This window comes from Corynebacterium sp. HMSC074A09, assembly GCF_001811545.1.
Lineage (GTDB): Bacteria > Actinomycetota > Actinomycetes > Mycobacteriales > Mycobacteriaceae > Corynebacterium > Corynebacterium hiratae.
The window spans coordinates 57,069-171,030 of the sequence record NZ_KV805171.1 but is presented as its reverse complement, the minus strand read 5'-3'; the positions used below and the strand labels follow the sequence as shown (position 1 = coordinate 171,030).

The following is a 113,962-nucleotide window of genomic DNA, read 5'->3' as shown; positions in this document are numbered from 1 at the left end:
GGAATTCAGACTTACGGGCGCGACGGTCGCGGTAAGCGTAAGTCATGGAGTGCAGCCACTGCTCCTTGGCCTTACGGTAGAGGCGGGAGCGCTGGCCGCGGTAGCCCTTAGCGGACTTCAGGATCGCGCGACGCTTCTTCTTGGCGTTAACTGAGCGCTTTACTCGTGCCACAGTAATACTTCCTTATCTTGATTGTGAGTGTGTGGGGATGGAGTGTTTCGGCGCTGACTATGCGCGGCCGAGAAGGCGCTTGACGCGCTTGGTGTCTGCCTTGGCGACGTCCTCGGTGCCCTTCAGACGACGGGTGCGCTTGGAAGGCTTGCCTTCCAGGAGGTGGCGGCGGTTAGCCTGCTCGCGACGCAGCTTGCCGGAGCCGGTCACCTTGATGCGCTTGGCGGTGCCCTTGTGAGTCTTCTGCTTCATGAGAATTAAATCCTTAAATCCTAAGTGGAGCGTGGTCTACTTCTTGCCTTTGCGGACGGGCCCAAGGACCATGGTCATATTGCGACCATCCTGCTTGGGGCGCGACTCCACGACGCCGACCTCTGCGACATCGTCAGCCAAACGCTCCAGCAGGCGGAAACCCAGCTCCGGACGCGATTGCTCGCGGCCACGGAACATGATGGTCACCTTGACCTTGAAGCCCTTCTCCAGGAAGCGCACCACGTTGCCCTTTTTGGTCTCGTAATCGTGATCATCAATCTTCGGACGGAGCTTCTGCTCCTTCACCACGGTTTGCTGCTGGTTCTTACGGGACTCGCGGGCCTTCTGAGCCTGTTCGTACTTAAACTTGCCGTAATCCATGATCTTGGCTACGGGCGGCTTAGCGTTCGGGGCAACCTCGACCAGGTCAAGATCGGCTTCGTACGCAAGCTTGCGAGCATCGTCTGTACGGACAATGCCCACCTGTTCACCACCGGGGCCAACAAGACGGACCTCGGGTACTCGGATGCGCTCATTAATGCGAGCTTCAGCGCTGATTGTGGTTCTCCTCGATTGTGGGGGCTAGTAGTGTGCCTACCGTGACCACAAACGAATAAATCCCGGTGCCAAAGGCATCCGGGAGTTTCTTTTCAAGCACGCGCCAACGTATGGCGCCTACTCTTAACCTTTATCCTGCGGCGGAACTAGTGTCCGGCGCGGCTTCGGGTGGGAGAAACTCCGCTTGCGGCCCAAGTACCTCCTGGAGGAGGCGCTACGGGCGGTAGTGCGCACTACTTTAACACCTGATTTTTCAGGAACCAAATCGGCGTGCCGATGTCGTTCCTGCAGTCTGCGTTGCCGTGGGCGGTGCGCAGGCCTCCACCGGTTTAAGCGCGCCAGCCTCCAAGGCCTCAGTTACGACTCGGTCCACTCCAGCAGCAAGAACGTTGAGCGCAGGAATTGCTTCTTCGGCATACTCACCCGGCATGGTGACTTCAATGGCCAATCCCACCGTGGACTCTTTACTCGAGCCCGATGGGGTGGTTTCCCGCACACCAATTTGGCGGTGGGTATAACCGTCGTCGTACTCGGATAGTCCCCACCCGCCCTTGGCGCGGGTGTTCGGGAGCTTGTCCAATCCGTTGTCTTGCCACTCCACAATGTCATCCATTGCGTCATAGACCTGTTCTGCTTCCGGAATACACGGTAAGTGTGCGCCAAACTCTGCCTGGTCTTCCAGCAGCCACGTGGAGTAGCCAAAAGGTTCCTCGAACTCGCCGGTCGAACCATACTCTTCCAAGAGCGCCGTTACTGCGCTCCCAGCATCGCCCTCAGTCCATCGCACGTGGGACCACAACGCGTAGGCAGCATCATTGTCGGATTCCTTAATCGCAAGGTCGACGAGCTCCGGGCTAGCGCCGTCGCGCAGCGCGGCAATCGCGATAGGAACCTTCACCGTCGACCACGCAGGCTCTTCACCGCGTAATCCGGCGTTGACAGTCCCTTCCCTATCCGCCACCGCCACGCCGGCGCGGACATTGAACTCCTTCTCAACTTCAGAGACGACATCGCGTAATTCGGCGCGCACGTCATAGCTGGCGGGTGCTTCCACGCCTGGTGATTCTTCGGGAGCCGGCGGCGATGTGTCTTCCGCTGGGCCGGAACACCCCGTCATGGTGGCTGTCGCAGCAATGCTGATGGCTAGTGCTGCCGTGCGGGTACTTCTGTGGCCCAACATCACACCAGCTCCTTGAGGAACCCTCCCGTATAGGAGCCTTCCACCTGCGCCACGTCTTCTGGCGTGCCTTGGGCCACGACGGTGCCGCCGCCCGAGCCGCCTTCCGGGCCCATGTCCACGATCCAATCGGCGGCCTTAATGACGTCGAGGTTGTGCTCGATGATGATCACCGAGTTGCCCTTATCAACCAGGCCTTGAATGACGAGCATGAGCTTTCGGATGTCCTCGAAATGCAGTCCGGTCGTCGGCTCATCCAAGATGTAGACCGTGCGCCCATTCGTGCGCTTTTGGAGTTCGGAGGCCAGCTTCACGCGCTGCGCCTCACCACCGGAAAGCGTCGTGGCGGCCTGACCCAAGCGGACATATCCCAGGCCCACCTCCACCAAGGTGTTGAGGTAGCGGTGGATCGACGTGATGGGTTCGAAGAACTCGGCTGCCTCCGAGATCGGCATGTCGAGAACCTCGGCAATGTTCTTTCCCTTATAGAGGACCTCCAGGGTCTCGCGGTTATAACGGGCACCGTCGCAGACCTCGCACGGCACGTAAACATCGGGCAGGAAGTTCATCTCGATCTTGATGGTGCCGTCACCCTGGCACGCCTCACAGCGTCCGCCCTTGACGTTGAAGGAGAACCGGCCCGGCTTGTAGCCGCGAACCTTGGCCTCCTGGGTTTCAGCGAAGAGGTTGCGGATTTTGTCGAAGACCCCTGTGTAGGTTGCCGGATTCGAGCGCGGGGTGCGCCCGATGGGGCTCTGATCGACCTGCACCAGCTTGTCCAGGTGTTCCACGCCCTCCACGCGCTTGGCGCGACCGGGTACTTGACGGGCTCGGTTGAGTTTGTTGGCCAAGGTCTTGGCCAGGATTTGGTTGACCACGGTGGACTTACCGGAGCCGGACACACCAGTGACGCAGACGAGGACGCCCAGCGGAATCTCCACGTCAATGCCCTTGAGATTATTCTCGCGCGCGCCGACCACCTTGAGCATGCGCTCAGGGTCAATCTCACGGCGCGTATCCGGGACCGCAAGCTTCTTCTTTCCTGACAGATACTGCCCCGTCAGGGACTCCTCCACAGATTCGATGCCGGCGGGCTCGCCCTGATAGACCACCGTTCCTCCGAATTCGCCGGCGCGCGGTCCAACGTCGACAAGCCAGTCCGCCTCCCGGATGGTGTCCTCATCATGTTCCACCACAATCAAGGTGTTTCCGATATCGCGCAGGCGCTTCAACGTGGCGATGAGGCGCTGGTTATCGCGCTGGTGCAGACCAATGGAGGGCTCATCCAGCACGTAGAGGACTCCCGCCAGGCCGGAGCCAATCTGGGTGGCGAGGCGAATACGCTGTGCTTCGCCGCCAGACAACGTGGAGGCGCCGCGGTCAAGGGTGAGGTAGTTCAGGCCGACGTCGAGAAGGAAGCGCAGGCGGGCCTGGATCTCCTTGAGCACAGCACCAGCAATGATCTCCTCGCGGTGGCCCAACACGAGAGAGTCGAGGAACTCCGCCGCCTCCTCGATGGACAGTGCCGTCAAGCCAGCGATGGACTGCTCGCCATGCGCGGTAGAGGCCAAACGCACCGCCAAGATTTCCGGCTTCAGGCGGGTACCGCCACAAGCGTTACACGGCACACGGCGGGTGTACTGAAGAAGACGGTCCTTCTGCGACTCGGAATCCGCCTGATCGAGCTTGCGCTCCAAAAAGCCGATAGCTCCCTCGAACGGCGCGGACCAGTTACGCTGGCGGCCATAGCGGTTCTTGTAGCGCACACTGACTTCCACATCTGTGCCATAGATCAAGGCGTGGCGCTGCTCCTCGGTGAGCTCGGAAACCGGGGTGCGCGGATCAAAGTCCAGGGCTTTCGCCAGGCCTTCGACCAGCTTGACAAAGTACCGCGCATTGGGGCTCGACGTCCATGGTTGGATGGCCTCAACGGCCGGGGCATCCGGGTCCGGGATCAACAGATCCACATCCACCTCAAGGCGCGTGCCCAAGCCATCACACACCGGGCAGGAACCGAAAGGCGCGTTGAACGAGAACGCGCGGGGCTCGTATTCCTCAATGGTCAGCGTGTGGCCGTTAGGGCAGGCAGCCTTTTCCGAGTAGGTGTGCGTGAGCTCTTCGCGGTCTACGAAATCCAGGGTGACTAGGCCGTCTGCCAAGCGTAGCGCCGTCTCGACAGAATCCGTCAGCCGCTGCTTTTGGGAAGCTTTCACCTGCAGGCGGTCCACGACGACATCGATGTCGTGCTTGATCTGCTTCTTCAGCTTCGGCGGGTCACTGAGCTGGTAAAGCTCCCCATCTACCCGAACACGGGAGTAACCCTGGGCCGCGAGGTCAGCAAAGAGGTCAACGAACTCGCCCTTACGTCGGCGAACGACCGGTGCGAGGACCTGGAATTTCAGCTTCTCCTCGTGGCTTAAGACTTCATCAACAATCTGCTGCGGGGTTTGGCGCTCAATGACGGCGTCACACTCAGGACAGTGCGGCGTGCCCGCGCGGGAGAAGAGCAAGCGCAGGTAGTCATAGATTTCGGTGATGGTTCCCACCGTCGAGCGGGGGTTGTGGTTCGTGGACTTTTGGTCAATGGACACCGCTGGGGATAGACCGTCGATGAACTCGACGTCCGGCTTATCCATTTGGCCAAGGAACATGCGCGCATAGGAGCTCAAAGACTCCACGTAGCGCCGCTGGCCCTCGGCGAAGATGGTGTCAAAGGCGAGTGAGGACTTGCCTGAGCCCGATAGGCCGGTAAACACCACCAGGTTATCGCGCGGAATATCGATATCCACGCCCTTGAGGTTGTGCTCACGCGCACCACGTACGACCAAACGATCAGCCACTAGTTGCTGCCTTCCTACACAAATGAATGTGCGTTCAGAGAGTTCTCAATCAGAATGTACCCGTATGGTTGGACTTATGAACAACGCCCTCAAGCGTCAGAAAATTTCCGTGTCCGAGATGGACAACAATTGCTATCTGCTGTGCGCGGGTGACGAGGCGCTGCTTATCGACGCCTCCGCTGACGCCCCTGCACTGCTCTCCTTGGCCGCCGACCACGGAGTAAAGATCACCGCGGTGCTGACCACACACCGCCACTGGGATCACGTACGTGCACTCAAGGAAGTCTTGAATGAAACCGGTGCCGTTCACTATTCCTCTTTCCTGGACGCCCCTGCTTTGCCCGCGCCCGTCGACGTGGAGCTGGAGCACGGCGATACGCTGTCTTTCGCTGGCCACGACTTCCCGGTCATCATCCTGCGCGGGCACACCCCGGGCGGTGCAGCCATTGCAGCAGACATCGACGGGGTGACCAACCTTTTCGTCGGCGATTCCCTCTTCCCCGGTGGTGTGGGCAAGACCACCTCAGAGGGTGATTTCGTACGCCTCTACAAGGATGTCACACAGCGGCTCTTTGATGTCTATCCGGACGAAGCCATTGTCCGCCCCGGGCACGGTGCCCCCACCACGCTCGGCGCAGAACGCCCACACATGGACGAATGGTGGGAGCGCCGCTGGTAGCTACGTGTTAACTGCTGCCCTCACGGCAGCAGTTATTTAACGCGCGTACTATGGTGTGACGAACGTCTTTACAGATCTATCGAATGGAGCACGTCATGATTCGTAAATTTGCCCGTCCTATGCTGGCCTCCGTGTTTGTCTGGGATGGTGTGGATACGCTCCGCAACACCTCGGAGCACGTCGCGGACACCGAGTCCGTGCTTAAGCGCCTGCGCAAGGTGCTGCCCCGCGAATATGCAGGCTACATCCCCAATGACCCAGAGCTCGTTACCCGCGCGCTCGGCGGCGCGAAGACCGCTGCGGGCACGAGCCTCGCGCTGGGCAAGGCTCCGCGCACCTCGGCTGCAGTGCTCGCGCTGACGCACGTCCCTAACCTGGTCGGCAATGCTTTCTGGACCGCGGATTCCCAAAAGGACAAGGAAGCTCAGCGCAACAGCTTCATCACCAACACTGCCCTACTTGGTGCCCTGGCCATTGTTACGCAGGACACCGAAGGAAAGCCCTCCGTACGCTGGCGCGCCGCCAAGGCGTCGGAGCGTGCCAACAAGAAGATCCAGCAGGCACTGCCAGGTAAGTCCGAGCAGCAGAAGTTTGCGGAGGACTTCTCCAGCCGCGCAAACGAGATTTCTTCCGACGTCACGGCCAAGGCCAATGACTGGTTCGAGACTGCCAAGGACTACGTAGAGGATAACCGCGATGACTGGGAGTCCACCGGCCGGGACTTCATCGACTCCGCTCGCTCCTTCGTCGAGGATACCGCTGAGACTGCACGCGAGTTCTTTGAGGACAACAAGGATGACTGGCTCGACGCTGCCCGTGACAACACCGAGACCGCCCGCAAGAGCCTCGTCAAGGCAGCCGGCAAGGCACAGGACCGCGCTGACGAGGCCCTAGCCAAGGCAGACTCGCTCGACGGAAAGCGCGCCCAGAAGAAGGCTCGCAAGCGCGCCGAGAAGCTGCAGAAGGAAGCGACTAAGAAGCTGGATAAGGCTTTCAAGAAGTTCGGTGACCGCTTCTAAGCTCTCCGTCTTACGCTGCGGATAACTCCGCAACGCACCGCGATAATCACCGCGGTGGAGAGAACAACGGCTCAGCTAGTATGCTGGGCCGTTGTTCTTTTTCCTGTCCACTCTTCCCCATCTCCCTTACTTCCCGTCTGTCCACGAGAAGCCTTCATACGCACCCAAGGAGCCTTGTGTCTGAATCTTCACCCGCGACTCATACCGGGAAACCCGGCGCCCACGCGAACGAGCAGAGCGCGGAAATAGCTAGCGAGCAAGCATATGTCGATGGCCTCTTCGAGCGTCTGGACAACGAGGTTCAAGCGGCCAACGAGCGCTTGAACGAAGTGCAAGCTGCCGTCGATCCACATACCCCGGACGCCGATGCACTCGTTCGGCGAGAGACCGAGTACCACGGCCTGCAGGCTAAATTGGATCGCCTCAACGTCGCCCAACTCGGCTTAGTTTTTGGGCGCATCGACATCGATGCACCCGGTGATAACCCCACCCCGGAAGGCCTGGACCGGCGCTACATCGGCCGCATGGGACTCGACGCCAGGGAGGAGAACTACCGGACACTCCTTCTGGATTGGCGTGCGCCGATGGCGCGCCCCTTCTACCTCGCCACTACAGCGCACCCTGAAGGCGTCCATGTCCGTCGGCATATCCGGACCACTGGGCGCACGGTTATTGGAATCAGCGACGAGGTCTTGGAGGGAGAATCCTCTGCTGACAGCAGCGATGTCGCAAGCGAGTCCGCCCTCCACCACGTGATGCAGCGCGCCCGCACCGGGCACATGCCCTCCATCGTGGAGACCATTCAGCGCGAACAGGACGAAATCATCCGTGACAGCACGCGGGGCGTCATGGTGGTCGAAGGTGGCCCGGGAACCGGCAAGACCGCTGTTGCACTGCACCGCGTGGCCTACTTGCTCTACACCTACCGCGAACAATTAGCCGCTACGGGCGTGCTCATCGTCGGACCCAATTCCACCTTCCTGGAATACATTTCCCGAGTACTCCCGGAACTTGGTGAAACCGGCGTCGTGCTTTCCACCATCTCTTCCCTCTTCCCCGGCATCGAGGCTACTCACTCGGAGTCCTTGCTCGCCCGCGAGATCAAGGGCTCCGCTGCCATGGTGGAAATCCTCGGCAACGCGGTCAAGGATTATCAGCGCCTACCGGAGCAGCCGCGCACGGTGGAGATCGATCGGCTCGAGCTCACCGTCACCCCAGCTATGGTCAAAGCGGCGCGTACCCGCGCGCGGCGCTCACGCAAGCCGCACAACGACGCTCAAGCGGCATTTGCGGAACACCTCATCGAGTCTCTGGCCCAGCAGATGGCCGAACGCATCGGTTCTGACCCGCTGGGAGGTGCCAACCTGCTCTCCCGCGCGGACGTGGATCAGCTCCACGATGACCTCGCCGAAGAACCACAGGTCACAGAACTCATCGACGAGTTCTGGCCCCATCTCACGCCTACCGAGGTACTCGCCAATCTCCTGAGTAGCGCCGAACGAATCGATACGGCAGCCTACGCTTATGATGACGAAACCCGCGGTGCCCTCTACCGCGAAGACGGTACGTCATGGGCGGCCTCCGACGCCGCGCTTCTCGACGAGCTCGCGGTCCTCATCGGCATGCCCGACCCCGAAGCAGAGCGCGCCGCCGAGGAGAAAGAATGGCGCGAACAGGTCGCGGAGGCAGAAGACGCCCTCGATATTCTGAGCTCCTCTGATTCCACTGACAACGATGATGACATGTTCGAAGCCGAGATCCTCTCTGCGCACGATGTCATCGACGCCGAGCACCTCGCTCGCCGTCACGAGGTTCGGGATTCTCGCACCACCGCCCAGCGGGCCCGGGAAGACTACACGTGGGCCTACGGGCACGTCATCGTTGACGAAGCCCAAGAACTTACCCCCATGGAATGGCGCATGATTTTCCGGCGTAGCCCCTCGCGATGGATGACGCTCGTGGGCGATACGTCCCAGACTGGAGCGCCCGCCGGTGTGGATGACTGGGGCGAGACGCTCGAGCCTTTTGTTGGAGAGCGCTTCCGACTGCACGGGTTGACGGTCAACTACCGCACCCCACGCCCGGTTACGGAATTAGCCAATCGGCTGTTGGAAGAAATCAACCCTGAGGCCACGCCGAGCATCGCGGTGCGCGATGGTGTTGACGTTGTCTGGCACGACGACGCCACCGATGCGGAGCCGAGGACATTTGAGGATGAGGACGGGCGCCTGCGCGCCGTGATCACGGCTGCCAACGTCGAGGAGATCAAAGGCCTCGAGTTTGATCACGTCACGGTGGTCAACCCCGATGACATCGTGGCAGCCTCCCCACAGGGTTTGCACAACCTCTATGTTGCGCTCACGCGTGCGACGCAGTCCTTGACCATCACCGGCCGTTATGCGGAGGTTTTCGGATAGTCTGGTGCCCATGGCTCTTTCCGATATCGCCCGCAAAGTCGAATTCACTGTAAATTCCCTCTCGCTCAAGCGCTCGGCGCGCAAAGGGTGGCAACCCAGCATCACTGGCTATGCCGGTTACGGCAATGAAGAATTCGTCCGTGTTCTGGGCCGTGTCCTCATGCATGACCCGACGGCTGAAGAAACGGATACCTGGGCGCAGCGTGGCTACCGCCAGTTCTTCACCATTCAGGTCACAGACCACGAGGTCGAAGTCACGGTTGGTGGGAAGACGGTATCGGGAACCACGAACGACAACGGCTACATCGATATCCTCGTCTACAACCACGGCCTAGAGCCCGGCTGGCACGAGGTCACCATCCGTGCCAAAGGCGCGGACGCGGTGACCTCGGAAGTGCTCATCGTGGACAAGGACACCACGTTCGGCGTGGTCAGCGACATAGATGACACCATCATGGTGACGTGGCTCCCGCGCGCAATGATTGCAGCATGGAACTCGTGGGTTAAACGCACCAATACCCGCACCCCCGTCGAAGGTATGGCACGGTTCTACCGGGAAATCGCCCAACATCACCCCGATATCCCCTTCATTTACCTCTCCACCGGCGCCTGGAACACCTACGACACCTTGGTTAACTTCATGGCGGAGAAGGGCTTCCCGCGTGGTCCCCTGCTGCTGACAGACTGGGGTCCTACCCCCACCGGCCTCTTCCGCAATGGTCAGGAGCACAAGCGCGTGCAGCTCCGCAACCTCTTCATTGCTTTCCCGAAGCTCCGCTGGCTGCTCATCGGCGACGACGGTCAGCACGATCCTCTTACCTATGCAGACGCGGCGGCGGAGCACCCCAACCACGTAGCGGCCGTGGCGATCCGCAACCTCAGCCCACAGGAGCAGCTGCTCGCACACGGTTCGCTCGCGCCTTTGGTGAAGGTCAACGAGCAGACCTCCTTCGATATCCCACTCATTCAGGGGACGGATGGCAACGTTCTTGCCCGCGCTTACCGCGAGCTGCGATTGAGCGACTAAAGCTCGTTAGAAACAAAACGGCGCGCAGGCCCAGAGACTTCCTCAATGCTAAGGACTTCTCCGGAGCATGCGCGCCGTGACGACTAGCGTCCTAGCTCACAGTGTGAACAATCATAACGTCACAGTCAGACTGACGTGCGACATCCGCCGGAACCGAACCGAGGAGGCGGCCGGTCAGGGAGTTAATTCCGCGGTTACCGACGACGAGCAGGTCTGCCTTGTTGTCGTTGACGATGGACATCAGGGCCTGAACCGGGGTTCCCGGGCGCACAGCGGTCTCCACCTTCGTCACGCCGAATTTCTCTGCGTGTTCCTTGCCGGAAGCGAGGTTGGCCTGGGCCTTCTCATCACCGAGAATCGTCACGGAATCCTGGCGCAGCGTCTTGGAAGCCTGCTCCTGATTCTCGTAGTAGGCGCAACCGATGATGAGGGTGGCATCGAAGGCTGCGGCGATCTTGGCGGCACGCTCCACTGCGAGCAAGGAGGACTTGGAACCGTCGGTACCGACCACGATCTTGTTGTAATCGCTCATGATGACCTTTCTTCGCTGGCCCCAACCGTGGGGCCACCGCTTGACAAAATTTTAAAGCTTTTGCGCACCAGCTAGTCTAACAACGCTGGCGCGTTCACGTCGATCAGCGCGCACGAGGATACGCGCGCGGTGCACTGCCCTAGTCAGTGGTGTTGACCACCACGACGTCGGCGTGGGCCTTGCGCGTGAGCTCCGTCGCTACGGAGCCAAACACTCGACCGCGCACCGAGTGAATTCCCTTGTTGCCCACGACGAACATATCCACGTCGTAGTCCTTGCCCACCTCGAGGAGCGAATTCACGGGGTCACCAGACTTAGCAATGATTTCAATGCGCTTCGCACCCTCACCGTGCGCGATCTCCGCAGCATTGCTGAGGAAGCTTTCCGACATCTCCTCGCTCACCACCGGTACTCGTGCGTCCTCCGAGTTCGGGGCGCCGAGCATCGAACCAGAGTGGTTGTAGAAAGCGGACACGATAATCAGCGTCGCGTCATAGGCGCGCGCCATGGATGCGGCAGAACGGACAGCGCGCATGGAAGTCTGAGAGCCATCGGTTCCGACGGCGATGACGTTGTAGCTCAGCATGATTCTCCTTATAAGTAGCGATTAATCCTTAACAGTATGACACGGCCTTCTACGCAGAGATTGGTTTTACCCGCATATTGAGTAGGCAAATTTCAGCACTGGGCGCGCCATTAGATCCCGGCCTCCTTAAGACCGCGTTGCTCCTTTTTCAGATCAGCGATCTCATCGCGCAAACGCCCCGCCAACTCGAACTTGAGCTCTCGGGCAGCCTCTCGCATTTGGGTCGTCAGGTCGTCGATAAGCGCCTGCACCTCGTCGGCTGCCATGGAGGACACATCCGGCTTGTCGACGATGGCCGTGGGATCCGCGTCTTGCCCCTGCTCATCGGCGTTCTCATAGACCTGGTCCAAAATGTCGGCGATCTTTTTGCGCAGCGGCTGCGGGTCAATGCCGTGCTCCTTGTTATACGCAATCTGCTTCTCTCGGCGACGCTCGGTCTCCTCGATCGCCTCCTGCATCGAGTCCGTAATTTTATCCGCGTACATGATGACCTCACCGGAGACGTTTCGGGCGGCGCGGCCAATCGTCTGAATAAGCGAGGTGGTGGAGCGCAGGAAACCTTCCTTATCGGCATCCAAGATCGCAACGAGTGAAACTTCAGGAAGGTCGAGGCCCTCACGCAGCAGGTTGATGCCCACGAGGACATCGAACTCACCCAAGCGCAGCTGGCGCAACAGCTCCACGCGCTGGAGCGTGTCAATATCCGAGTGGAGGTAGCGCACCTTGATGCCGTGTTCCAGCAAGTAATCTGTGAGGTCCTCCGCCATACGTTTGGTCAAGGTCGTGACTAGGACGCGCTCCTGCTTCGCGGTACGGGCGCGAACCTCATCGATGAGATCATCAATCTGGCCCTTGGTGGGCTTGACCGTCACCTTGGGGTCTACGAGGCCGGTGGGGCGAATAACCTGTTCCACGAACTCGCCGCCGGAAGCCGTCATTTCGAAATCGCCCGGTGTGGCCGACATGTAGACGGTTTGGCCGACGCGCTCCTCAAACTCATCGAAGGTCAACGGCCGGTTGTCTACGGCAGAAGGAAGACGGAAGCCAAACTCCACGAGGTTGCGCTTGCGCGCCATATCGCCCTCAAACATGCCGCCGATCTGCGGGACGGTCACGTGAGACTCATCGATGATGGTGAGGAAGTCCTCTGGGAAATAATCCAAGAGCGTCGCCGGCGCGGAACCGGCGGGGCGGCCATCAACGTGGCGCGAGTAGTTCTCAATGCCGGAGCAAAAGCCCACCTGCTCAATCATCTCGAGGTCGTATTCGGTACGCATGCGCAGGCGCTGCGCTTCGAGCAACTTGCCGCGGTTCTCCAGCTCGGCGAGGCGCTCCGCGAGCTCCTCCTTGATGTCCTCAATGGCACGGGCCATACGCTCTGGGCCTGCTACGTAGTGGGTCGCGGGAAAAATCCGCACCTCATCGACCCGCTCCAGAACATCACCCGTGAGCGGATGGATGTAATAGAGCTCGTCCACGTCATCACCAAAGAACTCGATGCGTACCGCACGCTCTTCGTAGGCGGGGATGATATCCACGGTATCGCCCTTGGCGCGGAAGGTTCCGCGCGTAAAGCCCACGTCATTGCGCTCATACTGAATATCGACGAGCAGACGCAGGAAGCGATCGCGGTCAATTTCCTCCCCTTCCTCGAGCACGACGGAGCGGTCAAGGTAGGACTGCGGGGTGCCAAGGCCATAGATGCAGGACACTGAGGAGACGACGACGACATCACGGCGAGAGAGCAGGGCCGACGTTGCCGAGTGGCGCAGGCGCTCCACGTCCTCGTTGATAGAGGAATCCTTCTCAATGTAGGTGTCCGTCTGCGCGATATAGGCCTCCGGTTGGTAGTAGTCGTAATAGGATACGAAATACTCAACCGCGTTGTGTGGCAGGAGTTGGCGCAGCTCATTTGCCAGCTGTGCTGCCAGTGTTTTATTTGGTGCCATCACCAGTGTCGGGCGCTGCTGCTGTTCAATGAGCCACGCAGCGGTCGCTGACTTACCGGTGCCCGTGGCACCCATGAGGACGACGTCGCGCTCTCCGCGGTTGAGGCGTTCGTTGAGTTCCGCGATCGCCGCAGGTTGGTCACCGGCGGGCTGGTACTCGGACTCAACACGAAACTCGGCCGAGCGGCGCTCAACTTCGCCGACTGGGCGGTGTTCAGAGACCGGCAGGATAGGGTGTTCAGCAGCAAAAGCCATGCCGACCAGTCTAACGCGGCGCGGACGAAACCGGCTAGGACAGCGGCTTAGGGCAGCGCCGCACGCGTGGTGCGCAGCCACAGCTCGAGCTCACCGGTGGTCTCCCAGAGCGCATAGATTGCGGATTTGTCCGGCTCCATCGCCGTGTTGATCCGCTTGCGCAACCACGCCCGAGTCTGCGGTGTGCGCAGCGCCTTGACAGCGTCAGCGCTGATCCCCGGGGGCAGCTTGTCGGTCGGCGCCGTGGCCAGCGCTCCCAAGGCGATGACAATCTCGGCGTCGTCGATATCAATGGGCGAATCCACGCAGCTCTTTTTGAATGCATCGAGGTCGAAGGAACCGTCACGAATATCCGCGAGCACTTCGCACGCGGCATGATTATCAAAAGGCCCAACGTCCCAGGTTCCCATGAAGGGGGAGAATAAACCGCTTACATGAACGGGATGAGAGCAGCAGGTAAATTTTACCCGCCATATCCTTTAAAAGTTCCTGCCTTCCTTTAGAATCGGCTGGCATGAAGTTCCGTTCCCTTGCCAGCACCCTGACGATTGCCGGGCTGCTCCCCCTCGCCGTACTAACCCAGACACCCTCGGCCTTCGCCGCGCCGTGCACACCCTACTCGAAGTCTGGTAGCTTTACCTCCACTCCGAAGGCTTCCGGTCCAGCCGGTGGATCCTCTCTCGGTGGGCTCGATGCACTCTTCGGCAGCTCCTCCCGTTCGGGAAAGCCGGGAGAGTCTGCGAATGGGCAGCGCAGCAACTATAACCAGCGCCAAATCACTGACGGGCCCACCCAGATCATGCAGCTGATCACCGGTTCCGGTTCACCCAACCGCACGGATCAAAAGTTTGGCATCTCCGGGACCGATCTGGGCATCGCCTACTCTGATGACGCAGGTCATTCCTACTACGTCTTCGGTGACTCCATGGACTGCGTCGGCGAAGGCGATGGCTGGCGCTCCAACCTCTTGCTGCGCACGACGGACCACGACTATGGCGACGGCCTGCGTCTCGAGGAGGCACTGACTACTGGCGGCTGGTCCGACAATGGCCGGGCAAAGGAGTTCATTCCTTCACAAAAGGTTGGGGATGCCGATACCAACGGTGAGCGCACCACGATCCCCACCGCGGGCATCGTTGTTGACGGCGTGCATTACGTTGACTACATGTCCGTGCGCTCGTGGCACGACCCGAACACAGGCTGGTCCACCAACTATGCCGCGACGGTGAAGTCCACCGATGGCGGAGTCACGTGGCGCGCGGTTCCGGAGGCCACACGCACCAACGCTAGCCACGGTGCGAACGCGCCCATCCCTGGCGGGGCCAACTATCGCGCCGGTTTTGAGAAACTACAGCAATCGGCCTACATCGAGCACGGGGACTATGTCTACCGCTTCACCACGGGCAACGGCCGCCGCGGCCCCGCTTACCTATCGCGCGCACCAAAGTCGGAATTCCCCAACGAACGTGCCTTCAGCTACTACTCTGATGGCTCCTGGGTAAAGGACCCCGCACAAGCTAGCGAAGTGCTTGACGGTAAGGTCTCAGAGCTCTCCGTCGCCTACAACCAGTACTTGGGCAAGTTCGTCACCATGTACGGGGTGGAAGGTGAAGGCATCGTCATGCGCACTGCGGATAGTCCGGAGGGACCGTGGTCGCCACGCCGCATGCTAGTCAGCGCCGAGACCACAAAGGTCGTCAGCGGCCAACCTCTCAACGACACCTACGCGCCCTTCGTGCTGCCAAACCAGGATGATCAGCACCTGTATTACACGCTAACGTCGTGGCGCGACTACAACACCATGCTTATGCGCACGGACCTCGATTTTGTGGGTGAAGACATGGAAAATAATGACCACATCGCCGTCTCAGACGTCGTAGCAACGCGATAGTTAGAAAGAGATTCTTAGCTATCGGGTGGGCCTAGGAGTGCATGCAGCTTCTCGACGACCCCCGCGACCTGCCCATCGAGCGCTTCGCGGGGGCCGTTATTATCAATGACGAAGTCGGCGGCGGCGCGGCGCACATCATCCGGGATCTGCGCGGCTATCCGGCGACGTGCATCGTCCTCATCCAGCCCGCGGTACTCGACAAGTCGGCGCACCCGCTCCTCTGCGTCGACGTCGACGACGATGGTGGCGTCCATGTCCTTGTGCAGGCCCTTATCAACTAGAAGCGGCATGTCATAAACCACGAACTCGGCACCACCTTGGCGAGCTGCCTCGAAGCGTTCCTGGGTTTCTTCCTGGATACGCGGGTGGGTAATGGAGTTGAGAACAGCGGTTTTCTCGGCGCTGGCAAAAGCGCGGGAGGCCAATCGACCGCGATCAAGGCTCCCATCGGGGAGCAGAACGTCCTGACCGAAGGCCTCCGCCAGCTCAGTGAGTGCCGGCTGGCCTGGCTCAACGATGTCACGGGCGATGCGGTCTGCATCGACCAGTACCCAGCCTTCCTGCACGAGGAGTTCCGCTACGGTGGATTTTCCGCTGCCGATTCCGCCGGTAAGTCCAATCAGTTTCATACCGGCTTAGGATACGCGAAAGGCCGTCTCTCCCCCAGCGGGGAAAGACGGCCTTTCCTAAGAAGCAATGTCCTTAGTTGCCAGCGAGCTTGTCGCGAAGAGCAGCGAGCTGCTCGTCGGATGCGAGGGAGCCGCCAACCTCTGCCTGAGAATCGGATGCCGGAGCTGCATCCTGGGACTCAGAAGAGTAGTTGGAGTTGGCAGCGGACTCGGCGGCCTCAGCAGCTGCAGCACGGTTGCGCTCGATCTGAGCGGTGTGCAGGTTGAAGCGACGCTCGGACTCGGCGTAGCGAGCCTCCCAAGCCTGACGCTGCTCGTCGTAGCCCTCGAGCCACTCGTTGGTCTCCGGGTCGAAGCCCTCCGGGAACACGTAGTTGCCCTGCTCGTCGTAGGAGTCAGCCATGCCGTACTTGGACGGATCGAACTCGTCGGTGTAGTCCTCATCTGCCTGCTTAACGGACAGGGAGATGCGGCGACGCTCGAGATCGATGTCGATGACCTTGACCATGACTTCCTGGCCAACGTTGACAACCTGGTCCGGAACCTCCACGTGGCGCTGAGCCAGCTCGGAGATGTGGACGAGGCCCTCGATGCCCTCCTCGACGCGAACGAAGGCGCCGAACGGAACGAGCTTGGTGACCTTGCCCGGGACGATCTGGCCCACAGCGTGGGTGCGGGCGAAGACGCGCCACGGATCCTCCTGGGTTGCCTTCAGGGACAGGGACACGCGCTCGCGGTCCAGGTCGACGTCGAGAACCTCGACGGTAACCTCGTCGCCCACGGTGACAACCTCGGACGGGTGGTCGATGTGCTTCCAGGACAGCTCGGAAACGTGAACCAGGCCGTCGACACCGCCGAGATCGACGAAGGCGCCGAAGTTGACGATGGAGGAGACAACGCCCTTGCGGACCTGGCCCTTCTGCAGCTGGTGCAGGAACTCGGAGCGGACCTCGGACTGGGTCTGCTCGAGGTATGCGCGGCGAGACAGGACAACGTTGTTGCGCTGCTTGTCCAGCTCGATGATCTTGGCCTCGAGCTCCTGGCCGATGTACGGCTCCAGGTCGCGAACGCGGCGCATCTCAACGAGGGAAGCCGGGAGGAAGCCACGGAGGCCGATGTCCAGGATGAGACCACCCTTGACAACCTCGATGACGGTACCGGTAACCGGCTCTTCCTTGGCGTGCAGCTCTTCGACGGCGCCCCAAGCGCGCTCGTACTGTGCGCGCTTCTTGGACAGGATCAGACGGCCTTCCTTGTCCTCCTTGGTGAGAACAAGAGCGTCGATCTCGTCGCCGACCTCGACAACCTCATCCGGGTTGACGTCGTGCTTGATGGAGAGCTCGCGGGACGGGATGACGCCTTCGGTCTTGTAACCGATGTCGAGCAGGACCTCGTCGTGGTCAACCTTGACCACGGTGCCCTCGACGATGTCACCATCGTTGAAGTACTTGATGGTGGCGTCGACAGCTGCGAGGAAGTCCTCTGCGGTTCCGATGTCGTTGATCGCAACCTGAGGGGTGTTAGAAGTTGGCATGTAGTTATGCTCCGAATAAACGTAGGAGATCGTAATTGGACAGTTACGCATCTCTTGAAAAGCGTCATTAAGCAGCGCACATACGCAAGACTTAAGATGGATTTCAATCCCGACTCGCAGCCGTGCCAAGCTCTCCTACAGTAGCCCAGCGCGTCCCGAGTCATAGACACGCCCGTACAACCCTACATCCTCGCAGCTAAAACGGCAAATACGACACGAAAAAGAAATTGGGGGAGGAACAATGTCTTCAGCATCGTTTTCTGCATCCGCAGCCAATCGTGATTTTTGGGATGATGACGCCGACTCCTACCACGCGGAACACCCCGAGTATCTATCCTCTTTCTTTTGGTGCCCGGAGATGCTGCATGAGGCTGATGCGCAGCTGCTTGGCGACGTCTCCTCCGCTACCGTCCTCGAGCTCGGCTGCGGCTCCGCGCCGTGCACGCGGTGGCTGCAAGGACGCGCGCGCTTTGCGACGGGCTTCGATCTCTCGTCTGGAATGCTCTCCCATGCCGAGACTGGTCTACCACTCGTTCAAGCAGATGCCCTCGCACTTCCCTATCGCGATGAAGTCTTTGACATCGCTTTTTCTGCCTTCGGGGCCCTTCCCTTCGTAGCCGACCTAGACCTAGCTCTGCGCGAGGTCCACCGGGTCCTGCGCCCACGTGGCCGCTTCGTCTTTTCTGTGCCACACCCGATGCGCTGGGTCTTCCCCGACGATCCCCAGGTCCTCACCGCAGCGCTGTCCTATTTCGAGCGCGCCTACCTCGAGCAGGATGCCAACGACGAGCTCACCTATGCCGAGTTTCACCGCACGATGGGTGATTGGGTGCGAGCGCTCCAGGTGCGCGGTTCATTTGAAATTCACAACCTCATCGAGCCCGAGTGGCCAGAGGGCCTCGACATCACTTGGGGCCAGTGGTCTCCTGAAAGGGGAGCCATTTTCCCCGGTACCGCCATCTTCGTCTGCGACGCGCGCTAAGCCGGATACCGCCCACCCTGTTGCCGAGTCTGCCGGTCGCAGCGAACTAAGCTGGCAGTCATGCTTCAAGAACGCCTCGGGATCTTTCTGCGCCGCACGGTGGCGTGGTGGATCGACGCCTTCCTTGCCGCCGCCGTGATCGTGGTGCTCAAGTGGCTCATCAACCTCAGCACCGATGGCGCCCTCACAGGCAGGGCGGGCGCCATATATGACATCGTCGCCCTCGCCCTCGTCTTCTACGTCTACCGTGTGTGGGCGGAGGCGACAAAGCAGACCTCCCTGGGTAAGTGGTCGCTAAAGCTGGAGGTCATTGCTGAGCATCCCGGCATCGCCAGCGCTGCAATTCGCAACAGCTGGCTACTCCTCACCCTTGTTGCACTGACAGGACTCCCCTATGTTGAGGCAACCATTTTGGCCATCCTCGGATTGAGCGTCCTGCTGCTGGGACAAACTCCCTTCGATCTCCTCGCCGGGTGCTTGGTGGAGCGCCGCACGCCCACCGAGGACGAGCGTGCGGTGGGCTTGACTTAAATCCCTAAAGCGCTCTCTAGTGCGCTGCGGCGTCCCAGTTCTTCCCCTCCCCCACGGAAACCTCGAGGGGCACGGTCAACTCGATAGCCTTGTCCATCTCGCGTTCTAGGATGCTCTGGACTTCCTCGGTTTCACCTGGAGCTACCTCCACAACGAGTTCGTCGTGAACTTGGAGGAGCACGCGTGAAGCCATGCCTTCCAAAGCCTTGTCCACGCGGATCATGGCGACCTTGATGATGTCTGCCGCCGTGCCCTGGATGGGGGCGTTGAGGGCCGCACGCTCGGCGTTTTCGCGCGCCACGCGGTTGTCGGAGTTGAGCTCCGGCAGGTAACGGCGGCGCCCAAAGACCGTGGAGGTGTAGCCATCCTTGCGAGCCTGCACGACAACCTCATCGAGGTAACGCTTCACACCACCGAAGCGTTCGAAGTAGCTCTCCATAATCTCCTTGGCTTCGCGTGCCGGGATACCTAGCTGCTGTGACAGACCATAAGCGGAGAGACCATACACAAGGCCATAGGACATGGCCTTGACGCGGCGGCGCAGCTCCGGTGTGACCTCATCCACCGGAACGTCAAAGACCTTGGAGCCGACGTAGTTGTGCAGATCCTCGCCCTCACGGTAGGCCTCGATGAGCCCGGGGTCAGCGGAGAGATGAGCCATGACGCGCATCTCGATCTGCGAGTAGTCCGCCGTAATCAGGGTTTCATAGCCTTCCCCCACCACGAAGGCCGAGCGGATCTGGCGGCCCGCCTCCGTGCGCACCGGAATGTTTTGCAGGTTCGGCTCCGTGGAGGACAACCGGCCTGTTGAAGTCACAGTCTGGTTGAACGTGGTGTGGATGCGCCCATCCGGCTGGATGGTCTTGATGAGCCCCTCCAGCGTCGTTTTCATCTTCTGGTACTCGCGGTGCGCCAGCAGGTGATCCAAGAAGGGGTGCGGGTGGGTAGCAGCGAGCTGCTCGATTTCCTTAGCCGCGGTGGAATAGCCCGTCTTAGTTTTCTTCGTCTTCGGCATATCGAAGGTCTCAAAAAGCACCGCCTGCAGCTGCTTCGGAGAGTTCAGGTTGAGGGAGTCGTCGCCAGCCAACTCACGGGCAGCGCGCTCCTGCTCGTTAACCTGCTCGATGAAGGCATCGCGCTGCGTCTCTAAGACGTCTCGGTCTACTGCGATGCCCGCGGCTTCCATGCGCGCCAGGATGCTCACCAGAGGCAGCTCAAGGTCGGTATAAAGCTCGAAGGAATCAATCTCCTGCAGTTGACTCGTCAACTCTGCCGCGAGCTCCATGATGGCGCCGGCCTGTTCAACCAGCTGATTGTCATCCAAGAGGGAGAGCTGCTCCGTGGCGGCCCCGAGGGACTTCTGCAGATGGCGCTGGTACACGTCCGTCAACGCATACGTGCGCTGGCCGGGCCGCAAAATGTAGGCAGCAAGTGCAGTGTCGTGGGCAATTCCGCGCAGCTTAATCCCACGCCCCGCCAGCATGTGCCAGGCCGCCTTTGCCTCGTGGAGGTACTTCGGCGCGTCGGACTCCAACCAGGCGGCCAGTGCGGCGTCATCGGCCGCGTCCAAGTCCCCCAATTCAATCTGGAGTCCTTCAAAGGAGGAATCGACGAGTGCTAGTGCTGCGGCATCACCCGCGCCCGGTGTTCCGTCGCCTTGCACGAAGACCGCTACGTGTTCTTTGTCCTCGAGCCACTCAGTCAGCGGAGTGTCCACCACGGTCACGGTCACTTCCGGGGTGTCCTCTAACGCAGCAGCTTCAGCTGCAGCGTCATGCGGGACGGCGTTGAGGACCCGCTCGCGCAGATTCGTGCCGAATTCCAACTCGTCGAAGCGAGCTGCCACCTCGCTAGCCACAGCTCCCTTAAAGCCGAGGTCCGCCGGGCCAACCTCCAGGTCCATGTCCGTCACCATTTGGGTGAGCTTCCGGTTGAGCTTGACCTGCTCGATGCGGTCGCGGAAGTTCTGCCCCGCCACGCCCTTTATCTCTTCGGCATGCTCGATGAGGCCATCCAAAGAGCCGTACTGCGTGATCCACTTCGTGGCGGTCTTCTCCCCCACCTTCGGGACAGACGGCAGGTTATCGGAGGGGTCCCCGCGCAGGGCTGCGAAATCTGGGTACTGCTCGGGGCTGAGGCCATACTTCTCTTCTACTGCCTCCGGGGTAAAGCGATGCAGCTTGGATACCCCTCGCATGGGATAGAGGACGGTCGTGGAGTCGTCGACAAGCTGCAAATAGTCGCGGTCACCGGTGACCAGGAAGGTCTCATAATCCGCGCCGGCCTGAGTGGACAACGTGGCCACGATGTCGTCAGCTTCGAAGTTATCGCGCGACAACGTGGTGATACCGAGGGTGTCCAAGACCTCTCGGATGAGCTCGACCTGGCCGCGGAACTCTTCTGGGGCCGCCTCCCGCTGCGCCTTGTATTCAGGGAACATCTCCGTACGGAAGGTCTTACGGCCCACATCGAACGCTACAGCGACGAAGTCCGGCTTTTCCTCAGTCAGAATGTTCGCCAACATGGAAAGAAAGCCATACACCGCATTGGTGTGCTGTCCGCCCGAGGTGGAGAAGTTCTCTGCGGGCAGTGCATAAAATGCGCGAAAGGCCATGGAGTGGCCATCAATGAGCAAGAGTCGAGGCTGAGAAGTAGTCACCCGGCCCATCCTAACGTGTTGCGCTCAATGACACCGTCGAGGGCCACAGGCAGGCAATTAGGTTCGAATTGGTCCGCTGCGCTAGTATCGTTGCTTGTGCGCCCCTGTAGCCCAATTGGCAGAGGCAACGGATTCAAAACCCGTGTAGTGTGAGTTCGAGTCTCACCAGGGGCACAATTCCACCCCACGACAGAGCCTGTTGTGGGGTGTTAGCGTTTTCAATGGAAAGGAACCCGTCGCCATGCGTCGCACTATCATCGCTGTGAGCACCGCCATTGCCCTCACCGTAGGCGGCACCGCCGCTGCTACTGCTGCCGAGTCCAGCGCGGACAAGCAGATATCCACCAAGGTTGAAGGCTCTTCTTACTATCAAGAACTGCGCAAGTCCACGGCTTCCTCCAACGATCCTCAGCTGAATAATTTCTACGCAGTGCTTCTCGACGGCCTCGTCGGCCTCACTGTCTTCGCCATCCTGGGTTCGATCTACGGTGAAGTATCCAAGCGCCTGCCGATGTAAAAGGCGTATAACCTTCTACTGACTGAATAGTTTGCATAAGCCTGCGTTGTGGTGAGAGAATAAAAAGTCATCTGCTCACCCGCTCTTCCCGGCACGGCAATCCCACCGGGTAGACAGTCAAGGTTACTTTCGGTTTATGCATTATCTTTTCAACGCCATTCGCGGCGCCCTTATTGGCATGGCCGAGTTAGTCCCCGGAATCTCCGGCGGCACCGTTGCGCTCATCGTCGGCATCTATGAGCGCGCTTTGCATAACGCCAATGATCTCATCTCCGGCCGTTTCAAGAAGGTCGAATGGGGCTTCCTCGTCTCCGTAGCCGTCGGCATGTTCGCCGCCGTTTTCGGCTTCTCCACGATCCTCCATAACTTTGTGGAGGGCCAAGTTTCGCTATCCAGCGCGCTCTTCCTCGGCATGGTCGCCGTGTCTATCATCGTGCCGCTGAGCATGATGTCGCGCGTTTCACCCGCGTCCATCGCCGCGCTTGTTATCGCCGCCGTCGCAATCTTCTTCGTCACCGGCTTCACCTCCACCCCAGTGGAAGACCCCAACCTGCTCGTGGTTTTCCTAGCGGCCATGGTGGCTGTGTGCGCGCTCGTTCTTCCCGGTGTGTCAGGCTCCCTCATTTTGCTGACCATGGGCCTCTACGCGCCGATTATCGGTGCGGTCTCAGACCGCAACATGGTCGTCGTGGGTGTCTTCGCACTCGGCGCGGTGTGTGGCCTCGCAGCTTTCGTCAAGGTATTGAACTACCTGCTGGATAATCACCGCGATGTCACCCTTGCAGCCATGGCTGGTTTCATGCTCGGCTCCCTGCGTGCGTTGTGGCCGTGGGGCGCTGACCAAGACGCCTCCACACCACTGATCCTGCTTATGTTCGCGATTGGTGGCATTATCGTGGCCATTTTCATCGTTGTGGACCGGCGCAAAGCCGCTAGCTACCAAGAGAGTTAAAGCATGAGAAAGAAAACGGCCATCATCGTGGGCGCTGCCGGGTTGCTAGCATCCGCAACCCTCTCCGGCTGTGTTACCAACGTGGAGCCGGCGCTGCCGGAAGGCTGGTCTGCGCCCAACGTGGACGAAGTTCCCGAGATTGCCGCGATGTACGAGGATGCCGATGGCGTCCTTACAGTAGGCACGAACCCGCCTTTTGCGCCTTTCGAATTCAAGGATTCCGACGGCTCGATCATCGGCCTAGAGATGGACTTGGCCAATGCCGTCGCCCAAGTATTGGGGCTTGAATTTCAGCCGGTGGAGCAAGACTTCTCTATGATTCTGCCGGCGGTCCAAGCCGGACAAATCGATCTGGGCGGTTCCGGATTCACCGATACCGATGAGCGGCGCGAGAACTTCGATTTCGTCGATATTCTTTATGCCGGCATTCAGTGGGCGAAACTCACCGATGGCCCCAATGACGTGGACCCATCCAACCCCTGTGGCCTCACCGTCGCGGTGCAGCGCACCACGGTATCGGAGACCGACGATCTGCGCCCCAAGCAGGAAGCCTGCGACGGCGACCTGACCATTCTTCCCTATGACACGAGCGATAATGCCGCCCTAGCGGTCCTGATGGGGCGCGCTGATGCTCTCTCAGCGGACTCCCCCGTTTCTGCCTGGGCTGTTAACCGCTCAGATGGACGTATGTCCATGGTCGGCGAAATGTTCGACGCGGCACCCTACGGCTTCGCCGTGCCCAAGGATTCTGACCTCGGACCCGCCGTGGCCGCGGCACTCCAACACCTCATCGACACCGGAGCCTATGCAGAGATACTCAATAAGTGGGGCGTCGACGAGGGCCTCGTCGAGCACGCAATGATTAATGAAAGGCCGATCAATGACTAACTCCTCTCTCCCGGCAGCGTCGGAGTCGTCGGCTTCGACTACCCCAGAAAAGATCGAAGCCCGCCCACTGCGCCACCCCTGGCGCTGGGTCTTCGCTACCCTCCTCGCGCTGCTTGCAGTGTGGTTCATCATCTCCTCGGCGCGCAATGAGGCCTTCGGGTGGGGCACGTATTTCCAGTATCTCTTCGATACTCGGATTGCCACCGCTGCGCTGCACACCATTGCCATTACGATCCTGGCGATGATCATCGGCGTCGTGGGCGGCGCTGCCCTCGCGGTGATGCGCATGTCCCCCAACCCTGTGCTGGGAGGCGTGTCGTGGGTCTTCCTGTGGCTCTTCCGTGGCACGCCAATCTACGTACAGCTAGTTTTCTGGGGTCTACTTTCAGCCCTCTACCAATCCATCAACCTAGGATTCGCGGAGATTTCCCTCACCGAGGTGCTCACTAACGCATTCCTTCTTTCCGTTTTGGGCTTGGGCCTCAACGAAGCCGCATACATGGCGGAGATTGTCCGCTCCGGTATCTCCTCCGTTCCGGAAGGCCAGAAGGAAGCCAGCAAGGCCCTGGGAATGGGCTGGTGGATGACCATGCGCCGCACGGTGCTGCCGCAGGCTATGCGCATCATCATCCCGCCGACCGGCAATGAGTTCATTTCTCTGCTCAAGACTTCCTCCCTTGTGGTTGCCATTCCCTACACCGCCGAAATCTTTGGCCGCGCTACGGATATCTCCGCTGCGCTCTTCGAGCCCATTCCGCTTCTGATGGTGGCCGCGACGTGGTACCTGGCCATCACCTCTCTGCTCATGGTGGGCCAGTACTTCCTGGAGCGCCGCTTTGAGCGCGGCGCCACCCGCGAGCTCACCGGCCGCCAGCTGGCCGCGCTAGCGGATGCCGAAGGAACTATCCCCCGCAACGTCTCTGTCATCCCGGAGGTAAAGAACTAATGACCACCCCCATGATCTCCGCGCAGAATGTGCACAAATCCTTCGGCCAGCTCGAGGTTCTTAAAGGAATCGACCTCACCGTCATGCCCGGTGAGGTCACCTGCCTCTTGGGTCCCTCCGGTTCCGGCAAGTCCACCTTCCTGCGCTGCTGTAATCACCTGGAGAAGGTCACGGCAGGCCGCCTCTACATCGACGGCGAGCTCATCGGTTTCCGCGAACGCAACGGCGTGCTCTATGAAATCTCCGAGAAGGAAGCCGCAGCCCAGCGCCAGGATATCGGCATGGTCTTCCAACAGTTCAACCTGTTTAGCCACCGCACCGTGCTGGAAAACATCATCGAGGCACCGGTCCAGGTAAAGAAGCAGAGCCCAGAGCAAGCCAAAAAGAAGGCCATGGAGCTGCTGGACAAGGTCGGCCTCGCGCACAAGGCGGAGGCCTACCCGGTGCAACTGTCTGGTGGTCAGCAGCAGCGTGTCGCCATTGCCCGTGCGGTTGCCATGGACCCGAAGCTGATGCTTTTCGACGAGCCCACCTCCGCCCTCGACCCCGAGCTCGTCGGTGAGGTTCTCCGCGTCATGAAGGAGCTTGCCGCCGATGGCATGACCATGCTCGTTGTTACCCACGAGATGGGCTTTGCGCGGGAGGTCGCCGACACCATTGTCTTCATGGATGGCGGCAGCGTCGTCGAAACCGGCACCCCGGAGCAGGTCTTGGATAACCCGCAGCACCAGCGCACGAAGGATTTCCTCTCTTCGCTGCTCTAGCGCGCTGCACTGCAACCACCGACGCACGCGCGGCACCACCGCCGCAACTGCCCTAGTTGCCAAAGTTATGCGCCGCCATCGCGGCGAGCAATGGTTTTGGCAACTAGGGCAGTTTATTTTGCTCAAGAACCGTTCCAACGTGGCGAAAGCCAGATAAAAAGCGAAACCCCGACCAGTCCGAAAAGGATAGCTGGCCGGAGTTTAGGGCTTTAGGGAAAAACGTAGGCTCTACTCGGAGACGCCTTCGTCTTCCACAGTCTCAGCGGGCTCCTCAGAGTCCTCGGCGGAGGCCGAGGCCATCGGGCTATCCGCGGACTGGGCTTGGATGACGTCATCCAGCACCGCGTGGATGTAGGGCGCGGCCTTGTCATTGGAGTACTCCGAGGCAAGCTCTACGCCTTCGACGAGCGCAGTCGCGTTGGGAACATCCGCGTTGAAGAGGATTTCCCATACCGCTACGCGCATGATCGCGCGGTCAACAGCAGGGATGCGCTCGAGGGACCATTCGCTGGAAAGGTACCGGGCGATGGCGTCATCGATAGCGTCCAACTCTTCAGCTGCGCCGCTGACGATCTCGCGGGTGTACTCAGCGATCGGCGCCACACCATTTTCCGGATCGCGGGCAAGCTCGACGCGGTCCTCCACGATTGCTACCGGATCAACATCGCGAGACTCTGCCTCGAAGAGGATATCTGCGGCTCGGCGGCGCGCACGGTAGCGCGCCGTGTGACGCTTATAGTTAGGCTCTGGCTGGGTCATCTTAGTTGTTAACGCGAGACAGGTACTCGCCAGTACGGGTATCGATCTTGAGGGTGTTACCGGTCTCAATGAACAACGGAACCTGGATCTCAGCACCGGTCTCGAGCGTCGCCGGCTTAGTGCCGCCGCTGGAGCGGTCACCCTGCAGGCCCGGCTCAGTGTGCTCCACCTTCAGGTCAACGGAGATCGGCAGCTCACCGAACAGAGCCTCACCGTCGTGGAAGGAGACCTGGACGCGCATGTTTTCCAGAAGGAACTTGCCGGCGTCGCCGAACTTGTCAAATGGCAGCTCGTACTGCTCGTAGGTCTTATCATCCATGACCACGTAGTTCTGGCCATCGTTGTACAGGTAGGTCATGTCGCGGCGGTCGACGTTAGCGGTCTCCACCTTCACGCCAGCGTTGAAAGTCTTGTCCGTTACCTTGCCAGAGACCACGTCCTTGAGCTTGGTACGCACGAAAGCTGGGCCCTTGCCCGGCTTCACATGCTGAAACTCAACAATCTGCTGCAGCTTGTTGTCGATCTTCAGAACGAGACCGTTCTTGAAATCAGTGGTATCTGCCATGAAATGACTCTCCCAAATTACTTGTAGTCGAAACTATGAAAACAGTGTCTAAGCATACCGTACGCACGGCACCAGCGGAGCGAAGGGGTGCTGGCTACAGCACCTGAAGTTCCTTCGGGTAGGGCGTAATGATCTTCGCTGCACCGGAGGTAATGAAAAGACTGTCCTCGATACGAACGCCACCCTTGCCCGGGATGTAAATGCCTGGCTCGATGGTCAATGTCATGCCTTCAGCCAACTCGCCCTTTCCGGTTTTCGCTGCGGAGGGGCCTTCGTGCACGTCAAGACCGATGCCGTGACCGGTGGAGTGGACGAAGTACTCGCCATAGCCGGCGTCGGCAATAATGTCGCGGCAGGCCGCGTCAACGTCGACAAGCTTCGCGCCCGGCACCGCAGCCTTGACGCCTGCTTCCTGGGCCCGCAGCACGACGTCATAGATCTCGCGGGCAAAGTCGGTGACCTCACCGATAGCGAAGGTGCGTGTGCAGTCGGAGTTAAAGCCGCGCAGGTGGGCTCCGAAGTCGATCGTGACCAGGTCACCCTTGCGCAGCTCGCGGTCATCCGCGCCGTGGTGGGGTTTAGCGGAGTTCTCGCCGGAGGCCACGATGGTGTCAAAGCTCACGCGCTCCGAACCGAGCATGCGCATGCGGTATTCCAAGTCAGCAGCGACCTGTCGCTCTGTGCGGCCAGCAGCTACCTCACCCGCCTCGATAAGATCGGTGAGCGCCTGGTTTGCCAAAGCGGCAATTTCCTCCAGTTTCTGAAGCTCAATGTTGTCCTTGACCAAGCGAATCTTCTCAATCACCCCGGTGACTGGAACCAGCGTCACGCCTTCGGGCGTCGCCTTCTCCAGACGCTCGAGTTGCGCAACAGTGACATAGTCCGCCTCGTAGCCAACCCGCAGATCATCGGATACCTTCTCCAGCAGGTGCGGGCCCACATCGCGGCCAAGGCTGGCTTCGATATCCGGGACTTCCTGTGCAATCTGGGTTGTGTAGCGGCCATCAGTTGCCATGAGCGCGGAGAGATCCTTGCGGAGCAACAAACCGCCATTCGAGCCGGAAAAACCCGTCAGGTAGCGCACGTGCGTCAAGTGGGTAACAATAATGGCGTCAATACGCTGGCCGGACAGCTCGGTCATAAGCTTACGGCGACGGTTGCTATAACGAGTATCGGCTAATGCCATGAGAGAACCACTCCATTCATTTTCAAGCGATACTCCATGATAGCTAATTTGCCAGTAGGTACCCCAGTGCCGCGACGTAGCCGTACGAGCCCAGCCCTGCGATAACACCGCGCGCGAGTGGACTGAGGTAAGAGTGTTGGCGGAAAGCCTCGCGTGCATGCACGTTGGAGAGATGAACCTCGACGAAACCGGCGCCATCGGCTACCTCCGCCAAGGCATCCCGTAGCGCCACCGAGGTGTGGGTAAAGCCGCCTGGGTTGATGATGACGGGCCAGCCTTCGTCGGCGGCTCGATGCACCTGCTCGATGAGTTCGCCCTCATGGTTGGACTGGAAGAAGACGATCTCTTCCTCCCCCGCCGCGGCGCGCACGCGGCTTTCGATATCCGCTAGGCTTTCGCTTCCGTAAATCTCTGGCTGGCGTTTGCCCAAACGGTTCAGGTTGGGACCGTTGAGAACGAGGATGGTCATGGCGAACTCCTTGAAGCTTTAGGGGGTCAGCTGAAACTCTACGAGGCCAGTTGCGCGTAAGCTGCGCGCAACTCCTCCTCTGTGGCGTCTTCGAGGCGGGTTGTTTCCCCAATACCAGTGAGCGCGACGAAGCGGATGCGACCCTCGCGGTTCTTCTTGTCGTGCCGCATGCCGTCGAGCAACTCCTCGAAGTGCCCCTGCTCATAGGTGGTGGGCAGCCCAATCCGGGTGAGGATGTCTCGGTGGGTGGCGACGAGGGTGGCGTCGATAAGCCCCCGAGCGTGGGACAGGTGCGCAATAAACATCATGCCCACCGCCACAGCACGGCCGTGGCGCCACGAGTAATTCTCGCGGCGTTCCACAGCGTGGCCGAAGGTATGGCCGTAATTGAGGGTTTCGCGCAGACCGGACTCCTTCAAGTCCTGGCCCACCACGTGCGCCTTGACGGCAATGGACCGCTCGATGAGTTCAGGAAGCAGGCCTTCCGGTTTGAGGCAAGCGGCGGGGTCCGCTAGATAGTGCTCGATGATGCGTGGATCGTGGATGAAACCAGTCTTGATGATTTCTGCGGAGCCAGCGATGATCTCGTCTTCGGGCAGCGTGCGCAGGTGATCCAGGTCGACGAAGACTGAATCCGGCTCGTGGAACGCCCCAACGAGGTTCTTTCCTGCGGCTGTGTTGATACCTGTCTTCCCGCCCACGGCAGCATCAACCATCGCCAGCAGCGTCGTCGGAGCCTGAATAACCGGGATGCCGCGCATCCACGTTGCCGCAGCAAAACCCGCCAAATCTGTGACGGCACCGCCGCCGAGGCCGATGACTGCATCGCGGCGGCTAAACCCAGCGTCACCAAACACATCCCACAGACGTGCCAATACATCAAGCTGCTTGGCAGCCTCGGCATCGGGAACCTCGACCGGGGTGGCCTCGAGGCCCTGTGTGCTGGCTTGCTCAGCGAGTTTGCTGGCAGCTTGGGCCAGCGGCGGCTGGTGGATAATCGCCACCTTTGCCGCACCAATGCCCGCGGCGCGCTCAATCATCGCAGCACTGAGGCCACTACCAATCGTGACCTCGTAGGGGGATGGTCCGTTAACCGGAATGGTGTGCATGGGAGCGGCTCCTTCAGCAGCGCTAGTAGTCGTCTTCATTAGTCGTCGCGGGGGTGGAGTGACAATAAGCCAGTGTCTTAGAGAGTCTCAAGGAAGCTCAAAATATCGCCCACCACCTGCTGCGGGGAGCGCACGCCTGTGCGTACCTTTAAATCCGCAACCTTGGTGTAGAGCGGCCGTCGCTCCTCCAAGAGTTGGGAATAACGCGCGAGAGGATCCGCCGACTCGAGAATCGGGCGGTTGGTACCCCCCATCGTGCGGGTGACGCCTTCTTCGGGTGTGATGTCGAGGTAGACGACGGTCAGGCTATCGAGCAAGTCACGGGTCGATTCTGTCAGCACGGCACCGCCACCCAGGCTCACCACCCCGGTGGTAGCCAGCGCCTCGCGCACGACCTCGGCTTCCACTTCGCGGAATTCCGGCTCACCCAGCTCGGAGAAAATCTCGCCGCACTTCTTTCCATAGCGCGCCTCAATGAGGCTGTCGGTATCAACAACGTCGCAATTCAGTGCCCGCGACAGGCGGCGACCAATCGTGGTTTTGCCGGCACCTGGAGGTCCTACAAGGACGACGTGTGGGGAGTTCATGCGTCACCCCACTCCAGTCGGCCTGCCACGTAGTCCTGGTAGGCAGCGATGTTGCGCTTGGTTTCGGCGAGGCTATCGCCGCCGAATTTCTCCAGCACCGCACGCGCGAGAACGAGCGCCACCATCGCCTCTGCCACGACACCGGCAGCCGGTACCGCGCAGACGTCGGAACGTTGGTGAATAGCGGTAGCCGCCCCACCTGTGGCCATGTCGACCGTCTTGAGCGCACGCGGGACCGTGGAAATCGGCTTCATCGCCGCGCGGACGCGCAGCGTCTGGCCGTTGGTCATGCCGCCTTCCAGACCACCAGCGCGGTTAGTCTCACGATCCACGCCATTGTCTGTGCGGACCATTTCATCGTGCGCTTCGCTCCCGCGGCGGCGGGCCTCAGCGAAGCCATCGCCGACCTCGACGCCCTTGATCGCCTGAATCCCCATCAAGGCGGCGGCGAGCTGTGCGTCGAGGCGGTCTTCACCCGAGGTGTGCGAGCCCAAGCCAATCGGCAGGCCTTCCACGATCACCTCGACAATGCCGCCCAGAGTGTCTCCCTGCTTTTTCGCGGTTTCGATTTCTGCGATCATGGACTCTTCCGCCGCCTTATCGCAGGCGCGTACCGGTGAAGCGTCGATAGCCTCAAGGTCCGCGAAGCTAGGATGCGGGCCCTCATAAGGTTCTGAGGCACCGATGGAGATGACGTGGGACAGCACCTCGACTCCCAGGGTTTCGCGGAGGAAGTTGCGCGCGACCGTGGCCGCGGCGACGCGAGCAGCGGTCTCGCGTGCAGAGGAGCGCTCCAAAATGGGACGGGCCTCCGCGTGATCAAACTTCACCATGCCGGCGAAATCGGCATGCCCCGGGCGGGGACGAGTAAGCGGGGCGCCGCGGCCAGATGCCATCGCCTTAGCGGTCTCCGGGTCATCGAGATCGAGCGCGTCCGGGGACATGATGGTGGTCCACTTCGGCCACTCCGTGTTGCCGATCATGATGGCAATCGGGCTGCCCAGGGTCAGGCCGTGGCGAATGCCGCTGAGCAAGGTGAGTTCATCGGCCTCGAACTTCATGCGGGCACCGCGGCCATAGCCGAGGCGGCGGCGAGAGAGCTGGAGAGCGATGTCGTCTTGGGAAACGGGAACCCCGGCGGGCATGTGCTCGATGAGTGCAACGAGTGCCTGGCCGTGAGATTCACCTGCGGTAGTCCAACGAAGCATGCGGACTATTATCACACGCTAGGGGTTCTTTCGGGGGCACTGGGCCGCCTATCACACCGTGTCGGGGCTAAAGAGAACGACGAGTGCTGCGGCAATGATCATGCCGGGGCCGTGCGCGGGTTTCCGATCCTGCGTTATGAATCCCCAGAGCAGCGTGCTCAGCGACGCCCCTACCATCGCGAACGCTACCCCTGGTACTCCCGCCGCATGGGCGGTCACCATGCCCAGTGGCAACGCCAGCTTGAGATCACCCCCGCCCACGCTTCCGGCGCGGCTCAGCAATGCAACCAGAATATAAAGCCCCGGCCATAGCAGCCCGGCTGGGTCGAACCACCACAGCGACAGCACGGCGGCAGGCAGGGTCAGATAGTTGGGCAGGCGTTTGAAACGCAGGTCATAAACGATTAAGGCGCACCCCCACGCCAGGAAAAGCACATCCCCCATGACTGCGCAGCCTACCGTGCGGGGTGCTGCCGCGCATGCTGTTGATTAAGGCAGCTTGAGCGCAGCGTTGAGAGCAGCCAGCATCTCTGCCCGCGGGGCGGTGTGCCCGGTGAATTGTTCAAACTGCGAATAAGCCTGGTTGGCCAGCATGATGTGCCCGCCGACGGTCGGATAGCCATCAGCAGCCGCATACACAGTTAAAGGCGTAGGCCATGGATCGTAGATAACGTCGAACACCGGAGCCTTGGCCAACTGGGTCAGATGCTCTTCCACTACGGCGGAGGGAACAGTGGAGACGATGAGGTCCACCGAACGCGCTAACCCCGCGAGATCCTCGCCAAAAGATGCCGAGTGGAGGGAGAGGCCAAGAGCGTCGCCCAGCGGGCGTAGCTCGTCGAGGCGGTCGGAGCGATTGAGCACGGTGACATCGGTGACACCACGCTGGGCTAGTCCCCACAGGACCGGCCGCGCGGTACCGCCTGCACCGATGAGCAAAGCCGTCGCGGGCTGAGAGGGGCCCAGCAGCTCATCGAGTGCGCCCAGCACGCCTTCCGTATCCGTGTTGTCCGCGCGCCACCCCTCCGCGGTGCGCACCAAGGTATTCGCAGAGCCGATGAGCTTGGCGCGCTCGCTCACGATGTCTGCGCAAGCCAAGGCGTCGAACTTCAATGGCATGGTCACCGAGAAACCTCGGTACTCTTCCCCTACCTCGGCGAGGAAGGCAGCCAAGTCGGTCACCTCGAACCTGGTGTAATCCCAGTCCTTCAGATTCAGCGCATCATAGCCGGCCTTATGGAGGACCGGGGATAACGAATGCTCGATGGGGCTGCCTAAAACTGCGGCGCGCGGCATCCTATTACTGCTCCTCTGCTGGTGGCTCGCCGGCGCCTTCGCGCTGGCTGTCCAGGATGCCAGAGCGCACCGCATCATCGACGTTGGCGAGGTGCTCATCATAGTTGTCGGTAAAGACCGTCGTGCCCTTGTCATCAACCGTGACGAAGAAGAGCCAATTGCCCTCTGCCGGGTTCTCCATAGCCTGGATGGCCTCCTCCGACGGCGAGGCGATCGGGGAATCCGGAAGACCATCCTTCGCATAGGTATTCCACGGGGTCTCGCGGTTACGGTCCTCATCGGTGGTGGCCAGCTCGACGTCCTCGAGCCCGTAGTTCACAGTGGAGTCCAACTCCAAGCGCATCGGCTCGTCGAGGCGGTTGAGGATGACGCGCGCAACCTTGTCGAATTCACCGGCCGGCGACTCACGCTCCACCAGGGATGCTGCGGTCAGAAGCTCATAGGGTTTCAGGCCAATGGCCTGGGCGCGGTCGACAATGTTGGTGTCGTTGTACTTCTTCGTCGAACGAGTGATGAGATCGGTCAGGATCTCCTGGGCATCCATGTTCGGGTCAAGCACGTACTGTCCCGGGGCGATAAGCCCCTCAATACGCTTGGGATCCTCGCCGCGGGCACGGACTTCCTCCACGGCCCAGTCCGGCGCACCCAGTTCGGCTGGGTCTACCGTGGCCGCGATCTTCTCTAGTTCCTCGGCGGATACGCAACCACCCTCCTTACAGGAGACCTGCGAGATCAGGGAGTAAATACCAAACCGGACATCGCCCCCCAGTACGTTGACGTCCAGCAACGTCGCTCCGCCGTGCACGTCGAGCAAGTCCACCATGTTGGCGTCATCAAGCAGTGCCTCCACGGCGGATTTGGCACTCATCTCCTCTTGGAGACGGTAAAACCCGGGCTTGATTTGGCTCGCGCGCGGATTGGAATTGGCCGCCGAAGAGAAAGCCTCAGGCGTCTTCACCACATTCTTTTCTGCTAGCTCAGGTGCCAGTTCTCCCATGGATGAGCCTTCCGGGACCTGAACGAGCTGTGTTACACCATTGCCTTGTCCCTCATAGTCCAAGGTATTGCCCCCTCCCAACAGGCGGAAACCGATGTAGCCGAGGCCGCCGATGATGAGGACAAGGCTGGCAATAAGCACGGCCATGCCGCGCTGGCGGCGCTTGACGTACTGGGGTTCCATCGAGCGTCCGATGCGTGAAGGTTTACGGCTCACGTACTTCGTCTCCTAGGTTTGAAGGGCTGTGGCCGTTCAACGCGAAATGGCGCGCATCCAGCCAGGATTGCAAAATTTCCACCGCGGCCGCTTGGTCGATAACCGAACGGCCGCGTCTCTCTGACACGCCAGAGGCTCGCAGTGCAGATGATGCCACCACTGTGGTGAGGCGCTCATCCACCATGCGCACAGGCGGAGGTGTGTTTATCGTGTCATCTTTTGCCAAGCGGCGGCGGATACGAAACGCGATTTCTTTGGCATGTTTAACACTTGATGAGCCGTTGCCCTTGAGATCACGCGGCAAACCGACTGCCACCTCGACGACGTCATACTCGTGAATAAGCTCAAGCAGTCGGTCGATGTCACCCTTGTCGCGGTCCTTAAAGCCGGTTTCGCGGCGGACGGTCTCGACCGGCATTGCCAGGCGGGCATCCCGATCGGAAACCGCCACGCCGATGCGGACAGTTCCGACGTCGAGACCCAACCGGCGCCCGGATCCGGGATCGTCTGCTCCTGGCTTATCGGGCTCTACGGCCATGGTGTTCCTCCTGGTCCTGAGAGTCAGCTACTGCTGCACACCTACTCGTGCGCATCCATTAGTGGGTTTCGAGCTCATCACGGACGGCGTCGAAGGCAGCTTGCAGGCCTTCGGCGTTTGCGCCGGAGCCTTGAGCCATATCTGGCTTGCCGCCGCCCTTGCCATCAACGTAGCCGGAAACCAGCTTAACCAAGTCACCAGCCTTGACACCACGCTCGATGGCGGCCTTCGTAGCACCCACGATGAATGGCAGCTTGCCGCCCTCATTCTCCGATGCCAAGACGACCACACCAGCGACATCACCGAGGCGGTTCTTAATGTCGGAAGCCAGCGTGCGCAGGTCACCGCCGTTCACACCCTTAGGGAGCTTGACGGCCACGATGGTGAAATCGTTGACAGTCTTCGCAGTGGAGATCATCTCTCCAGTCTGGGACATGAGCTGGGCCTTGTGCAGCTCTGCAATCTGCTTCTCTGCGGCCTTGAGCTTCTCCGTCAGCTGCGCGATGCGCTCCGGCAGGTCCTCGGTCTGGACCTTCAGCTCGCGAGACACACCTTCCACCAGGGCTGCTTCCTTGGAGTAGTAACGGAAGGCATCCAAGCCCGAATAGGCCTCGATGCGGCGCGCACCGGAACCCACGGAGGATTCACCAAGGACAGACACTGGACCGATCTCTGCGGTGTTCTTCACGTGCGTACCGCCGCACAGCTCGATGGAGAAGGGCCCTCCCATCTCCACGACGCGGACCTCGGAACCATAGTTCTCACCGAACAGGGCCATCGCGCCCATCTCCTTGGCCTTGTCCAAGGAAGTCTCGATGGTATTGACCGGGAAGTGCTGGTCTACCGCCTGGTTAGTCACCAAAGCGATCTCATCGAGCTGCTCCTGGGTGAGCTGGTCGGTGTAGTTAAAGTCAAAGCGCAAGTAACCCGGTCGGTTCAAGGAGCCAGCCTGGACAGCGGTCGGCCCCAGCACCTGGCGCAGCGCGGCGTGGATGAGGTGCGTGGCGGAGTGCGCCTGCACGGCACCGTGGCGCCACTGCTGGTCTACCTCGGCTGTTACGCCAGTGCCCAGTTCAAGGCCACCAGCGGTCACCGTAGCTTTGTGGACCCACAGCCTCTTGCCGATCTTCTGCACGTCATTGACCTCAAGGAGGGTTTCACCGGCAATGATCCGGCCTCGGTCGGCGGTCTGGCCACCGGCTTCGGCGTAGAGCGGCGACTGGTCCAGAATTACCTCGACGGTGTCGCCTGCTTGGACTTCAGAGACCTTCTCGCCATCGCGGACGAGGCCGAGTACCTTGGCTTCGGACTCCAAGGTCTCGTAGCCCGTGAACAGAGTCGGATGGTTATCCACCCACTCGCGGTAGAGCGACAAGTCGGCGTGACCATGCTTCTTAGCCTGGTTATCAGCTTTGGCACGGCGGCGCTGCTCGCCCATGGCGGCATCAAAGCCCTCCATGTCCACGCTAAGGCCAGCTTCTTGGGCCATCTCCAATGTCAAGTCGATGGGGAATCCATAGGTATCGTGCAGTTCAAACGCCTTCTCACCGGACAGCACCTTCGGGGTGGCCGCGCGGGAGGTGCTCTTTAGCTCGTCGACAGCTTCGTCGAAAAGCTTGGTGCCCGACTCCAGGGTCTTGAGGAAGGCCTTCTCCTCCGCCACGGCGACGCGCAGGATGCGCTCACGGTTCTCCGCAATCTCCGGGTAGGACGGAGTCATGGTGTCCATGATGGTGTTCATGAAGCGTTCCATGGTCTCACCCTTCGCACCCAGCAGCTTGGCGGAGCGGATGATACGGCGCAGCAGTCGGCGCAGGATATAGCCACGGCCCTCGTTACCGGGGGTAACGCCATCCAGGATGAGCATCATGCCGGTGCGCGAGTGGTCCGCCACCACGCGGAAGCGGATCAAGTCTTCCTTCGGCGCATCGGGCGTGTATTTCGCCCCGGTGAGTTCCTCGGCAACGTCAATGACCGGGCGCAGCAGATCCGTCTCGTAGACGTTGTCCACGCCCTGCAGGATGCAGGCAACGCGCTCGATGCCCATGCCGGTATCGATGTTCTTCTTAGGCAACGGGCCGAGAATCTCAAAGTTGCCCTTGCCGATGCCTTCGCCGCGCTCGTTCTGCATGAAGACCAGGTTCCAGATCTCCATGTAGCGGTTATCGTCCGCGACGGGCCCACCGTCCTGACCATATTCCGGACCACGGTCATAGTAGATCTCAGAGCACGGTCCACACGGGCCAGGAATACCCATGGACCAGTAATTATCCTCCATGCCGAGGCGCTGGATGCGCTCAGTAGGAACGCCAATCTTCTTATGCCAGATATCGGCTGCCTCATCGTCATCGAGGTAGACCGTGACCCACAAACGCTCGGGGTCCAGCCCCAAGCCGCCCTCCTCTACCGAGTTCGTCAGCAGGTTCCAGGCGTGGGTAATAGCGCCCTCCTTGAAGTACTGGCCAAAGGAGAAATTGCCTGCCATCTGGAAGAAGGTGTTGTGGCGGGTGGTAATGCCTACTTCCTCGATATCCAAGGTGCGCACGCACTTCTGGATGGAGGTCGCCGTACCATTCGCAAAAGGCGGGTTCTGCTGGCCCAGGAAGTAGGGCTTGAAGGGAACCATGCCGGCGTTGACGAAGAGCAGGTTCGGGTCATCCAGGATCAGCGACGCGCTGGGGACGGCCTCGTGGCCGGCCTTGACGAAGTGCTGGGTAAAGCGTTCCCGGATCTCATGAGTCTTCACGAGCAAAAGTCCTTCACTGTTGAGAGGTTTCTAGTCAGCGCTCAACTTTACCCGTCCGGTGCTGTGCTTAGCGACGCCGCCCCCGGATGATGTCCCGCAACCTTCCCAAGTACTCGCGCACACGCTTTTCCGCTCCGTGGTCGGTGGGCTGATAATACTCGGCATCGGCCAGCGTCTCCGGCAGATACTGCTGGGCTAGAACACCGCGTGGATCATCATGCGGGTACTGGTAGCCGACGGCGTTACCTAGGCGCTTAGCACCCTCGTAGTGCCCGTCGCGCAAGTGCGGCGGGACGTGTCCGCTCTTACCGGCCCGGACATCGGCCTGAGCAGAATTGATGGCATTAATAACGGAATTCGACTTCGGCGCAGTAGCCAGGTGGATCGTGGCCTGCGCCAGCGGGATGCGCGCCTCGGGCAGGCCGATCAGCGCAGCGGCCTCCGCCGCGGCCACGGCGGTGGGCAAAGCGGTGGGATCCGCCATCCCAACATCCTCGGAGGCGTGCACGATGAGTCGGCGCGCGATGAAGCGCGGGTCTTCGCCGGCCTCAATCATGCGGGCAAGGTAGTGCAATGCGGCGTCCACGTCGGAGCCGCGGATGGACTTGATGAACGCGGAAACGACGTCATAGTGCTGATCGCCGTCACGGTCATAGCGCACCACGGCGCGGTTGACGTTGTCTTTAAGGATGTCAACGGTCAGCTCGCCGCCATCCGGTACCGCCTCGGCCGCAGCCTCGAGGTAGGTCAGCGTTCGCCGCGCATCTCCCCCGGCGAGCAGCACCAGTTGGTCCAGAGCGTCTTCCGTTGCGGTGATCCGCCCGGCTAAGCCGCGCTCGCTCGTCAGCGCTCGCTCGGCGAGAGTGCGCAGGGAGGCGTCGTCAAGCGGCTCCAAGTGCAGCAGCAGCGAACGCGAGAGCAGAGGCGCCACCACGGAGAAGGTGGGGTTCTCGGTGGTAGCTGCCACGAGTAGCACCGTCCGGTTTTCCACCGCAGCCAGCAATGCGTCCTGCTGGGTTTTGGAAAAGCGGTGCACCTCATCGATAAAGAGCACTGTGCGGCGGCCCTCAATCAGCTCGCGGCGAGCATGCGTGATGACTTCCCGTACCTGCTTGACGCCGGAGTCGAGGGCGGACAGGCCGATGAAGTTATCCCCCAGAGAGGACGCGATCAGCGAAGCCAGGGTCGTCTTTCCGGTGCCTGGCGGGCCGTACAGGATGACGGAGGCCTCGCCGGAGCCCTCGACGAGGCGCCGCAGCGGAGTCCCGGGTTCCAGAAGGTGCTTTTGGCCCACTACTTCGTCGAGGCTTTGCGGCCGCATGCGCGCGGCCAGCGGTGACCCCGAATGAGTCGCAAAAATATCGGGGCCACCCGGCAGGCTTGGCGCTGATTGGTCGTCGCCGAAGAGTGACTCCTGCCCCATCAGGACTCCCGGAGACGGGAGGCCACAGCGCGACCGAAAGCGGCAACAGTCGAGCACCCATCGTGCTTACACTGCGCGGCAAAACGTGAGAGCGCTTCGAAAGTTTCATAAAGGTCGCGCCGAATCAAGAGTTCATCCTCGCTGAACGGGCCGTGATCGGAGCGGCGCAGCAGCGAGCGACGCGGGTCACGATAAATCTCGGCGTTACCCTCCGCCAGTGCTACTACCCCTTCAATCCCACCGGCATACATCGTGGTCACGCTCGACAAAGCCCAACCAATGAGACAAGCGACTATCAGCTCATGCAGTGTTTTCTCATCCGCCAGCTGCGGCCACACGTCGACGACCCGGCGCTGCCAGGCTTGGATGAAGACGTCCGCCTCAGCATCCGTAATCGGGCGACTGAAGAGGAACTGTGGGAAGCCGGCGACAACGCAGGCTACATCAAAGCCCACGTTGCGAAAACCGGCCCACTCATAATCCAGGAAGGTCAGTGTTGTCCCCACGATGATGTTGTCTGGGGACAGATCGAAGGGCGTAAAAGCGCGGTTGCGGCCAGAACTGAAGCTTTGCATGGCGGTGCGGGCTAGTTCGCGGACGTGCTTTGGTGGCTCCAGTCCTGCTTCGCTGAGGATGTCCGCACCGATCAGGATGGAGCTTTTCAGAGACTCATCCCGCAGGGCTTGGTGCTCTGCGTATTCGGGATGCCGGCGCAACTGCCGGTTCAGCAGAGCCTCGTAATCCTCTTCGCGCCCAGCCGTGCCCGCGTGCATTTTGCCCAGCGCGCCGCCCAGGGACCTGAGCAGCTCTCCGCGTTCTTCGTCATTGCTGCGGGCAAGAGTGTCCGCCAGGGTGTCGCCATCGCCGGCGTCAGACAGCACCAGAATGCGCTTCTCGACGTCGTGTGCGAGCAGCACTGGGCCTGGGCGAACCTCTTCGGACAACGCTGTGGTGAACTGATAGGCCACCACCTCACGCAGAAGGGCGGCGTCATCAATGGTGTGCCCGGTGACTGGGTTGTATTTGATGACCACCGAACGATGCGGGAAGAAGGCACTCGGTGACGTGCGGGCACGAAGCACCACGGCGTTGCCCGAACCAGTGAGTTGCTCGACGTCACTAAGCTCAGGCTCCCCGCCAAAGCGGCGCGAGAGCATCTGTGAAGCTTCTGCCACCACGGCATCCGCCACAGATTTTTTCTTGGACTCGTGTCCCATCGGATTCACTTGCTTGCCTGCTTCCACATATCGTAGGCCCAACTACATTACCGAGTTGAGCGACCTAGGACTCCTTCCCTGCCTTGTCGCCCTGAGCGGCCTTGGCTGCCTTCTCCGGCTTGAAGTCCACGCCGGTCTCCTTGCGCTGCTCGGCAGGGATGGTGCCCGGAGCATCGGTCAAGGGGTCCACGCCGCCACCGGACTTCGGGAAGGCGATGACGTCACGAATGGAGTCGAAACCGCCCAGCAGGGAGACAATGCGGTCCCAACCGAACGCGATACCACCGTGCGGCGGGGCACCAAACTGGAAAGCGTCGAGCAGGAAGCCGAACTTTTCCTGTGCTTCTTCCTCACCGATGCCCATGACGTCGAAGACACGCTTCTGCACGTCCTGGTCGTGGATACGGATAGATCCGCCGCCGATCTCGTTGCCGTTGCAGACGATATCGTAGGCGTAGGCCAGCGCCTCACCCGGGTTCTCGTCGAAGTTGTCCAGATACTCCGGCTTCGGCGAAGTGAAGGCGTGGTGTACCGCAGTCCACTTGGAGTGGCCCAGAGCCACGTCGCCGGAGGCGGTGGCATCAGCGGCAGGCTCGAACAGTGGTGCGTCCACAACCCAGGTGAAGGCCCAGTCGCCGTCCTTGATGAGATCCAGCTTCTTTGCAATCTCGCCGCGTGCTGCACCCAGAAGAGCGCGAGAAGACTTGGTGTCACCAGCCGCGAAAAAGATGGCGTCACCCGGCTTGGCGCCGACGTGCTCAGCAATGCCCTCGCGCTCGGCATCAGTAATGTTCTTGGCCACTGGGCCGCCCAAGGTGCCGTCCTCAGCGATGGTGATGTAAGCCAGGCCCTTCGCACCGCGCTGCTTTGCCCATTCCTGCCACGCATCGAACTGACGGCGCGGCTGGGAAGCTCCGCCTTCCATGACGACGGCGCCAACGTACTCGTTCTGGAACACGCGGAAAGTGGTGTCCTTGAAGAACTCGGTGCACTCCACGATCTTGATGTCGAAGCGCAGGTCCGGCTTATCGGAACCGTAGTACTTCATAGCGTCTGCGTAGGTCATGCGCGGAATCGGTGTCTTGATCTCGTAGCCGATGAGCTTCCACAGGGCGGAGATGATTTCTTCCGCGAGAGCGATCACATCGTCCTGATCAACGAAGGACATCTCGACGTCGAGCTGCGTAAACTCCGGCTGACGGTCCGCGCGGAAGTCCTCATCGCGGTAGCAGCGAGCGATTTGGTAGTAACGCTCCATGCCGGCCACCATGAGCAGCTGCTTAAACAGCTGCGGCGACTGCGGGAGTGCGTACCAGCTGCCCGGCTTGAGGCGGGCGGGCACGAGGAAGTCACGAGCGCCCTCCGGGGTGGAACGGGTCAGGGTCGGGGTTTCGATTTCAGTGAAATCATGGCTATCCAGGACCTGGCGAGCGGCGCGGTTAGCTGCCGAGCGCAGGCGCAGAGCCTCGTGCTGGCGCTCCCGACGCAGATCGAGGTAGCGGTACTTCAGACGAGTCTCTTCGCCGACCTCACCGGAGGAAGAAGGATCATCGATCTGGAATGGCAGCGCTGCAGACTTGTTGAGCACTTCCAGATCCGTAACGTTGACCTCAATCTCACCGGAGGCCAGGTTCGCGTTAGCGGAACCCTCCGGACGGGGCTCCACCACGCCGGTGACCTTAACGCAGTATTCGGAGCGCAGATCGTGGGCGCGCTCAGCCACCTCGGATTCACGGAAAACCACCTGGGCAACGCCGGAGCGATCACGCAGGTCAATGAAGATAACACCGCCGTGGTCGCGACGGCGCGCCACCCAACCCGTCAGGGTGACGGTCTCCCCCGCCATCTCTTTGCGCAGTTCGCCTGCCAAATGTGTACGCAGCACTCTCGTTCAATCCCTTCTCATCGTTGACGCTCGCACCCACACACGCCACGCGTAGACAGCACGCGCCGAGGGATGCAAGAACTTGAACGGCCCAAGTCTACCGCCCGCACCAGACTTGCTCAGCGCTGGGGTAAACACCGAGCGCCGCCGAACGTCGAGCACTGGTACCCCCGCTTGACGCAGCTCCCCTCATCACACGCACATCACCGCCCGCATATGGCAAAATCTGGACCATGACTTTCAAATCTGGCGCCAACTTTGATGGCAAGCGAGCAAGCTCCGGCGGCGGGGGCCGCGGCGGCATGATCGCTACCGGCGGCGGCATCGGCTCCCTCCTCCTCATTGGCCTCTATCTCTTGCTTGGCGGCGATCTTGGTGACATCACCGAAAGCAGCCCCCAGCCCGACCAAACCCAGGTCGGCCCAGAGGAAAGCGGAGAGGATGCCTTCGCACACTGCCAAACTGCCGAGGACGGCAATAAGTACGACGACTGCCGCGTCATGTTCGCCGCCCAGTCCGTCGACAAGGTCTGGGCCCAGCAGCTGCCGGATCAGGCAGGCATCGAGTACGTCGAACCCGGCCGCGTCATCTTTAACAACACCACCATGTCCGGCTGTGGCCAAGCCTCCGGCGCCACCGGGCCGTTCTACTGCCCGGCCGATGAGTCCGCCTATTTCGACACCGCGTTCTTCGATCAGCTCCGCAACTTCGGTGGGGATAATGCACCTCTGGCACAGATGTATATCGTCGCCCACGAATTTGGCCACCACATTCAGAAGCTAGAGGGCACACTCAGCTTGTCCAATTACAACGAACCCGGCGAGGACTCCAACGCAGTGAAGATTGAGCTGCAAGCGGATTGCTATGCCGGACTGTGGGCACACTACGCCGACAAGGGTGAGGATGCTTTGCTCGAAACGATCACCGAACAGCAGGTCACCGACGCCGTCAACACTGCCCGCGCCGTGGGCGACGACAACATCCAGCGCCGCTCTGGCGGCGAGGTACGCCCCGATACCTGGACACACGGCTCCTCTGAGGACCGGGCACAATCCTTCCTCGCCGGATATAACAGCGGAAAGATGGAGCAGTGCGACACTTTGGGTCGAGGCGTATATAAGTCTTAATACCGAGCGTCAAAAATGTTGGTGTGTCCACCGAAAGGCCACACCACCCCCAAATGTGCCACAAAATGTGCAGATTAAATTCAAATACATGAGGTGTTTACCTGCCGGCAATCTTGATGCTTTACCCTGATCAAGTTCCCGCCGGTTCGTGGTGGGATCCGCTCTGTCTTTAAAAACATAAAAGAACTGTGCGTGATGTCATCACCTGCACCGCAGCAGGTACGTTAATCCCCATCATTATTGACGCTTTTACCTTGCCCGCGGCAGCCCGCGCTTCCTCATCACGCAGCGTTCTCTTCATGAAAGGAACGACGTTTTGAGCACCGCCACGCCGACGATGCCTGATCTCGAAACGATGAATGGTAAGAACAAGGACTGGATTTGGCACTTGTTCTTCGGCGCCATCACCGCTGTTACTCTTGTCCTCTTCATCATTTGGGGCAACGGAGAGGTTGCTGAGGGCGCTAACAAGATCGTCCTTGTTACCGCGATCATCTTCGCCGTATTCATGGCCTTCAACATTGGTGGCAATGACGTCGCCAACTCTTTCGGTACCTCCGTGGGTGCGGGAACCCTCTCTATGAAGCAGGCCCTCGCTGTTGCGGCGGTTTTTGAGGTATCCGGCGCGATCCTCGCCGGCGGCGAGGTTACCGACACCGTCCGCTCCGGCATTGTGGACCTCGACGCCATTGACGGGCTCGACCCCATGGAGTTCGTCTACATCATGATGGCGTCGCTGCTCGGCGCTGCCATCTGGCTGCTCGTCGCTACCCGCATGGGCTGGCCGGTTTCTACGACCCACTCCATCGTCGGCGGTATCGTCGGCGCCGCGCTGACCGTCGGCTTCGTCACCGGCAAGGGCGGAATGGACATGGTGCAGTGGGGCGGCATTGGCACCATTGCTTTCTCCTGGGTACTTTCACCAGTTCTTGGCGGTGTTGCCGCTTACCTTCTGTTTAGGTGGATTAAGGCTTCCATCCTCGTCTACAACGACGCCGCAGACGAGCGTCTGCGCGACATCAAGGTTCGCCGCGCTGAGCTGCGCAAGGAGCACAAGACCCGCTTCGAGCGCATGAACGAGCTGCAGCAGATTTCCTACACCAACGCCATGGCCCGTGATGCCGCCCTCACCGCGGAAGATGATTACGATCCAGAGGCGCTCGAGTCCGACTACTACCGAGATTTGCACAACCTCAACAAGGATCTCGAGGACGTCAACGCGCACCGCGCACTAGAGAACTGGGTCCCGCTGCTGGCAGCATTGGGCGCTGTTATCATCTCCGCGATGATGCTCTTCAAGGGCCTCAAGAACACCGGCGTTGACTTCTCCACACTTGAGAACCTCCTTGTCATGGGCATGGTAGGTGCCGTGGTCTGGATGGCCGTCTTCATCTTCGCCCGCTCTCTGAAGAAGAAGTCCCTGTCCCGCTCCACCTTCCTCCTCTTCTCTTGGATGCAGGTCTTCACCGCCTCCGCCTTCGCGTTCTCGCACGGCTCGAACGACATCGCCAACGCCATCGGCCCCTTCGCCGCCGTCTTCGATGTCCTGCAGACCAACCGGATTTCTGACGAAGTCACCGTCCCGCTGCCGGTCATGGTGGCTATGGGCATTGCCCTCGTTTCTGGCCTGTGGTTCATCGGCCGCTTCGTTATCCAGACCGTCGGTTCCGGCCTGACCCAGATGCACCCCTCCTCCGGTTTCGCCGCTGAGCTGGCTGCCGCTGCCGTTGTCATGGCAGCCTCCCTCCTAGGCCTCCCGGTTTCCTCGACGCACATCCTCATCGGTGCTGTCCTTGGCGTCGGCATCGTCAACCGCGCTGCTAACTGGAACCTAATGAAGCCCATCGCCCTCGCATGGGTCATCACCCTTCCAGCCGCCGCTGCCATCGCTGCCGTGACGGTCTCCATCCTGCGCGTCGTGTTCTAGTCTCAACACAGCACACGCACAAAGCGTCGCACCCAGCCGCCGCGAGTCTCCCGCCACCTTGGGATACTCGCGGCGTCTTTGTTTTCTCTTCCCTCCAGCAACCACCGGGTTTCAGAGCCCCCGTACACTGGGGCTCCATGAGCGATAACTCCCTGGCCAGATTCTTTTCCGCCTTCAACGACATTGAGCAGTTTCTCCGCCAGGCCGTCGGAGCCAAGAACTCCGATTCCTTCTGGTGGATTGTCGACCGCGCACACGACAAACACCTGCTTAGCAAGCGCCAGGCAGAGCAGCTCAAGGACTTAGGTAATCTGCGCAACGCCATCGCCCACGGCCGCTATTTCGACGGCGAACCCATCGCCACCCCGCACCCACAAGTGCTAGCGCAGTTAGAAAACTTGCAGCGGCTTCTCACCGATCCGCCCACGGCGCAGTCCTTACTCGCCGACCGTGAGGTCACCACCCTTGGCCCCGATACCCCGATCATGGACGCCCTCCGGCTCATTAATAGGACCGGTTATTCGCAGATCCCGATTTACGATTCCGGCGCTTACCAAGCCCTCCTCACGACCAATGTCATCGCCCGCTGGGTCGCAGCAGATTTGGGAGACGATGGCGTGATCAACGCGGCGTCGATTAGCGCCGTTCTAGAGTTTGCAGAGAAGAAGGACAGGGCCGAGTTCCTCCCCCGCACCGCCAGTGCGCAAGAGGTCATCGATGCCCTCACCGAACCCGCGGCGGACGGCACGCATCCTAGTGCTGTTCTCCTTACCGAGCACGGCAAGCCTTCGCAGCGCCCGCTCGCTATCGCAACGCCAGCGGATCTCGCTGTCTTGGTCGATGCCCTTGAGTGGGAATAATTACCCGGCTACACTTTGTTGACATGTCACGGAGAGGAGTATGGCATGCAATTTGGAGTCTTTAGCATCGGTGACGTCACGCAAGATCCCACCACCGGTCGCACCCCCACCGAGGCTGAGCGCATCCGCGCTATGACAGAGATCGCCCTCAAGGCAGAGGAGGTGGGCCTCGACGTCTTCGCCACCGGCGAGCACCACAACCCACCCTTCGTCCCGTCCGCACCCACCACCCATCTGGCCTACATCGCGGCGCAGACGAAGAACCTGCACCTCTCCACTGCCACCACGCTGATCACCACCAACGACCCCGTCCGGCTTGCAGAGGACTACGCTTTTCTCCAGCACCTGGCTGACGGGCGCATCGATCTCATGTTGGGCCGCGGTAACACCGGTCCGGTTTACCCGTGGTTTGGCAAAGATATCCGCGAAGGTATCCCTCTGGCGGTGGAGAACTACCACCTGTTGCGCCGCCTGTGGCGCGAACCGGTCGTGACCTGGCAAGGAAAATTCCGCACCCCGCTACAGGGATTCACCGCCACACCGGCGCCGCTCGACGGTATCCCGCCCTTCGTCTGGCACGGCTCTATCCGTTCCCCACAGATTGCCGAACAGGCGGCCTATTACGGCGATGGTTTCTTCCACAACAACATCTTCTGGAACAAGGAACACACCGCGAAGATGGTGAGCCTCTACCGCAACCGCTACGAATCCTACGGTCATGGTCGCGGGGATCAGGCCATCGTGGGCCTCGGCGGGCATGTCTTCATCGGGTCTACCGAGCAGGAGGCGAAGGATTTCTTCCGCCCCTACTTCGACAACGCCCCGGTCTACGGCCACGGCCCTTCCTTAGAAGAATTCACCGCACAAACCCCACTGACGGTAGGCACGGTGGAGCAGGTCGTAGAACGAACCCTGCAGTTCGCCGACTGGGTGGGCGACTATCAGCGCCAGCTCTTCCTTATCGATCATGCCGGCCTTCCGCAAGAGGTGGTGCTAGCGCAGATTGAGATTCTGGGTACGCAGGTCGTCCCTGAGCTGCGCCGGCGCTTTGAGGAGCGCCGCCCAGATCATGTACCTTCTGACCCGCCAACGCACGCCACGCTCGGTAGTTATGAACCACACGCGTTGGTCAACCCTGGAGAGGAGAAGTAGATGCGGTCACTCGTTGTCGTTACGGCCGGGTTGTCATCGCCGTCCTCGACGCGCGCGCTTGCCGACGCCCTCTCGGCCGCCACCTCCGCCCACGTCACCGCGCGGGGCGAAGGCACCGACATCACCGTCGTGGAGCTCCGGGACCTCGCGAGCGAGCTAGCTGAAGCAATGACGAACTGGGTTTCGCCCACGCCCCGCCTTAACGCGGCTCAGTCCGCGGTGCTGGATGCCGACGGCCTCATCGCGGTCAGTCCCGTGTTCCAGGGCAGTTACTCGGGACTGTTCAAGATGTTCTTCGACACCTTGGAGCCGCATTCCTTGGAGGGGCTTCCTACCCTCATCGCGGCCACGGGCGGCTCCAGCCGTCACGCCCTAGTGTTGGATTATGCCCTGCGCCCACTACTCAATTACCTGCATGCCACGGTGGTCCCCACCGGGATCTTCCAGGCCACGGAAGACTTTGGCACTGCTGAGGGCGCGCGCAATGAAAAGCGCATCGAGCGCGCCACGGGCGAGCTCGCAGACCTCATGGTGCGCCCGCTCGACCGCGTAGCTGGCCTTGCCGGCTCTCTCGGCGAACCGCGCAACACGCACCAGGGTTCTACCGGGAAGGCACCTGATTCGGGCTCAGGGGGATTCCGCGAACTCCTGTCCCGCCACGACGGCCAACCGGGCTAAGCAACTACTGGGGGCGCTCGGTACTATCGTAAGGCGTAACTTATCTAACGCTTCTAAGGAGGTTTAACCCCCCATGACAATTAGCGTGACCGACATCTTCTCGATCGGTATCGGTCCCTCCTCCTCCCACACCGTGGGCCCGATGCGTGCTGCTAAGGCCTTCCTCGAGACCCTTGAGCAACACCCGGCAAAGGTCCACATCGAACTGCGTGGCTCTTTGTCCGCTACCGGCCGTGGACACGCTACGGACCGGGCCGTCATTCTAGGCCTCGCCGGTTGGGATCCGCTCTCCGTTCCGCTCGATGCTGAGCCACGCGCCGATGCCTTCATCCCTACCGAGGGCAGCATCAGCGGCCCGGCAGGCGAGGTGGAATACAGCATCGAATTCAACAACGAGCCGGTGCCCGAGCACCCGAACTGCCTCATTTTCACTGCCTGGGACGAAGACGGCTCCATCCTCGCCGAGAACGCGGAGTATTTCTCCGTCGGTGGCGGGTTCATCCTGTCCCGCGAGGAGTTTGATGCCCAGCTGCAGACGGAAAGCGGAGTCCCCGCTGGCGTCGCAGCAGCCACCGCCGAGGACGTTGTCCCCTATGAGTTCCAGTCAGGCGAGCACCTGCTTCACCTCTGCGCTGCCAATGACATGGCCATTTGGGAGATCGTTGCGGCGAACGAGGCTGTGCTTCACCGCGACGAGGGCGGTCTCGACTACGTCTACCAGCACCTCGACCTTGTGTGGGACATTATGCGCGAATGCGTGACCGAGGGAATCTCCACCAAGGGAATCTTGCCTGGTGGCCTCCGCGTCAACCGCCGTGCGCCGCAGATGTACCAACAGTTGTTGGCCAAGCAGGACGACGAGTCCTGTGGCTTTTCCGCGATGGAGTGGGTAAACCTCTACGCGCTCGCCGTCAACGAGCAGAATGCCGCCGGCGGCCGCGTCATCACGGCGCCGACGAATGGCGCCTGTGGCATCATCCCGGCAGTGCTCCATTATGCCCGCGACTTCATGGCGGACTTTACGCGCGCCGATGCCCGCCGCTACCTGCTGACCGCGGGTGCAGTTGGCATCATCATTAAGTCCAATGCCTCCATTTCTGGCGCCGAGGTGGGCTGCCAGGGTGAGGTAGGCTCCGCCTCCTCTATGGCGGCGGCCGGCATGGCCGAACTGCTTGGGGCGACTCCAGAGCAGGTAGAGAATGCTGCCGAGATCGCGCTTGAGCACAACCTCGGCTTGACCTGCGACCCAGTCGGGGGCCTCGTGCAGATTCCCTGCATCGAGCGCAACGCCATCGGTGCCGTCAAGTCCATCAACGCCGCACGCCTAGCCCGCATGGGCGAGGGAACACACCACGTTACCCTCGATAACGCGGTGCGCACGATGGCCGAAACGGGGCGCGACATGCTCTCCAAGTACAAGGAGACCTCGCTCGGTGGCCTAGCGAAGACGATGGGCTTCACCGTCTCCCAGGTGGAGTGCTAAACCAGCTGACGAAGCTGCTTGACGACGTCCCCCACGGGGACGTCGTGCTGCTCGTGCGCGCGCAGATCCTTGAGCGCCACGGTGCCGGCCTCTAGCTCCTGGTCACCGAGGACCAGAGCGAAACGCGCGTTAGCGCGGTCAGCGCCCTTCATTGCACCCTTGAGGCCGCGGTCACCGAAGGACATGTCCGCGGAAATACCGGCCTTGCGCAAGTCATTAATGATGCTGACCATTTTCTTCTTTGCTGCAGCGCCCAAAGCAACGCCATAGACGGCCACGCGTTCTTCGACGCCGTCGAGCTCCACGCCCTCGGCTTCCAGGGCCAAAACCGTGCGGTCCACGCCGAGGCCATAGCCGATGCCGGACAGCTCCTGCCCGCCGAGCTGGGCCATGAGGCCGTCATAACGGCCGCCGCCACCAATGCCGGACTGTGCGCCTAGACCATCGTGGACGAATTCGAAACAGGTCTTCGTGTAATAGTCGAGGCCGCGGACCATGCGCGGGTTGATGGTGTAGGACACGCCCATGTCATCGAGCAGGCCGGTGACCGTCTCGAAGTGCTCGCGGCACTCGGCGTTGAGGTGGTCGAGCATTAGGGGGGCGTCTACAAGCTGCTCCTGGACCTCCGGGCGCTTGTCATCGAGCACGCGCAGGGGATTGAGCTCGGCGCGGGCCTTGGTTTCCTCATCCAAATCGAGCTTGAACAGGAACTCCTGCAGCTTCTCGCGGTAGGCCGGGCGGCAGTCGTGGTCACCCAAGCTGGTCAGCTCAAGGCGGAATTGGCTCAGGCCTAGGCTGCGGTAGGAGCGATCCGCCAAGGCAATGATCTCTGCATCCAGCGCCGGATCGTCTACTCCGATAGCCTCGACGCCGACCTGCTGCAGCTGGCGATAGCGGCCAGCCTGCGGGCGCTCGTAGCGGAAGAAAGGACCATAGTAGTTCAGCTTGACCGGCAGTTGGCCGCGGTCGAGGTTGTGTTCAATGACCGCGCGCATGACACCAGCGGTGCCTTCTGGGCGCAATGTCACGGAACGATCGCCGCGATCGGCAAAGGTGTACATTTCCTTGGACACGACGTCCGTGGACTCCCCCACTCCGCGGGCGAACAACGAGGTGTCCTCGAAGATCGGGAGTTCGATGTGTTGGAAGCCGGACAGGTGTGCCTGATGCACGAAGGTCTCGCGCACCTTGGCAAAGATGACCGATTGCGGCGGGACGTAGTCCGGCACACCTTTGGGCGCGGACAGGGCTTTGAACTGCTTCTTATCACTCACGCCCTTTAGAGTACATCCCCCGCTGCGCGTAGAAACGGATTAGTCGCGCGTTCACGACGCATAGTCGTGGTCGGGCCATGGCCCGGCAAGATAGCAAGGGAGTCATCGAGGCCCCACACCGGGCCGCGCAAGGAACGCTGCATCGCGGCGTGGTCGGAGTGCGGCAAGTCGGTGCGCCCGATGGAACCCTTAAACAGCACGTCGCCCGTCAGGGCAACCTCCTCAGCCACGAGAATGACGCATCCGGGCGAGTGACCTGGTGCATGGAGCAGCTTGAACTCAAGGCCAACCAGATTCAACGTTTCTCCGCCGATCAAGTCGCGACGGTCCGCCACCTGCTTCATGGAGGCGGCAGCAAAGAGCATCTGCGATTCGGGGGACACACCGGAGCCATCCACAAGCATAAACGCGTCATCTGGGTGGATGTAGACCGGTAGGTCGAACTCGGCGGCATCGCGCGTGTGGTCAATGTGGCCGTGGGTGAGCACGACGGCCTCAAACTCCAAGGACTTCTCACGCGCGAGCTGCTCAAGCTTCTCGCGCGTGTGCATCCCTGGGTCCACGATGAACGCCCGGGATCCGTTAGCCACCACATAAGTGTTGGTTTTATAAGGCCCGGCGGCGAAACCGTAGATTTCGGGAGCGGGCATTACTTGAGCGATGCCAAAGCTGCGTCGTAGTCCGGCTCAGTCGTGACCTCCGGAACCAGCTCGGTGTAGGTCACCTTGTGGTCCTCGTCGGTGACGATGACCGCGCGGGCGAACAGGCCCTTGAGTGGGGACCCCTCTAGCACGAGGCCCAGCTTATCCGCGAAGTCAGAGCGGAAGTCAGAGGCGCTGACGACATTCTCAATGCCCTCAGCTGCGCAGAAACGCTCCTGTGCGAACGGCAGGTCACGAGAGACAGACAGAACAACAGTGTTCTCCAGTCCAGCCGCCTCCTCGTTGAACTTGCGCAGCTGCGCCGCGCACACACCAGTGTCGACGGATGGGAAGCATGAAACGACGAGGCGCTTGCCGGCGAAGTCTGCCTTGGTCAGCTCTGCCAGATCGGTACCGACAAGGGTGAAGTCCGGCAGGACCTCACCAACCTTGGGCAGCTCGGCGTTGGTTTCGACGGGTTCATTCTGAAAATTCGTTGTAGCCATGGCACCCAAGCGTACTGACGCGCGGGGCGTCGCGCCATGATGTAGGACGGTGCGGTTAGGATAGGTGAGTCGAAAGTTGTGAACCACCACTGTGGAGGAAACATAGGTGTCTACTAACAGCCAGCGCTTGGATGATGCGCTCAACCAGCTCGATCGCGAGCTGAAGTCCCGCGACCGTAAACAGAAGAGCCGCCCACTTGGCGTTGTTGTGATGGCAGCCGTCGTCATTATTGCCCTCGTCGGCGGAATCTGGTTCTTGGCTACCCGCTCGTCGGAGGAAGAGGAGATTCAGGCCGAGGAGAGCTCGGCCGCGGAGACCACAACCGAAGCCCCCACCGCCGAGCCTTTGATCGGCAAGCGTGCCACACCGCTGGGTGACACCGTAACGTGTGAATACCCAGAAGCAGGTGACGCCTCCCGTGAGGTGCCTACGCCTAACGGCAAGGACATTCCAGCCAAGGGTGAGGTGACCGTCAACTTCGCCACCAAGCAGGGCGACATCGAGATGACCCTCGACCGCTCCCTAGCTCCGTGTACCGTCAACGCAATCACGGACATGATTTCGGCCAAGTACTATGACGACACCGTGTGCCACCGCATGACCGATGGCGGCATCTTCGTTCTGCAGTGTGGCGACCCGACCGGCCAGGGCGCCGGTGGACCAGGCTTCCAGTTTGCCAACGAGTACCCCACCGATGAGTCTGACGATGCCGCCAAGGCACAGCCTGCCCTGTACCCGAAGGGCTCCATCGCGATGGCCAACGCCGGCAAAGATACCAACGGTTCGCAGTTCTTCATTAACTACAAGGACTCGACGCTTCCTCCCTCCTACACCTACTTTGGTGATTTGACGGAGAAGGGTCAGAAGACCATCGACGCTATCGCTGCTAAGGGCGTCAAGGATGGACAGTCTGACGGAGAGCCCGCCGAAGAGGTGCGCATCACCAAGGCAACCATCGAGGGATAAGTTTTACCCCCTTTACGGTGACTAGCCCCACTCGCGTTCAGCGAGCGGGGCTATTTCTTTACCACTCCGCCCCACCCCGCCCGGTACTAAGAATTTCTTAGCCTTGAGCAGTTCATTTGGCAAACCACTCACCCACCACAGGCACCCCTGTTTAATATCCGCAGCTCACATACGGCGGCCAGCAGATACACAGACTCACCAACTAATTGCCAAATCTCTTGCAAATCGCACAATGTCTCAGTAGCATCTGTGAGGTCTTTGAAATTCCCGAGATCTTAAGGAACGAGAATGAAGTTCTTCTCCCGTAAGGCCCTTGTTGCTGCCGCTACCGCTGCAACCGTTTCCCTGTCCGGCGTGTCCGTTGCTTCCGCTGAGGACACCGCTGAGGACACCGCAGTCGTAACCAACGAGTCCGCAGACTCCGAGACCACCACGGACAACAACAAGGAGACCGACAACTCCGAGTCCGAGAACGACAAGGAGAAGGAAGAGGAGTCCTCTTCTTCCTCCTCCAACGACTCTGAGGGTTCCTCCATCACCGACATGAAGCCGTCTGAGATCCGCGACTGGATCGCAGTCTTCACCGCCATCATCGGCGCTCTGGGCACCGTCTTCGCCTTCTACCAGAAGAACTTCGCTCCTAACGCGAAGTAATTCGGTTTCTCTTTCCACCCTCTCCAAAGATTAGGACACTCCACCATGAAGTTCTTCTCCCGTAAGTCCCTCGTTGCCGTTGCTACCGCTGCAACCATCACCTTCTCCGGCACCGCTGTTGCTTCCGCTGCTCCGGTCGAGAACGATAGCTCCTCCGCTGCTTTCTTCGCTCTCTCCTCCGACGATGAGGGCAACGTCAGCCCGAAGGAGATCCGCGAGTGGATCAAGGTTATCACCTCCATCATCGGCGCCATGGATGACGCATTGCGTCTCGGCGACAAGCTCGCTGGCAACTAAGCCACAAGCACGTAAGTCTCCTCCCGCGTTCAACGCGCCGGAGGAGATTTTTTGTTTTGCGGGCTGGCCATCCCCCGTTTGACCGTTACTGCCCTAGACACTGCTGCCCTGGACGTGCTGCCTTAGTTGCCAAAGTTTTCCCTCCCGCCCCGGGGATCGGGCTATGTTTTCGTCACGTAGGGCAGTCTGGTCCCCACCCCATGAGGCTCGCGCTCTCGTGTGGAATGGAGAAAGGTATCTCGGCACGTCCTTCAGGACTCCAACCCTCACAGTGGTTAGCAGGTCTAACAGCTGGCGAGAATCTATTCGCTATCCTTTTGCGAGTCTTCTTCGACTTCTTCGATGCGCTCGGCGCCGAGGATATCCTTAAACACTGAAGCGTCGACAAGCTGGCCACGGCGGATGACCGAAATCTGACCAGTCGGTTCCAGAATCATAAGCTGGACGTCGCTACGCCGTCCGAGCCCCGCCTTGCGCACAGCGGAATTGATATCCCTCTCGGTGATGTGCGCAAAATGCATGTTGTCCTCTTGCAGTTCCCCCTTGTACACCAAAAGGACCGGTTTTCGGTCAATGAACCTCGACCACCTCACCAGCTGTCTGAAGGTGCCGAAAGCGGCCTCCAACAACATGAGCGTAAACAGTCCGATGATGCCGGCGGCAAGCGTGGGCGGGTTGCCTACGATGACGCGTCCCGAAACCGCACCAAACATAATGATGATGACAGCATCTGAGGCCGTGATAGACGTCAGCACCCGACTACCGAAAAGCTTGACCAAGAGCATGAAAGCCAAGTAGATGCCCAGCGTTGCGAACATCACCACCGGGATGCGGTGAGGCTCGATGCCGAGCTGATACATTGCCTCGCGTCCAAATAGCCTCAGTGTATCCACAGCTTCCCACCATACCTTCCGCATGCGAAAAGCCCGCACCTCAGTGCGGGCTTTAGGAACGAGACTGACTAGATGTTGAACTGCTTGCGCAACTGCTCAATCATCTGCTGTACCGGAGCCGGTAGCGCGCCTGCCGGCAGGTTAATAGCGCCAATCACAGCGGCAATGGCAGCGGCAATCGCTACGGTGATCCCCACGCCCAGGCCAACGGAGGACGCTACATCCTTGTTGGAGCCGTTATCCTTCGGATCCTTCGGGTTCTCTGGGTCCTTCGGGTCCTCGTCGTTACCCGCGCCCTCAAGGGTGATAGGCAGGACAGCCTTAGTACCAGCATCCGTGGTGATGGACAGCTTCTGCTCGCCCTCTAGGCCCTCCGGGATGGTGAGCTTGACGGTTGCGCGGCCACGCTCGCCAAACTGCTCATCACCCGGCTGTGCTGCGTTATCAATGCCTGCCTCAGCCTTAGCGTCACCCAGTGCAACGGTGACCTTCTTAGCCTGCGGCTCCTCAGCGTTGGAGTAGTTCAGGGAAGACAGGTCAATGGTAATCTCGCTGCCCGGCTTCAGGTCCCCCTCAATGTGAGCACCGATCTGACCCTGGCCGGTGCGGACCTTGGACTCTCCGGACGCAATGTAGTCAATCATCGCCTGGGTGTCCATGTGGCCAACGTCATTGCGGTTCTTGATGGAACCGGGCTCGAAGAAGCCATCGCCGCCTGCTTCCGTATCGCTGGATGCGAGGAAGGAGGACAGAGCAATGCTGTAATTCTTGTTCGGGTCAATCGGTTCACCGTTAATGGTGACGGACTTAACACGCTTGCCTTGCTCAGCCTTCTGGTCGTAGACAACGGTGACATTGTTGGACAGGCCTAGAGCCAGACGTGGGCGGGACTGGCCAGGCTTCCACTGGTTTTCCAGTGCGGTGATGAAGTCAGCTCCGCTGACCTCAGCGGTAATCACGGAGTTTCCGAAAGGCTGAACAGCAAAGATGTCCTGGTATGTAACGTCACCTTCCTTGAGGTCGGCGCGCACACCGCCCGCGTTCATGACGCCAATTTCGATGTCCTTGCCCGCCGGCTTGGCTAGAGCGTAGCGCTGACCTTCCGCAATGAAGTTGTTAAGGGTGGACTCCACACCGCGGTTGGAACCGGTGTCCTTGCCCTCATCGGAGCCGCGGTACATGGCCTTCTCGGTGGTACCAGCAGTCTTGGCACCCTCAATCTCCGCTACTTTCTTTGCTTCCTCGACGACCTTAGCTACCTCGGGGTCGTCTTCGAGGCCCTGCAGCTGGGCGAAGACCTCTGCGTCGGCCACGTCGTACTGCTTGAGATCAATCTTGGTGATCTTCTTCTCGGCCTTGTCGAAGGTGATGTCGGCGTCGTTAAGCACCTTGCCGTACTCGTAGCCCTGTGCCCAGTACAGCGGCAATGCGCCCTCACGGGCAACCTCGCCCTGGGTCTTGACGTGAGTATCACCGCCAAAGAGGATGTCCACATCCTTGTTGAAGCCCTCAGCGAACTGCTGAGCATCCTCGTGCATGAGCGCCACAACAACCTCGGCCTCGCCGGATTCCTTCAGTCGGCTGGCTTCCTTATTGGTGGCCTCGACCGGGTCGGAGAACTCGACGCCCGGGATGGACGCAGCAGACACCTTGTACTTGGTGTTCTCAGTGACGGTACCAACGAAGCCCACCTTCACGCCGTCTACCTCCTTGACGAAGGAAGCATCGAGCAAGGGCTTGCCATCCTTGGTGACGTTGGCGCCCAGGATCGGGAAGTTGGACTGGTCCTTGATACGGCCCATAAGATCCTTATCGCCCTTGTCGAACTCGTGGTTGCCCACGGCCGTGACATCGAGATTCATAGCATTGAGGGCCTCGTTGGTGTACTTGTCCTCAGAAATCGCAGACACGAAAGCGGAACCGCCAACGTTATCACCGGAGGAGGTCAAGGCGTACTCCTGGTCCTTGTTGACGGCCTTGATGAGCGCAGCCATGCGAGCAGCACCCATCTCGGAGTAACCAACCAGTTCCTCGGTTTCCTTATCAAAGTTTTCGGCCAGCTCAAGGTGGCCGTGGAAGTCGGTGAAGTTGGTGACGGAGATGGTCACCTGGTCGGCCTCAGCGGCGAAGGCAGGTGCGCCGGAGACGGCAACGGCGGTAACGGTGGTGGCGGCCAACAGCTGGCCAAAGCGGCGGAAATTCACGTGGTACTCCTGAAGATGAGAGGAATCTTGTCCACGCGTTTATAACGCATCCATCACGGTTGCGCAGGGCTCGCTAACGCCTCCACCTGCACGTTTACTTAGCGTCTTCCCCGTTTTCATCCCAGCGCAACCCAGTGTTCAACCACACACCCCCGGTTGAGGGGGCGGTGGTTTAGCCGTGGGCTTCAGTTCGCCTAGGCGGTGACGCGGTAGACGTCGAAGACGCCCTCGGTGTTGCGCAGCGTCGTCATGAGCTGCCCCAGCTGCTTGGTATCGGACACCGAGAAGGTAAAGCGCACGGTCGCAATGTGGTCATCGCCGCGGTTGGACGTCATCGACAAAACGTTGAGGCTCTGCTCGCTGAAGATACGAGTCAGCTCAAAGAGCAGGCCCTGGCGGTCGATGGCCTCAAGTTGCAGTGTCGCAGAGAAAGCGCCGGAAGACTTCGGCCCACCGGCCCACTCCACCTGCATCATGCGCTCCGGCTCGGACTTCAGCTTTTCAGCGTTGGTGCAGTCAGCACGGTGCACAGACACCCCACCGCCGCGGGTAACGAAGCCAAAGATGGCGTCTCCTGGCACGGGCTGGCAGCACTTCGCCAACTTGGCCATGACGTCTGGGCTTCCCTCCACCAGAATGCCGGTGCCGGATGCGGAATCCTTCGTATGCTGCGCGCGGGAGTTCTCCAGCTCACTCAGCGGGGTGCGCGAAGCCAAGGCATCGACAGCGTCATCTTGATCCCCAAAGAGAGCCATGAGCTGATTAGCAACGTGCTGCGCCGATACGTGGCCCGCGCCGATAGCGGTGTACAACGCATCCACGTCGGGATAGTGCAGCTGCTCGGCCACCTGCTTCATCGAGCTGGCGGTGAACAAGCGGTGCATGGGCAAACCACCGCGCTGAACCTCAGCGGCCAGGGCATCGCGCCCGGCTTCAAGATGCTCCTCACGGCGCTCTTTGGCAAACCACTGCCGCACCTTCGTCTTCGCCCGGGGCGACACCAAGAACTCCTGCCAATCCCGCGACGGTCCTGCGTTCGGATCCTTCGAAGTGAAAATTTCCACCTTGTCGCCGGACTTGAGTTCAGACTCTAGGGCCACGAGTTTGCCATTGACCTTGGCGCCGATACACCTGTGCCCCACCTCGGTGTGCACAGCGTAGGCAAAGTCAACGGGGGTGGAACCGGCAGGCAGGTTAACCACGTCGCCCTTCGGGGTAAACGCAAAGATCTGCTTGGCGGTCAGGTCATAGCGCAAGGAGTCGAGGAACTCGTTGGGATCTGCTGCTTCCTTTTGCCAATCCAGCAGCTGGCGCATCCACGCCATCTGGTCGACTTCTTCCTGGTGGCCGGAATTCTTGCCCTTAGTTTCCTTGTAGCGCCAATGCGCCGCCACGCCGAACTCAGCGTTGTAGTGCATCTCGTGCGTGCGCACTTGCACTTCAAGAGTGGAGCCACCGGCCGCAATCACGGTGGTGTGCAAGGACTGGTACACGCCGAAGCGCGGCGAAGAAATGTAATCCTTAAAGCGCCCTGGAAGAGCCTGGTACAGCGAGTGCACCACGCCGATGGCTGCGTAGCAGGAGTTGATGTCATCGACAAGAATACGGATGCCCACAAGATCGAAGATTTCCGCAAAGTCACGGCCGCGCACGATCATCTTCTGGTAAATCGACCAGTAATGCTTCGGGCGGCCCATCACCTCAGCCTCGATGCCGTTGGCCTTCAGCGCCTGGCTAACCTGAGCCTTGATCTCTTTGAGCGCTCGATCGCGCGAGGGCGCACGGTCGGCCACCATGCGTACGATTTCGTCATACTTCTTCGGGTACAGGATGGCAAAGGCCAAATCCTCAAGCTCCCATTTGACGCTGGCCATTCCGAGGCGGTGAGCCAGCGGCGCGATGACGTCGAGAGTCTGGCGTGCCTTCTTAGCCTGCTTTTCCGGCGGGAGGAAGCGCATCGTGCGCATGTTGTGGAGACGGTCGCACACCTTGATAACCAACACGCGCGGATCAGTAGCCATTGCCACAATCATCTTGCGGATCGTTTCCGCTTCCGCAGCGGCGCCGAGTGCAACCTTGTCGAGCTTCGTAACACCATCGACGAGTCGGGCCACCTCAGGACCAAAATCACGAGTCAGATCCTCGAGCGAGTAGTCGGTATCCTCCACCGTGTCATGCAGCAACGCTGCTGCGACGGTCGTGGTGTCCATACCTATCTCCGCGGCGATGGTGGCTACCGCCAGCGGGTGCGTGATGTATGGCTCACCGGACTTGCGGAAAACGCCTTCGTGCAGACGCTGTGCCGTGGTGTAGGCGTTATTGAGTAGTTCCGCGTCGGCCTTCGGATGAAATTCCCGGTGAATGGACATCAGCGGGTCGAGCGCCGGATTGATCTTTACTCTGCCGCCCGTCAGCGAACGAGCCAGGCGGGCGGACATGCCGCGGACGCCGCCTGGCCGCCATGCAGTCTTGTCCTGCTTTTCAGTCGTCATGTCTGCCTCCGCGAAGTAGCTTAGGCATACAACCTTAGTCCTTTGTCCCCATCTGGTTGAGCACAATCAGCGGAGAACCTTCCAGGCGCTCGCGGCCCTCCAGTCCCTGAACCTCCAGAACCACGACATTGCCCACGACCTCTGCTCCTGCGGACTCCAGGAGCAAGGTGGCGCCGTGGAGAGTGCCGCCGGTGGCGAGGACGTCGTCGACAAGCACAATGCGCTTGCCCTTGATGTCGATGCCGCTGTTAGGGATTTCCAGCGCGGCGGTACCGTATTCCAGCTCGTACTCCTGGGTCAGCACCGGTGGCGGCAGCTTGCCTTTCTTGCGAATGGCCAAAATACCTACCCCCAACTTGTACGCTACGGCTGAACCCAGCAGGAATCCGCGCGCATCGAGGCCGCCGATCATGTCAGCACCGAGCTCCTTGCACGCCTCAGCCAAGCCATCGACAACGGCGGCGAAGGATTCAGCATCGGCCAACACCGGAGTCAGGTCCTCGAAAAGGATTCCTTCCTCCGGGAAATCCGGGACAAGGCGCACCTTGTCTTTCAGGGCTTGTGCTGCTGCGACGTAAATCTCGCTCACGACTCTTCCTTTGTTTCGGTTGCTTCATTTCGGGTATAGCCCCAGCGGTCGAGATTCCACCCGATACCCGCAGGGCCAGTGTAGGGCACCACGCCAGTCACAGCGCGATCAACGATGAAGGTTCGGGGCTGCGCGGCAATGGGAATAGACGGCAGCTCCTCCCAAAGCTCTTGTTCCAGTGTGCGTAAAGCCGCAGCGTTCTTCACACTGGCAGCGGGCGCGGAATACTCCCGCATCGGGTCGACGGCTCCAAGGTAGACGTCGATCTCCGGCAACCCCGTCGAGGGGTCGGCGTCCAGTTGGGCACGGGATACACGATCCCCCGAACGATCCTCCACCGTAATCCCGGCTGGTTCGCAGGCTGCGCGTAGCTCCTCCACCATCGCTTTATAGCGCGGGTTAGGTGCCAGGTATCCGACGCCGACCGTATAGCCAGCGAGGCCGGAAGCAGTGGCGGTGTCTACAGGGACTGTGGTGAGCGACGCCATTTGTGATGCCACCGAATCACTGGTGCTCACTGTCCGCACGGAGACGGCGGGTACCTCCACGCCGGATTCCTTTGCGGAAACTTCTGCCATGCGTTGTGCATCGACGCAGGCAGCGAAAGCGGCGCGTGCCCACGGCTGCGCGAAGGTGCCGGCTTCGGAGAAAACCAAAGTATCGGTCATGCCTCCCGCAACGGAGTTAACGTCGACCGGTTTTCCTTCTGCGTCCCGATTCAGCCACGACGGTGCCGCGGTAGGTGACTCGGCCACGCGCAACTCGTCCGAGGCCACAAATGCAGCCGCATCCGCCGTGTTCGGCAGCATGACGATCTCCTTCAGCGACGGCTTGTCGCCGTAGTAGTTGTCGTTGGCGGTGAGTACGATGGCGCCGTCGTCCTCGACGCGATCAATGCTGTAAGGACCAAAGGAAATCTGTAGCTCGGGATCGAAACGGCCTGGTTCGGTAGAAAACCCCTCGCGCCACGCCTCCGCCACAGGCTGCAAGGTCGTCACGTCGTAGGCGTGAAGCGCCGCGTTGAGCTCCTCCATGCTGAGCTCTGCTCGCTTAGCTAACGCGTGGGCGGGCACCACCGTGCCCGGCCCAAACAGGTAGCGCCAGCGCGAACCAGCATCTGGGTTAAACCAGACGGTGAACTTCTTACTATGCGGTGCACACTCCATCTCGGCTATGTCTTCCGCCAACGGGAGGTGGGAGCCAAAGGTCTCGCTCAACTGCCCGGCGATATACGCCAAAAGGTAGTCATCACATGTGACAGGTTCTCCGTCGGCAAAGCGTGCCTGCTCCGTGAGCGTGAAGTCCACACGAGCGCCGACGCCCTCGCTCTCGGCCGGAACGTACTCAGCATCTGCCAGATCCGAGTTCGGAACCATCTGCCCAGCCGGGCCTGGCACGTACAACGCAGGGAACACGCGGCTGGCAAGCTGCGCGGCGCCCGCAGCTTCGCCCCAGTCAGAAGCCGCATTGCTGGTGGCGATGCGGGCGTCGCTCAGTACTGCGAAGCGCGGCGGCGGGACATCCTTGCCTGCCCTGTCCTCCTTCGCTCCACACGCAGAAACGGTAAGAGCAACAGCGAGCAGTGCCGCAACTGATGAGGCGCGCACGATTTAGCGCCCAGGACGCCAGGACGCGCCACCGGACTCCTCGCCGCGCGGCTTCGTTGCGGGCTCGGAGGCCGTGGATGGGGAAACTGCTGCCGGGGATACCACAGTGCGCGCAGGCTTCGGTGAATCATCGTCGGCGTCGTCTGCGTCCCCGCCTTCCGCCCGATAAGCGGCGACCTCAGCGTTATGCTTCTTGACGCTCTTGCGCTGGTTCGACAATGTCACCAGCAGCGTCGTTGCGAGGAAGATGGAAGAAAAGACGCCTTCGATAACGCCGATGAACTGGACCAGAGCCAGATCGCGCAGGGTACCGATACCCATCAACCACACAGCGACGACGAACAAGGCGATAATCGGCAGCGCGGAAATGACCGAGGTAGAGATAGAACGCATCACGGTCTGGTTGATGGCCAGGTTGGTGAGATCGGCATAGGTCTTCTTACGCTGGCCCTCCAGCCCACTCGTATTTTCATCTACCTTGTCAAAGACAATGACGGAGTCGTAGAGGGAGAAAGTAAGCACAGTCAGCAGGCCGATAATGACCGCCGGTGAAACCTCAATTCCAAAGAGGGCGTAGATACCAGAGATGAAAACACCGTCAAAGATAAGGGCGAGGATAGCGGCAAAGGCCATATCACGCTGCAGGCGAACCGCCACGTAGATAGTGGCGAGCACCAGGAAGACCGCCATGGCGATGACCATTCGCTTGGTAATCGAGGCACCCCACGATTCCGATACCGTCGAGGAACCGATCGCGTCCGGGCTGGGCTTGCCGTTTTCATCCTTGACGTGGAACTCTTCGAAGATGGCCTGGCGTGCCCGATTCACCTGATCCTGGGACAGGCGCTCGGAGGTGATTTCCAATGTCTCCGAGGAACCGGCGCCCACAATCTGCACCAGCTCCGGTGTGACACCGGTGGCATCCTTGAAGGTTTCCTCTACCTGCTCGGTGCTGAGGTCTCCCGCCGGCATGTTGAGCTTCGTACCGCCTTCAAAGTCAAGGGACAAGTTAAAGCCGCGGAGCGCAATGGCCAAAATGGACGCGATGAGCAGCACGCCGGCGATGGTGTACCAGGTTTTGGCCCGGCCCACGAAGTCGAATCCGCTGCCGTCCACGTAGAGACGGTCAAAGCGGGAAATCTTGCGGTTAGTGGTTTCGACAGCCATGTTTACTTCTCCTCATCCGCAGCGGTAGCAACGGGGTTCTTGGCCGGTTTGGCATAAAAGCCGCGTTCACGGCGCTCCTCCACAAGGTTGTAGATGCCACCAAGGCCATTCATCGAAGGTTTAGCGAAGGCCGGGCGGCTGCCGAGGAGCTGCATGAGCGGTGCCATGATCAGGAAGGATACGACGAGGTCGAAGATCGTGGTCAGTCCCATGGTGAAGGCAAATCCCTTGACCGCACCGATGGACAGGAAGTAGACCACGACGGAACCGATCAGGGTAACGGCCTTACCCGTGACGATCGTTGCACGGGAGCGTTCCCAACCCGTGCGGGTGGCGGAGCGGAATGTGCGGCCGCCCAAGAGCTCATCCTTCATACGCTCGTAGTAGACCACGAACGAGTCAGCCGTGGCGCCGATACCGATGACCAAGCCCGCCATACCGGACAGGTCCAGCGAGTAGCCAATCCAGCGGCCCAGCAGAACCAGAGCGCCATAGAGCAGGACACAGGTGGCGATGAGCACCAGCAAGGCCACAGCGGACAGTGCGCGGAAGTAGTACATGGAATACAGGGAGACCAGAATCAGGCCGACGATACCCGCAATAAGCGCTGCCTCAAGAGCCGCCTTACCCAGTGACGGAGGCACGGTTTCCACCGTTCCGCCCGGCTCGCCGTTAGCGCCCGTAAAGGACAACGGGAGCGCACCGTAGCGCAGGTTGTTGGCCAAGTTCTGGGCTTCTTCCTGCGTGAAATCACCCGTAATGGAAGTGGCAGAACCCACCGGAGTCGCGCCCTGGATAACCGGTGCGGAAATAACGGCCGAGTCAAGAGTGATGGCCACCTGCTTCTGCAGGTACTCCTGGGTCAGGGTAGACCACGTCTGAGAGCCGTTGGGGCCGTCGCCAGTCTTGAACGCGAAGCTGATCTCCATCTGGCCGGTTTGGCCGTTGAGACCGCCCTGAATTGGGGATTGGGTATCGATTTCGTTACCGGTCAGGCGGGTACCGTGTGGATCCTCGATGCCGTCCAGCAGCGGAGCCGGCATCAGGATATAGGGCTGCTGATTCGAGTAGTCACACGCCACGAGCGGCTTTGCCGGATCGTCGGTGCCGGCCAGCGGATCGGAATCAGCATCGCACCGCATCAGGCCCAGGGCCGCGGTTTGAACGGTGGGGTCCTCGGACTGACGGTCCTTGAGGAGAACCTCGTTAACCTGATCGCGACGTTCAGTTTCTTCCAGAGAGTTTGCCGGTTCCGGAAGCGGCTTTTCGCTCACGGTCGGGGCCGGAGACTTCTTCGCGTCCTTGTTTTCTTCCTTCTTATCCTCACCCTGGGCGGCATCAGCGCTCTGGTTGAGCGCGTCGTGGATAGAGGCCAGTGCGTCATTCGCCTGCTCCGGTGCCACGACGCCGTACTTGACCCAGCGGTTCGCCATATCCGTCATGGTCTTTTCAAGCTTGTCCAAGTCCGGCATCGGCTGCTCACCCACTGGGCGGAACAGCAGCTGCGAGGTTTGGCCTACAGCCTGCGCCTGGGAAGCGTCTTCGCCCGGCACCGTAATGACCAGGCTAGAGCCGCTGATAACGACCTCAGAGCCGGAGACGCCCATACCGTTGACACGCTGCTCCAGGATGTTGCGTGCCTGCTGCAGCTGATCCTGGGTGGGGTCTTCGCCCTGCGGAACGAGGGTTACTCGCGTACCGCCCTGCAAATCAATGCCGAGCTTGGGAGTCGGCGATTTATCGCCGGTTAGGAAGATAAGGGCGTAAACCACAATGACGATGAGCGCAAAGAGCGCCATTGCTCGTCTGGGCCATTGCCGTTGACGGCTGCTGACGCCACCACGTTTCGAAGCGGACACAAAGATCTCCTGTGTTGTGAGGAACAGGGCTAAAAATCATGGGTCATGGCAGCCACTGCCACGCACGTGCTGAGTGTCGCGGCGCCACCATGACTAAAGCACAGTCCATCATCGTACGTCATGGACTGGCATAATCCTTAACAGGTTTAAGGTGAGGCACCCGCAGTGTGACGAGTGCAACTTGTTTTAGAGCTTCGGAAAGCGTTCGTCCTCACCCTCCTCCGGCTCAGCCGCTGCTTCGTTCTGGGAAGCAATCGGCTCCGCGGAGCGCACGATGGCCATGGTGTCGAAGGTCATCACCGTGCCGTCCTTGACTCGCAAATCAACCTGTTCACCGCGGGCCTCCACCACAGTTCCGTGCAGGCCACCGGCCGTAATCACGTCTAAGCCTGGGCGCAACGAGGATTGGAGCTCCTTCATCTGCGCTTGGCGCTTGCGCTGCGCGCGCATGGACATAAAGCTCGGCAAAATGACGAGGACGGCCAGAACAAGGAGAAGAATAAGTTGGGTTCCGTTCATAAAAGGCCAGTGTGCCAGACCTGCCCGCCTCCCGGCCAATTGCCGGGACAATTAGAAGAGTGTCCCGCCGACAGTTCCTTCGGGCGCCTCAAGGCCCAGGTGCTGCCAGGCCGCTGCCGTGGCAACACGGCCACGCCCGGTGCGGGAGATCATTCCGGCGCGCACGAGGTAGGGTTCGCAGACCTCCTCGACGGTTGACGGTTCCTCGCCCACCGCAATAGCCAACGTATTAACCCCCACGGGTCCACCGCCGTGTCCCTTAATGAGGGCCTCGAGCACCGCGCGGTCAAGACGGTCCAGCCCACGTTCATCAACGTCGAAGACCCGAAGCGCTGCCTGGGCAGCTGCCACATTAATGTGCCCATCTCCGTTGACCTCGGCATAGTCGCGCACACGACGCAACAGCCGGTTAGCAATACGCGGCGTCCCGCGCGATCGGGAGCCGATCTCCACCGCGGCATCCTGGTCGATATCAACCTCCAAGATTCGCGCTGCTCGGGTAATCACTCGGGTGAGGTCCTCGGTATCGTAATACTCCATCTGCGCGGTGAAACCGAAGCGGTCACGCAACGGACCAGTCAGCATGCCCGCGCGCGTCGTCGCTCCCACCAGAGTAAAAGGTGGGATTTCCAGCGGGATGGAGGTCGCCCCAGGGCCTTTGCCCACGATGACATCGATGCGGAAATCCTCCATTGCCATGTAGAGCATTTCTTCCGCGGGACGGGCGATGCGGTGAATTTCGTCGATGAAGAGCACGTCACCTTCCATGAGATTCGACAGCATCGCGGCCAAGTCTCCGGCCCGCTCCAGTGCGGGGCCGGACGTCATGCGCAGGGAACTTCCCAGTTCTTGAGCGATAATCATCGCCATCGTGGTCTTGCCCAGCCCAGGCGGGCCGGAGAGCAACACGTGATCCGGGGTTACCCCGCGGTTCTTCGCACCATTGAGCACGAGCGATAGCTGTTCGCGCACCTTGGGCTGGCCGATGAATTCATCGAGGGATTTCGGGCGCAGCGAGCGCTCAATATCGTGCTCGCCTTGTTGCTCTGTGGCGTCCACATCGTGGTTACGCTGCGGAGGCGAGGTTAAATCCATCCCCTCCGGCAGCTTAAACTCAGTGCGTTCTACGTCTGACATTTCACCCACTCTCCCCTATTTTTTCGCGCCCAGTTGGCTCAGCGCTGCCCGCAGCACCACCGGCGTCGCTGCATCGGGCTGTTCAGCCACTACCGATTCCACCACCGGACGAGCCATCTTGTCCGTAAAGCCCAGCCCAATGAGCGCCTCAACGACATCCTCCACCACGTGGCCGGCAGCCGCAGGGGCGGAGGCCGCAGGATCAGCACCGTCCGTGGGCGCAAACGCCTGCACCTTGTCCTTGAGTTCTAGGATCAAGCGCTGCGCTACGCGCTTTCCTACCCCCGGAATCTTCTGCAGCCGTGCAGCCTCCTCCCCCGCGATTGCTTGGGCTAAATCACCTGCGCTCATCACGGACAACGCGGCCAGCGCCAGTTTGGGCCCCAACCCAGAGACCGTCTGGAGGACGTGAAACATGTCGCGGTCATCCTGGCTGGTGAACCCGTACAGCGTCATCGAATCTTCTTTCACCACGAGCGTGGTCATGACTCGGGCTTCCTCACCACGCTGGAGCGTGCCCAGCGTGGCTGGGGTGGCCAGCACCTTGTATCCCACGCCGGCGCATTCGAGCACGGCATGGTCAAGCTGGATGTCGAGGACAGTTCCGCGCAAAGATGCAATCATTACTTAGGTTCCTTGGTTCGAGTGGATGTACCACATAGCTTAAGAGGACGTCTTCGCCGCCCGAGAGACGGACGCGGTGCGTGGTGAGGTGCCGCGCACACCGCTCGTTCGTGCCCCAGCCCCCACGCCAGCACTCGGATCACCCCCGCTCATCCATGCCAGGGCCGGCGCACGCCAGCAGTGGCAGACAGCAAGGGCCAAGGCATCCGCAGCGTCCGCTGGCTTAGGCGACTCGCTGAGCCCCAGAATTCGGGTGATCATGGCGGTCATCTGCTTCTTATCAGCGCGCCCGTTGCCCGACACCGCCTTCTTCACCTCCGAAGGGGTGTACATGTGTACTGGGATGTCGCGCTCTGCGGCTGCAAGCACCAAGACCCCGACTGCGTGCGCGGTCTGCATCACGGTTGACACCTGACCGCGTTCGAATACGCGCTCGAGCGCCACGACATCCGGCTTATAGTCATCCATCCATTCCCGGACCGCGACTGACAGCCGCTTAAGGCGCTCTCCCAGATCCTTGTCACTGGGCGTACGGACGACGCCCACGGCGATGGGAATGACCGCGCGCCCACGTCCGGCTTGGACAACAGACAGGCCACAACGCGTCAGACCGGGATCAATACCCATGACACGCAACCCCTCCAAGTTCACGGCTGCCTCCTCGCCCTTTTTATTCTCACCCTATACAACCACTTGTTTATGTAGAAACAGTGTACACACATGTGTTCTAGTGCAGGCAGTCCCCCGAGCCGAATACACTCCCTCAGATTGTGGGGCGTAGAGTGGCGCGCATGTCTCAACATCCTAATGGCTTTTCTGAGTTCATTCGTTCCCGCCATTCCGCGCGCGCGTTCCTTCCGGACCCCATCCCCGCAGAGGTTATAGAACAGGTGCTGATCGACGCCCAATCCGCCCCCTCCAACTCCAATACCCAACCCTGGAATGTGCACCTGGTTGGCGGTACGGCATTGCAGGACTTGAGCGCCGCTCTCATTGCTGAGTTCGATAAGAATGGAATCAACCCGGACTTCACGATTGACTACGGTCAGGGCGTCCACCTGCAGCGCTCGCAGGCCTTAGCAGCCAAGATGTACGGTCTCCTCGGTATTGCGCGCGAGGATAAGGAAGCGCGCACGGAATTTGTCCGTGAGAACCTTCGCTTCTTCGGCGCCCCACACACGGCTTTGCTCTTCATTCCCCCAATGGGCGACCGTATCCGCGCTGCCTTTGATCAAGGTACCTATGCGGAGAATTTCTTGCTCTCGCTTCAGGCGCACGGCTACCGCGGTGTCCCGCAAGGCATGATTTCACTCCTCGCCCCGACCGTCCGTGAATTCCTCGGAGTGGACGAGGAGCACAAGCTTGTCACCGCCCTGACCTTCGGCATTGCAGACGAGTCCAGTCCTGTGTTCAACACAGCCCCGGGCCGTGCCCCGCTGTCAGAGACGGTAACTGCTCATGGCATAGAAGACCTCAAGCTCGACTAGCCGCGTTAGTCCTCGTCCAGCTGGGCGAGGACCTCTTCGCTCAGGTCCATGTTGGTGTAGACGTTCTGGACATCGTCCGAGTCCTCAAGAGCGTCGATGAGGCGGAAGATCTTACGGGCATCATCTGCCTGCAGCGGTACCTCGACTGAGGCGCGGAAGTCGGTATCGGTGTCATCGACCTCGATATCGGCGGCAACGAGAGCCTCGCGCACGGCGGGGATATCACCCGGCGCACAGGTAATCTCAAACTTCTCGCCATTGTCGTTGACCTCTTCGGCGCCGGCTTCCAACACAGCGAGCAGGACATCGTCCTCATTAAGCTCGCCCTTTTCCACCAACACCAAGCCGGTGCGGGCGAACATGTATGCCACGGAGCCGGACTCGCCGAGGTTGCCGCCGTTCTTGGTCATGGCGGTGCGCACGTCCGTCGCCGCGCGGTTGCGGTTATCCGTCAAGCACTCGATGAGCATGGCGACACCGTTCGGGCCATACCCCTCGTACATCACGGTTTCCCAATCGGCACCGCCTGCTTCTTCGCCGGATCCGCGCTTGCGGGCGCGCTCAATGTTGTCGTTAGGAACAGAGGCCTTCTTGGCCTTCCTAATCATGTCATCAAGGGTTGGGTTTGCGGCGGGATCACCGCCACCGGTGCGGGCGGCCACCTCGATATTCTTAATCAGCTTGGCAAATTCCTTGCCACGCTTGGCATCGTTCGCCGCCTTCTTGTGCTTCGTTGTTGCCCATTTAGAGTGGCCTGCCATGTCATCCCTTTCGATGTGGCTATATAAAAAGCTTGTAGAAACTGCTGCAATTATACGGCCTTGTCCTGGATCCACCGGAACAGGGGTCCGCGCGTGCGTCTCGCACGCCGTGGTGCTGACCCCCCGGTGGCTAAACGTTTTGCCAATTCCCGTTGGCGCTTGAGCCTTCGGCGTCCGGATGCAGGATGCGCGTCAGGCCCTCCTGCATCGCCACGGCCAGTAGCTCGCCGCGCTGATTGAAGATCTTGCCCTCTGCTAGCCCCGTCCCGGTTTGTGCTGAGGGGCTGGACTGCGAATACAACATCCACTCATCCACTCGAACTGGCCGCAAGAACCACAGAGAATGGTCCAGGCTGGCTAGCTGAATCCTCTCACCCTGGTGCGGAAGCAATGCTGTACGAATCAGCGTCATGTCCGACATATACAGCAGCGCCGCCTGGTGGAGGGACTGGTCGGCAGCGGTAAGAAGGTCACCGGTGTTACGGAACCAAATGTTCCTAAACCCGGCACCGGTGGTTTCCGCGGCAACCGCGTCGCGGTCCGCGTCCGGGACAAGCCGCACGTCCCAGTCCTCCCACTCTTTCAAGATGATTCGGGTGGAATAGGGAGAGTCCTTAATACTCTCCGGTGGCGGCACCTGCGGCATGTCTGCTTGGTGCTCAGGGCCACTGTCCCCTGGCGCTTGGAAACCGGCGCTGAGCATGAAGATCAAGCGATCGTTTTGAAAGACCCGCACGTGGCGGTGCGCAAAAGAGCGGCCATCCCTAATCCGCTCAACTCGGATGGTAGTGGGTGCGCCAGAATCGCCCGGCCCCACGAAGTAGCAATGCATGGAGTGGGCAAACTTGTCGTCAACGGTGAGCTGCGCCGCGCGGAGCGCCTGCGCCATGGTTTGCCCGCCAAAGGTGCGCGTAATGAGCGATGGAACCACAGGGCCGCGGAACTCGTCGTCGCCGATTCGCTCGAGGTCGACCGCCTGGGCCACCGTTGCCATGTCTTACTCCCTTCCTTGTGCGTTGTAGCGTTCGCCGCGATATGGCGCCCGCCACACTAACCCCGACTATCCTACTCACGTGCTGATCCACCCCCGGAGGTTGCGTACTATATTCCGCATGACTTCAACCACGCCGCACAGCGTGCACCGCGTAGCCGCTTACCTGGAAATGGTCACGTGGGGATTGCTGATCCTCTCGATGATCCTCAAGTACTCGGGCACCACCGCAGCACTCACCCCACTTGCGGGAGGTATCCACGGCTTCGGCTTCCTGTGCTTTTTGCTCATGACGGCCCTGGTGTGGATCAACAACCGGTGGCCATTGGGTATCGGGATCCTGGGCCTGGTTGTCACCGTGATTCCTTTCGCAGCCTTGCCTTTTGCGCTGTGGGTGTCGCGGCGCGGGCTCGTTGCTGGTCCGTGGCGGTTTAGCGATGACGCGGAGCCGCAGAATTTCTTCGACAAGCTCTTAGCCCAGGCAGTGCGCCACCCCGTCCGCACCGCGCTCATCGCGCTGCTCGTCGTTGCCGTAGTGTTTAGCATCCTTCTCTTTTTGGGCCCACCCGTCGACGTCGAATCCGCCATTGAAAATAATCGCTAAAGTCCCGACTATCTGGGCTGGGTGGGTGCTGGCACGCCTTTTCCTTATCTACCTACTCGTCAACGAAACGGGTCCGCTCGGGGATGTCCGGTACTACCTCGCGGGCGTATACGGGGATAACCCCCGTGACATGACGGAATATCCCCAGGTGGGCACCTGGCCCAGCGTCCTCCTTGCGTGGATTACCGGCGACGACTTCGAGGCCTATGCCATCGGCTTTACGGCAATGGTGCTGCTTGCCGACGGCGCCTTCCTCGCCCTTCTCCTACGCCATCACCGTTCCAACCCCGGGGCATATAGCGCCGGATGGTTTTGGGTGTTCTTTGGCACCGCGGCGGGCCACGTTTTCGCGTGGCGGCTCGATCTCTATCCTGCCTTGCTGGTTGCCGGTGCGGGCGCGCTTCTGGCTACCCGTCCGCGGCTCGCCTCAGCTTTGTTGGCGTGGGCCACCGCCACGAAGCTGTGGCCGGGGGTCCTCGCTGCCGGGCTCGTCGGGAGAGCAAACTCCCGCGATACCTGGCAGCGGCTCGCCGCATTCTTTGGAAGCCTTCTTGCCCTGTGCCTCGGTGTAGCAGCGATGACCAGCGTGGATAGGGTTCTATCCCCGTTGACGTATCAAGGTGAGCGCGGTCTCCAGATTGAGTCTCTAGCCGCTACGTGGTTCGTGTACCAGGCGCATCGCCATCCTAATGTGTGGACGATGGGATACGCGGCCTCGAAGAGCTATGAGATCTCCGGTCCCGGCGTCGACACGGCACTCGCTATCAGCACCATCGCGACGGGCGCGGCCCTCGTGTGGATCGTGGGCGTAGCATTCGTGCACTTTCTACGGGGGTTCTGGAGCCCACATTCCACCGTGGTCTTTTTCATCGCGGCGATTCTGCTTCTCATCGCAACGAATAAGGTCTTCTCCCCGCAGTACATCGTGTGGCTCGGGCCGATACTAGCGGTGGCGCTTCGCTCCCCCGTCCCCAAGTCACCCGCCGGGCAACGGCAGAGGGCCGCCGATATCACAGGGGTACGCACCATCATGGCCGTCCTCGCCGTGGGAACAGCGGCTTTGGGAACCGTCATCTACCCCTATGGCTATGACTACATCTGGTTCTATGTCGGTAAGGACCCCAACCCGGTGTATGCCCTCGTACTGCGCAACCAGCTCATCCTCGTCATGGCTGTTCTGGCTCTCTACTGGCACCGCCTCGAGTATCGCGCAGCGCGAGCAGCTCACATGTCGATCTGACTTAGTTCGAAAAACTCAGGCAGCTTCGCTGTTCCCCCCAAGCGCAGCAGCTTGACAGCGGGGCGCAACCGCAACGCACGAGTATCGCTGACTGCTTCGTTGTAGAAGCGGTGAGCTAGGTGAATGCGCCCTTCGGCGTCGGCAAGCAAGGCCGGGCGTGATTCAAAGCGCTGCTGGATGGCTGCGGACAACTCCCGCTCCCGGGTGGCACGCTCATCGAAATTCCCCTGTGCTAACTCGGTAGACTCCGCCCGCGCCGCAATGCCCTCGAGCTCCGGCGCCAGCGCGCTCACGACCGTCGCACGGCGGTCGAGCGTGGACTCCAACTGCGCTAACGCTGCATCGGTGCGGATGTGGAGGGAGTTGAGCCGCTGTGCTGTGTACAGGGCCCACATTCCGAGCACAATCGCCAGAGCAAGGATGATGACAACTTCGATCGGCATTTAAGACACACGCACCTTTGTTCCGTCCGCTACCGTTTCATAGACGCGCATTACGGCTGCGGCCACATGGTCCCAATCGTAGTCGCGAGCCCTCTCCATTCCCGCTGCGGTCAAGGCGTGCCGCTTGCCGGAATCGCTCACCACATCGTGCAGCACGCGGGCTAGATCCGTGGCATCACCGTTACGGAACAAAGCACCGGCGGGTGTGTCCGAATCGACGTTGCACACCGCGGCGAAGGCCTCCAAATCTGAAGCCACGACCGCGCAGCCGGCGGCCATCGCCTCGACGAGGACGATGCCGAAACTTTCGCCTCCAGTATTGGGCGCCACATAGATATCGGCACGCCCGAGGATGGCTGCTTTCTCGGCATCGCTGACCCGGCCCACGAATTCAACCCCTGGGGCGCTTCGCGGGTGCCCTCCTCCCATGACCGTCACGCGGACGGGCTCTGGGAGAAGCGTCAGGGCCTCGAGAAGAATGTCCAACCCCTTGCGCGGTTCATCGAGGCGTCCCAAAAACACAATTTCAATCTCCGAATCGCGTCGCTCACGCTCAGCTCGCTCCCGCTCGAGGGCATACACGGAGGTATCCACGCCATTGGGGATAAGCACGGGGTCACCGCCAAGCTGCTCCACCTGCCAGCGCCGCGCCATCTCCGAGACCGCGATCCCGCCCCGGACCTTTTCCAGATATGGGCGCAGGAAAGGCTTGGCCAGAGTCAGCGCGAGAGAACTGGAGGCGGATGCATGGTACGTCGCCACGATCGACCCGCGCGCCAGTGCCAAGGCTGCCATGGAATAGCTTGGGGAGTTCGGTTCGTGAATGTGGAGGATATCGAAGTTGCCCTCGCGGATGAAGCGCTTGATGTTGCGGCGCACGTGCGGGCCGATGGACAGGCGGGCCACAGATCCGTTATAGGTGATCGGCACCGCCCAGCCTCCCTTCCGCACAAAGCTGGGGACCTGCGTGCTTGCCGACGCCGGCCCCAGCACCTCCACATAATGACCCTGCTCAATAAAAACAGTAGCCAAGTCAAGGATGTGGGCCTGAACGCCGCCAGGCTCGTCGAAGGAATAGGGGCAGATAATACCGATCCGCATGATGTGTTCTGCCTTTCTATTTCTTCGCGCGCGCCGCCCGCCGACGTTCTACGTCGGCGTTCCAATGCGGCTGCAGCATGTGCCAATCCTCTGGATGCGCTCGGATGTTTTCTGCGAAGCCTTCTGCGAGCCGCTGGCAGGTCCCGTGAAGAGTGGTAACTTCCACCTCGGGGCTGACGGACAAGCCCCATTCCTTACCATCGAACCACGAGTGCACCACGTGAAGGGCCGCTCCCGTCTCGATGGCGAGTTGGGCGGGGCCTGCGGCAACGTTGGCTTCTTCGCCCATGAAGTCTACCGGCACACCAGTGCGTGTGAGGTCACGCTCGGACAACAAACACACCACGCCACCACGCTCCAGGGTGTCTTTCAAACGCGGAAAAGGCGAGGAACTTCCGCCGGTCAGCGGCAAGACGGTAAAGCCAAGGCTCTCGCGGTAGTCCACAAAAGCGTCGAAAAGCGCCTCGGGTTTTAGGCGCTCGGCCACGGTGGTGAATCCGCCATAGTGACCCACGCAGAAAACACCCGCCATGTCCCAATTGCCGGAGTGCGGAAGGGCGAAGATCACCCCGCGGCCCGATGCCACTGAGGCGTCCGCGTGCTCCTTGCCGCGCAGCCCTGCCAATAGACGTTTCTGCAACTCGGGGTCCGAGTGGATGGCAGGCAGGCGAAAGGCCTCGAGCCAGTAACGCATGTAGGAACGCATCGAGTCACGCACCAGCTCGCGCGTCACGTTTTCGGCGCCCACCACGCGGCTGAGGTTTCGGCGCAGCTGCTCCATGCCCTTTCCATTGTCGCTGGCCACATCCGCGCCGCGCTCAAACAACCAGGCTGCCAGCGGTTGCGGAAGAAAACGTACAACTTTCCAACACGCGATGTACGCGGCGGCCGTCAGGCGTTCACGATCCACTAGAGCCACGGTTGAGAAGCCTTTCTGTGCGGGCCGGGGTCGGGTGCCGGCTGAGCGGAGCGATTACTTAGGCTAAAGATCCTTCTTGAAACGCGCTTTAGTGTCCTGGCGCGCCGCTTGGCGCATGCGCTGGTAAATGGTGAAGACAGAACCGACAGCTAGGAGCCAGAGCGAGACTTCTAGGGCATAAGGAACCCCCAGTCCCTCCAGACCCACGCCGCCGAGGCCCAGAATCAGGCGCTCGGGGCGCTCGACGAGTCCGCCGACCATCTTAAAGCCGGAGGCCTCACCGCGCGCCTTGACATAGGAAATGACCTGGGAGCTCACGAGCACCACCATGCAGGCGGCGAAGTTAAGCGGGTGAGCATTGTCGACGTACACCATCCAAAAGGCAATCGCTGCGAACAATGCGCCGTCGGTAATGCGGTCACAGGAGGCGTCGAGAGTAGCTCCGAAGTTGGAACCGCCCGTAGTCAGGCGTGCCATGGTGCCGTCGAGCATGTCGAAGGCTGCGAAAAGCCCCGAGAGTAGCGCTGCGGCGAAAAGGTGGTCGAGCGGGATGAGGATGACCGAGATAGCAATGGTGACAATCGTCCCCACGATGGTGACGATATTGGGAGTCAGGCCCATCTTGAGGAAGAGCTTGGCCACTGGGACCACAACCACGGCGGCGGGCTTGCGCCCATGAACACTAAGCATGCGCTTCTCCTAAGATGATTCCCTCGGCGGCGAGCTCCGCCCACCCCTGCGCCAGCAGGGAGCGGGTGTCCTTGAGGAGCTGCGGCAGCACTTTGACGCCGTCCACGATAGTCATGAAATTAGAGTCCCCGCTCCAGCGCGGAACAATGTGCATGTGCAGGTGCTGCCCCACCGATCCACCGGAGGCGCGCCCCAGATTGAATCCAGCGTTGACGGCATCGGGGCCGGAGACCTTCTTGAGAACCCGGATAGCTGCTTGGGCAAACTGGAAGAGCTCACGGGATTCCTCCTCGGTAAGGTTTTCCAGCTCAGATTCTTGACGGTACGGAATGACCATCATGTGCCCAGCGTTATAGGGATAGAGGTTGAGCACACAGTAGACAAGCTCGCCGCGGGCCACGATGAGCCCGTCCTCGTCCGACATCTGCGGAATCTCCACGAACGGATTGTGGGCTTTCTTCGGCACGTCGCCGGCGCCGCCCTCACGCTTGATGTAGCTCATGCGGTACGGCGCCCACAGGCGCTCTAAGCGGTCGGGCGTTCCCAGGCCGGTATCGACGTACTCTCCCACTCTGTATGTTCTCCCTTTCTAGCCTCTGCCTAGATGCATATGCATCTAGACGCGCTCGGCGATGCTGTCCTTGGTCGGTTGTTCGTTATTGCGCTCACGAACCCACGCCTCGATGACGTTGATTGCCGCCTCGACCGGCACACCGTTGACCTGGGTGCCGTCGAGGAAGCGGAAGGAGACCGCACCCGCTTCGACGTCACGCTCACCGGCCAGAAGCATGAATGGCACCTTGCCGGTGGTGTGGTTACGGATCTTCTTCTGCATGCGGTCATCGGAGGTATCCACGTCAGCGCGCAGGCCGCGTGCACGCAGCTGTGCACAAACTTCCTCAAGGTGCGGGGCAAAGGTATCAGCGACTGGAATGCCCACCACCTGGTGCGGAGCCAGCCACGCCGGGAATGCACCCGCGTAGTGCTCTAGGAGCACGCCAAAGAAACGCTCGATGGAGCCGAAGAGCGCACGGTGAATCATGATCGGGCGCTGCTTGGAGCCATCCGACGCCGTGTACTCGAGCTCGAAGCGCTCAGGCAGGTTGAAGTCCAGCTGCACGGTGGACATCTGCCAGGTACGGCCGATGGCATCGCGAGCCTGAACGGAAATCTTCGGGCCGTAGAAGGCCGCGCCTGCCGGGTCCGGGACCAGCTCAAGGCCGGACTTCTCCGCCACCGACTGCAGGATCTTCGTCGAGCGCTCCCAGATCTCATCCGAGCCAACGTACTTGTTCGGGTCCTTGGTGGACAGCTCAAGGTAGAAGTCATCCAGGCCGTAGTCCTTGAGCAAGGAAATGATGAACTCCAGAACCTTGGTCAACTCTTCTTCGAGCTGCTCCGGGGCGCAGTAAATATGCGAGTCATCCTGGGTAAAGCCGCGAGCGCGGGTCAGGCCGTGGATAACGCCAGATTTCTCGTATCGGTAGACCGTTCCGAACTCAAAGAGGCGCAGCGGCAACTCGCGGTAGGAACGGCCGCGGGAGGCGAAGATGAGGTTGTGCATTGGGCAGTTCATCGGCTTGGCGTAGTAGTCCTGCGGCTGCTTGGTGCAGTTGCCATCCTCGTCCCACTCACCGTCGAGCTGCATCGGCGGGAACATGCCATCCGCGTAGAAATCCAGGTGACCGGACTTCTTGAACAGGTCTCCCTTGGTCAGGTGCGGGGTGGACACGAAGGAGTAGCCGTCCGCGATGTGGCGACGGCGGGAGTGCTCCTCCATCTCCATGCGCACGGTAGCGCCATTGGGGTGGAATACCGGGAAACCGGAACCAATCTCATCCGGGAAGGAGAACAGGTCCAGCTCAGCACCCAGGCGGCGGTGGTCACGCTTTTCAGCTTCTTCCACCATGGTCTTGTAGGACTCCAGGGCCTCCTTGGATTCGAAGGCGGTGCCATAAATGCGCTGCAAACCAGCCTTGGACTGGTCACCGCGCCAGTAGGCAGCAGAGGAACGCGTCAGGGCAAATGCCGGGATGTACTTGGTGGTCGGCACGTGCGGGCCGCGGCAGAGATCAAACCACTCCACCTCGCCGGTGCGCGGGTTGACGTTGTCATAGTGGGTCAGATCTCCGGCACCCACCTCGGCGGCCTCATCGGAATCTGGGTCCACGTTGCCCTTGTCCTGGACCAGCTCCAGCTTGAAGGGCTCGTTGGCCAATGCCGCCTCAGCCTCCTCGGTGGTGGCATAGACGTGGCGCTCGAAGCGCTGGCCGCCCTTGATGATCTTCTTCATACGCTTCTCAATGGCCTTGAGGTCCTCTGGGGTGAAGGGCTCAGCGGTCTGGAAGTCGAAGTAGAAGCCATTCTCAATGGCCGGGCCAATACCCAGCTTGGTACCGGGGAATTCCGCCTGTACTGCCTGGGCCATGACGTGTCCGCAGGAGTGGCGGATAACGGCGCGGCCATCTTCCTCGCAGGCAGCAACCGGGGTGAACTCGGAGTCCGTGTCTGGGGTGTGGGAAAGGTCGTAGAGGGTGCCATCGGCGCCGCGGACGACGACAACTGCTTCGGGGCCCTTGTTGGGCAGCTCATGCTCGCGCATCGCTGCTCCCACGGCAGTCCCGGCCGGGACCGTGATCGGGTCGTAGTTCACCGGGACTGCTGGAATCATTTCCGCCATGACTTGGTGCGCTCCTTTGCGCTCACGCGCCACTCGACATACCTGGCCGAGCAGCACTCATCGAGAAAGTTACAGCGGCTTAGTCTACCCCTCTTAACTGCGTATGAGCGACTCGCCCCAGAAGGTTTCGCCTTCAGTTCCGGCTGGCATGAAGTACACGGCCGAACCAATGTGGGTGATCCACTCGTTGAGCCGATCAGCTTCGTCAAGGCGCGCCTGAATAGGCTCGAACTGGGTCGTAGGGTCCTTCTGGTAGCAAATAAAGATCAACCCGGCGTTGCTGAGCTCACCGCGCTGGGTGGTCTCCGGAGTCGGCGGCAGGTTGTAGTTATACGGGCGACGCAACAGTTTTTGCTCTGGATGCTCCGCCGGCGGATGCGCTCTGGCGACATGAGAGTTCTCATCAATGGCTTTGAGCCCAAACTCATTGCGGGCGTCCAAATCCACCGGGTCGAACTCGTCCTTAGCACCTATAGGAGCTCCGGTATCGAGAGTGCGCCCAGTCGAGTTCTCACGTGCTGCGCGATCAAGCTGCTCCCATGTGTCCAGGTTCATGTGGATGCGGCGTACCACCATGGCGCTGCCGCCGGCGAAGGGGCCGTCTTCGATCCACACCTGCTCGTTGAAGTCTTCCTCGCTTCGGGGATTAACCGTTCCGTCCTTTTGCCCGAAGAGGTTGCGGGGAGTAACACCCTTCGGTGCAGATCCATAGGCATGGCTGAATCCCTGCTGGATCCACGCAACGTCGGCGTAATCTTTGCCCGCACGGGTCATATGCCGCAACACGAAGGCGGCAGTGAAAGGATCATCGCTGCAGATCTGCAGGACGATATCCGTTTGGCCCCATTCCGGGCGGAGGTCATCATGGTCAAAAGCCTGGATATCGCGCAGCCAGCTGGGCTTGGCGACGTCCACCGTGTCGAAGAATCCCTCTCCCCAACCGCACGTGACGGTGAGGTTTGCTGGGGTGGTAGACAATTCGGGTTCGAGGCTGCCCAACGGGTTCTCACCGGTGCAGAGGCGACGGGCATCCTCCGTCCACAGGCGCATCAACGCGGCCGCGCCGCGAGCGGTGGTGTCCTTCTTGAGGTTAAAGCCCACCAGCTCCACGTGCGCCTGGACCGGAGTTTGGATGCCTGCTTGGTGCTTGCCGTCGAAGGCGACGATATCGCCACCCATGGTCTCCTCGCGATTTTCCGGGCCTGTGCTGCCGGCGTCCCCAGCCTGCGCTGCGCGAGAGGCATCCGCGGAGGCATCCGCAGACGCCTGTCCAGGTTCATCCCCTTTCGCACAGCTTGCAAGCGCTACCGCGCTTGCCGCCACAGCGCTTCCGGCGAGCAGTCCACGCCGACTGACAGGTTCCTCGAACCCGCTCATCTTTGATATCTCCCTATCTCGTGAGAACCGATTTCTTGCCTACCTTGGCCCGGAACACGCTGGTTTCTAGTGCGCGTGCTCTTCCTTCTTCATGTCAGACATGTCTGCGGAGTCCGAGTGGTCCATGTGCTCACCATGATCCATGGATCCGTGGTCCATATCGCCGTGGTTCATGTGGCCCATGTCGCCGTAGTCTTCATCGCCGGCGCCAATGGTGCGCACCGGGATATCGCCGAGCTCGATCGTGGAGCCGTCGGCAAGCTCCAGCGTCAGGGTTGCGGTCTCACCGGCCATGACGGGCTCGGTTACTCCCATCAGCATGAAGTGGAAACCTCCCGGCGCGAGCTCGAGGGATTCGCCAGCGGGGATGTCGAAGCCTTCTTCCTTCTCCTTCATCACGCCGTCTACGACCTCGTGGATCTCATAGTGCTTAGCCTTCACCGAAGAGCTGAAGCCAACTACGTTGATGTCCTTGTCCGTGTTGTTGTGGAGCGTGCCGAAGATAGCGGTCATATCGGAGTCCTTCTCCATGGCGCGCACGACAGCATCCTCGAAAGTTACGCCAGACTCAGCGGAGGAAGAAGCCGACGTGCTGGTTTCCGCACCCTTCTCTGCGCTGCTGTCAGCGCTGGCCGCGGTGCTCGTCGCGGTAGCTGTCGAGTCCTCCTCGCTCGGCGAGCAACCAGCCAAGGTGAGGCTGACAGCCGCGATAGCAACTACGGAGGTACGGAAGAAAGAACGGGATTTCAGCATGGAACATGCCTTTCTGGAGTAATTACCTGAAGGGGATGAGGTGGATTGGCTCGCGCGTCATCGAGGCCCTGTGTGGCCTAGCCTGCGCCATCGGAGCGACGTGTTTTCGCCCCGAAGGCGAAGACTGCCGCACCGACGACGAGAACTGCCCCGATACCAATGATCCATTTAGCAGCTGCGGGCAGGGAGCTCAGGGGGTCCTGGGAGTCCTCTGCACCGCCGTCTTCCGCGGCAGCATCCGCGTCACTTTGGCCAGAGGCTCCAGACGACCCATTGCCTGCCTCCCCTCCGGCAGCACCGGAAGCTACGCTGAACGGCACCGAGCCGAGTGTGGAGTGACCATCGGAGGAGGTAATGCGAAAACCTACTTGGTATTCGCCGTCACCAGGTTCGATGTCCTGGGGAACCTCAATGGTGAGGTTTCGTCCGTCAATGGTGGGTGTGGCATCAAAGAGCACGTCGCCGGAGGTTGTGTCGCTCACGGCGAAAGTGTTGAAGTCATCCCGAGGAATGCCAGAGAACTCCAGCGTGATTTCACGGGGGAATTCTTCCAGCGGTGCGTCACCCACCACGTTGCCGCCAATGACTGAGTCATGTGCCGCGGCTAGTGGCGCGGACAGCCCAATCACGAGGCTCACGGCCCCAGCGGCGACTACTGTGGTGACCTGACGCAACTGCATTTCTTGGATGACTCCTTGATGGCGTGATGAAACTTTTGATTGAAGGTTCCCTCATCCTATCGCTGGGAGGGATCTCCTAGCCAATCCTTAACCCCACGTGGAGTGCGTGGGGTTATCAAGTAGTCGTTGCACGCGACAGAAAAGTTCCCTATGCCTACGCAAGCGTGGATTCTGCCGCAGTTCCCGCAGGTAGCACTAGTGTCTACGCCCGCGAAGAAGGATGACCACCAAGATGATGACGGCAAGCGCAATGATGCCCAAGGCTGCGGCCAAGAGAAATCCTAGGGTGCCAAGACCCAAGCCTTTATCCTCGTCGGCGCTTGCTGCTTGGTCCACATTTCCTTCGTCACCATCACTCTTCGGTGCCTCAGTCTTGTCCTTGACAGGCTCATAGATGGGCCCTTGGATTGGATCCCCCAACACCTTGGACGTGAGGTAATACTTCATGGTGGCACGCTTGTCAGTGAGATTTCCTTCGCTCTCCCCTAGGTCATTCCCCTTACCTGCATCCAGCGTCACCACGATGTAGTAGTCACCCTCCAACCAGTTCGCGTTGCCATAAGAGGATGCCGCATCGGAGCTGAAGCGGTTGGTGAAAGCGATAGGGCTTGCTGCCGAAGCCGATCCCTCATCCCCCTCATCAGGCCAGATCAAAACTTCATGCTCCCCAGCTTTCTCTCGGACCGGATTGAGGATAGTCACGTCAAGGCCTGAGTACTGGAGAGCCTGCTTGTCCGAAACCTCTCCAGCTTTGATTGCGGCAGCCAGCTGCTGACCTTCCTTCATTGGGACCTTGTAAACGTGCGCTTCGCCCTGAACAATGTCAGTTTCGATGGTCTGGCCGCTGTGAAGCTCCGCAGCACTGTCAAACCAGTTTCCGGGAGCCATCTGGTCGGCACCGTTGGCGTTGGCATGGAGTTCGCCGTCCAGCTCGCTGCTAAGACCACTTACAAGCTCGTCGATGTTGGATACTGGGTCAACACGGTGAAGCAGGATCTCCACGTCTAATGGTTCATCGGCCTTGTACTGTCCTGCGCGCATCGCGGTCAAGACCAAGTCGCCCTGGCAATTCTTGGAACCGATTTCGTAGGTATACGCGCTAGTGTTTGGCAAGGCCTCAGATACAGTGCCGGTGTTCGCACTGTCCCAGTCAGCTGTGCAATCATCTGAACCTTCATCGCCACCATGCGTACCCGTTGGCGGTTCCGTACCATCGCCGAAAAACGTCTTCAAATACAGGCGGTTCGGTGTTCCCACTACACCTTCGAGTGTCTTGTACATCGTCGCCACATAGCGCTCACCCGGCTTGACGGGGATAGACCATGACTCAGCATGGAAATCGGTACGTGACTCCTTGCCGCCGTTCGGCGGGGCATCCAACTCAGCATGGAAGATGAAGTCCTCGCCAGACTCCCAGCGTGGAAGCGGCGTTGGTTGGCTGATGTCTTCGCTGCCTTCAATCTGTTCGACATCGGATTGGTAAATGTCTGCGGCTCGCCCTGCTGCCTTCTTAATCATCGCTGCCAGTGAATCTGCGTCCCCGGCGTCGAGATACTCGCCGCCGGCGGCATCTGCGATGCAGGAAAGCTCCTTGCGAGCTTCCTCGTCGACATTGAAGCCGATGGTGTTGATGACAAGGTCGATACCTTGGTCGTGGAGTTCCTTGGCTACTTCACATACTGGCGGCGGCGCACAGGTATCAATGCCGTCCGATACCAAGACGATCGTCCCGTGCTGACCGCCTAGCTCTTCGGCGGCCTTCTTCAGGGAATCACCAATCGGGGTATAGCCCTTAGCTTGAAGGTCATCGATTGGCCCAGTGAAAGAATCCCCCACGTCCTCCTTAGGCCCACTCACCACGTGGATATCACGGCATCCGGCTTCCTGATTCTCAGGGGCTTCGTCGACCGTGCCACCATACGTGACGAGTCCCAACGGGCTGGTGCCGCCGAGTTCGGAGACGAAGTTCTTCGTTGCGTCCTTAGCTGCGTCCAGGCGGGTCTGCCCGCCAGCATCCTGGACATTCATAGAGCCCGAAGAGTCGAGCACAAGCATCGTCGCACCGCTCTGTGCCTCTGCTGAATCTCCACTCGGTGCAGACTCGGAGTCAGCCGTGGGAGCGGACCCAGGCTCTTCACTGCGCGTGACGCCCGTGGGATTCTGTGCAAACGCTGGCACGGCCATCGCACTGAGAAGTGCCAGAAGCATTACGGCGAGAATGATAAAAGCGCTGCGTAGTGCGCTTTGAAGGGACGATGATGACGGGGAGAAGGCTCTCATGATGTCCATTTCTTTGAGATGACAAGTCTGTGAGAAACATCATAAATGGCTGGCGAAAAGCTCGGCCACCGACGGGGAAAAGTCCCCTTCCAACACGCCCGCCTCAAACCTGCACATCTCCCAGGCAACCTCCCGGGCAAACTTATCCAACCCGAGCGCTCACGGTAAACAAGGCCTCAAAAATCTGCGATTTTGTGCCACTATCTACCGTGAATCACCCCAAACCCAGGCAAACCCTTACCCCCAAACGCAAGGGCGAAGAAATTAAAAAAGTGCCCCTCCATAGTGGAGGGACACTTTCGCCGGAGCGGATGACGAGACTCGAACTCGCGACCCTCACCTTGGCAAGGTGATGCGCTACCAACTGCGCTACATCCGCGTGACGAGCTCTCGCTCGTCGCGGGCTCCAAATGGAAACCCTGTGCGCGATACTGGGATTGAACCAGTGACCTCTTCCGTGTCAGGGAAGCGCTCTCCCGCTGAGCTAAACGCGCTCGCAGCGCCCTGTTTGGGCGCCAGCATTTGAGGTGGAAACGGGAATCGAACCCGTGTGCACGGTTTTGCAGACCGTTGCCTCACCACTCGGCCATTCCACCGTGGCGATACCGCCTCACACACTACATGTGCTGGAGCGGATGACGAGACTCGAACTCGCGACCCTCACCTTGGCAAGGTGATGCGCTACCAACTGCGCTACATCCGCATTCGAAACCAGGCCCGGTTTCTAGGACAAAGTCCTTGTGCGCGATACTGGGATTGAACCAGTGACCTCTTCCGTGTCAGGGAAGCGCTCTCCCACTGAGCTAATCGCGCATATGTATTTATCAAGACCCTCCACTCACTTATGCCAAAAAGTTTGGCGTCAAGAAAGTCTTGGAGCGGATGACGAGACTCGAACTCGCGACCCTCACCTTGGCAAGGTGATGCGCTACCAACTGCGCTACATCCGCATTGCACGTTCCCGGCCGGTATGCCGTGGTGCGAGAAGAAACTTTATCGTGCGCCGCCGTAGTTTCCAAATCCGCAGCCCACGGCACTAATCCCCAGACTCCCCAAAGCCTGCGGATTACATCAGTGTGATTGAGACTGCAGTTACAGCGAGCGGCGGCGATGACAACAAGAGACCCCCTACCGATTCCACCACGACAGCCAGCGCCCACACATACAGCTTAAAGCGCGTTTGAGCTGGACGATTAGGGGGTTACTACACGCGCGGTGTACCTTAAGTGCTGCACCGAGGTTCTATAGCTCAGTGGGAGAGCGTTCCGTTCACACCGGAAAGGTCGCTGGTTCAATCCCAGCTAGAACCACCATCATAACTGCAGGTCAGAGACCTGCAGCATGTGGCACAAGCCTTCGCGTGGATACTATGTGGATTATAAATCTACATTAATGGTTTCTCGCGGGGGCGTTTTCTCATTGTGCCTCATCTTGGCCACAAGGGCTAGACGAAAACCTCGACGCGTTGGGGACACGGCACGGTTACACAAGACTGCATGACATTGAACCTGTCCCCCTCGCACACTTATCCGATTGCTCCATAAGGGTTCGATAGCAACAAGTGCAGGAATAGGGTGATTTTATGCGGTTGCCAAAGTGCGGCCCGGCCTGGGCCGGTGCCTTGATGGGTACCTCGATTGCATCGACTTTGTCGGGGTTGCATGGTTTAGGCGTAGCGCAGTTCGTCTTCGCTTTTATCGCAGCGGTGCTGCTGGTGATTGTTACCGCGGGGACGAAGAATGAGCCTCCCCGGCACCAGAACATGGCGGCGTGGGGCATGTACACGATGGGGCTGCTGGCGTGCGGCTCGGCATGGACCGCGCTTACCGGAAGCGATGCCTTCCAGTTGGCAAGTTGGTGGATTGGTGCACCGCTATCGGTGGTGGTCTGTTTGTGGCAGCTATGGGGGTTGTTCAAACAGCCGCACCTCTACGACAAGCCCGCTTTTCCTTGGGGCCTGGCACTTGTTTCTCCCATGGTGGCGGCGACCTCCGCAGGTCAGTTGGCTATCAACCACGGGCAGTTCTACCACTTTGCCGGCGAGTTATGCTTCTTCCTCACGTTCATCACGGCAATTCCACTCTTCGCCTACTGTTACTGCTCCCTTGCACAACGCCGAGATAGGCCGCGCGGGGCAGCTGCAGGGACAGCGTGGATCCCGCTCGGCGTGGTTGGACAGTCAACGGCGGCCTCGACACTGCTTTTTGACGCCCACCTCTACGGCATCATCATGTTCATCATTGGAGCACCCTGCGTCGCATTCGCAATGTACTGCTTCTACCGAGCGGTCTTCGAGTGGACTCCCTACAGCCCCGGCTGGTGGGGCTCGACCTTCCCGGTCGGAACACTGTGCCTAGGTTCATGGGATGAAGGCTGGCACCGGTTGTCCTTCGTTCTCTTGGTGCTCTTATTGCTTCATTGGGGAGCCTGCGCGCTGCGCTTCAGCGCTTGGCGGCTCCAGCGCGCCTAATGGCATGAGATCCACCTCCCCAGGCAGTAGCCACCCTTTGCGGTACCGTGGGGCGCCATGAGTGACACTGCGCTGATAGAACGCCTACTGGGGCCAGACCGAGAAGGAATCCGCTTGATTACGGTGAGTACGCTCCACGGCTCCGCCACCATCGATGGAACCTCAGGGCCAATGGGCGACACCACCGACGGTGAACTCTTCGCCGCACTGCGGGAATGGGCCGATATTGCCGTCGTCGGCTCTGCAACGGTGAAGGCGGAGGAATACGGGCCGTCGACAAGCACGCGCCTCGCCGTGCTTAGCCGCTCCCTCGATTTTGCCGGTTTCGGGGATTTCATTGCAGCTGGCCCCCTCGTGCTTACCCCCGCAGAGCGCGCGTCTTCACCCGAGGCACGGCACTTAGCCGACGCCGGTGCCGAAGTTATCAGCACGGGGACTGGCACCATGAGCGAGGCTGTTTCAGCTCTTCGCGCTCTAGGCGCGCGCCGCATCAGCTGCGAAGGTGGCCCATCCGTTTATTCCGCCTTTATCGCAGAAGGCCTCGTGGACCAGCTTTATTTGACGCTTGATCCGCACCTTTCCCCTTCCGTCGAAAAGCCCATCGTCGACGGCGAGGCCACCTCCCCCGCACTCAAGCTCGAGCTGGAGAACGTCGACACCGTCGACAGCACGGTGTTTCTGCGCTACCGGCGCGCACAAACCCCGTAAACTTTGCTGCCGTGACTTCTCCGGCTCCCTCATCCCCAGCTTCCGCGCGACTGTGGACGGCCGCCGCCTGGCCCGCCGCCATCGTCTTAGTCCTTCACCGCGTGTTCGTGCTCGCTGTTAACGGCTCGGTGACTGATGACTTCGGCACCGTCTACCGCGCGATCCGGAGGTTGTGGGAAGGCAACCCGGTCTATGAACAGAACTATTCCTTCGTCGAACCGCTTTATCTCTATAACCCTGGGGCCACCGTCTTTCTGTCCCCCTTGGGGCTTATCTCCGAAGAACACGCGCGCATCGCCTTCATTCTGGCCAACGCCGCCGCCATCGTCGCTGCGCTAGCCGTGTTGACCCGCTTCGTAGGCCACAGCCTGCGGGGCCCACTGTGGCCGGTCAGCATCGCCGCAGCCTTCGCTACCGAAACAGTCATCAACACGTTGGTCTTTACCAACATCAACGGTTTGTTGCTACTCGCGATGGTGGCGTTCCTAGCTTTGTTGGATAAACACGGATGGGCCGCTGGACTCTGCATCGGGCTGGCAATCTTGGTCAAGCCGCAGTTTGCCCCGCTACTCTTCCTCGCACTGGTGCGCAAGCGCTGGCTCACCTTAGGTCTGGGTGTAGCTGTACCGCTGGTAGCCAACCTTGCAGCTTGGCCGTTCGTTCCGGGCGCGGAAGGCTTCCGCGCCAACCTTCTTCCTTACCTGTCCACCACGCGCGACTACGCCAACGCCTCATGGCCGGGCGTGCGCGCTTACTTCGATCTCCCCGGCGTCATCTACTACCCCATCTGGATCCTTTTCGCGGCGCTAGCCGCAGTGGCGATCCTCGGTCTGCTGCGCTGGCGCGACAGCGAGCCGACCTTCTGGGCGCTGAGCACAAGTGGTGCCATCATGGTCGGGATCTTCTTCCTTTCCTCCTTGGGACAGCAATACTACTCCATGTGGCTTATCCCAATGCTGTTTACGGTGGTGCTGGGCCGCTCGGTCTTCCACACGTGGGGAGCATGGTTGGCCGCATTTTTATTCTTGGCGCCGCTCGAGTGGACGTCGTCCAGCATGCCCACCGCCGCGCACTGGATGAGCGTGTTCATCGCCACCATCGGGTGGGGCCTGCTCATCGTCGTGACCGCTGCCTCCGTGGCCGGCTGGTGGAGCGCGGAACGAGGGGCTAGTCGGCAAGCTCAGTCGAGCGATAAGATTCCCGCATGACTGATTTCAAGCTCATTGCCGATACCGAATGGCGCCAGCGCCTGAGTCCTGAGGAGTACCACGTCCTGCGTGAGGCCGGCACCGAGGCACCGCACGTCGGCGAATACACCAACACCACCACCGAAGGCGTGTACTCCTGCCGAGCCTGCGGCGCCGAGCTCTTCCGCTCCACGGAAAAGTTTGAATCGCACTGCGGATGGCCGTCCTTCTTCTCCCCTTTGGCTGGCAACGCCGTCATTGAGCGCGAGGACAATTCACTGGGCATGCGCCGCATTGAAGTGCTGTGCGCCAACTGCGAGTCCCACCTAGGCCACGTCTTCGAAGGCGAGGGATACGATACGCCGACGGACCTGCGCTACTGCATCAATTCCATCTGCCTCAGCCTAGAAGAAAAGCCGGTCGAGGACTAAACCCTCAACCGGCTTCCGGCGCTATAACGACCCTTTAAGGCAAAATCGCGATGAGCTCAGCCACATCCTTCACGCGGCGACCGGTGTGGAAGGGAATCTCCTCGCGCACGTGGTGGCGCGCCTCGGTGTAGCGCATGAGGTACATCAGATCCACGATGCGGTGCAGCTCCGGGGCCTCAAAGGCCAGGATCCACTCGTAGTCACCCAGCGCGAAGGCCGGCACGGTGTTCGCGCGAACGTCCGGATAATCACGCGCCTGCATGCCGTGCTCCATGAGGATGCGGCGGCGCTTTTCCTCGTCCATGGTGTACCAGTCGTAAGAGCGCACGAAGGGGTAGACGGAAATCCACTCACCGGGCTCCTCGCCCATGATGAAGGACGGCAGGTGGGACTTGTTGAACTCCGCTGGGCGGTGCAAGGCATTTCCTACCCACGTCACCTCGGAGACCTGGCCCAGGACGGTCTCGCGGCGGAAGTCCGCGAAGGCCTTCTGGATGTCGGCGAATTCCTCAGCGTGCCACCAGATCATGAAGTCAGCGCTCTCCCGCATTCCGGACAGATCGTAGATACCGCGCACGGTAACCACGCCTGCTTCCTCGAGCTCCGCGAAGAACTTCTGCGCCTGCGCGACGATCTCCTCGCGCTCGGTGCCCAGCGCTCCCGGGATGACCTGGAACACCGCGTGCTGCGAGTAGCGCTGGACCTTGTTGAGCTCGGCGAAGTTGACCTTCGACATGCCTCTCTCCTTTTTTCAACCGACAAAGTTTCTTATCCATCATAAGTTGGAGACGCCCTCGCGCGCCACTAGCCTTTCGGCGCGCCTTCCACCGCCACACGGGCGGAGCTTATACCTTGATCCCCGTGAGCAATTCCGACGTTTCTTCGCGCAACCTTGCAGGGGCACCGACCAACCTGCACGATCGCGCCGCCGCCTCTCCCGCCGAATCGCGCCCCGCAGAACCGAGCACTCCGGCTGCCTTCACGGAGGCCGTCGAGTCCCTCCACGCTGCGCAGCTGCGCCCAGAAATCACCTTGGGCACCATCCGACCCCCGCAGCGACTGGCCCCGTTCAGCCATGCCATTGGCCTGGAGGTTGAGCGTCACGAGCAGGAGGAGGCTATCCCCACCGACTCTGAGGGTGATGCCTTCGGCCGCCTTATCCTGTTGCACGACCCAGGCGCTGAGGAAGCCTGGGAAGGTGCGATGCGCCTGGTGGCCTACATCCAGGCAGACTTGGAGGATGCCGTAGCCGGGGACCCGCTGCTTCCCGACGTCGCCTGGGAGTGGCTCACCGAATCCCTCGACGTGCGCGAGGCAACACACACCAACCTCGGAGGTACTGTCACCTCGACTGCTTCGGTGCGCTTCGGCGAGATCGGTGGCCCGCCGCGCGCCTATCAGTTGGAAATGCGCGCGTCCTGGACCGCAGCCGACCTGGATCTTGCCCCACACGTCGAGGCTTTTGCACAGGTGCTTTCTCTCGTCGCAGGCCTGCCGCCCGAGGGCGTCACCGAGCTCGGACGCTAACATGAGCGAACTGCGCCAGGTCCCCGTCGACGGCACGCCAAAAGTCCTGCTTTCTCCCCGTGAGTTCCAGGCGGGTGCCGCGCGCCTGGCCGCGGGGACTGGACCCTTCGCCATTGATACCGAACGCGCGTCGGCCTACCGCTTCGATGACCGCGCCTTTCTAGTGCAAATTCGCCGGGAAGGCGCAGGCACGCTTTTGTTTGCCCCGGAGAATCGTCGGCATGAACTGAGTTCCGCGCTAGCGCCGGTGCTCAACGGCCAGGACTGGGTAGTCCACGCCGCCCCTTCTGATCTTCCCTGTCTGGCCTGGCTGGGGCTACACCCCGGAACACTGTTCGATACCGAGCTTGCCGCCCGCTTCGCCGGTTTTGCGCATCCCAACCTGGGGGCGATGGTGCTGGAGCTGTTCGACGTCGAACTGGAAAAGGGTTACGGCGATTCCGATTGGTCCCAAACACCCATTCCCCGGACATGGCGCAACTACGCGGCGCTCGACGTGGAGCTGCTCAACGAACTTGCTGTGACGTTGCGAGACATCCTTGCGGAAGAAGACAAACTCGACTGGGCCTTTGAAGAATTCGACCGGATCGTCGACGAGCATGCCGGGATTACCGGCCCTGAGCCTCGAACGTGGCGGGAGCTGAAAGGTGTGTCTTCGCTACGCACACGCGAACAGCTCGCCGTGGCTCGCGAGTTGTGGCAACGCCGCGAATCCATCGCACGTTCCCAGGACATCGCCCCCAACCGGGTGCTGCCGCACCGCGTGCTCGTGGACATAGCGCGCCGCGTGCCTCGCACCCCGCACGACATCAATCAGATTAAAGGTTTCCCCCGCCGCCGCGGTGGGGCTACGTTGCGCTGGCTCGATGCCGTCACGACTGCGCTGGATAGCCCGCGCCAGGAGTGGCCAAAGCCGCTGCGCAGCCCCCGCCCGGTGCCCTCCAAATCAGTATTTAACCGGGATTTTCCCGAGCTGTGGCAGCTCTACTGCGAGATCCGCCATGACTTCGAGGACCTCGGTGACGAACTGCGCATGAGCTACGAGCTGATCCTCAAACCCAGTCTGATACGTACAGCGGTGTGGGCAGCGTTCGGGCCCGAAGGCGGCGTCGCGGGGGAGATCGCAAAAGATGCCGATATCCCCGATTTCCTGCGCTCCCAGGGCGCGCGCGACTGGCAAGTCGAACTGGCCACGCCGCTCCTGCAGCGCGGGTTAGCCCGGATGCGCCCTACTCGCCCGCGCTCTTAGCAGACTCCTCAGCGTCGCGTGCAGCTACCCACTCACGCACTGAGTTCGCAATGCCTTCCGGGGTCAAGCCAAAGTCCTCGAGGATTTCTCCACGGCTGGCATGCTTGGGGAAGCAGCCGGGTACGCCGAGCCTGTGTACTGGAGTGTCCACATCGGCGGCGTCGAGGGCCTCGGCCACCATGGACCCCACACCGCCCCGCAGGATGCCATCCTCCACCGTCACCACGAGATCGTGATCGGCCGCCAACGCGATGATGGATTGCGGTACCGGTACCGGCCAGCGCGGGTCCACGACGGTCACGTTGAAGCCTTGGGCTTCGAGCAGCTCAGCTGCACCCAGGGAACGCGCGCTCATGGCACCGATGGCGACGATAAGCACATCAGTAGCCTCCTCCGTAGCGGCAGCAGCATCGGAATAGCTCAGGATGTCTACCCCGTCATCGAGCCGCTTGAGTTCGTCGCGGTCATCAAGGAGGTTGCCCTTGGGGAAGCGCACCACGGTCGGGCCATCCTCGATTGCGATGGCTTCGTTAAAGAGTTCCCGCAGGCGGGCACCATCGCGCGGGGCGGCGATGCGCATGCCGGGGACGATGCTCATGAGCGCCATATCCCACACACCGTTGTGTGAAGCACCATCAGAGCCCGTGACACCGGCGCGGTCGAGGACAATGGTCACTGGCAGCTTGAGCAGCGCAATGTCCATGATGACTTGGTCCACCGCACGGTTGAGGAACGTAGAGTACACCGCCACCACCGGGTGCATCCCGGCCAGCGCCAGACCGGATGCAGAAGCCATGGCATGCTGCTCAGCGATGCCGACATCAAAGAAGCGCTCCGGGAACTCCTCTTGGAAGGGAGTTAGCCCCGTCGGCCCAGCCATGGCGGCAGTAATGGCGACGATGTCCTCGCGGGCGTGGCCGGCCTTGATCAATTCTTCCGAGAACGCCGCAGTCCACCCCGGTTGCTTCTGTCCCTTGGATACACCGGTGACCGGGTCGATGGCGCCGGTGGAGTGCATCTGGTCCTTCGGCTCGTTGACCGCAGGAGCAAAGCCATGCCCCTTCTCGGTGACCGTGTGCACGATGATGGGACCGTCATAGTCGCGGGCGTAGCTCAGCGCCCGCACAACTGCCTCAATATCGTGGCCGTTAATCGGGCCAATGTATTTGATGCCCAGCTCCGGGAACATCTCCGTGGGCATGACGGTCGACTTCACACCCTCCTTGACCGCGTGCAATGCATCAAAGGTGCGCTCGCCTACCCAACCCATGGACTTGAGGCGCTTCTTGCCCAGCGCCATGAACTCGTCGTATCCGTGCTGCGCACGAATGCGCCCCAGGTTCTCTGAGAGGCCGCCGATCGTCGGCGAATAGGAACGCCCGTTGTCATTAACGATGATGACAACGTTGCGGTCCTTGTCGGCAGAAATGTTGTTGAGGGCTTCCCAGCACATGCCGCCGGTAAGGGCGCCATCGCCCACGACCGCCACGGCATTGCGGTGGGATTCACCCCGAATCTTGAAAGCCTTGGAGAGCCCGTCCACCGTGGATAGCGCTGCCGAGGCGTGGGAGGATTCGGTCCAGTCGTGTTCTGACTCTGCGCGGTCCGTGTAGCCGGACAAACCGCCCTTCTGACGCAGCGTATCGAATTGGGAGGCGCGGCCCGTGAGCATTTTATGCACGTAGGACTGGTGTGACGTGTCGAAGACGATGGGATCCCGCGGGGAATCGAAGACCCGATGGATCGCCACCGTGAGCTCCACGACGCCCAGGTTAGGGCCTAGGTGGCCGCCTGTAGCGGACACCTTCTCAATAAGGCGCTGACGGATTTCCGCCGCGAGCTCAACCAGTTGCGTCTTGCTCAGGGCTTTAAGATCGCCTGGTGAGTGAATGGAATCCAGAATGCCCATAGAGCTTGCCTTAAACCCCTTCATCGATCGTTTTCTTCTTTACCACCGTACCCGTTGACACGCGTGACGCGTCAATCATTGCCCGACCACTCCCGCGGCGCCCCCTGTGCGCCCTAGGCCAGTGGAACCAGGAGTGCCAGGGTTTCAAAGTGATGTGTCCCGGGGAAAGCATTCACCATGGCGAGGCGCTTCGCGCGGTAACCATGCTCCGACCAAGCAGCCAAGTCCCGGGCGAACGTAGCAGGATCGCAACCGATATGCAGGATGCGTTGCGGCTTTGCCGCGGCGACAGCGGCCACCACGTCGTTGCCAGCACCGGTACGCGGCGGATCCAAAATCACCGACGCCGGCTGCGGAAGCTGGCTGGCCACCTGCTCCACCTTGGCGGTGCGGAAGTGCACGTCAATGCCTGCGAGCCCCGGCTGCGGCGCCGCTGCTGCGGGCGAATAATCGACGGAATACACGGTCGTGTGCCCGCCCTGGGGTGCGGTGACCTCTGCGAGCGCGGGAACGAACAGGCCAACGCCGCCATACAGATCCCAGGCCACTGCATGTACAGCGGACTCGTCCGCTGCCTCAGGTTCACCGCCGTTCCCGTGGCCTTCTGCGCCGAGCCACTCGCGTGCAAGGCTGGTGTAAACGTCCGGTGCTCCGACGTGCGCCTGCCAAAAAGCGGTGGGCGGGAAGCGGAACTCGTGGCCGTCAGCACGCTGCACCACGTTCTCAGTTGGCGCCTCGATGACCTCTCGAATGGTCTCGATTCGCCGCCCCCGCGGCGCCTTCCGGGTTTCCACGACGTGCCTATTGCCGTCGCTATCCATGACCGCGATTACCTCTGCACCTGGATTAAAGGTACGGGCATCAGGCCCCACTAGGCCGTCGACGAGCCCCGGAATCAGCTGGCTGCACGCAACGTCGGTGACGAGCTCCGTGGAGCCACGCTTGCGCAGACCAGCACGGCCTTGCTTGTCGACGCCCAACCGCACCCGCGTACGCCACCCGCGATGCGGTGCCACATCGATGGTCTCGACGTCGGGAGCATCCTCGATGTGAGCCACGCGGCGCAGCTGATCAAGCAAGACTGTCACCTTGATGTCTGGCTCCGCCGCGGGATCGAGCTCAGCGAAGTCACAACAGCCAGCGCCACGCTGCGCGGCCGGGCACGCAGATTCGACACGGTAGGGCCCAGGTTGTACGACGGAACTCAGCGCGGCTTCCACAAAGGACTTCTTCACCTTGGTCGCAGTCACCGTGACATGGTCGCCGGGGAAGGCACCCGGGACGAAGCACACGCGCCCGTCGGGGGCCGCCCCGATTCCGACACCGCCGTGCCCCATACGTTCGATGGTGGTGTCGAATGACTGCCCTTTGCTCAGGCTTCCGGCAGCGGCGCTCTGATCTTTCGCGGAGTTGTGATCAGTCGCGGTCATGGATCTTCTCCTTAGAGTTGTCGCCGCCCTGCGACGTAGTGTCGCCGCCCTGTGCTTCCTCCACGGCGGCATTCGCGCGGCGCACCATCCAGATAGTGAGGAGGGTGACAATACCCGTTAACGGCCAGCCCATGAGAATGCGGACGATACCAAGCGTTGTGGTGGCATCGGCATCGTAGAGCGCGCGTTGCACCGCAAAACGGGCGATGAACACCGTCGCCCACCCGGCGGTGGCATAGGCATAGGAGCGTCGCGCCCGTGGCACTGTGCGCCACCCCATGTCCTCACCGTTGAGGCCTTTCCATACCACGCCGACAAGCGGCCAGCGCAGAATAATGGAAACGATCGCGACGATGAACAGCACGAGCGACATCCAAATTCCGTAGAGGAAATAGCCTTTGGCATCCCCGGTAAACCACGCGATTCCGGCGCAGATGGCCACGCCCAGCAGACCAGAAAAAGCTGGTTGCAGGGTTTCCTTGCGGGCCAGGCGCCACAGGCTGATAGCCAGCGCCACGCCCAGTGCCGCAACAAGCGCCGGCCCCAACCCCCAGACGTTGTTGACCGGGATGAGAACCAGCACGGGCAGGGTCGCAGACACGAGCCCGGTCAGCCCACCCATCTGGTCGAGCAACGACGGCTCCGGATCAGCTTCTGGCGACACCGTCGCTTGTCCTGCCGCCATGTCGGCGCCAGGATTCGAGGATGGCTCAGGGGCAGGTTCAGTAGCGCGCTCGGTGGTATCGGGGTCATGCGCAGACGCCGGGGGGCGGTAAGGCTCGCGCTCTTCGGGAGTAGGGCTGGTCACGTGCTTAAGGGGTCCTTTTCGGTAGTGCCGGAGGGGTCTGGCCGGCAGGCTGAAGTGCGCTACTTGTTCTCGTTGTCTTCGAGGTCGCGCAACTGCTCGCGGGCCTGGGACTCCGCGGTCTTTTCTGTTTCCGTGGCCGTGTCCGCTGGCGCTGCACTATCCGCGCTGGCTGCCTGCGCGGCCTGCTGCTGGCGTTCCTTCAGCGCCTGCTGAACTTGCTCAGCCAGCTGCTGCGGAAGCGTGACAGGCAGGGAGCTGCCAGCCAGGATGGGATCCTCACCGCGGTAGACAAAGGTGCGGGCAACGACTTCGCGCCCTAGCTGCGCCAATTCCTCTTCCTTGCCGGCAGGTGCGGCCAGGGTCAGGCGGTACATCCACCGCGGCCCCTCTACACCAATGATGCGTATGCCGCCTTTCTCGCTGCTGCCAACGATCTCAGAACCCCACGGGCCATCCTCCGGGTGGGCAGCGAAACCATCGGCTTCCAAGCCTTTGATGATGTCCTCCGCAGACTCCGCCCACTGCCCCGGCGTGCGCGGCGCGGCAAAGGCCACTGGGGTCATGCGGCCGTGTGGGGTGAGAATGTGGAGCATGCGCGGGCCTTCCTGGCCCATCTCCACCTGGACCTGTGAGCCCTTCGGCAGCGGGATGCGCAGTGAGCCCAGATCCAACAGGCCTACGGAGAAGTCCTCAAAGTTAAACTCAGCGATGTCGACATTATCGCCATCGTAGGGACCCATGTCGCCGTTGATGGCATCGTGAGCCACAGCCTTCACGGCTAGAGAAGCTTGAGCATCATCTTCATCCTCACGGACAAGACCAGTGGTTGGCTCGGGAGCGGCCTCAGTGGCGCCATCGTTTGCGTTCTCCGCTGCCGGGTTCACTGTGGTGGTGTCCTCGGCCACGGCCTCGGTAGCCGCCTCTTCCTGGTGGACGGCAGAGTTCTTCTTCTTTTTTCCAAAGGGCCACATCGCCATAGTTTAAGCCTTCCTCATTCCGTGTCTGCTTTGTTGAACTTAGTTAACGCCGGTTGATCCATACCCGCCGTCGCCACGAGCGGTGTCATCAAGTTCCTCGACTTCCTGGAAGCCCACCAGCTCCACGCGTTGGACAATCAACTGCGCGATACGCATTCCCCGCGTGACCTCAAAGGTCTCCTCTGGGTCGTGATTAATGAGGCATACTTTAATCTCACCGCGATACTCGGCGTCAATGGTGCCGGGTGTATTCACGACGGAAATGCCGTGCTTGGCCGCCAGGCCCGAGCGCGGGTGGACCAAGCCTACCGTGCCCATCGGCAGGGCAAGGGCAATGCCCGTACCGACAAGAGCGCGCTCGCCGGGCCGCAAAATAACGTCGTGAGCAGCGTAGAGATCCGCGCCCGCATCGCCGCCGTGAGCGCGATGTGGTAGCGGAAGCTCCTTATCAAGGCGCTTGACCTGAATGTCGCCGAAGGGACTAACCGGATCTACGAGAGGGTGTTGCTCATTCACGCGGCCCAGCCTACCTTGTCCCCTCCATCCCCAACCGTCAGGGCTGGAAGCCGCGTCAGCCTGGCAGCCGCGCCTACTCTGCGTGTTGGGCTCTCCCCTTCCCCGACGGCTAGACTCGAAGGTCATGACTTCGAGTTCTTCGTCTGCTTCCCCCTCGGCACCAGCCGCTTCCCCAGTGATCCTCTACCGTGAGCGCCAATGGGTGCCGTGGTACTGGTGGCTGATGACGGCCTTTGTTGTAGCGATCTCCACCGCCACAGTCAGCCTCAACCGTGGAATCATGTGGGTCATCGTCCCCGCCATCCTGCTCAGTGCCATCGCCGCGTGGGTCCTGCTGACATGGTCCAACACGGTGGTGCAGGTGGAACAGGATGCCGACGGCACACGGTGGCTCACCGTCAAGGACGCGCAGCTGCCGAACGATGTTGTCGCCCGCAGTACCGCGGTGCCGGCCACTGCACGCCGCAACGCGCTCGGTCCACAGCTCGATCCGGCTGCCTTCCTCGTCACACACGGCTGGGTACCCGAACACGTCATGCTCGTCCTCGATGACCCCGAAGATCCAACGCCCTACTGGCTCATCGGATCCACCAACCCCGAAAAACTCCTCGCAGCCTTTGTCCCCGAGCAGGCCGCAGCAGCTACAAGGCGCAGCAATTAAGGCTTGAATTAAGGCCTCAGCCACGCCTCGGTGAAACTGGCCTACTAGGCGCAGTCCATGCAGATTGGCTCGCCGTCCTCTTCATGGTCAAGGCGCTTGTTGGACTGCACCAAGAAACATACAGAGCAGGTGAACTCGTTTTCTTTGCGCGGAACGACGGTGACGTTGAGCTCTTCACCGGTCAGGTCCACTGACGGCGGTTCGAAGGCCTCGACGATTTCTCCATCGTCATCCATGCCATTGTTATCGCTTTCAGCCGCCTTCAGGCCCTCGAGGGAATCGGCCTCGAGGTCGTCTTCAGCGCGGCGACGCGGTGCGTCATAATCCGTGGCCATAATGCTTGCCCCTGTGAGTCAGATCGATAGGTATGTGTATTTATCGACGGCATCCTAAACCAGACTGGCCTCTGTGTCACACTCGCCCCGCCGTGGGGGCACCAAACCCTGCACTATCCTACCCCCTATTACTCCTCCTTCACCCCTGTGACCTGCTGATTCCAGCTCTATAGCGGGCCGCAAGAATTTCATCACAGTCTGTGCTTACCGCCAGCCCAAAAAGCGCGTCACGCACCGCAAACCGCACGGCACTACCGCTACTGCCCTTTTCATCCCTCGGATCATGCCGCATCATCGCGCGGGCCCACATAGACTGTCGGTATGACCGCCCATGAATCACAGCACCAGGACACGAAACCGAGCCCGCAGCACGAAGGCCACGCCTTCGGCATCGATGTTGGAGGCTCTGGCATCAAGGGTGCCGAAGTCGACCTCGCAACGGGAGAGTTCGTTGGTGACCGCCTCAAGATTGCTACTCCCCAGCCCGCAACGCCGGACGCCGTCGCCAAGGTGATTGCCCAGATCATCGAAGAGAAGAACTGGGACGGTCCCGTCGGCATTACCATGCCAGCGGTGGTAAAGGACCAGGTAATCCGCAGCGCGGCAAACATTGATAAATCCTGGATCGGCACGGATGCACAGGAATTGTTGAGCTCATACCTCGACGTTCCTTTTACCGTGCTTAACGACGCCGACGCGGCCGGCCTCGCCGAGGTGGCTTATGGCGACGAGATTGCGCGCTCCGGCCCCGTCATCTTCCTCACTTTGGGCACTGGTATTGGTTCCGCTTTCCTGCTAGATGGCCAGCTTTTCCCCAATACGGAGATTGGGCACCTCATCGTTGGCGAGAGGGAGGCGGAGCACCAAGCTTCTTCAGCCGTCAAGGACCGCGAAGGGCTCAAGACCAAGCAGTGGGCGAAGCGCGTCAACCGCGTACTCCACGAGTATGAGGCCCTGTTTAACCCTTCAGCCTTCGTCATCGGCGGAGGAATTTCCCGCAAGTTTGACAAGTGGGGAGAGCACCTCCGCATTGAAACGCCGGTCGTTGCAGCTCAGCTTCGTAATCGCGCCGGTATAGTAGGCGCAGCCATGGCAGCACAAGAAGGTATTCGACCATAAGGCAACCGGGGGCCAGCTTTTCCGAGTTGACCCCAGTCACCGCCTAGTGCAAGAAATGATCTATACTGGGCTGTCGATTATCCAATATCCAGCGGCGCGCCTCCCCTGCTCATCTCGGAGGCGGGCTAGCATCGGGGACTAGTCGCGACTAACTTGCGCGTCCCCATAGTTTCCACTCAGAGAGCAAGTCGAAAGGGCGTACGTGGCAGCCACTGATTCTTCAGACCAGGTACTCGGCGCGGGCGAGAGCACCTCCGAGGCATCTGCACCTGCACAGAAGACCGCCAAAAAGACGGCAAAAAAGACCGCTAAGAAAACGGCCAAGAAAACCGCGAAAAAGACAGCCAAAAAGACAGCCAAGAAAACGGCTAAAAAGACGGCCAAGAAGGCAACAAAGAAGACCACCCGCAAGTCTGCACAAAAGGCCACAAAAAAGGCGGCCAAGAAGACTGTGCGTAAGTCAGCAGCCACAAAGGCAACGTCGCCTGAAGCTGCCAAGTCTTCCGAGGATCTCGCCGAGGATCAGACCGACGAGTTGGACGCCGACACCACTGACGATGCCGATATCGATTTCGATCCGGACAACGCCGAGATGGATGATGAAGACGAGTTCGGCGACGACGATGATGACCTCGAGGGCGACGACGCTGATGAGGACGAGGACGATGGTTCCTCGGTCTGGGACGAGGATGAGTCCGCAGCCCTGCGCCAAGCCCGCAAAGATGCGGAGCTGACCGCGTCGGCAGACTCTGTCCGCGCCTACCTGAAGCAAATCGGTAAGGTCGCCCTGCTCAATGCCGAGCAAGAGGTCTCCCTCGCCAAGCGAATCGAGGCTGGCCTCTACGCTCAGTACCGCATGGATGAGATGGAAAAGGCCCGTGCCGAAGGCGACAAGGCCGCCAAGCTTTCCCCCATGGAAAAGCGTGACATGCGTGCCATCGCTCGTGATGGCCGCAAGGCGAAGAACCACCTTCTCGAGGCAAACCTGCGTCTCGTGGTGTCCTTGGCCAAGCGCTACACCGGCCGCGGCATGGCCTTCTTGGATCTCATCCAGGAAGGCAACTTGGGTCTCATCCGCGCTGTTGAGAAGTTTGACTACACCAAGGGCTACAAGTTCTCCACGTATGCCACCTGGTGGATCCGTCAGGCTATTACCCGCGCGATGGCAGACCAAGCACGCACCATCCGCATTCCTGTGCACATGGTCGAGGTCATCAACAAGCTGGGCCGCATCCAGCGAGAGCTGCTGCAGGATTTGGGCCGCGAGCCCACGCCGCTGGAGCTGGCGAAGGAAATGGACATCACCGAGGAAAAGGTGCTGGAAATCCAGCAGTACGCTCGTGAACCCATCTCCTTGGACCAGACCATCGGTGATGAGGGTGACTCCCAGCTGGGTGACTTCATTGAGGACTCCGAGGCCGTCATTGCTGTCGACGCGGTCTCCTTCACCTTGCTGCAAGACCAGCTGCAGGACGTGCTCACGACCCTGTCTGAACGTGAGGCGGGCGTGGTTCGTCTGCGCTTCGGCCTCACCGATGGCATGCCGCGCACTTTAGACGAAATCGGCCAAGTCTATGGTGTCACCCGCGAACGTATTCGCCAGATCGAGTCCAAGACCATGTCCAAGCTGCGCCACCCTTCGCGCTCCCAGGTGCTGCGAGACTATCTCGACTAAGCCCGCGGACACGACAGTGGCGGCGAGGAAATCTTTTCCTCGCCGCCACTTTTCTTTCTGTATGTTCCAGGGCTCTGGGTTTCCTAACAGCTCTAGGGATTGAGTCCCATGACCACCATCATGGCCATGGGAACGAACGGTGCGATGCAACTCCAGCAGAATCCGATGATCATCCCGGACACTGTGATGCCGGTTCGCCTATGCTCCGGGCTTCGCCCTGATCCGAGGATGAGCGCCACGATCCCCAACCCCACCGCGCACCATCCGGTAAAGATCGTCAGCATCGACGACAAGAATCCCACTGCACCCCACAAGAGTGACAGTACGATGATGACGAGTGGCGGAAGCACCGCCAGCCCCAGTACCCACGGCGCGAGGGGATTCGGCGTGGAAGGGTGTTCTATCGGCGGCGCGTGCGAGCCCGCAGAGGAATAAGGGGAAGTATTCGGATAAGCCTGTACGTAATCGGGCTGGTTCATGGATTCCCCGCTTTCAAGAGAACTCAACTAGGACGCTGCCTTTACCTTATTCGAAGGCAGTGGAAGCGTCCTTTCATGCGGGGGACGGTGCCCGCACGCCGCACCATTCGGGGCACGCTTCTAACCGTCGAGCCCCAGCTCGATGGCCGTGGCAATCCGGTCGATGACTTCCTTATCGGAGACATCTCCGCTAATGGTCACCGATGCACCCTGGCAAGCACCGAGCGACATCAGCATCATCGCGGAGTCTGCCTCTACTGCCTCACCGTTATAGGTAAGGACGATATCGCCCTCTGCTTCAGCCGCCATTTCAGCGATCTTGGACGCGGGACGGGCATGGAGTCCTGCTTCATCGGCAATGGTCACAGTCAGCGAGTATCGATGTGGATCTTCCTCTTGGTCTTGCTCGCGCACAGTCCCGGGAGCAGCAGGCTGCTGAGGAGTTAAAGCCTCGATAGCTCGTCTAGCGGCGTCAGCAACTGCCCCCAGATCATCGCCTTGCTGGGCGGCGGTTGCCGCAGCGATAGTGGCCTCGACCAGTGGGGCATCAACGAACAGTGCTTGCTCTTCGTCCAGAAACTCCAGAACCGATTCGACGGTCATCGTTGCCGAGCCCAAGTCCGTGAGCACAACAACGCTGAGACCTTGACCTATGGCGTGGCTGATAGCGCCTTCGATGAAGTCATAGGACGTTCCGATACTGCCGTCTTCCAAGCCACCTGCAGGAAGGATGGTGACATCAGCGGCCATCTGGGCGGCGAGCTCAGCCAATCCTTCTGCGAGCTTCGCGGAATGCGAAACGAGAACGAGTCCAACGCGCGGCTGTGCCATGCTCTACGCCCCCTTCCCAGTAGTGTCGGCGGCGTCAGCAGCCGCAGCGAGGAAAAGCGCCGAGGAGGCGGCACCCGGATCCTTGTGCCCGGCAGAACGCTCGCCCAGGTAGGAAGCGCGTCCCTTAGTCGCAACCATCGGGATAGTAGCGTCCGCGCCGGCTGCGGCCGCGTCGGCAGCCGCGCGCAAGACCTCGGCGGGGCTCTGTGCGGCATCGGCGGCGTCGCGGGCAGCGCGCGCCGCTGGCGCCCAAGCATCGACCATGGTCTTCTCCCCTTCCGTTGCTTTGCCGCGGGTCATGATTCCCTCGAGGGCGGCCTCAATAAGCGCAGCCGTCGTAGAAGCATCAATGTCACCGGTGCCGGCGGCCTTCGCCGCACGCAAGAAGGCGGTGCCCAACAATGGGCCGGAGGCTCCGCCGACGGTGGACATGAGAGTCTTCGCGGTTAGTTTGAGTACATCAGCGACCGTTGAGTCATCCGAAGAGATATCCGCAGCAACCTTGTCGACGACGGCGCGGAAACCACGGTCGACGTTTTCTCCATGGTCGCTATCGCCGATGGCACGGTCGAGCTCGATGAGCTCCTCACGGTGTTCACGCGCGGCTTCGGCACAGCTTTTCATCCATTCCTGTGCCCACGCGCTTGAAAGAGTTTCAGAATTCGTCATAGTTAGATTGTTACATTCCTTGGCGTAGTGCGGAGGTGTGGCAGGGAGCGTCGAAAAGCGCGAGGTCCTCGTCGTCCGCTCGCATGACGGTAACAGAGCACCCAGCCATGTCCAGGCTGGTGACGAAGTTACCCACGAGGGAGCGCTCAATGGCGATGCCAGCCTGCTGGAGACGCTGGGCCACGCGGCGGTAGACCACGTACAGCTCAGAGGCCGGGGTGGCGCCCATGCCATTGACGACGACGATGGTGCGCTCCCCCTCGCTCAGCTTAAGATCTGCCAAGACGGGGTCGAGTAGGTGATCAGTAACGTCATCGGCAGAAACCAGTGGAATTTCCTTGCGGCCCGGCTCGCCATGGATACCCACGCCGAGTTCGACTTCGTCTTCCCCAAGGTCGAAGGAGGGCTTGCCCACGTGCGGCACCGTGCAGGCGCTCAGTGCCGCGCCCATGGTCGCGGTATTCTCCACTACCTTCTTAGCCACCGCTGTCACCGCAGCAAGATCATCGCCGCGCTCGGCTGCGGCACCTGCCAGCTTCTCTACCAACAAGGTTCCTGCCACGCCGCGGCGTCCGGCGGTAAACGTAGAATCCTCCACCGCGACATCATCGTCGACGATGACCTGGCTGACCTCAATATCATCGAAGTCAGCCAGCTCGGCTGCCGTATCAAAGTTGAGAACATCGCCGGTATAGTTCTTGACGATGTAAAGAACGCCCGCCCCAGCACTTACCGCTTCGGTGGCTGCTTGGATTGCATCCGGTGTAGGCGACGTAAACATGGCGCCCGGCACCGCCGCGTCCAGCATGCCGTAACCAACGAAACCCGCGTGCAAAGGCTCGTGCCCAGAACCACCACCGGAGACAATAGCCACCTTGCCGTGTTCTTTCTTCTGTGCGCGGGCAACAAACAGCGGTTCCGTGTTGCGAGTCACAATGTCACCGTGGGCTAACGCGAAGCCTTCTACTGATTCGGCTACTACGTTGTCCGGCGAGTTGACGAGCTTTTTCATCATCCATCTCCTTAGGTTGTCTTTGGCCTAGAGCACTCTTCTCACAATGCTGCCGAGCCTACCCTTCGCTGCTGGATGTTTCGCTGAAACCGTTGCGCCAACACCGTGGGCTACGCCCCCTTGCTTAGCCCTGCGCTGCTTTGCGGACCTGCAACGCACCAATAAAACCGAGCCCTAAGAACGCAACTGCGGTCAGCAATGACCAACGCGCTGCATCACTCATACCGTCGCTGAGTGCTCGGACCAACACGGCAGTCTCCTCTCCGAAGGGACTGGCGGCACCCTGCGCACGCAGCCCAGCGATACTCGACCCAGCCGATTGACGCGCTGCTTCCGCTATTCCTTCCGCAGCCGGACCATCGAAGCCAATGGTATTAAGCGCCTTCGGCAGAGACAGCGCTAGCGAGACGGAAAAGACCGAACCGGAAATCGCGGTTCCCAGGGAAGAACCAATTTGACGAACTGTGCTCTGTGTCGCGGAAGCTTGGCCTGAGTTTTCCACGGGGATGTCACGCAAGACGGTTCCGGTTAACTGCGCAGAAGCGAATCCTAGGCCCACTCCATAGATCACAAGCGGCAGCGCGATGAGCCATCCGCTGGTGTCGGGACCGAGAATTTGCGCGAGTATGAGAGCACCGACGACCTCGAGGCTCAGGCCGATGAGTACGGTGCCAGGGGCGCCGAAGCGCCCAGCGACGTGGCGTGCGGCTGCACCTGAAATGAAGGCTCCGACGGCCATCGCCGCGAGCACAAGGCCGGCAGACATTACGCTTAAGCCCAACGCATTAATGAGGTATAACGGCAAGACGAAGATGATGGCGAACTCCCCGATGGCTACCGCACCGGCGGTGGTATTTCCCCACGAGAACGTCGGATAGGAAAATAGCCCCAAGTCCAAGAGTGCGGAGCGCTGAACCTTTTCGCGGTGCTTCTCCCAACGGATAAACAAAGTGAATCCGACCGCGGCGATGAGTAGCGCCACCGGCACAGCGGATACCGACGCGGTGGTAGGCCACGTCCACCCGAACACAGTCAGCTCCGCTTGCGGTGTCCACCAGCCAAGGCTGGGCCCCTCGATGACAGCGAAAACAAGGGCCCCAAAGGCAATCGCGCTCAGCTGCGCGCCGTCGACGTCGACTCCAGGGCGAGTCTCTGGGTTGCGGGTTTCCCGGACGGTAAGGACCGCTCCACCGGCCACGAAAAGGCCGATGGGGACGTTGACCAGAAAGATCCAGTGCCAGGACACCCACTGAGTAAGCGCGCCGCCGGCTAGAGGGCCTACGGCAGCAGCGCCTGAGATGACGGCGCCCCAGACGCCGAATGCGGCCGCACGATACTTCCCGCGGAATACGGCGTTCACGGTGGACAGGGTGGAGGGCATGATAAAAGCCGCGCCCACTGCCTGCACGGCACGTGCCGAGATGAGAATTCCCGCTGTTTCGGAGAAACCAGCCCACACGCTGCCTGCTACGAATACGGCGAGGCCGAGAAGGAAAGCTCGTTTGCGGCCCCAACTATCCGCGATTTTTCCTGTGGACAGTAGCAGTGCGGCAAGCACCACCGCGTAGAGGCTGTTGACCCACTGTGCCTGGGTAATATCCAGGTTGAGGTCCGTGATGATGGCGGGCAATGCCACGCCGACGATGGTGCCGTCGAGGACGATGAGGCCCAGACCTACCGATAAAACCGCAAGGCTTATCCAGTCACGGCGGGTTGGTGCCACCGTGCTGGATTCTGTTGTAGCCGCGGGCATAGCTAGGCGCTCACAGAAGTTGCGGCGGCAGGGTTAGCGGGCTCGTTCAATGCGCGGCCAAGTGCGACGAGGAAGAGTGCCAGACCCACCGTGATGAAGATGTGTCCGAGGCCGGCGATTCCGGCGATCATCGCGGTCGATTCCTCCCCCAGCACAGTTAAGCTACCGTGCCAGATGAGCATTCCAACGGTAAGCACAACGCCAATGTTGTAGAACCAGAAAAAGGAGTTAAAAAGCTTCGTGTTGCGGGACACGGCGAAGACCTTGTCCACCACAAGGAAGATGAGGAACATCATGAACCCCAGCGCCAAGAGGTGGGTATGGGCCACTCCTAGCTGGGTGAACTGTCCCTCCGGGAAATCGTTCGCGCGCGTGAACTCGCGGTAGAACACGCCGGCGCTCAACCCCATGACAAGGTAGAAGATGGCTGCTCTATAGAGGGACTGCATTGTGTGTTCCTTCCTAGCCACGCTGCTGTGGCGATTGCGTCGAGGATGGTGATTGGCCTTTAGACCATCTGCTATCCATCCTGCTTCGCGCTCACAGCGTTTCCATCGCGTAGCCGGTTGAGTTTCTCATCAACCAACTAGTTGATAGCGCGGCCGCGCCGGCTACCACTTGCGCAGGTAATCGATGCGCTCCCGCAGCTGCTCGGCGTCGCACAACGCAGTCGGCGGGCCACCGCAGGCCTTGCGGGCTTCGGTGTGGATGGCACCATGCGGGCGCCCGGTGCGTTGGGCGGTGATAGACACCACCGTGTTGAGCTCTTTGCGCAGCGCGGAAATCTCATCCACCACGCCTGGCTGGGAACCAGCACTGCTTGACGACGCCTCTGCCCCACGCTTGGGTGCATGTGGGGTGCCGTAGAGCTTGCGGCGTTGTTCCTCCGCTGCTTCCGCAGCCCGGCGCGCCTTCTCTTCTGCCTCGCGGCGGTCCAACTCTTCGGACTGCTTTTTGCGCAGGAGGTCCTTGACCTGGTCGGCGTCGAGAAGCCCGGGGATTCCGAGGAAGTCTTCCTCTTCGTCCGTGATATTGCCCGTCGTGAACTGCGAGCCGTTATAAAGCAGCCCGGAAAACTCTGCCTCCGCTCCGAGGGACTCGTAGGAAGGCTCGAGCATATCGGGCTCGGTCTTCTTCTGGTTAGCGTCCTCCAGAAGCTCGTCGTCCCAGCCTTCCTTGTCGGGGTTCTTCTCCCCTCCCAGGACGTGGTCGCGCTGCTTTTCCATGTTCTCGGCAAGGCCCAAGAGCACCGGCACGGAGGGCAGGAAGACGGAGGCCGTCTCGCCGGGCATGCGGGAGCGCACGAAACGCCCGATGGCCTGAGCGAAAAACAGCGGGGTCGAGGCAGAGGTGGCGTACACGCCCACGGCGAGGCGGGGAACGTCGACGCCCTCCGACACCATGCGCACGGCCACCATCCACTCGTCGGTGGATTCAGAGAACTCCGCAATGCGCGCGGAGGAGCCTGGGTCATCGGAGAGGATGACGGAGACTGGAGTATTGGAGATCTGCTTGAGGATCTTGGCGTAGGCGCGCGCGGTTGTCGTGTCGGTAGCAAGTACCAGACCGCCGGCATCCGGCATGTTGCGGCGCATCTGCATCAGCCGCGTGTGCGCCGCCTGCAAGACGGTGGGGATCCACTCGCCTTTCGGGTCGAGGGCCGTGCGCCAGGCGCGGGCTGTCTGCTCCGGATTGAGAATATCGCCGAGCCGGGCCGCATGTTCCTCACCGGCGCTATCACGCCAGCGGGATTCGCCGGAGTAGCTGAGGAAGACCACGGGGCGCACGACACCGTCGGCAAGCGCATCGCCATAGCCATACGTGTGATCAGAGCGGGATACGAGGTGGCCTTCCCCGTCCTCCTCATAGCGCACGAAGGGGATCTGCGAGTCATCGGAGCGGAAGGGCGTACCAGTCAGTGCGAGGCGGTGCTCCGCATCATCATAGGCTTCCCGCACGCCATCGCCCCAGCTCTTGGCATCTCCGGCGTGGTGAATCTCATCAAGGATCACCAGGGTGCGCCGCGCTGAGGCAACCGCGCGGTGCTTGTACGGGTGCATGCCCACCTGCGCATAGGTCACCACGACACCGTCCATCGCGGGGTTGACTCCCGAGGAGTTTGTGAATTTGGGGTCGAGCGCTAAACCTACGCGGGAGGCGGATTCCGACCACTGCACTTTGAGGTGCTCGGTGGGCACCACCACGATGACGCGCTCTACGGTGCGGTCCGCCATGAGCTCTGTGGCCACCCGCAGGGCGAAGGTGGTCTTACCTGCGCCTGGCGTTGCCACCGCCATGAAGTCCTGCGGCTTGGTGGCTAGGAACTTATCCAAAGCCGCGCGTTGCCACACGCGCAGCGAACCATTATTGGCAAATCTCTGTGCTGGAGTCTGTGTAGACACGGTCAGCGACTTTCCCCCTCTAGTTATCCCAACATCCCGCTTCTGTGAAGTTTTTCGTACGTTTCGTTTTACGCCGACGCAGGATGAGCGTCGACGTCGGACTTAACGGCGGCGCAAGCTCTTGTATATGCGCTCGCAGTCTGGGCACACGGGTGAGCCGGGCTTCGCTTGCTTGGTCACCGGGAAGGTCTCTCCACACAGGGCAACGACGTACTTGCCGTTGACCGCGGAATCGAGGATCTGGTTCTTCTTCACGTAGTGGAAGAACTTCGGGGTGTCGTCGTTGGTCGACGTATCCTCGCGGACATCAGGGCGTTCAATAGTCTTAGTCGTCGTACTCACGCCCCCTATCATGCCGCATCGGTATCGAAGTTGGCGAGTCCTGCAGCTACGCTTGTAGGCATGACCCCTTCGAACTCGCGCGATAACGCCCGCCATACCCCACGTTCGGGGCAGCGGCGCGGACGCCGATTCGGGCGCGAAACGCACCTCATCACGACTGCCAAGCTCGCCCCGGGTCAAGACCGGTATCGCCGCGAGATCATTTACTCCATACTGCAGTTTTTACGCGTTCCATCCCTCCTGATAGCCGGGGCCATGGTTTATGTTTGGCAGTGGTGGATCCCCGCTGCACTCGTCGTGGCCGTCACCTTCCCCCTCCCCTGGATCGCCGTGGTCATTGGCAATGGCCGGGGTCAAAAGAAAGACAAGCGCGAGAAGGCTGTTTATAAGCCCGCTATGGCTCGGCAAATGGCGCAGGCCCAGCGCGAGCAACTGACAAGCCGGTCCCATGGAGCGCTTCCCGGCGCGCCATCATCACACGACGATTCGGCGAAGCACAACACCATCGACCACGAAGACTAGACGTTAACCGTTTACCGTTTCCCTCCCGAAGCAATGTAAGGACACTTTTGTGAGTACACAACAGCCTTCTCCTTTTGGCCCGGCGATGAACCCAGAGAACCCCGTCGCGGATGTTGCGGCCGACCTCGCCCGTGTCTTTGCTGACGCGGGATTCAGCGCGGACGGCATCGCGGGACACTTAGGGCCGGAGTACACCGAAGCCCTACATCGCGGGGAGCCCGAGGCCGTGGCGCTGGGTGCTAGCGGCGACTCCCGTCTCGACCGCCTCATCCGCATCTTTGTGTTGCACGAGCACGTGCCGGCCACGCTGCTTTCCGACGTCCTCGGTGCCCGCCTAGCCACCCAATTGCTTGACAGCGGTGTCGCGCTTACCGACGATCACGGCACTGTCTACGTGGCATACGACATTCGGCCGCACGTCATCGTGGGCAAGAATCGCGTGGTGTTTTCCGATGTTGATGCTTCCCTCGTGGACCACGTTCCTGGTCCCGAGCACGTCTTGGGTGTCGGCTCTGCCAGCCTTTCCCTACTTCATTCGACTCCCACTACTCCGGTGTCATCGGTGCTGGATCTGGGCACAGGCTCTGGCGTGCAGGTCCTGGGGCAGCTGGATTCTGCAGAGCGCATCGTCGCTACTGATGTCCATGAGCGAGCCCTCGAGCTCGCCCGCGCTACCGTTGCTGCAGCGGACGCAAAGGAACGGGTCGAACTGCGCCAGGGTTCGTGGTTCGAGCCGGTACAACACGAGCGCTTCGACCGCATCGTGGCCAATCCTCCATTCGTGGTGGGCCTTCCTGAGGTCGGCCATGTGTACCGAGATTCCGGTCTCAACCTCGATGGTGCTAGTGAGCTCGTGGTGTCCCAAGCCGTGGAACACCTCACCCCTGGAGGAACCGCGCACGTGCTCGCCGCGTGGGTTCATCAAGGCGAGGAGTCCTGGCAACAGCGGGTTGCCTCGTGGTTACCGGACACCGGTGTAGCCGCATGGATCATTCAACGCGACGTGGCAGATCCTGCCCTGTATGTGTCCACCTGGTTAAGCGATGAGTCCGTGGATGTTCGTAGCCCTGAGGGAAGGGAGCGTTCGCGCCGTTGGCTCGAGCACTTCCGCGACCATGAGGTCACCGGCATTGGGTTTGGTTTCGTAGCCATCCAGCGTATTGGGGACGACGAGCCCTCGGACATTCTGGCGGAGACAATGTCACAGCCGCTCATTGATCCACTCGGACCAGAAGTAGAAGAGTATTTTGCGCGCGTCGAATGGCTGCGCGCTTTGGTGCCGGGAGAACTGGAGACCAAGCACGTTCAGCTGCGCCCCAGTGTTGCTCGGGAGGACGTGGCCCTGCCAGATGCTGAGCTTGGCATGGGCTTTGAGCGCGCAGCGCTCCGATTGAGCCGGACCGACGGTCCGCGCTGGCAGCATGATGTCGACGAGCACCTCGCGGCTATCGTCGCCGGGCTTAATCCGCATGGGTTGAGCATCGGCGAAACCATCGAGCTTTACGCCGCCGCACAAGGCTTTGATGAGACCGCACTGGTGAGTGCTGCGCTTCCTGCCATCGTGGATCTCATCCGCCATGGTCTGCTGATCCCCACGGAGCTGCTAGCTTTTAGCAACACCGAGTAGTTCGCGTTAGCTATATCCTCATCAGCCTCATTGCGTACTGAAAACTTCTCCACAAGAAAGGTTGTGTATCCCCGTCCATGCGTGCTGTTCTCACCCGCGTTTCTGAAGCTTCCGTCACGGTAGAAGGCGACGTTGTCGGTTCCATCAGCTGTCCCGACACCGGCGGCATCCTAGCGCTCATTGGTGTATCTCGTGACGATGTCACGGCAGGCGCCGAAGCTGGTCCTGCCGACGGGCCATCCTTGGAGGAGCGGATGGACACGATGGCACGCAAGATCGCTGAGCTGCGCATTCTCGAGGGCGAAACCAGCGTGGTTGACAGTGGAGCTCCAGTGCTAGTGGTAAGCCAGTTCACTCTCTACGGGCGAACGGCGAAGGGCCGCCGGCCATCGTGGTCAGATGCCGCACCCGGGGACGCGGCGGAACCGGTGATCCAAGGGGTTGTCGCTCGCCTGCGGGAGCGCGGGATCACCGTGGAGGAAGGTCGCTTCGGAGCCATGATGCAGGTCTCCTCCGTCAATGAAGGGCCGTTTACCGTGCTCGTTGAGGTGTAGCCTCGGCGCGCCTCCCCCAAAATGGCCTAAAACCCACCTCGCAGACCGGGGTGCGTGAACATTTTTCAAACCGTGGGAACTATCTGCGCCGAAGGTCCGTTGTAGGAGATGAACCAAGCCGCAACTTAGGAGGCATGAGATGGCCACATCATCCGCTGCTAGCGTCCAGGACGAGGACGGACAGGAAGTTGACCGCGGCTCACGCCGTAACCAGACTAATGACAATCCCTCCGCGGACTTGGTCCGCGTTTACCTCAACGGAATCGGCAAGACTGCGTTGTTGAGCGCCGAAGACGAAGTTGAGCTCGCACAGGCAATCGAGGTGGGCCTGTACGCCGAGTACAAGCTCGCCAATGCCGAGAAGCTGACCCGCGCCGAGAAGCGCGACCTCAAGATTCTCGCCCGCGAAGGCAAGAAGGCACGCTCCCACCTCCTCGAGGCTAACCTGCGCCTCGTGGTCTCCCTGGCTAAGCGTTATACCGGCCGCGGCATGCCGCTGCTGGACCTCATCCAGGAAGGAAACCTGGGCCTGATTCGCGCAATGGAGAAGTTTGACTATGCCAAGGGCTTCAAGTTCTCCACGTACGCCACGTGGTGGATCCGCCAGGCCATTACCCGCGGCATGGCTGACCAGTCCCGCACCATCCGCCTCCCGGTGCACCTGGTAGAGCAGGTCAATAAGCTTTCCCGCATCAAGCGCGAGATGTATCAGTCCTTGGGCCGCGAGGCTACGAATGAGGAGCTGGCCGAGGAATCCGGCATCGAAGAGTCCAAGATCGAAATGCTGCTGCGCCAGTCTCGCGATCCCGTCTCCCTGGATATGCCTGTGGGCACCGATGAAGAAGCACCGTTGGGTGACTTCATTGAGGATGCCGAGGCAACCGATGCGGAAACCGCCGTGGTGGCATCCATGCGCCACTCTGATATCCGCTCCGTCATCGGCTCCCTCGAGGAGCGTGAGCAGGATGTCATCCGCCTGCGCTATGGCTTGGACGACGGTGTTCCGCGCACCCTCGATCAGATTGGACGCAAGTTCGGTCTCTCCCGCGAGCGTGTTCGCCAGATTGAGCGCGAGGTCATGGCCAAGCTGCGGGAGGGCAACCGCGCCGATCGTCTCCGCGAATACGCGCTTTAAGTTCTGTTTCATAGCTTGGCGCTAGCCATCGAGGTTCATCCCTCCTGCCCACCTAAATTGTTGGCTGGGCTCGGGGAGGTCGATGCTCGGTGGCTTTCGTCATTTCTCGAGGGCCGTGAATCTCTTTGTCCATATCTTCCTATTCACCCCGCGCAGCGTGCAGCGCTGCGTGCGCTAAGCCCTGAAAAAATACGCTATTGTTTAAGATATTCTCTTAATACACTCCTATTACCGCGCCTAAACCTATGTGGCTACGGACCGCCGACAACGCAGAAAGGTAAGCCCACGTGAGGGATCTAGTTGACACCACGGAAATGTATCTGCGAACCATTTATGAGCTCGAAGAGGAAGGAATTACCCCACTGCGTGCTCGCATTGCAGAGCGCCTAGAGCAATCTGGGCCGACTGTGTCCCAGACTGTGGCTCGCATGGAGCGCGATGGCCTGCTCCACGTGCGCACGGACCGCAGCCTCGACCTCACCCAGCAAGGTCGCGAACTGGCCACCAATGTCATGCGCAAGCACCGCCTCGCTGAGCGCTTGCTCACGGACGTCCTGGGCCTCGATATTCACAAGGTTCATGATGAGGCCTGCCGTTGGGAGCACGTCATGAGCGAAGAGGTAGAGAAGCGAGTCATAGCCGTTCTTGAGGATTCTTCCCGCTCCCCCTTCGGCAACCCCATCCCAGGTTTGGCGCAGCTTGGCATGACCCCCGCGGAACTCGACCTGGGGACTCGCGCCATCGATCTTCCCACCGGGCAAAAGACTGCAGCCACCATCGTCCAGATCAACGAGGTTTTGCAGGCGGATAACTCGACTTTCCACGAGCTTTACTCGTGCGGTATTCAGGTTGGTTCGAAGGTTACCGTGGTCAATGAAAGCGGAACGATTACGCTGACCACGGAGTCGGGCCACACCGTCGAGCTTGTCGACGACCTCGCGCACGCTATCCGAGTCAAGGAGGACTAAGGCGATGAAGCTACTTGTTACTGGCGGTGCCGGCTATGTCGGCAGCGTGTGCGCGGCCGTCCTCGTGGAGAAGGGGCACGACGTCACCATCATCGATAACTTTTCCACCGGCAACCGCGAAGCTATCCCAGAGCAGGCCCGCCTCGTCGAGGGTGACGTGGCCGATGTCGCTCGTGAAGTGCTATCTGAAGGAGGCTTCGACGGCGTTGTGCATTTTGCCGCTCGCTCCCTCGTTGGCGAATCCGTTGAGGCTCCGGCTGACTATTGGCAGCACAATGTCGTCACGACGCTGCAGTTGCTCAACGCCATGCGCGAATTCGGCGTCACCAACCTTGTGTTTTCTTCGACCGCGGCAACGTACGGCGAGCCTGCACAGGTTCCGATCACAGAGACGATGCCTACGAAGCCGACGAATCCTTATGGCGCATCCAAGCTCGCAATCGACTACATGATCACCTCATATGCCCAGGCCTACGGCTTGGGGGCGACGTCGTTGCGCTACTTTAACGTCGCCGGTGCCTACGGCAGCATTGGCGAGAACCGCGAGGTGGAAACCCACCTCATTCCGCTTGTATTGCAGGTAGCACTTGGCCATCGCGACAAGATCTTCATTTTCGGCGATGACTACGACACTGCCGACGGCACCGCCGTCCGCGATTACATCCACATCCGTGACCTGGCCGACGCTCATGTGCTCGCGCTTGAAAGCAACGCTGCGGGTACACACCGCATCTATAACCTCGGCTCCGGAGACGGTTACTCTGTCAAGCAGGTCATTGAGGCCTGCCGCGAAGTCACCGGACACCCCATCCCCGCTGAGCTGGCGCCCCGCCGCGCAGGAGATCCCGCAACCCTCGTGGCCTCCTCGGACAAGATTAAGTCCGAGCTCGGATGGGATCCGAGCCGCACCGACTTGACCACCATCGTGACGGATGCGTGGAACTTTACCCGGCAGCTCGGCGAGCGGGCTCATTCCGCGCGGCGTTAGTGCTGCCCTCCCCAGCCGTATCCCCTACCGCGTTGTCGAAGGCCTTACGCGCCCCTGCGTGGATCGAAGCACGTATCTTTTCATGCAGCCCGTGGCGATAGGCCTGGCACAACAGCGAGCCTAGGCGATGGCTGGGGAACTCTTCCGTGACGAGCTGCAGTGCCGGTCCAGCCAGGATGTCCCACTCCTGTTCCATGTGTGCCAGGGCAAACAGGGTCAGAGCATTCGCCCGTAATTCTTCGCCGAATGTGCGCGCTGCTGCTAGGAGAAGGTACGCACCGGTTTCGCCAGCCTCCGCGCAGATGCCCACCACGAGGTCGCGCGTCCACGTCGTCGACAGCCACACGGCGCATGATGCCAACAGCTCTACATCTTCTTCGGCTTCCTCCACAGACGCCACCTGGTGAAGCGCCCACTGAGCATCATCCACAAAGTGCTCAAGGAGTTCCTTGCGCTTCTTCCCTTTCGCCGCGGCCACCTGGGCGCGAAACTGAGTCGCGGTATCGCGTGCTTGTCGGCTCAGGGCTTCGGCTTCGGCAGAATCGAGGTGTGGGTTTCCCGGCGCGAAAATGGCAAAGAATTCTTCCCTATTGAGCTCTGGAACAACATTGTGATTGACGCAGGAGCGCATCGAGGAGGCGTCGGTAAGCGCCGGTATAGTGCCTTCTACCCACTTTTTCATCGGCCCGCTCCCATCTGCGTTGACGGTTCCGTGCAACAGAACGTAGGGCTCATGTTTGGTGATTTCCTTGGCGTACCAGGCCGCGTCAATCTCCAACCCGTCACAGGAACGATCCAGGCCGTAGAGCCAGTGGGTCACCTCCCGTAATTCAGTAAGCGGGCGCTGCGAAATGAGGAAGGCGAAGACGCCTTCGCGGGCATTCTCTGCCAGCATCGCCGCGATGTCTGGCAGGGCTCCGGCGGCATCGGGGATATCGACGCGGGCGAGCGGACCCATGGCCGGGCCGCGCGGGGTGGTGTCAATGGCCATGAATACCACCGATTCGGTGGGATAGAAGCCAAGGAGTCCGGGGATGTTAGCAAGGAGATGACCAGGT

Annotated in this window: 108 protein-coding genes and 8 tRNA genes (2 of these 116 only partly in view); 42 read left to right on the top strand and 74 right to left on the bottom strand. The window is 60.7% G+C overall.

Annotated features, from left to right (window positions below; translation table 11 throughout):
• The 5 genes from rplT to uvrA form a co-directional block, all read right to left on the bottom strand.
• Positions 1–172: the start of a 50S ribosomal protein L20 gene (gene rplT / locus HMPREF2807_RS12270; RefSeq protein ID WP_005323264.1), read on the bottom strand. The gene continues 212 nt to the left of window position 1, outside the view; the window shows 172 of its 384 coding nt (coding positions 1–172); it begins with the start codon at positions 170–172; its stop codon lies off the left edge, out of view.
• Positions 173–229: 57 nt separating this feature from the next.
• On the bottom strand, positions 230–424 hold the full coding sequence (rpmI, locus tag HMPREF2807_RS12265; RefSeq protein WP_010190075.1) for a 50S ribosomal protein L35: 195 nt from the start codon (positions 422–424) through the stop codon (positions 230–232).
• 36 nt (positions 425–460) lie between these two features.
• Positions 461–982 (bottom strand): translation initiation factor IF-3, encoded by a 522-nt coding sequence (gene infC / locus HMPREF2807_RS12260; protein ID WP_083306725.1) that lies wholly within the window; start codon positions 980–982, stop codon positions 461–463.
• Positions 983–1,235: 253 nt separating this feature from the next.
• Complete coding sequence (locus HMPREF2807_RS12255; protein WP_232745328.1) at positions 1,236–2,162, bottom strand: serine hydrolase; 927 nt, start codon at positions 2,160–2,162, stop codon at positions 1,236–1,238.
• On the bottom strand, positions 2,162–4,999 hold the full coding sequence (uvrA, locus tag HMPREF2807_RS12250) for an excinuclease ABC subunit UvrA (RefSeq protein ID WP_070513285.1): 2,838 nt from the start codon (positions 4,997–4,999) through the stop codon (positions 2,162–2,164). The genes HMPREF2807_RS12255 and uvrA overlap by 1 nt, the downstream gene beginning before the upstream one ends.
• A gap of 76 nt (positions 5,000–5,075) precedes the next feature.
• Here uvrA and HMPREF2807_RS12245 point away from each other — a divergent pair, with 76 nt between their 5' ends.
• The 4 genes from HMPREF2807_RS12245 to HMPREF2807_RS12230 all read left to right on the top strand — a co-directional run bounded on the left by HMPREF2807_RS12245 (position 5,076) and on the right by HMPREF2807_RS12230 (position 10,141).
• The gene (locus tag HMPREF2807_RS12245) at positions 5,076–5,678 is read left to right on the top strand and encodes an MBL fold metallo-hydrolase (protein ID WP_070513284.1); all 603 of its coding nucleotides are present in this window, start codon (positions 5,076–5,078) and stop codon (positions 5,676–5,678) included.
• A gap of 95 nt (positions 5,679–5,773) precedes the next feature.
• Positions 5,774–6,697 carry a DoxX family protein gene (locus tag HMPREF2807_RS12240; protein WP_070513283.1) on the top strand — a complete coding sequence of 308 codons (924 nt, stop codon included), beginning with the start codon at positions 5,774–5,776 and terminating at the stop codon, positions 6,695–6,697.
• A 176-nt stretch (positions 6,698–6,873) separates the two neighbouring features.
• Positions 6,874–9,114, top strand: a complete 2,241-nt coding sequence (locus HMPREF2807_RS12235) for a HelD family protein (protein ID WP_070513281.1) — start codon at positions 6,874–6,876, stop codon at positions 9,112–9,114.
• A 10-nt stretch (positions 9,115–9,124) separates the two neighbouring features.
• Positions 9,125–10,141, top strand: coding sequence for an App1 family protein (locus HMPREF2807_RS12230; protein ID WP_070513280.1), 1,017 nt, complete (start codon positions 9,125–9,127; stop codon positions 10,139–10,141).
• A gap of 91 nt (positions 10,142–10,232) precedes the next feature.
• Here the strand turns inward: HMPREF2807_RS12230 and HMPREF2807_RS12225 are convergent, their stop codons facing one another.
• The 4 genes from HMPREF2807_RS12225 to HMPREF2807_RS12210 all read right to left on the bottom strand — a co-directional run bounded on the left by HMPREF2807_RS12225 (position 10,233) and on the right by HMPREF2807_RS12210 (position 13,873).
• Positions 10,233–10,673, bottom strand: coding sequence for a universal stress protein (locus HMPREF2807_RS12225; protein WP_046648537.1), 441 nt, complete (start codon positions 10,671–10,673; stop codon positions 10,233–10,235).
• A gap of 139 nt (positions 10,674–10,812) precedes the next feature.
• Positions 10,813–11,259: a universal stress protein gene (locus HMPREF2807_RS12220; protein ID WP_010190093.1), complete on the bottom strand. Its 447-nt coding sequence runs from the start codon at positions 11,257–11,259 to the stop codon at positions 10,813–10,815.
• A 110-nt stretch (positions 11,260–11,369) separates the two neighbouring features.
• Positions 11,370–13,463, bottom strand: coding sequence for an excinuclease ABC subunit UvrB (gene uvrB, locus HMPREF2807_RS12215; protein ID WP_070513278.1), 2,094 nt, complete (start codon positions 13,461–13,463; stop codon positions 11,370–11,372).
• A gap of 47 nt (positions 13,464–13,510) precedes the next feature.
• A complete protein-coding gene (locus tag HMPREF2807_RS12210) occupies positions 13,511–13,873 on the bottom strand; it encodes a DUF4259 domain-containing protein (RefSeq protein ID WP_070513277.1) in 363 nt (120 codons plus the stop codon).
• Between the two features lie 104 nt (positions 13,874–13,977).
• On the opposite strand from HMPREF2807_RS12210, the gene HMPREF2807_RS12205 reads away from it, so the two are divergent.
• Complete coding sequence (locus HMPREF2807_RS12205; protein ID WP_070513274.1) at positions 13,978–15,354, top strand: DUF4185 domain-containing protein; 1,377 nt, start codon at positions 13,978–13,980, stop codon at positions 15,352–15,354.
• A gap of 14 nt (positions 15,355–15,368) precedes the next feature.
• Here HMPREF2807_RS12205 and coaE read toward each other — a convergent pair whose 3' ends face one another.
• The gene (gene coaE, locus HMPREF2807_RS12200; protein WP_070513270.1) at positions 15,369–15,983 is read right to left on the bottom strand and encodes a dephospho-CoA kinase; all 615 of its coding nucleotides are present in this window, start codon (positions 15,981–15,983) and stop codon (positions 15,369–15,371) included.
• Between the two features lie 73 nt (positions 15,984–16,056).
• Positions 16,057–17,517 (bottom strand): 30S ribosomal protein S1, encoded by a 1,461-nt coding sequence (gene rpsA, locus HMPREF2807_RS12195; protein ID WP_010190105.1) that lies wholly within the window; start codon positions 17,515–17,517, stop codon positions 16,057–16,059.
• Between the two features lie 241 nt (positions 17,518–17,758).
• Here rpsA and HMPREF2807_RS12190 point away from each other — a divergent pair, with 241 nt between their 5' ends.
• Positions 17,759–18,499, top strand: coding sequence for a class I SAM-dependent methyltransferase (locus tag HMPREF2807_RS12190; RefSeq protein ID WP_070513267.1), 741 nt, complete (start codon positions 17,759–17,761; stop codon positions 18,497–18,499).
• Between the two features lie 60 nt (positions 18,500–18,559).
• Positions 18,560–19,030: an RDD family protein gene (locus HMPREF2807_RS12185; protein WP_049154591.1), complete on the top strand. Its 471-nt coding sequence runs from the start codon at positions 18,560–18,562 to the stop codon at positions 19,028–19,030.
• Between the two features lie 16 nt (positions 19,031–19,046).
• Here the strand turns inward: HMPREF2807_RS12185 and polA are convergent, their stop codons facing one another.
• Positions 19,047–21,698, bottom strand: a complete 2,652-nt coding sequence (polA, locus tag HMPREF2807_RS12180) for a DNA polymerase I (protein ID WP_049154590.1) — start codon at positions 21,696–21,698, stop codon at positions 19,047–19,049.
• Between the two features lie 91 nt (positions 21,699–21,789).
• Between polA and HMPREF2807_RS12175 the strand changes: the two genes are divergently transcribed.
• The 6 genes from HMPREF2807_RS12175 (at position 21,790) to HMPREF2807_RS12150 (ending at position 25,756) form a co-directional block, all read left to right on the top strand.
• Positions 21,790–21,863 (top strand) — tRNA-Leu (locus tag HMPREF2807_RS12175).
• A gap of 67 nt (positions 21,864–21,930) precedes the next feature.
• The gene (locus tag HMPREF2807_RS12170) at positions 21,931–22,206 is read left to right on the top strand and encodes a hypothetical protein (protein WP_046648545.1); all 276 of its coding nucleotides are present in this window, start codon (positions 21,931–21,933) and stop codon (positions 22,204–22,206) included.
• Between the two features lie 136 nt (positions 22,207–22,342).
• The gene (locus HMPREF2807_RS12165; protein ID WP_070513265.1) at positions 22,343–23,158 is read left to right on the top strand and encodes a DUF368 domain-containing protein; all 816 of its coding nucleotides are present in this window, start codon (positions 22,343–22,345) and stop codon (positions 23,156–23,158) included.
• Positions 23,159–23,161: 3 nt separating this feature from the next.
• The gene (locus HMPREF2807_RS12160; protein ID WP_049154587.1) at positions 23,162–24,046 is read left to right on the top strand and encodes an ABC transporter substrate-binding protein; all 885 of its coding nucleotides are present in this window, start codon (positions 23,162–23,164) and stop codon (positions 24,044–24,046) included.
• Positions 24,039–24,992 (top strand): amino acid ABC transporter permease, encoded by a 954-nt coding sequence (locus HMPREF2807_RS12155; protein ID WP_070513263.1) that lies wholly within the window; start codon positions 24,039–24,041, stop codon positions 24,990–24,992. The genes HMPREF2807_RS12160 and HMPREF2807_RS12155 overlap by 8 nt, the downstream gene beginning before the upstream one ends.
• Positions 24,992–25,756: an amino acid ABC transporter ATP-binding protein gene (locus HMPREF2807_RS12150; protein ID WP_070513261.1), complete on the top strand. Its 765-nt coding sequence runs from the start codon at positions 24,992–24,994 to the stop codon at positions 25,754–25,756. Before HMPREF2807_RS12155 ends, HMPREF2807_RS12150 begins: the two co-directional genes overlap by 1 nt.
• A gap of 228 nt (positions 25,757–25,984) precedes the next feature.
• Here HMPREF2807_RS12150 and nusB read toward each other — a convergent pair whose 3' ends face one another.
• The 15 genes from nusB to aspS all read right to left on the bottom strand — a co-directional run bounded on the left by nusB (position 25,985) and on the right by aspS (position 41,957).
• Complete coding sequence (gene nusB / locus HMPREF2807_RS12145; RefSeq protein ID WP_070513260.1) at positions 25,985–26,515, bottom strand: transcription antitermination factor NusB; 531 nt, start codon at positions 26,513–26,515, stop codon at positions 25,985–25,987.
• A 1-nt stretch (position 26,516) separates the two neighbouring features.
• Positions 26,517–27,080, bottom strand: coding sequence for an elongation factor P (efp, locus tag HMPREF2807_RS12140; RefSeq protein ID WP_046648551.1), 564 nt, complete (start codon positions 27,078–27,080; stop codon positions 26,517–26,519).
• A gap of 94 nt (positions 27,081–27,174) precedes the next feature.
• Positions 27,175–28,266: a M24 family metallopeptidase gene (locus HMPREF2807_RS12135; RefSeq protein ID WP_049154584.1), complete on the bottom strand. Its 1,092-nt coding sequence runs from the start codon at positions 28,264–28,266 to the stop codon at positions 27,175–27,177.
• A 43-nt stretch (positions 28,267–28,309) separates the two neighbouring features.
• The gene (gene aroQ, locus HMPREF2807_RS12130; protein ID WP_046648552.1) at positions 28,310–28,735 is read right to left on the bottom strand and encodes a type II 3-dehydroquinate dehydratase; all 426 of its coding nucleotides are present in this window, start codon (positions 28,733–28,735) and stop codon (positions 28,310–28,312) included.
• Positions 28,736–28,773: 38 nt separating this feature from the next.
• A complete protein-coding gene (gene aroB, locus HMPREF2807_RS12125; RefSeq protein WP_070513257.1) occupies positions 28,774–29,844 on the bottom strand; it encodes a 3-dehydroquinate synthase in 1,071 nt (356 codons plus the stop codon).
• 77 nt (positions 29,845–29,921) lie between these two features.
• Complete coding sequence (locus tag HMPREF2807_RS12120; RefSeq protein ID WP_049154582.1) at positions 29,922–30,431, bottom strand: shikimate kinase; 510 nt, start codon at positions 30,429–30,431, stop codon at positions 29,922–29,924.
• A complete protein-coding gene (gene aroC / locus HMPREF2807_RS12115; RefSeq protein ID WP_070513255.1) occupies positions 30,428–31,639 on the bottom strand; it encodes a chorismate synthase in 1,212 nt (403 codons plus the stop codon). The genes HMPREF2807_RS12120 and aroC overlap by 4 nt, the downstream gene beginning before the upstream one ends.
• 51 nt (positions 31,640–31,690) lie before the next feature.
• Positions 31,691–32,083: a prepilin peptidase gene (locus HMPREF2807_RS12110; protein WP_070513254.1), complete on the bottom strand. Its 393-nt coding sequence runs from the start codon at positions 32,081–32,083 to the stop codon at positions 31,691–31,693.
• Between the two features lie 45 nt (positions 32,084–32,128).
• On the bottom strand, positions 32,129–32,935 hold the full coding sequence (locus HMPREF2807_RS12105) for a shikimate dehydrogenase (RefSeq protein ID WP_070513252.1): 807 nt from the start codon (positions 32,933–32,935) through the stop codon (positions 32,129–32,131).
• Positions 32,936–32,939: 4 nt separating this feature from the next.
• Positions 32,940–34,115, bottom strand: coding sequence for an endolytic transglycosylase MltG (gene mltG, locus HMPREF2807_RS12100; protein ID WP_070513327.1), 1,176 nt, complete (start codon positions 34,113–34,115; stop codon positions 32,940–32,942).
• Between the two features lie 22 nt (positions 34,116–34,137).
• On the bottom strand, positions 34,138–34,686 hold the full coding sequence (ruvX, locus tag HMPREF2807_RS12095; protein ID WP_070513249.1) for a Holliday junction resolvase RuvX: 549 nt from the start codon (positions 34,684–34,686) through the stop codon (positions 34,138–34,140).
• A 58-nt stretch (positions 34,687–34,744) separates the two neighbouring features.
• Complete coding sequence (gene alaS / locus HMPREF2807_RS12090; protein WP_070513246.1) at positions 34,745–37,432, bottom strand: alanine--tRNA ligase; 2,688 nt, start codon at positions 37,430–37,432, stop codon at positions 34,745–34,747.
• 67 nt (positions 37,433–37,499) lie between these two features.
• Positions 37,500–38,855 (bottom strand): replication-associated recombination protein A, encoded by a 1,356-nt coding sequence (locus HMPREF2807_RS12085; protein WP_070513243.1) that lies wholly within the window; start codon positions 38,853–38,855, stop codon positions 37,500–37,502.
• On the bottom strand, positions 38,855–40,072 hold the full coding sequence (locus HMPREF2807_RS12080) for a phosphotransferase family protein (protein ID WP_070513240.1): 1,218 nt from the start codon (positions 40,070–40,072) through the stop codon (positions 38,855–38,857). Before HMPREF2807_RS12080 ends, HMPREF2807_RS12085 begins: the two co-directional genes overlap by 1 nt.
• Positions 40,073–40,136: 64 nt before the next feature.
• Positions 40,137–41,957: an aspartate--tRNA ligase gene (gene aspS / locus HMPREF2807_RS12075; protein ID WP_049154574.1), complete on the bottom strand. Its 1,821-nt coding sequence runs from the start codon at positions 41,955–41,957 to the stop codon at positions 40,137–40,139.
• A gap of 233 nt (positions 41,958–42,190) precedes the next feature.
• Between aspS and HMPREF2807_RS12070 the strand changes: the two genes are divergently transcribed.
• The 6 genes from HMPREF2807_RS12070 to HMPREF2807_RS12045 all read left to right on the top strand — a co-directional run bounded on the left by HMPREF2807_RS12070 (position 42,191) and on the right by HMPREF2807_RS12045 (position 49,184).
• Entirely contained in the window at positions 42,191–43,084 is an 894-nt protein-coding gene (locus HMPREF2807_RS12070; RefSeq protein ID WP_049154573.1) for a KPN_02809 family neutral zinc metallopeptidase, read from the top strand.
• Between the two features lie 337 nt (positions 43,085–43,421).
• Positions 43,422–45,011, top strand: coding sequence for an inorganic phosphate transporter (locus HMPREF2807_RS12065; protein ID WP_198525934.1), 1,590 nt, complete (start codon positions 43,422–43,424; stop codon positions 45,009–45,011).
• A gap of 137 nt (positions 45,012–45,148) precedes the next feature.
• Positions 45,149–45,871: a CBS domain-containing protein gene (locus HMPREF2807_RS12060; RefSeq protein ID WP_070513237.1), complete on the top strand. Its 723-nt coding sequence runs from the start codon at positions 45,149–45,151 to the stop codon at positions 45,869–45,871.
• A 45-nt stretch (positions 45,872–45,916) separates the two neighbouring features.
• Positions 45,917–47,023 (top strand): LLM class flavin-dependent oxidoreductase, encoded by a 1,107-nt coding sequence (locus tag HMPREF2807_RS12055; RefSeq protein WP_070513234.1) that lies wholly within the window; start codon positions 45,917–45,919, stop codon positions 47,021–47,023.
• Complete coding sequence (locus HMPREF2807_RS12050) at positions 47,024–47,701, top strand: FMN reductase (protein ID WP_049154570.1); 678 nt, start codon at positions 47,024–47,026, stop codon at positions 47,699–47,701.
• A 73-nt stretch (positions 47,702–47,774) separates the two neighbouring features.
• Positions 47,775–49,184: an L-serine ammonia-lyase gene (locus HMPREF2807_RS12045; protein WP_070513231.1), complete on the top strand. Its 1,410-nt coding sequence runs from the start codon at positions 47,775–47,777 to the stop codon at positions 49,182–49,184.
• On the opposite strand, the gene hisS is transcribed toward HMPREF2807_RS12045, so the two are convergent.
• From hisS to tpx, 3 genes are read right to left on the bottom strand one after another with little or no spacing between them, the layout of a single operon-like run.
• Positions 49,181–50,458, bottom strand: coding sequence for a histidine--tRNA ligase (hisS, locus tag HMPREF2807_RS12040; protein WP_070513227.1), 1,278 nt, complete (start codon positions 50,456–50,458; stop codon positions 49,181–49,183). The two genes, HMPREF2807_RS12045 and hisS, sit on opposite strands and share 4 nt — an antisense overlap.
• Before the next feature lie 5 nt (positions 50,459–50,463).
• On the bottom strand, positions 50,464–51,108 hold the full coding sequence (locus tag HMPREF2807_RS12035) for an MBL fold metallo-hydrolase (protein WP_070513224.1): 645 nt from the start codon (positions 51,106–51,108) through the stop codon (positions 50,464–50,466).
• Positions 51,108–51,605, bottom strand: coding sequence for a thiol peroxidase (gene tpx, locus HMPREF2807_RS12030; RefSeq protein WP_070513221.1), 498 nt, complete (start codon positions 51,603–51,605; stop codon positions 51,108–51,110). The genes HMPREF2807_RS12035 and tpx overlap by 1 nt, the downstream gene beginning before the upstream one ends.
• A gap of 106 nt (positions 51,606–51,711) precedes the next feature.
• Between tpx and HMPREF2807_RS12025 the strand changes: the two genes are divergently transcribed.
• The 3 genes from HMPREF2807_RS12025 (at position 51,712) to HMPREF2807_RS12015 (ending at position 53,523) form a co-directional block, all read left to right on the top strand.
• The gene (locus HMPREF2807_RS12025; protein WP_070513218.1) at positions 51,712–52,572 is read left to right on the top strand and encodes a peptidylprolyl isomerase; all 861 of its coding nucleotides are present in this window, start codon (positions 51,712–51,714) and stop codon (positions 52,570–52,572) included.
• Positions 52,573–52,860: 288 nt separating this feature from the next.
• Complete coding sequence (locus HMPREF2807_RS12020) at positions 52,861–53,226, top strand: hypothetical protein (RefSeq protein ID WP_070513215.1); 366 nt, start codon at positions 52,861–52,863, stop codon at positions 53,224–53,226.
• A 45-nt stretch (positions 53,227–53,271) separates the two neighbouring features.
• Entirely contained in the window at positions 53,272–53,523 is a 252-nt protein-coding gene (locus tag HMPREF2807_RS12015; RefSeq protein ID WP_046648585.1) for a hypothetical protein, read from the top strand.
• 302 nt (positions 53,524–53,825) lie between these two features.
• On the opposite strand, the gene HMPREF2807_RS12010 is transcribed toward HMPREF2807_RS12015, so the two are convergent.
• The 11 genes from HMPREF2807_RS12010 to ruvC all read right to left on the bottom strand — a co-directional run bounded on the left by HMPREF2807_RS12010 (position 53,826) and on the right by ruvC (position 67,265).
• Positions 53,826–54,383 (bottom strand): DUF421 domain-containing protein, encoded by a 558-nt coding sequence (locus HMPREF2807_RS12010; RefSeq protein WP_180963910.1) that lies wholly within the window; start codon positions 54,381–54,383, stop codon positions 53,826–53,828.
• A gap of 101 nt (positions 54,384–54,484) precedes the next feature.
• A complete protein-coding gene (locus HMPREF2807_RS12005) occupies positions 54,485–56,620 on the bottom strand; it encodes a bifunctional metallophosphatase/5'-nucleotidase (protein ID WP_049154883.1) in 2,136 nt (711 codons plus the stop codon).
• Positions 56,621–56,814: 194 nt separating this feature from the next.
• Complete coding sequence (locus tag HMPREF2807_RS12000) at positions 56,815–59,112, bottom strand: RelA/SpoT family protein (protein WP_049154885.1); 2,298 nt, start codon at positions 59,110–59,112, stop codon at positions 56,815–56,817.
• Positions 59,113–59,146: 34 nt separating this feature from the next.
• Complete coding sequence (locus tag HMPREF2807_RS11995) at positions 59,147–59,701, bottom strand: adenine phosphoribosyltransferase (RefSeq protein WP_046648146.1); 555 nt, start codon at positions 59,699–59,701, stop codon at positions 59,147–59,149.
• Entirely contained in the window at positions 59,698–61,308 is a 1,611-nt protein-coding gene (locus HMPREF2807_RS11990; protein WP_080975073.1) for an ABC transporter substrate-binding protein, read from the bottom strand. Before HMPREF2807_RS11990 ends, HMPREF2807_RS11995 begins: the two co-directional genes overlap by 4 nt.
• A gap of 3 nt (positions 61,309–61,311) precedes the next feature.
• Positions 61,312–62,475, bottom strand: a complete 1,164-nt coding sequence (gene secF / locus HMPREF2807_RS11985; RefSeq protein ID WP_046648147.1) for a protein translocase subunit SecF — start codon at positions 62,473–62,475, stop codon at positions 61,312–61,314.
• A 2-nt stretch (positions 62,476–62,477) separates the two neighbouring features.
• Positions 62,478–64,274, bottom strand: coding sequence for a protein translocase subunit SecD (secD, locus tag HMPREF2807_RS11980; RefSeq protein WP_198531326.1), 1,797 nt, complete (start codon positions 64,272–64,274; stop codon positions 62,478–62,480).
• A 246-nt stretch (positions 64,275–64,520) separates the two neighbouring features.
• The gene (gene yajC / locus HMPREF2807_RS11975; RefSeq protein ID WP_046648149.1) at positions 64,521–64,853 is read right to left on the bottom strand and encodes a preprotein translocase subunit YajC; all 333 of its coding nucleotides are present in this window, start codon (positions 64,851–64,853) and stop codon (positions 64,521–64,523) included.
• Between the two features lie 51 nt (positions 64,854–64,904).
• Positions 64,905–65,990 carry a Holliday junction branch migration DNA helicase RuvB gene (ruvB, locus tag HMPREF2807_RS11970; protein WP_070513210.1) on the bottom strand — a complete coding sequence of 362 codons (1,086 nt, stop codon included), beginning with the start codon at positions 65,988–65,990 and terminating at the stop codon, positions 64,905–64,907.
• A 15-nt stretch (positions 65,991–66,005) separates the two neighbouring features.
• A complete protein-coding gene (gene ruvA, locus HMPREF2807_RS11965) occupies positions 66,006–66,614 on the bottom strand; it encodes a Holliday junction branch migration protein RuvA (protein ID WP_070513207.1) in 609 nt (202 codons plus the stop codon).
• 39 nt (positions 66,615–66,653) lie between these two features.
• Complete coding sequence (gene ruvC, locus HMPREF2807_RS11960) at positions 66,654–67,265, bottom strand: crossover junction endodeoxyribonuclease RuvC (protein WP_070513204.1); 612 nt, start codon at positions 67,263–67,265, stop codon at positions 66,654–66,656.
• Between the two features lie 140 nt (positions 67,266–67,405).
• On the opposite strand from ruvC, the gene HMPREF2807_RS11955 reads away from it, so the two are divergent.
• Positions 67,406–68,101, top strand: coding sequence for a nitroreductase (locus HMPREF2807_RS11955; RefSeq protein WP_083306724.1), 696 nt, complete (start codon positions 67,406–67,408; stop codon positions 68,099–68,101).
• Between the two features lie 5 nt (positions 68,102–68,106).
• Here the strand turns inward: HMPREF2807_RS11955 and HMPREF2807_RS11950 are convergent, their stop codons facing one another.
• Both HMPREF2807_RS11950 and HMPREF2807_RS11945 read right to left on the bottom strand, forming a co-directional pair.
• Positions 68,107–68,862 carry a YebC/PmpR family DNA-binding transcriptional regulator gene (locus tag HMPREF2807_RS11950; RefSeq protein ID WP_046648155.1) on the bottom strand — a complete coding sequence of 252 codons (756 nt, stop codon included), beginning with the start codon at positions 68,860–68,862 and terminating at the stop codon, positions 68,107–68,109.
• Positions 68,863–68,992: 130 nt separating this feature from the next.
• Positions 68,993–69,856, bottom strand: a complete 864-nt coding sequence (locus HMPREF2807_RS11945; protein ID WP_046648156.1) for an acyl-CoA thioesterase — start codon at positions 69,854–69,856, stop codon at positions 68,993–68,995.
• Between the two features lie 118 nt (positions 69,857–69,974).
• On the opposite strand from HMPREF2807_RS11945, the gene HMPREF2807_RS11940 reads away from it, so the two are divergent.
• A complete protein-coding gene (locus HMPREF2807_RS11940; RefSeq protein WP_046648157.1) occupies positions 69,975–70,457 on the top strand; it encodes a DUF3817 domain-containing protein in 483 nt (160 codons plus the stop codon).
• A gap of 130 nt (positions 70,458–70,587) precedes the next feature.
• Complete coding sequence (locus tag HMPREF2807_RS11935; protein WP_232751679.1) at positions 70,588–71,697, top strand: DUF2029 domain-containing protein; 1,110 nt, start codon at positions 70,588–70,590, stop codon at positions 71,695–71,697.
• On the opposite strand, the gene HMPREF2807_RS11930 is transcribed toward HMPREF2807_RS11935, so the two are convergent.
• From HMPREF2807_RS11930 to HMPREF2807_RS11855, 16 genes are all read right to left on the bottom strand, one after another.
• Positions 71,682–72,140 (bottom strand): LemA family protein, encoded by a 459-nt coding sequence (locus HMPREF2807_RS11930; protein WP_070513198.1) that lies wholly within the window; start codon positions 72,138–72,140, stop codon positions 71,682–71,684. The genes HMPREF2807_RS11935 and HMPREF2807_RS11930 overlap by 16 nt on opposite strands.
• Positions 72,141–73,241, bottom strand: a complete 1,101-nt coding sequence (locus HMPREF2807_RS11925; protein WP_070513194.1) for a glycosyltransferase family 4 protein — start codon at positions 73,239–73,241, stop codon at positions 72,141–72,143. It abuts the gene before it with no gap.
• Between the two features lie 16 nt (positions 73,242–73,257).
• On the bottom strand, positions 73,258–74,160 hold the full coding sequence (locus HMPREF2807_RS11920; RefSeq protein WP_070513191.1) for a phosphatidylinositol mannoside acyltransferase: 903 nt from the start codon (positions 74,158–74,160) through the stop codon (positions 73,258–73,260).
• A 63-nt stretch (positions 74,161–74,223) separates the two neighbouring features.
• Positions 74,224–74,850 carry a phosphatidylinositol phosphate synthase gene (gene pgsA / locus HMPREF2807_RS11915; RefSeq protein WP_046648162.1) on the bottom strand — a complete coding sequence of 209 codons (627 nt, stop codon included), beginning with the start codon at positions 74,848–74,850 and terminating at the stop codon, positions 74,224–74,226.
• Positions 74,843–75,421 (bottom strand): ATP adenylyltransferase, encoded by a 579-nt coding sequence (locus HMPREF2807_RS11910; protein ID WP_046648163.1) that lies wholly within the window; start codon positions 75,419–75,421, stop codon positions 74,843–74,845. The genes pgsA and HMPREF2807_RS11910 overlap by 8 nt, the downstream gene beginning before the upstream one ends.
• A 45-nt stretch (positions 75,422–75,466) precedes the next feature.
• Positions 75,467–77,530, bottom strand: a complete 2,064-nt coding sequence (gene thrS, locus HMPREF2807_RS11905) for a threonine--tRNA ligase (RefSeq protein ID WP_070513188.1) — start codon at positions 77,528–77,530, stop codon at positions 75,467–75,469.
• 93 nt (positions 77,531–77,623) lie between these two features.
• Positions 77,624–78,907 (bottom strand): Dyp-type peroxidase, encoded by a 1,284-nt coding sequence (locus tag HMPREF2807_RS11900; RefSeq protein ID WP_046648165.1) that lies wholly within the window; start codon positions 78,905–78,907, stop codon positions 77,624–77,626.
• Between the two features lie 66 nt (positions 78,908–78,973).
• A complete protein-coding gene (locus HMPREF2807_RS11895; RefSeq protein WP_046648166.1) occupies positions 78,974–79,660 on the bottom strand; it encodes a copper chaperone PCu(A)C in 687 nt (228 codons plus the stop codon).
• Between the two features lie 77 nt (positions 79,661–79,737).
• Positions 79,738–80,340, bottom strand: a complete 603-nt coding sequence (locus tag HMPREF2807_RS11890; RefSeq protein ID WP_046648167.1) for a copper resistance CopC family protein — start codon at positions 80,338–80,340, stop codon at positions 79,738–79,740.
• Between the two features lie 195 nt (positions 80,341–80,535).
• Positions 80,536–82,548 carry a vWA domain-containing protein gene (locus HMPREF2807_RS11885; RefSeq protein ID WP_232751678.1) on the bottom strand — a complete coding sequence of 671 codons (2,013 nt, stop codon included), beginning with the start codon at positions 82,546–82,548 and terminating at the stop codon, positions 80,536–80,538.
• Between the two features lie 378 nt (positions 82,549–82,926).
• A tRNA-Gly gene (locus HMPREF2807_RS11880) sits at positions 82,927–82,999 on the bottom strand.
• A 43-nt stretch (positions 83,000–83,042) separates the two neighbouring features.
• Positions 83,043–83,114: transfer RNA gene (locus HMPREF2807_RS11875), tRNA-Val, on the bottom strand.
• A gap of 31 nt (positions 83,115–83,145) precedes the next feature.
• A tRNA-Cys gene (locus HMPREF2807_RS11870) sits at positions 83,146–83,216 on the bottom strand.
• A 31-nt stretch (positions 83,217–83,247) separates the two neighbouring features.
• Positions 83,248–83,323: transfer RNA gene (locus tag HMPREF2807_RS11865), tRNA-Gly, on the bottom strand.
• A gap of 38 nt (positions 83,324–83,361) precedes the next feature.
• Positions 83,362–83,433 (bottom strand) — tRNA-Val (locus HMPREF2807_RS11860).
• 61 nt (positions 83,434–83,494) lie between these two features.
• Positions 83,495–83,570, bottom strand: a tRNA-Gly gene (locus HMPREF2807_RS11855).
• Between the two features lie 288 nt (positions 83,571–83,858).
• Between HMPREF2807_RS11855 and HMPREF2807_RS11850 the strand changes: the two genes are divergently transcribed.
• From HMPREF2807_RS11850 to msrB, 5 genes are all read left to right on the top strand, one after another.
• Positions 83,859–83,933: transfer RNA gene (locus HMPREF2807_RS11850), tRNA-Val, on the top strand.
• Positions 83,934–84,202: 269 nt separating this feature from the next.
• A complete protein-coding gene (locus HMPREF2807_RS11845) occupies positions 84,203–85,090 on the top strand; it encodes a TDT family transporter (RefSeq protein WP_070513187.1) in 888 nt (295 codons plus the stop codon).
• A gap of 57 nt (positions 85,091–85,147) precedes the next feature.
• Positions 85,148–85,798: a dihydrofolate reductase family protein gene (locus HMPREF2807_RS11840; protein WP_070513184.1), complete on the top strand. Its 651-nt coding sequence runs from the start codon at positions 85,148–85,150 to the stop codon at positions 85,796–85,798.
• Positions 85,799–85,809: 11 nt separating this feature from the next.
• Entirely contained in the window at positions 85,810–87,006 is a 1,197-nt protein-coding gene (locus HMPREF2807_RS11835) for a glycosyltransferase family 87 protein (protein ID WP_070513181.1), read from the top strand.
• Entirely contained in the window at positions 87,003–87,416 is a 414-nt protein-coding gene (gene msrB / locus HMPREF2807_RS11830; RefSeq protein ID WP_070513178.1) for a peptide-methionine (R)-S-oxide reductase MsrB, read from the top strand. Before HMPREF2807_RS11835 ends, msrB begins: the two co-directional genes overlap by 4 nt.
• 34 nt (positions 87,417–87,450) lie before the next feature.
• On the opposite strand, the gene hemQ is transcribed toward msrB, so the two are convergent.
• The gene (gene hemQ, locus HMPREF2807_RS11825; RefSeq protein ID WP_070513174.1) at positions 87,451–88,152 is read right to left on the bottom strand and encodes a hydrogen peroxide-dependent heme synthase; all 702 of its coding nucleotides are present in this window, start codon (positions 88,150–88,152) and stop codon (positions 87,451–87,453) included.
• Between the two features lie 125 nt (positions 88,153–88,277).
• Here hemQ and HMPREF2807_RS11820 point away from each other — a divergent pair, with 125 nt between their 5' ends.
• Both HMPREF2807_RS11820 and HMPREF2807_RS11815 read left to right on the top strand, forming a co-directional pair.
• The gene (locus HMPREF2807_RS11820; RefSeq protein ID WP_175973075.1) at positions 88,278–88,943 is read left to right on the top strand and encodes a DUF3000 domain-containing protein; all 666 of its coding nucleotides are present in this window, start codon (positions 88,278–88,280) and stop codon (positions 88,941–88,943) included.
• A gap of 1 nt (position 88,944) precedes the next feature.
• A complete protein-coding gene (locus HMPREF2807_RS11815) occupies positions 88,945–90,192 on the top strand; it encodes an HRDC domain-containing protein (RefSeq protein ID WP_070513170.1) in 1,248 nt (415 codons plus the stop codon).
• On the opposite strand, the gene dxs is transcribed toward HMPREF2807_RS11815, so the two are convergent.
• The 5 genes from dxs to dut form a co-directional block, all read right to left on the bottom strand.
• Positions 90,173–92,101: a 1-deoxy-D-xylulose-5-phosphate synthase gene (gene dxs / locus HMPREF2807_RS11810; RefSeq protein WP_070513166.1), complete on the bottom strand. Its 1,929-nt coding sequence runs from the start codon at positions 92,099–92,101 to the stop codon at positions 90,173–90,175. The two genes, HMPREF2807_RS11815 and dxs, sit on opposite strands and share 20 nt — an antisense overlap.
• Positions 92,102–92,214: 113 nt before the next feature.
• Positions 92,215–93,531: a class I SAM-dependent RNA methyltransferase gene (locus HMPREF2807_RS11805; protein ID WP_070513163.1), complete on the bottom strand. Its 1,317-nt coding sequence runs from the start codon at positions 93,529–93,531 to the stop codon at positions 92,215–92,217.
• Positions 93,518–94,216, bottom strand: coding sequence for a DUF3159 domain-containing protein (locus HMPREF2807_RS11800; protein WP_070513318.1), 699 nt, complete (start codon positions 94,214–94,216; stop codon positions 93,518–93,520). Before HMPREF2807_RS11800 ends, HMPREF2807_RS11805 begins: the two co-directional genes overlap by 14 nt.
• A 182-nt stretch (positions 94,217–94,398) precedes the next feature.
• Complete coding sequence (locus tag HMPREF2807_RS11795; protein ID WP_070513160.1) at positions 94,399–95,316, bottom strand: DUF3710 domain-containing protein; 918 nt, start codon at positions 95,314–95,316, stop codon at positions 94,399–94,401.
• Between the two features lie 39 nt (positions 95,317–95,355).
• A complete protein-coding gene (dut, locus tag HMPREF2807_RS11790) occupies positions 95,356–95,832 on the bottom strand; it encodes a dUTP diphosphatase (protein WP_046648177.1) in 477 nt (158 codons plus the stop codon).
• 124 nt (positions 95,833–95,956) lie between these two features.
• Here dut and HMPREF2807_RS11785 point away from each other — a divergent pair, with 124 nt between their 5' ends.
• The gene (locus HMPREF2807_RS11785) at positions 95,957–96,493 is read left to right on the top strand and encodes a DUF3093 domain-containing protein (RefSeq protein WP_070513157.1); all 537 of its coding nucleotides are present in this window, start codon (positions 95,957–95,959) and stop codon (positions 96,491–96,493) included.
• 44 nt (positions 96,494–96,537) lie between these two features.
• Here the strand turns inward: HMPREF2807_RS11785 and HMPREF2807_RS11780 are convergent, their stop codons facing one another.
• Positions 96,538–96,828 carry a DUF4193 domain-containing protein gene (locus HMPREF2807_RS11780; RefSeq protein ID WP_070513154.1) on the bottom strand — a complete coding sequence of 97 codons (291 nt, stop codon included), beginning with the start codon at positions 96,826–96,828 and terminating at the stop codon, positions 96,538–96,540.
• A gap of 321 nt (positions 96,829–97,149) precedes the next feature.
• On the opposite strand from HMPREF2807_RS11780, the gene ppgK reads away from it, so the two are divergent.
• From ppgK to HMPREF2807_RS11765, 3 genes are all read left to right on the top strand, one after another.
• Positions 97,150–97,947: a polyphosphate--glucose phosphotransferase gene (gene ppgK, locus HMPREF2807_RS11775; RefSeq protein WP_070513151.1), complete on the top strand. Its 798-nt coding sequence runs from the start codon at positions 97,150–97,152 to the stop codon at positions 97,945–97,947.
• A gap of 202 nt (positions 97,948–98,149) precedes the next feature.
• On the top strand, positions 98,150–99,622 hold the full coding sequence (locus HMPREF2807_RS11770; RefSeq protein ID WP_070513148.1) for an RNA polymerase sigma factor: 1,473 nt from the start codon (positions 98,150–98,152) through the stop codon (positions 99,620–99,622).
• 108 nt (positions 99,623–99,730) lie between these two features.
• Positions 99,731–100,057 carry a hypothetical protein gene (locus HMPREF2807_RS11765; RefSeq protein ID WP_070513145.1) on the top strand — a complete coding sequence of 109 codons (327 nt, stop codon included), beginning with the start codon at positions 99,731–99,733 and terminating at the stop codon, positions 100,055–100,057.
• Positions 100,058–100,221: 164 nt separating this feature from the next.
• Here the strand turns inward: HMPREF2807_RS11765 and dhaM are convergent, their stop codons facing one another.
• From dhaM to HMPREF2807_RS11730, 7 genes are all read right to left on the bottom strand, one after another.
• Positions 100,222–100,932, bottom strand: a complete 711-nt coding sequence (gene dhaM / locus HMPREF2807_RS11760; RefSeq protein ID WP_070513142.1) for a dihydroxyacetone kinase phosphoryl donor subunit DhaM — start codon at positions 100,930–100,932, stop codon at positions 100,222–100,224.
• A 3-nt stretch (positions 100,933–100,935) separates the two neighbouring features.
• Complete coding sequence (gene dhaL / locus HMPREF2807_RS11755) at positions 100,936–101,601, bottom strand: dihydroxyacetone kinase subunit DhaL (protein WP_070513139.1); 666 nt, start codon at positions 101,599–101,601, stop codon at positions 100,936–100,938.
• A 10-nt stretch (positions 101,602–101,611) separates the two neighbouring features.
• Entirely contained in the window at positions 101,612–102,613 is a 1,002-nt protein-coding gene (gene dhaK / locus HMPREF2807_RS11750; protein WP_070513136.1) for a dihydroxyacetone kinase subunit DhaK, read from the bottom strand.
• A 124-nt stretch (positions 102,614–102,737) separates the two neighbouring features.
• Positions 102,738–104,366, bottom strand: coding sequence for an MFS transporter (locus tag HMPREF2807_RS11745; protein WP_070513133.1), 1,629 nt, complete (start codon positions 104,364–104,366; stop codon positions 102,738–102,740).
• 2 nt (positions 104,367–104,368) lie between these two features.
• Complete coding sequence (locus HMPREF2807_RS11740; protein ID WP_070513130.1) at positions 104,369–104,815, bottom strand: DUF2871 domain-containing protein; 447 nt, start codon at positions 104,813–104,815, stop codon at positions 104,369–104,371.
• 162 nt (positions 104,816–104,977) lie between these two features.
• Positions 104,978–106,768, bottom strand: a complete 1,791-nt coding sequence (locus HMPREF2807_RS11735) for a DEAD/DEAH box helicase (RefSeq protein WP_070513127.1) — start codon at positions 106,766–106,768, stop codon at positions 104,978–104,980.
• 102 nt (positions 106,769–106,870) lie between these two features.
• On the bottom strand, positions 106,871–107,122 hold the full coding sequence (locus tag HMPREF2807_RS11730) for a DUF3039 domain-containing protein (protein WP_046648196.1): 252 nt from the start codon (positions 107,120–107,122) through the stop codon (positions 106,871–106,873).
• 48 nt (positions 107,123–107,170) lie between these two features.
• On the opposite strand from HMPREF2807_RS11730, the gene HMPREF2807_RS11725 reads away from it, so the two are divergent.
• The 6 genes from HMPREF2807_RS11725 to galE all read left to right on the top strand — a co-directional run bounded on the left by HMPREF2807_RS11725 (position 107,171) and on the right by galE (position 112,904).
• Positions 107,171–107,632 carry a DUF3099 domain-containing protein gene (locus HMPREF2807_RS11725; RefSeq protein ID WP_118779511.1) on the top strand — a complete coding sequence of 154 codons (462 nt, stop codon included), beginning with the start codon at positions 107,171–107,173 and terminating at the stop codon, positions 107,630–107,632.
• An 85-nt stretch (positions 107,633–107,717) separates the two neighbouring features.
• Positions 107,718–109,259 (top strand): DUF7782 domain-containing protein, encoded by a 1,542-nt coding sequence (locus HMPREF2807_RS11720; protein ID WP_198531325.1) that lies wholly within the window; start codon positions 107,718–107,720, stop codon positions 109,257–109,259.
• Positions 109,260–109,336: 77 nt separating this feature from the next.
• Positions 109,337–109,813: a D-aminoacyl-tRNA deacylase gene (dtd, locus tag HMPREF2807_RS11715; protein WP_070513120.1), complete on the top strand. Its 477-nt coding sequence runs from the start codon at positions 109,337–109,339 to the stop codon at positions 109,811–109,813.
• Positions 109,814–109,952: 139 nt separating this feature from the next.
• Complete coding sequence (locus tag HMPREF2807_RS11710; protein ID WP_046648202.1) at positions 109,953–110,948, top strand: sigma-70 family RNA polymerase sigma factor; 996 nt, start codon at positions 109,953–109,955, stop codon at positions 110,946–110,948.
• A 287-nt stretch (positions 110,949–111,235) separates the two neighbouring features.
• Positions 111,236–111,916 (top strand): metal-dependent transcriptional regulator, encoded by a 681-nt coding sequence (locus tag HMPREF2807_RS11705; protein ID WP_046648203.1) that lies wholly within the window; start codon positions 111,236–111,238, stop codon positions 111,914–111,916.
• 4 nt (positions 111,917–111,920) lie between these two features.
• Positions 111,921–112,904 (top strand): UDP-glucose 4-epimerase GalE, encoded by a 984-nt coding sequence (galE, locus tag HMPREF2807_RS11700; RefSeq protein WP_046648205.1) that lies wholly within the window; start codon positions 111,921–111,923, stop codon positions 112,902–112,904.
• Here galE and HMPREF2807_RS11695 read toward each other — a convergent pair.
• Positions 112,861–113,962, bottom strand: the 3' portion of a protein-coding gene (locus HMPREF2807_RS11695; RefSeq protein WP_046648207.1) for a DUF4192 domain-containing protein. It continues 47 nt past the right edge of the window; 1,102 of the gene's 1,149 nt are visible here — the last part of the coding sequence; its start codon lies beyond the right edge, outside the window; its stop codon occupies positions 112,861–112,863. The two genes, galE and HMPREF2807_RS11695, sit on opposite strands and share 44 nt — an antisense overlap.

Bases quoted from the DNA above. Each gene is read 5' to 3' on its own strand.
- HMPREF2807_RS11925 (WP_070513194.1), bottom strand. From the start codon at position 73,241: ATGCGGATCGGTATTATCTGCCCCTATTCCTTCGACGAGCCTGGCGGC.
- HMPREF2807_RS12010 (WP_180963910.1), bottom strand. From the start codon at position 54,383: ATGTATCAGCTCGGCATCGAGCCTCACCGCATCCCGGTGGTGATGTTC.
- HMPREF2807_RS11845 (WP_070513187.1), top strand. From the start codon at position 84,203: ATGCGGTTGCCAAAGTGCGGCCCGGCCTGGGCCGGTGCCTTGATGGGT.
- HMPREF2807_RS12110 (WP_070513254.1), bottom strand. From the start codon at position 32,083: ATGGGGGATGTGCTTTTCCTGGCGTGGGGGTGCGCCTTAATCGTTTAT.
- HMPREF2807_RS12055 (WP_070513234.1), top strand. From the start codon at position 45,917: ATGCAATTTGGAGTCTTTAGCATCGGTGACGTCACGCAAGATCCCACC.
- mltG (WP_070513327.1), bottom strand. From the start codon at position 34,115: ATGGAACCCCAGTACGTCAAGCGCCGCCAGCGCGGCATGGCCGTGCTT.
- coaE (WP_070513270.1), bottom strand. From the start codon at position 15,983: ATGAAACTGATTGGACTTACCGGCGGAATCGGCAGCGGAAAATCCACC.
- HMPREF2807_RS12255 (WP_232745328.1), bottom strand. From the start codon at position 2,162: ATGTTGGGCCACAGAAGTACCCGCACGGCAGCACTAGCCATCAGCATT.
- HMPREF2807_RS11800 (WP_070513318.1), bottom strand. From the start codon at position 94,216: ATGGCGGCAGGACAAGCGACGGTGTCGCCAGAAGCTGATCCGGAGCCG.
- dtd (WP_070513120.1), top strand. From the start codon at position 109,337: ATGCGTGCTGTTCTCACCCGCGTTTCTGAAGCTTCCGTCACGGTAGAA.
- HMPREF2807_RS11745 (WP_070513133.1), bottom strand. From the start codon at position 104,366: ATGCCCGCGGCTACAACAGAATCCAGCACGGTGGCACCAACCCGCCGT.
- HMPREF2807_RS12045 (WP_070513231.1), top strand. From the start codon at position 47,775: ATGACAATTAGCGTGACCGACATCTTCTCGATCGGTATCGGTCCCTCC.
- HMPREF2807_RS12165 (WP_070513265.1), top strand. From the start codon at position 22,343: ATGCATTATCTTTTCAACGCCATTCGCGGCGCCCTTATTGGCATGGCC.
- HMPREF2807_RS11885 (WP_232751678.1), bottom strand. From the start codon at position 82,548: ATGCTTCTGGCACTTCTCAGTGCGATGGCCGTGCCAGCGTTTGCACAG.
- HMPREF2807_RS12060 (WP_070513237.1), top strand. From the start codon at position 45,149: ATGAGCGATAACTCCCTGGCCAGATTCTTTTCCGCCTTCAACGACATT.
- ppgK (WP_070513151.1), top strand. From the start codon at position 97,150: ATGACCGCCCATGAATCACAGCACCAGGACACGAAACCGAGCCCGCAG.
- HMPREF2807_RS11805 (WP_070513163.1), bottom strand. From the start codon at position 93,531: ATGACCGCGACTGATCACAACTCCGCGAAAGATCAGAGCGCCGCTGCC.
- HMPREF2807_RS11780 (WP_070513154.1), bottom strand. From the start codon at position 96,828: ATGGCCACGGATTATGACGCACCGCGTCGCCGCGCTGAAGACGACCTC.
- HMPREF2807_RS12035 (WP_070513224.1), bottom strand. From the start codon at position 51,108: ATGCCCGCTCCCGAAATCTACGGTTTCGCCGCCGGGCCTTATAAAACC.
- HMPREF2807_RS11955 (WP_083306724.1), top strand. From the start codon at position 67,406: ATGTCTCAACATCCTAATGGCTTTTCTGAGTTCATTCGTTCCCGCCAT.
- HMPREF2807_RS11710 (WP_046648202.1), top strand. From the start codon at position 109,953: ATGGCCACATCATCCGCTGCTAGCGTCCAGGACGAGGACGGACAGGAA.
- HMPREF2807_RS12205 (WP_070513274.1), top strand. From the start codon at position 13,978: ATGAAGTTCCGTTCCCTTGCCAGCACCCTGACGATTGCCGGGCTGCTC.
- HMPREF2807_RS12150 (WP_070513261.1), top strand. From the start codon at position 24,992: ATGACCACCCCCATGATCTCCGCGCAGAATGTGCACAAATCCTTCGGC.
- aroC (WP_070513255.1), bottom strand. From the start codon at position 31,639: ATGCTTCGTTGGACTACCGCAGGTGAATCTCACGGCCAGGCACTCGTT.
- HMPREF2807_RS11720 (WP_198531325.1), top strand. From the start codon at position 107,718: ATGAACCCAGAGAACCCCGTCGCGGATGTTGCGGCCGACCTCGCCCGT.
- ruvA (WP_070513207.1), bottom strand. From the start codon at position 66,614: ATGATTGCATCTTTGCGCGGAACTGTCCTCGACATCCAGCTTGACCAT.
- HMPREF2807_RS12170 (WP_046648545.1), top strand. From the start codon at position 21,931: ATGCGTCGCACTATCATCGCTGTGAGCACCGCCATTGCCCTCACCGTA.
- secF (WP_046648147.1), bottom strand. From the start codon at position 62,475: ATGGCTGTCGAAACCACTAACCGCAAGATTTCCCGCTTTGACCGTCTC.
- HMPREF2807_RS11815 (WP_070513170.1), top strand. From the start codon at position 88,945: ATGAGCGAACTGCGCCAGGTCCCCGTCGACGGCACGCCAAAAGTCCTG.
- HMPREF2807_RS11895 (WP_046648166.1), bottom strand. From the start codon at position 79,660: ATGCTGAAATCCCGTTCTTTCTTCCGTACCTCCGTAGTTGCTATCGCG.
- HMPREF2807_RS12155 (WP_070513263.1), top strand. From the start codon at position 24,039: ATGACTAACTCCTCTCTCCCGGCAGCGTCGGAGTCGTCGGCTTCGACT.
- HMPREF2807_RS12105 (WP_070513252.1), bottom strand. From the start codon at position 32,935: ATGCCGCGCGCCGCAGTTTTAGGCAGCCCCATCGAGCATTCGTTATCC.
- HMPREF2807_RS12210 (WP_070513277.1), bottom strand. From the start codon at position 13,873: ATGGGAACCTGGGACGTTGGGCCTTTTGATAATCATGCCGCGTGCGAA.
- HMPREF2807_RS12240 (WP_070513283.1), top strand. From the start codon at position 5,774: ATGATTCGTAAATTTGCCCGTCCTATGCTGGCCTCCGTGTTTGTCTGG.
- HMPREF2807_RS12185 (WP_049154591.1), top strand. From the start codon at position 18,560: ATGCTTCAAGAACGCCTCGGGATCTTTCTGCGCCGCACGGTGGCGTGG.
- rpsA (WP_010190105.1), bottom strand. From the start codon at position 17,517: ATGCCAACTTCTAACACCCCTCAGGTTGCGATCAACGACATCGGAACC.
- HMPREF2807_RS11725 (WP_118779511.1), top strand. From the start codon at position 107,171: ATGACCCCTTCGAACTCGCGCGATAACGCCCGCCATACCCCACGTTCG.
- HMPREF2807_RS12015 (WP_046648585.1), top strand. From the start codon at position 53,272: ATGAAGTTCTTCTCCCGTAAGTCCCTCGTTGCCGTTGCTACCGCTGCA.
- HMPREF2807_RS11945 (WP_046648156.1), bottom strand. From the start codon at position 69,856: ATGGCAACGGTGGCCCAGGCGGTCGACCTCGAGCGAATCGGCGACGAC.
- msrB (WP_070513178.1), top strand. From the start codon at position 87,003: ATGACTGATTTCAAGCTCATTGCCGATACCGAATGGCGCCAGCGCCTG.
- aroB (WP_070513257.1), bottom strand. From the start codon at position 29,844: ATGCACACCATTCCGGTTAACGGACCATCCCCCTACGAGGTCACGATT.
- ruvB (WP_070513210.1), bottom strand. From the start codon at position 65,990: ATGTCAGACGTAGAACGCACTGAGTTTAAGCTGCCGGAGGGGATGGAT.
- HMPREF2807_RS11740 (WP_070513130.1), bottom strand. From the start codon at position 104,815: ATGCAGTCCCTCTATAGAGCAGCCATCTTCTACCTTGTCATGGGGTTG.
- pgsA (WP_046648162.1), bottom strand. From the start codon at position 74,850: ATGCTTAGTGTTCATGGGCGCAAGCCCGCCGCCGTGGTTGTGGTCCCA.
- HMPREF2807_RS12085 (WP_070513243.1), bottom strand. From the start codon at position 38,855: ATGGGGCAGGAGTCACTCTTCGGCGACGACCAATCAGCGCCAAGCCTG.
- HMPREF2807_RS11890 (WP_046648167.1), bottom strand. From the start codon at position 80,340: ATGCAGTTGCGTCAGGTCACCACAGTAGTCGCCGCTGGGGCCGTGAGC.
- dhaL (WP_070513139.1), bottom strand. From the start codon at position 101,601: ATGACGAATTCTGAAACTCTTTCAAGCGCGTGGGCACAGGAATGGATG.
- HMPREF2807_RS11785 (WP_070513157.1), top strand. From the start codon at position 95,957: ATGACTTCGAGTTCTTCGTCTGCTTCCCCCTCGGCACCAGCCGCTTCC.
- HMPREF2807_RS12120 (WP_049154582.1), bottom strand. From the start codon at position 30,431: ATGAACTCCCCACACGTCGTCCTTGTAGGACCTCCAGGTGCCGGCAAA.
- ruvX (WP_070513249.1), bottom strand. From the start codon at position 34,686: ATGGCCGTAGAGCCCGATAAGCCAGGAGCAGACGATCCCGGATCCGGG.
- HMPREF2807_RS11935 (WP_232751679.1), top strand. From the start codon at position 70,588: ATGACGGAATATCCCCAGGTGGGCACCTGGCCCAGCGTCCTCCTTGCG.
- HMPREF2807_RS12080 (WP_070513240.1), bottom strand. From the start codon at position 40,072: ATGGGACACGAGTCCAAGAAAAAATCTGTGGCGGATGCCGTGGTGGCA.
- polA (WP_049154590.1), bottom strand. From the start codon at position 21,698: ATGGGCCGGGTGACTACTTCTCAGCCTCGACTCTTGCTCATTGATGGC.
- HMPREF2807_RS11795 (WP_070513160.1), bottom strand. From the start codon at position 95,316: ATGGCGATGTGGCCCTTTGGAAAAAAGAAGAAGAACTCTGCCGTCCAC.
- HMPREF2807_RS12230 (WP_070513280.1), top strand. From the start codon at position 9,125: ATGGCTCTTTCCGATATCGCCCGCAAAGTCGAATTCACTGTAAATTCC.
- HMPREF2807_RS12070 (WP_049154573.1), top strand. From the start codon at position 42,191: ATGACTTTCAAATCTGGCGCCAACTTTGATGGCAAGCGAGCAAGCTCC.
- aroQ (WP_046648552.1), bottom strand. From the start codon at position 28,735: ATGACCATCCTCGTTCTCAACGGTCCCAACCTGAACCGTTTGGGCAAA.
- HMPREF2807_RS11840 (WP_070513184.1), top strand. From the start codon at position 85,148: ATGAGTGACACTGCGCTGATAGAACGCCTACTGGGGCCAGACCGAGAA.
- HMPREF2807_RS11765 (WP_070513145.1), top strand. From the start codon at position 99,731: ATGACCACCATCATGGCCATGGGAACGAACGGTGCGATGCAACTCCAG.
- thrS (WP_070513188.1), bottom strand. From the start codon at position 77,530: ATGGCGGAAATGATTCCAGCAGTCCCGGTGAACTACGACCCGATCACG.
- HMPREF2807_RS11900 (WP_046648165.1), bottom strand. From the start codon at position 78,907: ATGAGCGGGTTCGAGGAACCTGTCAGTCGGCGTGGACTGCTCGCCGGA.
- HMPREF2807_RS12000 (WP_049154885.1), bottom strand. From the start codon at position 59,112: ATGACGACTGAAAAGCAGGACAAGACTGCATGGCGGCCAGGCGGCGTC.
- HMPREF2807_RS12220 (WP_010190093.1), bottom strand. From the start codon at position 11,259: ATGCTGAGCTACAACGTCATCGCCGTCGGAACCGATGGCTCTCAGACT.
- secD (WP_198531326.1), bottom strand. From the start codon at position 64,274: ATGGCGCTCTTTGCGCTCATCGTCATTGTGGTTTACGCCCTTATCTTC.
- dhaK (WP_070513136.1), bottom strand. From the start codon at position 102,613: ATGAAAAAGCTCGTCAACTCGCCGGACAACGTAGTAGCCGAATCAGTA.
- HMPREF2807_RS11730 (WP_046648196.1), bottom strand. From the start codon at position 107,122: ATGATAGGGGGCGTGAGTACGACGACTAAGACTATTGAACGCCCTGAT.
- tpx (WP_070513221.1), bottom strand. From the start codon at position 51,605: ATGGCTACAACGAATTTTCAGAATGAACCCGTCGAAACCAACGCCGAG.
- HMPREF2807_RS12050 (WP_049154570.1), top strand. From the start codon at position 47,024: ATGCGGTCACTCGTTGTCGTTACGGCCGGGTTGTCATCGCCGTCCTCG.
- HMPREF2807_RS12160 (WP_049154587.1), top strand. From the start codon at position 23,162: ATGAGAAAGAAAACGGCCATCATCGTGGGCGCTGCCGGGTTGCTAGCA.
- rpmI (WP_010190075.1), bottom strand. From the start codon at position 424: ATGAAGCAGAAGACTCACAAGGGCACCGCCAAGCGCATCAAGGTGACC.
- HMPREF2807_RS12135 (WP_049154584.1), bottom strand. From the start codon at position 28,266: ATGGCATTAGCCGATACTCGTTATAGCAACCGTCGCCGTAAGCTTATG.
- uvrB (WP_070513278.1), bottom strand. From the start codon at position 13,463: ATGGCTTTTGCTGCTGAACACCCTATCCTGCCGGTCTCTGAACACCGC.
- HMPREF2807_RS12245 (WP_070513284.1), top strand. From the start codon at position 5,076: ATGAACAACGCCCTCAAGCGTCAGAAAATTTCCGTGTCCGAGATGGAC.
- HMPREF2807_RS11950 (WP_046648155.1), bottom strand. From the start codon at position 68,862: ATGGCAGGCCACTCTAAATGGGCAACAACGAAGCACAAGAAGGCGGCG.
- HMPREF2807_RS12190 (WP_070513267.1), top strand. From the start codon at position 17,759: ATGTCTTCAGCATCGTTTTCTGCATCCGCAGCCAATCGTGATTTTTGG.
- HMPREF2807_RS12020 (WP_070513215.1), top strand. From the start codon at position 52,861: ATGAAGTTCTTCTCCCGTAAGGCCCTTGTTGCTGCCGCTACCGCTGCA.
- dxs (WP_070513166.1), bottom strand. From the start codon at position 92,101: ATGGGCATTCTGGATTCCATTCACTCACCAGGCGATCTTAAAGCCCTG.
- nusB (WP_070513260.1), bottom strand. From the start codon at position 26,515: ATGACCCAGCCAGAGCCTAACTATAAGCGTCACACGGCGCGCTACCGT.
- HMPREF2807_RS12065 (WP_198525934.1), top strand. From the start codon at position 43,422: ATGCCTGATCTCGAAACGATGAATGGTAAGAACAAGGACTGGATTTGG.
- HMPREF2807_RS11930 (WP_070513198.1), bottom strand. From the start codon at position 72,140: ATGCCGATCGAAGTTGTCATCATCCTTGCTCTGGCGATTGTGCTCGGA.
- dhaM (WP_070513142.1), bottom strand. From the start codon at position 100,932: ATGGCACAGCCGCGCGTTGGACTCGTTCTCGTTTCGCATTCCGCGAAG.
- hemQ (WP_070513174.1), bottom strand. From the start codon at position 88,152: ATGTCGAAGGTCAACTTCGCCGAGCTCAACAAGGTCCAGCGCTACTCG.
- yajC (WP_046648149.1), bottom strand. From the start codon at position 64,853: ATGAACGGAACCCAACTTATTCTTCTCCTTGTTCTGGCCGTCCTCGTC.
- galE (WP_046648205.1), top strand. From the start codon at position 111,921: ATGAAGCTACTTGTTACTGGCGGTGCCGGCTATGTCGGCAGCGTGTGC.
- HMPREF2807_RS11940 (WP_046648157.1), top strand. From the start codon at position 69,975: ATGACTTCAACCACGCCGCACAGCGTGCACCGCGTAGCCGCTTACCTG.
- efp (WP_046648551.1), bottom strand. From the start codon at position 27,080: ATGGCAGATACCACTGATTTCAAGAACGGTCTCGTTCTGAAGATCGAC.
- HMPREF2807_RS12225 (WP_046648537.1), bottom strand. From the start codon at position 10,673: ATGAGCGATTACAACAAGATCGTGGTCGGTACCGACGGTTCCAAGTCC.